The 114,559-nt window shown below is 66.6% G+C and carries 105 protein-coding genes and 2 tRNA genes (2 of these 107 only partly in view); 76 read left to right on the top strand and 31 right to left on the bottom strand.

Annotated elements, in window-relative coordinates; genetic code table 11:
• The 6 genes in view from VLI63_RS12295 to VLI63_RS12270 are tightly spaced (at most 59 nt apart) and all read left to right on the top strand, a layout consistent with a single transcriptional unit that may run on beyond the window.
• Positions 1–577 carry the 3' end of an ABC-F family ATP-binding cassette domain-containing protein gene (locus VLI63_RS12295; RefSeq protein WP_409157119.1) on the top strand. Its footprint begins 1,280 nt before the window's first position, so only the last 577 of its 1,857 coding nucleotides appear in the window; the start codon falls outside the window, past its left edge; its stop codon occupies positions 575–577.
• Between the two features lie 59 nt (positions 578–636).
• On the top strand, positions 637–1,641 hold the full coding sequence (locus tag VLI63_RS12290) for a 3-oxoacyl-ACP synthase III family protein (RefSeq protein WP_409157118.1): 1,005 nt from the start codon (positions 637–639) through the stop codon (positions 1,639–1,641).
• A complete protein-coding gene (locus VLI63_RS12285) occupies positions 1,638–2,399 on the top strand; it encodes a glycosyltransferase family 2 protein (protein ID WP_409157117.1) in 762 nt (253 codons plus the stop codon). Before VLI63_RS12290 ends, VLI63_RS12285 begins: the two co-directional genes overlap by 4 nt.
• A gap of 44 nt (positions 2,400–2,443) precedes the next feature.
• Positions 2,444–3,562, top strand: a complete 1,119-nt coding sequence (locus tag VLI63_RS12280) for a cytochrome P450 (protein ID WP_409157116.1) — start codon at positions 2,444–2,446, stop codon at positions 3,560–3,562.
• Positions 3,559–5,157, top strand: coding sequence for a class I adenylate-forming enzyme family protein (locus tag VLI63_RS12275; protein ID WP_409157115.1), 1,599 nt, complete (start codon positions 3,559–3,561; stop codon positions 5,155–5,157). Before VLI63_RS12280 ends, VLI63_RS12275 begins: the two co-directional genes overlap by 4 nt.
• Before the next feature lies 1 nt (position 5,158).
• Positions 5,159–6,100 carry an NAD-dependent epimerase/dehydratase family protein gene (locus VLI63_RS12270; protein ID WP_409157114.1) on the top strand — a complete coding sequence of 314 codons (942 nt, stop codon included), beginning with the start codon at positions 5,159–5,161 and terminating at the stop codon, positions 6,098–6,100.
• Positions 6,101–6,167: 67 nt separating this feature from the next.
• Here the strand turns inward: VLI63_RS12270 and VLI63_RS12265 are convergent, their stop codons facing one another.
• Positions 6,168–7,427 (bottom strand): cytochrome P450, encoded by a 1,260-nt coding sequence (locus tag VLI63_RS12265; protein WP_409157113.1) that lies wholly within the window; start codon positions 7,425–7,427, stop codon positions 6,168–6,170.
• 49 nt (positions 7,428–7,476) lie between these two features.
• Between VLI63_RS12265 and VLI63_RS12260 the strand changes: the two genes are divergently transcribed.
• The 13 genes from VLI63_RS12260 (at position 7,477) to VLI63_RS12200 (ending at position 22,879) form a co-directional block, all read left to right on the top strand.
• Positions 7,477–8,160 (top strand): TMEM175 family protein, encoded by a 684-nt coding sequence (locus tag VLI63_RS12260; RefSeq protein WP_409157112.1) that lies wholly within the window; start codon positions 7,477–7,479, stop codon positions 8,158–8,160.
• A gap of 176 nt (positions 8,161–8,336) precedes the next feature.
• Positions 8,337–8,801, top strand: a complete 465-nt coding sequence (locus VLI63_RS12255) for a hypothetical protein (protein ID WP_185201446.1) — start codon at positions 8,337–8,339, stop codon at positions 8,799–8,801.
• Positions 8,788–9,843 carry a phosphate ABC transporter permease subunit PstC gene (pstC, locus tag VLI63_RS12250; RefSeq protein ID WP_409157111.1) on the top strand — a complete coding sequence of 352 codons (1,056 nt, stop codon included), beginning with the start codon at positions 8,788–8,790 and terminating at the stop codon, positions 9,841–9,843. The genes VLI63_RS12255 and pstC overlap by 14 nt, the downstream gene beginning before the upstream one ends.
• A complete protein-coding gene (gene pstA, locus VLI63_RS12245; RefSeq protein ID WP_409157110.1) occupies positions 9,843–11,117 on the top strand; it encodes a phosphate ABC transporter permease PstA in 1,275 nt (424 codons plus the stop codon). The genes pstC and pstA overlap by 1 nt, the downstream gene beginning before the upstream one ends.
• A 52-nt stretch (positions 11,118–11,169) precedes the next feature.
• Complete coding sequence (gene pstS, locus VLI63_RS12240; RefSeq protein WP_409157109.1) at positions 11,170–12,924, top strand: phosphate ABC transporter substrate-binding protein PstS; 1,755 nt, start codon at positions 11,170–11,172, stop codon at positions 12,922–12,924.
• 10 nt (positions 12,925–12,934) lie between these two features.
• A complete protein-coding gene (locus tag VLI63_RS12235) occupies positions 12,935–15,646 on the top strand; it encodes a hypothetical protein (RefSeq protein ID WP_409157108.1) in 2,712 nt (903 codons plus the stop codon).
• Between the two features lie 135 nt (positions 15,647–15,781).
• The gene (locus VLI63_RS12230) at positions 15,782–16,870 is read left to right on the top strand and encodes a substrate-binding domain-containing protein (protein ID WP_409157107.1); all 1,089 of its coding nucleotides are present in this window, start codon (positions 15,782–15,784) and stop codon (positions 16,868–16,870) included.
• A gap of 42 nt (positions 16,871–16,912) precedes the next feature.
• A complete protein-coding gene (locus tag VLI63_RS12225) occupies positions 16,913–18,250 on the top strand; it encodes an Ig-like domain-containing protein (RefSeq protein ID WP_409157106.1) in 1,338 nt (445 codons plus the stop codon).
• An 88-nt stretch (positions 18,251–18,338) separates the two neighbouring features.
• On the top strand, positions 18,339–19,481 hold the full coding sequence (locus VLI63_RS12220) for a hypothetical protein (protein WP_409157105.1): 1,143 nt from the start codon (positions 18,339–18,341) through the stop codon (positions 19,479–19,481).
• Positions 19,478–20,239, top strand: coding sequence for a hypothetical protein (locus tag VLI63_RS12215; RefSeq protein ID WP_409157104.1), 762 nt, complete (start codon positions 19,478–19,480; stop codon positions 20,237–20,239). The genes VLI63_RS12220 and VLI63_RS12215 overlap by 4 nt, the downstream gene beginning before the upstream one ends.
• Positions 20,236–21,201, top strand: a complete 966-nt coding sequence (locus VLI63_RS12210; protein WP_409157103.1) for a sortase — start codon at positions 20,236–20,238, stop codon at positions 21,199–21,201. Before VLI63_RS12215 ends, VLI63_RS12210 begins: the two co-directional genes overlap by 4 nt.
• 116 nt (positions 21,202–21,317) lie before the next feature.
• Positions 21,318–22,085, top strand: coding sequence for a phosphate ABC transporter ATP-binding protein (locus tag VLI63_RS12205; RefSeq protein ID WP_409157248.1), 768 nt, complete (start codon positions 21,318–21,320; stop codon positions 22,083–22,085).
• Between the two features lie 44 nt (positions 22,086–22,129).
• Positions 22,130–22,879, top strand: coding sequence for a lytic transglycosylase domain-containing protein (locus VLI63_RS12200; protein WP_409157102.1), 750 nt, complete (start codon positions 22,130–22,132; stop codon positions 22,877–22,879).
• Here the strand turns inward: VLI63_RS12200 and VLI63_RS12195 are convergent.
• Positions 22,876–23,367, bottom strand: coding sequence for a MarR family winged helix-turn-helix transcriptional regulator (locus VLI63_RS12195; protein ID WP_409157101.1), 492 nt, complete (start codon positions 23,365–23,367; stop codon positions 22,876–22,878). The genes VLI63_RS12200 and VLI63_RS12195 overlap by 4 nt on opposite strands.
• A 211-nt stretch (positions 23,368–23,578) precedes the next feature.
• Between VLI63_RS12195 and VLI63_RS12190 the strand changes: the two genes are divergently transcribed.
• From VLI63_RS12190 to VLI63_RS12170, 5 genes are all read left to right on the top strand, one after another.
• A tRNA-Gln gene (locus tag VLI63_RS12190) sits at positions 23,579–23,650 on the top strand.
• Positions 23,651–23,711: 61 nt separating this feature from the next.
• Complete coding sequence (gene glmU / locus VLI63_RS12185; protein WP_409157100.1) at positions 23,712–25,136, top strand: bifunctional UDP-N-acetylglucosamine diphosphorylase/glucosamine-1-phosphate N-acetyltransferase GlmU; 1,425 nt, start codon at positions 23,712–23,714, stop codon at positions 25,134–25,136.
• A 47-nt stretch (positions 25,137–25,183) separates the two neighbouring features.
• Entirely contained in the window at positions 25,184–26,161 is a 978-nt protein-coding gene (locus tag VLI63_RS12180; RefSeq protein ID WP_409157099.1) for a ribose-phosphate diphosphokinase, read from the top strand.
• 79 nt (positions 26,162–26,240) lie between these two features.
• On the top strand, positions 26,241–27,947 hold the full coding sequence (locus tag VLI63_RS12175) for a long-chain-fatty-acid--CoA ligase (RefSeq protein WP_409157098.1): 1,707 nt from the start codon (positions 26,241–26,243) through the stop codon (positions 27,945–27,947).
• A gap of 60 nt (positions 27,948–28,007) precedes the next feature.
• On the top strand, positions 28,008–28,430 hold the full coding sequence (locus VLI63_RS12170; protein WP_409157097.1) for an ACT domain-containing protein: 423 nt from the start codon (positions 28,008–28,010) through the stop codon (positions 28,428–28,430).
• On the opposite strand, the gene VLI63_RS12165 is transcribed toward VLI63_RS12170, so the two are convergent.
• Positions 28,427–28,798, bottom strand: a complete 372-nt coding sequence (locus VLI63_RS12165; protein ID WP_409157096.1) for a hypothetical protein — start codon at positions 28,796–28,798, stop codon at positions 28,427–28,429. The two genes, VLI63_RS12170 and VLI63_RS12165, sit on opposite strands and share 4 nt — an antisense overlap.
• An 89-nt stretch (positions 28,799–28,887) precedes the next feature.
• Here VLI63_RS12165 and VLI63_RS12160 point away from each other — a divergent pair, with 89 nt between their 5' ends.
• Positions 28,888–29,973 (top strand): alpha/beta hydrolase fold domain-containing protein, encoded by a 1,086-nt coding sequence (locus VLI63_RS12160; protein WP_409157095.1) that lies wholly within the window; start codon positions 28,888–28,890, stop codon positions 29,971–29,973.
• A gap of 50 nt (positions 29,974–30,023) precedes the next feature.
• Here the strand turns inward: VLI63_RS12160 and gndA are convergent, their stop codons facing one another.
• Positions 30,024–31,475, bottom strand: coding sequence for an NADP-dependent phosphogluconate dehydrogenase (gene gndA / locus VLI63_RS12155; protein ID WP_409157094.1), 1,452 nt, complete (start codon positions 31,473–31,475; stop codon positions 30,024–30,026).
• Between the two features lie 46 nt (positions 31,476–31,521).
• Positions 31,522–32,436, bottom strand: a complete 915-nt coding sequence (locus VLI63_RS12150; RefSeq protein ID WP_409157093.1) for an NAD(P)-dependent oxidoreductase — start codon at positions 32,434–32,436, stop codon at positions 31,522–31,524.
• Positions 32,437–32,538: 102 nt separating this feature from the next.
• Between VLI63_RS12150 and VLI63_RS12145 the strand changes: the two genes are divergently transcribed.
• Genes VLI63_RS12145 through VLI63_RS12135 form a run of 3 tightly spaced genes read left to right on the top strand, consistent with a single transcriptional unit; the run spans position 32,539 to position 35,231 of the window.
• Positions 32,539–33,375: an IclR family transcriptional regulator gene (locus VLI63_RS12145; RefSeq protein WP_185201428.1), complete on the top strand. Its 837-nt coding sequence runs from the start codon at positions 32,539–32,541 to the stop codon at positions 33,373–33,375.
• Positions 33,372–34,139, top strand: a complete 768-nt coding sequence (locus VLI63_RS12140) for an SDR family oxidoreductase (protein ID WP_409157092.1) — start codon at positions 33,372–33,374, stop codon at positions 34,137–34,139. The genes VLI63_RS12145 and VLI63_RS12140 overlap by 4 nt, the downstream gene beginning before the upstream one ends.
• Positions 34,140–34,184: 45 nt before the next feature.
• On the top strand, positions 34,185–35,231 hold the full coding sequence (locus VLI63_RS12135) for an L-idonate 5-dehydrogenase (RefSeq protein WP_409157091.1): 1,047 nt from the start codon (positions 34,185–34,187) through the stop codon (positions 35,229–35,231).
• 34 nt (positions 35,232–35,265) lie between these two features.
• Here VLI63_RS12135 and VLI63_RS12130 read toward each other — a convergent pair whose 3' ends face one another.
• Together VLI63_RS12130 and VLI63_RS12125 are read right to left on the bottom strand one after the other, a co-directional pair.
• Positions 35,266–36,183, bottom strand: coding sequence for a D-isomer specific 2-hydroxyacid dehydrogenase family protein (locus VLI63_RS12130; RefSeq protein WP_185201425.1), 918 nt, complete (start codon positions 36,181–36,183; stop codon positions 35,266–35,268).
• Entirely contained in the window at positions 36,183–37,121 is a 939-nt protein-coding gene (locus VLI63_RS12125) for a sugar phosphate isomerase/epimerase family protein (protein ID WP_409157090.1), read from the bottom strand. Before VLI63_RS12125 ends, VLI63_RS12130 begins: the two co-directional genes overlap by 1 nt.
• 249 nt (positions 37,122–37,370) lie before the next feature.
• Here VLI63_RS12125 and VLI63_RS12120 point away from each other — a divergent pair, with 249 nt between their 5' ends.
• The 8 genes from VLI63_RS12120 (at position 37,371) to pth (ending at position 45,081) form a co-directional block, all read left to right on the top strand.
• Positions 37,371–38,294: an SMP-30/gluconolactonase/LRE family protein gene (locus VLI63_RS12120; protein ID WP_409157089.1), complete on the top strand. Its 924-nt coding sequence runs from the start codon at positions 37,371–37,373 to the stop codon at positions 38,292–38,294.
• Positions 38,295–38,300: 6 nt separating this feature from the next.
• Positions 38,301–39,092 carry an IclR family transcriptional regulator gene (locus VLI63_RS12115; RefSeq protein ID WP_185201423.1) on the top strand — a complete coding sequence of 264 codons (792 nt, stop codon included), beginning with the start codon at positions 38,301–38,303 and terminating at the stop codon, positions 39,090–39,092.
• Positions 39,089–40,591, top strand: a complete 1,503-nt coding sequence (locus tag VLI63_RS12110; protein WP_185201422.1) for a sugar ABC transporter ATP-binding protein — start codon at positions 39,089–39,091, stop codon at positions 40,589–40,591. The genes VLI63_RS12115 and VLI63_RS12110 overlap by 4 nt, the downstream gene beginning before the upstream one ends.
• Complete coding sequence (locus tag VLI63_RS12105) at positions 40,588–41,694, top strand: ABC transporter permease (protein ID WP_409157088.1); 1,107 nt, start codon at positions 40,588–40,590, stop codon at positions 41,692–41,694. Before VLI63_RS12110 ends, VLI63_RS12105 begins: the two co-directional genes overlap by 4 nt.
• A gap of 173 nt (positions 41,695–41,867) precedes the next feature.
• Complete coding sequence (locus tag VLI63_RS12100) at positions 41,868–42,962, top strand: substrate-binding domain-containing protein (protein WP_409157087.1); 1,095 nt, start codon at positions 41,868–41,870, stop codon at positions 42,960–42,962.
• A gap of 120 nt (positions 42,963–43,082) precedes the next feature.
• Positions 43,083–43,595, top strand: coding sequence for a gluconokinase (locus VLI63_RS12095; RefSeq protein WP_409157086.1), 513 nt, complete (start codon positions 43,083–43,085; stop codon positions 43,593–43,595).
• A gap of 224 nt (positions 43,596–43,819) precedes the next feature.
• Positions 43,820–44,455 (top strand): 50S ribosomal protein L25/general stress protein Ctc, encoded by a 636-nt coding sequence (locus tag VLI63_RS12090; RefSeq protein WP_409157085.1) that lies wholly within the window; start codon positions 43,820–43,822, stop codon positions 44,453–44,455.
• A gap of 32 nt (positions 44,456–44,487) precedes the next feature.
• The gene (gene pth, locus VLI63_RS12085) at positions 44,488–45,081 is read left to right on the top strand and encodes an aminoacyl-tRNA hydrolase (protein ID WP_409157084.1); all 594 of its coding nucleotides are present in this window, start codon (positions 44,488–44,490) and stop codon (positions 45,079–45,081) included.
• A gap of 104 nt (positions 45,082–45,185) precedes the next feature.
• Here pth and VLI63_RS12080 read toward each other — a convergent pair whose 3' ends face one another.
• Complete coding sequence (locus VLI63_RS12080) at positions 45,186–45,938, bottom strand: hypothetical protein (protein WP_409157083.1); 753 nt, start codon at positions 45,936–45,938, stop codon at positions 45,186–45,188.
• A gap of 727 nt (positions 45,939–46,665) precedes the next feature.
• On the opposite strand from VLI63_RS12080, the gene mfd reads away from it, so the two are divergent.
• Positions 46,666–50,316 (top strand): transcription-repair coupling factor, encoded by a 3,651-nt coding sequence (gene mfd, locus VLI63_RS12075; RefSeq protein WP_409157082.1) that lies wholly within the window; start codon positions 46,666–46,668, stop codon positions 50,314–50,316.
• Between the two features lie 164 nt (positions 50,317–50,480).
• Here the strand turns inward: mfd and VLI63_RS12070 are convergent, their stop codons facing one another.
• Positions 50,481–50,915, bottom strand: a complete 435-nt coding sequence (locus VLI63_RS12070) for a VanZ family protein (RefSeq protein WP_409157081.1) — start codon at positions 50,913–50,915, stop codon at positions 50,481–50,483.
• Between the two features lie 416 nt (positions 50,916–51,331).
• Between VLI63_RS12070 and VLI63_RS12065 the strand changes: the two genes are divergently transcribed.
• Positions 51,332–52,690, top strand: coding sequence for a DUF222 domain-containing protein (locus tag VLI63_RS12065; RefSeq protein ID WP_409157080.1), 1,359 nt, complete (start codon positions 51,332–51,334; stop codon positions 52,688–52,690).
• Between the two features lie 48 nt (positions 52,691–52,738).
• Here the strand turns inward: VLI63_RS12065 and VLI63_RS12060 are convergent, their stop codons facing one another.
• Complete coding sequence (locus tag VLI63_RS12060; protein ID WP_409157079.1) at positions 52,739–53,323, bottom strand: helix-turn-helix domain-containing protein; 585 nt, start codon at positions 53,321–53,323, stop codon at positions 52,739–52,741.
• A 76-nt stretch (positions 53,324–53,399) separates the two neighbouring features.
• Here VLI63_RS12060 and VLI63_RS12055 point away from each other — a divergent pair, with 76 nt between their 5' ends.
• Complete coding sequence (locus tag VLI63_RS12055) at positions 53,400–54,287, top strand: NAD(P)/FAD-dependent oxidoreductase (RefSeq protein ID WP_409157078.1); 888 nt, start codon at positions 53,400–53,402, stop codon at positions 54,285–54,287.
• Between the two features lie 125 nt (positions 54,288–54,412).
• Here the strand turns inward: VLI63_RS12055 and VLI63_RS12050 are convergent, their stop codons facing one another.
• Positions 54,413–55,168, bottom strand: coding sequence for an SDR family NAD(P)-dependent oxidoreductase (locus VLI63_RS12050; protein WP_409157077.1), 756 nt, complete (start codon positions 55,166–55,168; stop codon positions 54,413–54,415).
• Positions 55,169–55,366: 198 nt separating this feature from the next.
• Positions 55,367–56,200, bottom strand: coding sequence for a DUF1206 domain-containing protein (locus tag VLI63_RS12045; RefSeq protein WP_409157076.1), 834 nt, complete (start codon positions 56,198–56,200; stop codon positions 55,367–55,369).
• Between the two features lie 56 nt (positions 56,201–56,256).
• Here VLI63_RS12045 and VLI63_RS12040 point away from each other — a divergent pair, with 56 nt between their 5' ends.
• Complete coding sequence (locus VLI63_RS12040; RefSeq protein WP_409157075.1) at positions 56,257–57,708, top strand: MFS transporter; 1,452 nt, start codon at positions 56,257–56,259, stop codon at positions 57,706–57,708.
• 30 nt (positions 57,709–57,738) lie between these two features.
• Here VLI63_RS12040 and VLI63_RS12035 read toward each other — a convergent pair whose 3' ends face one another.
• From VLI63_RS12035 to VLI63_RS12020, 4 genes are all read right to left on the bottom strand, one after another.
• Positions 57,739–58,800 carry an ABC transporter permease gene (locus VLI63_RS12035; RefSeq protein WP_409157074.1) on the bottom strand — a complete coding sequence of 354 codons (1,062 nt, stop codon included), beginning with the start codon at positions 58,798–58,800 and terminating at the stop codon, positions 57,739–57,741.
• Positions 58,797–59,735, bottom strand: a complete 939-nt coding sequence (locus VLI63_RS12030) for an ABC transporter ATP-binding protein (protein WP_409157073.1) — start codon at positions 59,733–59,735, stop codon at positions 58,797–58,799. Before VLI63_RS12030 ends, VLI63_RS12035 begins: the two co-directional genes overlap by 4 nt.
• 88 nt (positions 59,736–59,823) lie before the next feature.
• A complete protein-coding gene (locus tag VLI63_RS12025) occupies positions 59,824–61,896 on the bottom strand; it encodes an acyltransferase family protein (RefSeq protein ID WP_409157072.1) in 2,073 nt (690 codons plus the stop codon).
• A gap of 90 nt (positions 61,897–61,986) precedes the next feature.
• Positions 61,987–62,757 (bottom strand): CPBP family intramembrane glutamic endopeptidase, encoded by a 771-nt coding sequence (locus VLI63_RS12020; protein WP_409157071.1) that lies wholly within the window; start codon positions 62,755–62,757, stop codon positions 61,987–61,989.
• Positions 62,758–62,811: 54 nt separating this feature from the next.
• On the opposite strand from VLI63_RS12020, the gene VLI63_RS12015 reads away from it, so the two are divergent.
• From VLI63_RS12015 to VLI63_RS11975, 9 genes are all read left to right on the top strand, one after another.
• Complete coding sequence (locus tag VLI63_RS12015; protein ID WP_409157070.1) at positions 62,812–63,531, top strand: YabN family protein; 720 nt, start codon at positions 62,812–62,814, stop codon at positions 63,529–63,531.
• Positions 63,532–63,884: 353 nt separating this feature from the next.
• The gene (locus tag VLI63_RS12010; protein ID WP_409157069.1) at positions 63,885–64,496 is read left to right on the top strand and encodes a TetR family transcriptional regulator; all 612 of its coding nucleotides are present in this window, start codon (positions 63,885–63,887) and stop codon (positions 64,494–64,496) included.
• Positions 64,489–65,802, top strand: a complete 1,314-nt coding sequence (locus VLI63_RS12005) for a histidine--tRNA ligase (protein ID WP_409157068.1) — start codon at positions 64,489–64,491, stop codon at positions 65,800–65,802. The genes VLI63_RS12010 and VLI63_RS12005 overlap by 8 nt, the downstream gene beginning before the upstream one ends.
• Positions 65,803–65,880: 78 nt before the next feature.
• Positions 65,881–67,161, top strand: a complete 1,281-nt coding sequence (eno, locus tag VLI63_RS12000) for a phosphopyruvate hydratase (RefSeq protein ID WP_409157067.1) — start codon at positions 65,881–65,883, stop codon at positions 67,159–67,161.
• Positions 67,162–67,234: 73 nt separating this feature from the next.
• Positions 67,235–67,780 (top strand): FtsB family cell division protein, encoded by a 546-nt coding sequence (locus VLI63_RS11995; RefSeq protein WP_409157066.1) that lies wholly within the window; start codon positions 67,235–67,237, stop codon positions 67,778–67,780.
• 18 nt (positions 67,781–67,798) lie between these two features.
• Positions 67,799–68,296, top strand: coding sequence for a DUF501 domain-containing protein (locus VLI63_RS11990; RefSeq protein ID WP_409157065.1), 498 nt, complete (start codon positions 67,799–67,801; stop codon positions 68,294–68,296).
• A 7-nt stretch (positions 68,297–68,303) separates the two neighbouring features.
• Positions 68,304–69,563 (top strand): S8 family peptidase, encoded by a 1,260-nt coding sequence (locus VLI63_RS11985; protein ID WP_409157064.1) that lies wholly within the window; start codon positions 68,304–68,306, stop codon positions 69,561–69,563.
• Between the two features lie 10 nt (positions 69,564–69,573).
• The gene (locus VLI63_RS11980; RefSeq protein ID WP_409157063.1) at positions 69,574–70,893 is read left to right on the top strand and encodes an NAD(P)/FAD-dependent oxidoreductase; all 1,320 of its coding nucleotides are present in this window, start codon (positions 69,574–69,576) and stop codon (positions 70,891–70,893) included.
• Positions 70,894–70,954: 61 nt separating this feature from the next.
• Positions 70,955–71,028 (top strand) — tRNA-Leu (locus tag VLI63_RS11975).
• 36 nt (positions 71,029–71,064) lie between these two features.
• On the opposite strand, the gene VLI63_RS11970 is transcribed toward VLI63_RS11975, so the two are convergent.
• Positions 71,065–71,502 (bottom strand): MerR family transcriptional regulator, encoded by a 438-nt coding sequence (locus tag VLI63_RS11970; RefSeq protein WP_409157062.1) that lies wholly within the window; start codon positions 71,500–71,502, stop codon positions 71,065–71,067.
• A 183-nt stretch (positions 71,503–71,685) separates the two neighbouring features.
• Here VLI63_RS11970 and VLI63_RS11965 point away from each other — a divergent pair, with 183 nt between their 5' ends.
• From VLI63_RS11965 to VLI63_RS11940, 6 genes are all read left to right on the top strand, one after another.
• Positions 71,686–73,212 (top strand): SulP family inorganic anion transporter, encoded by a 1,527-nt coding sequence (locus VLI63_RS11965; protein WP_409157061.1) that lies wholly within the window; start codon positions 71,686–71,688, stop codon positions 73,210–73,212.
• A gap of 104 nt (positions 73,213–73,316) precedes the next feature.
• Positions 73,317–74,450 (top strand): glycosyltransferase family 4 protein, encoded by a 1,134-nt coding sequence (locus VLI63_RS11960; RefSeq protein ID WP_409157060.1) that lies wholly within the window; start codon positions 73,317–73,319, stop codon positions 74,448–74,450.
• A complete protein-coding gene (locus VLI63_RS11955; protein WP_409157059.1) occupies positions 74,447–75,304 on the top strand; it encodes an SGNH/GDSL hydrolase family protein in 858 nt (285 codons plus the stop codon). The genes VLI63_RS11960 and VLI63_RS11955 overlap by 4 nt, the downstream gene beginning before the upstream one ends.
• Positions 75,297–75,908, top strand: a complete 612-nt coding sequence (locus tag VLI63_RS11950; protein WP_409157058.1) for a DedA family protein — start codon at positions 75,297–75,299, stop codon at positions 75,906–75,908. Before VLI63_RS11955 ends, VLI63_RS11950 begins: the two co-directional genes overlap by 8 nt.
• Before the next feature lie 55 nt (positions 75,909–75,963).
• Complete coding sequence (aspS, locus tag VLI63_RS11945; RefSeq protein WP_409157057.1) at positions 75,964–77,736, top strand: aspartate--tRNA ligase; 1,773 nt, start codon at positions 75,964–75,966, stop codon at positions 77,734–77,736.
• A gap of 3 nt (positions 77,737–77,739) precedes the next feature.
• Positions 77,740–78,999: a D-arabinono-1,4-lactone oxidase gene (locus VLI63_RS11940; protein ID WP_409157056.1), complete on the top strand. Its 1,260-nt coding sequence runs from the start codon at positions 77,740–77,742 to the stop codon at positions 78,997–78,999.
• A gap of 14 nt (positions 79,000–79,013) precedes the next feature.
• On the opposite strand, the gene VLI63_RS11935 is transcribed toward VLI63_RS11940, so the two are convergent.
• The 3 genes from VLI63_RS11935 to VLI63_RS11925 form a co-directional block, all read right to left on the bottom strand.
• Entirely contained in the window at positions 79,014–79,790 is a 777-nt protein-coding gene (locus VLI63_RS11935; RefSeq protein WP_409157055.1) for an ATP-binding cassette domain-containing protein, read from the bottom strand.
• On the bottom strand, positions 79,787–80,791 hold the full coding sequence (locus tag VLI63_RS11930) for an ABC transporter permease (protein WP_409157054.1): 1,005 nt from the start codon (positions 80,789–80,791) through the stop codon (positions 79,787–79,789). The genes VLI63_RS11935 and VLI63_RS11930 overlap by 4 nt, the downstream gene beginning before the upstream one ends.
• A gap of 140 nt (positions 80,792–80,931) precedes the next feature.
• A complete protein-coding gene (locus tag VLI63_RS11925; protein ID WP_409157053.1) occupies positions 80,932–81,939 on the bottom strand; it encodes a substrate-binding domain-containing protein in 1,008 nt (335 codons plus the stop codon).
• 215 nt (positions 81,940–82,154) lie between these two features.
• On the opposite strand from VLI63_RS11925, the gene VLI63_RS11920 reads away from it, so the two are divergent.
• Genes VLI63_RS11920 through VLI63_RS11910 form a run of 3 tightly spaced genes read left to right on the top strand, consistent with a single transcriptional unit; the run spans position 82,155 to position 84,549 of the window.
• Positions 82,155–83,267: a LacI family DNA-binding transcriptional regulator gene (locus VLI63_RS11920; RefSeq protein ID WP_409157052.1), complete on the top strand. Its 1,113-nt coding sequence runs from the start codon at positions 82,155–82,157 to the stop codon at positions 83,265–83,267.
• Positions 83,264–83,584: a putative quinol monooxygenase gene (locus VLI63_RS11915; protein ID WP_409157051.1), complete on the top strand. Its 321-nt coding sequence runs from the start codon at positions 83,264–83,266 to the stop codon at positions 83,582–83,584. The genes VLI63_RS11920 and VLI63_RS11915 overlap by 4 nt, the downstream gene beginning before the upstream one ends.
• 5 nt (positions 83,585–83,589) lie before the next feature.
• On the top strand, positions 83,590–84,549 hold the full coding sequence (locus VLI63_RS11910; protein ID WP_409157050.1) for a carbohydrate kinase family protein: 960 nt from the start codon (positions 83,590–83,592) through the stop codon (positions 84,547–84,549).
• Here VLI63_RS11910 and VLI63_RS11905 read toward each other — a convergent pair.
• Positions 84,546–86,789, bottom strand: a complete 2,244-nt coding sequence (locus tag VLI63_RS11905) for a hypothetical protein (RefSeq protein WP_409157049.1) — start codon at positions 86,787–86,789, stop codon at positions 84,546–84,548. The genes VLI63_RS11910 and VLI63_RS11905 overlap by 4 nt on opposite strands.
• 120 nt (positions 86,790–86,909) lie before the next feature.
• On the opposite strand from VLI63_RS11905, the gene VLI63_RS11900 reads away from it, so the two are divergent.
• The 4 genes from VLI63_RS11900 to VLI63_RS11885 are packed head-to-tail and all read left to right on the top strand — an operon-like array spanning position 86,910 to position 91,447.
• The gene (locus tag VLI63_RS11900; protein ID WP_409157048.1) at positions 86,910–87,536 is read left to right on the top strand and encodes a TetR/AcrR family transcriptional regulator; all 627 of its coding nucleotides are present in this window, start codon (positions 86,910–86,912) and stop codon (positions 87,534–87,536) included.
• Complete coding sequence (locus tag VLI63_RS11895) at positions 87,533–88,816, top strand: MFS transporter (protein ID WP_409157047.1); 1,284 nt, start codon at positions 87,533–87,535, stop codon at positions 88,814–88,816. Before VLI63_RS11900 ends, VLI63_RS11895 begins: the two co-directional genes overlap by 4 nt.
• Positions 88,816–90,063 (top strand): amino acid deaminase/aldolase, encoded by a 1,248-nt coding sequence (locus VLI63_RS11890; protein WP_409157046.1) that lies wholly within the window; start codon positions 88,816–88,818, stop codon positions 90,061–90,063. The genes VLI63_RS11895 and VLI63_RS11890 overlap by 1 nt, the downstream gene beginning before the upstream one ends.
• A gap of 46 nt (positions 90,064–90,109) precedes the next feature.
• Complete coding sequence (locus VLI63_RS11885; protein WP_409157045.1) at positions 90,110–91,447, top strand: D-arabinono-1,4-lactone oxidase; 1,338 nt, start codon at positions 90,110–90,112, stop codon at positions 91,445–91,447.
• Positions 91,448–91,463: 16 nt separating this feature from the next.
• Here the strand turns inward: VLI63_RS11885 and VLI63_RS11880 are convergent, their stop codons facing one another.
• Both VLI63_RS11880 and VLI63_RS11875 read right to left on the bottom strand, forming a co-directional pair.
• A complete protein-coding gene (locus tag VLI63_RS11880; RefSeq protein WP_409157044.1) occupies positions 91,464–93,431 on the bottom strand; it encodes an amino acid transporter in 1,968 nt (655 codons plus the stop codon).
• Positions 93,432–93,479: 48 nt separating this feature from the next.
• Positions 93,480–94,007 (bottom strand): adenine phosphoribosyltransferase, encoded by a 528-nt coding sequence (locus VLI63_RS11875; RefSeq protein WP_409157043.1) that lies wholly within the window; start codon positions 94,005–94,007, stop codon positions 93,480–93,482.
• A gap of 168 nt (positions 94,008–94,175) precedes the next feature.
• On the opposite strand from VLI63_RS11875, the gene VLI63_RS11870 reads away from it, so the two are divergent.
• Positions 94,176–94,742 (top strand): LemA family protein, encoded by a 567-nt coding sequence (locus VLI63_RS11870; protein WP_354575683.1) that lies wholly within the window; start codon positions 94,176–94,178, stop codon positions 94,740–94,742.
• Between the two features lie 10 nt (positions 94,743–94,752).
• Entirely contained in the window at positions 94,753–95,649 is an 897-nt protein-coding gene (locus VLI63_RS11865) for a M48 family metallopeptidase (RefSeq protein WP_409157042.1), read from the top strand.
• Between the two features lie 79 nt (positions 95,650–95,728).
• Here the strand turns inward: VLI63_RS11865 and VLI63_RS11860 are convergent, their stop codons facing one another.
• Positions 95,729–96,868, bottom strand: coding sequence for a hypothetical protein (locus VLI63_RS11860; RefSeq protein ID WP_409157041.1), 1,140 nt, complete (start codon positions 96,866–96,868; stop codon positions 95,729–95,731).
• Positions 96,869–96,888: 20 nt separating this feature from the next.
• On the bottom strand, positions 96,889–98,127 hold the full coding sequence (locus VLI63_RS11855) for a winged helix-turn-helix domain-containing protein (RefSeq protein WP_409157040.1): 1,239 nt from the start codon (positions 98,125–98,127) through the stop codon (positions 96,889–96,891).
• Between the two features lie 207 nt (positions 98,128–98,334).
• Here VLI63_RS11855 and VLI63_RS11850 point away from each other — a divergent pair, with 207 nt between their 5' ends.
• Genes VLI63_RS11850 through ilvA form a run of 6 tightly spaced genes read left to right on the top strand, consistent with a single transcriptional unit; the run spans position 98,335 to position 104,735 of the window.
• A complete protein-coding gene (locus tag VLI63_RS11850; RefSeq protein ID WP_409157039.1) occupies positions 98,335–99,462 on the top strand; it encodes an ABC transporter substrate-binding protein in 1,128 nt (375 codons plus the stop codon).
• 46 nt (positions 99,463–99,508) lie between these two features.
• Positions 99,509–100,396, top strand: a complete 888-nt coding sequence (locus VLI63_RS11845; RefSeq protein WP_409157038.1) for an ABC transporter permease — start codon at positions 99,509–99,511, stop codon at positions 100,394–100,396.
• Positions 100,393–101,214, top strand: a complete 822-nt coding sequence (locus tag VLI63_RS11840; protein ID WP_409157037.1) for an ABC transporter permease — start codon at positions 100,393–100,395, stop codon at positions 101,212–101,214. Before VLI63_RS11845 ends, VLI63_RS11840 begins: the two co-directional genes overlap by 4 nt.
• Positions 101,211–102,284, top strand: coding sequence for an ABC transporter ATP-binding protein (locus tag VLI63_RS11835; RefSeq protein WP_409157036.1), 1,074 nt, complete (start codon positions 101,211–101,213; stop codon positions 102,282–102,284). The genes VLI63_RS11840 and VLI63_RS11835 overlap by 4 nt, the downstream gene beginning before the upstream one ends.
• A 44-nt stretch (positions 102,285–102,328) precedes the next feature.
• Positions 102,329–103,504, top strand: coding sequence for an AI-2E family transporter (locus VLI63_RS11830; RefSeq protein ID WP_409157035.1), 1,176 nt, complete (start codon positions 102,329–102,331; stop codon positions 103,502–103,504).
• A complete protein-coding gene (gene ilvA, locus VLI63_RS11825) occupies positions 103,497–104,735 on the top strand; it encodes a threonine ammonia-lyase (protein WP_409157034.1) in 1,239 nt (412 codons plus the stop codon). The genes VLI63_RS11830 and ilvA overlap by 8 nt, the downstream gene beginning before the upstream one ends.
• Positions 104,736–104,793: 58 nt before the next feature.
• On the opposite strand, the gene greA is transcribed toward ilvA, so the two are convergent.
• Positions 104,794–105,285, bottom strand: coding sequence for a transcription elongation factor GreA (greA, locus tag VLI63_RS11820; RefSeq protein WP_409157033.1), 492 nt, complete (start codon positions 105,283–105,285; stop codon positions 104,794–104,796).
• 67 nt (positions 105,286–105,352) lie between these two features.
• Positions 105,353–105,799, bottom strand: coding sequence for a DUF4307 domain-containing protein (locus tag VLI63_RS11815; protein ID WP_409157032.1), 447 nt, complete (start codon positions 105,797–105,799; stop codon positions 105,353–105,355).
• A gap of 95 nt (positions 105,800–105,894) precedes the next feature.
• Here VLI63_RS11815 and mca point away from each other — a divergent pair, with 95 nt between their 5' ends.
• Together mca and VLI63_RS11805 are read left to right on the top strand one after the other, a co-directional pair.
• Positions 105,895–106,770, top strand: coding sequence for a mycothiol conjugate amidase Mca (gene mca / locus VLI63_RS11810; RefSeq protein ID WP_409157031.1), 876 nt, complete (start codon positions 105,895–105,897; stop codon positions 106,768–106,770).
• A complete protein-coding gene (locus VLI63_RS11805) occupies positions 106,767–107,018 on the top strand; it encodes a hypothetical protein (protein ID WP_409157030.1) in 252 nt (83 codons plus the stop codon). Before mca ends, VLI63_RS11805 begins: the two co-directional genes overlap by 4 nt.
• Positions 107,019–107,067: 49 nt before the next feature.
• Here VLI63_RS11805 and trhA read toward each other — a convergent pair whose 3' ends face one another.
• Positions 107,068–107,826: a PAQR family membrane homeostasis protein TrhA gene (gene trhA, locus VLI63_RS11800; RefSeq protein ID WP_409157029.1), complete on the bottom strand. Its 759-nt coding sequence runs from the start codon at positions 107,824–107,826 to the stop codon at positions 107,068–107,070.
• Positions 107,827–107,899: 73 nt separating this feature from the next.
• On the opposite strand from trhA, the gene VLI63_RS11795 reads away from it, so the two are divergent.
• From VLI63_RS11795 to VLI63_RS11780, 4 genes are all read left to right on the top strand, one after another.
• Positions 107,900–108,685 carry an isoprenyl transferase gene (locus tag VLI63_RS11795; protein WP_354575697.1) on the top strand — a complete coding sequence of 262 codons (786 nt, stop codon included), beginning with the start codon at positions 107,900–107,902 and terminating at the stop codon, positions 108,683–108,685.
• Between the two features lie 9 nt (positions 108,686–108,694).
• Positions 108,695–109,816: an aminotransferase class V-fold PLP-dependent enzyme gene (locus VLI63_RS11790; RefSeq protein ID WP_409157028.1), complete on the top strand. Its 1,122-nt coding sequence runs from the start codon at positions 108,695–108,697 to the stop codon at positions 109,814–109,816.
• A gap of 208 nt (positions 109,817–110,024) precedes the next feature.
• Positions 110,025–111,389, top strand: a complete 1,365-nt coding sequence (locus tag VLI63_RS11785) for a PhoH family protein (protein ID WP_185201368.1) — start codon at positions 110,025–110,027, stop codon at positions 111,387–111,389.
• 64 nt (positions 111,390–111,453) lie between these two features.
• Positions 111,454–112,230, top strand: a complete 777-nt coding sequence (locus VLI63_RS11780) for a hypothetical protein (RefSeq protein ID WP_409157027.1) — start codon at positions 111,454–111,456, stop codon at positions 112,228–112,230.
• Between the two features lie 30 nt (positions 112,231–112,260).
• Here VLI63_RS11780 and VLI63_RS11775 read toward each other — a convergent pair whose 3' ends face one another.
• The 3 genes in view from VLI63_RS11775 to VLI63_RS11765 are tightly spaced (at most 45 nt apart) and all read right to left on the bottom strand, a layout consistent with a single transcriptional unit that may run on beyond the window.
• On the bottom strand, positions 112,261–113,664 hold the full coding sequence (locus VLI63_RS11775) for a class II fumarate hydratase (protein WP_409157026.1): 1,404 nt from the start codon (positions 113,662–113,664) through the stop codon (positions 112,261–112,263).
• A gap of 45 nt (positions 113,665–113,709) precedes the next feature.
• Positions 113,710–114,351 carry a carbonic anhydrase gene (locus VLI63_RS11770; protein ID WP_409157025.1) on the bottom strand — a complete coding sequence of 214 codons (642 nt, stop codon included), beginning with the start codon at positions 114,349–114,351 and terminating at the stop codon, positions 113,710–113,712.
• A protein-coding gene (locus VLI63_RS11765) for a DUF4245 domain-containing protein (protein ID WP_409157024.1) crosses the window boundary here: on the bottom strand, positions 114,348–114,559 show its 3' end. 436 nt of this gene lie beyond the right edge of the window; 212 of the gene's 648 nt are visible here — the last part of the coding sequence; its start codon lies off the right edge, out of view; the stop codon is at positions 114,348–114,350. Before VLI63_RS11765 ends, VLI63_RS11770 begins: the two co-directional genes overlap by 4 nt.

Genomic DNA, 114,559 nt, shown 5'->3' with positions numbered 1-114,559 from the left:
GCGACTGCAGCTGTTGCTCATCCTGCTCGGAGAGCCGAACGTGCTGATCCTCGACGAGCCGACCAACGATCTCGACACCGACATCCTCGCCGCCATCGAAGACCTGCTCGACTCCTGGCCGGGAACGCTGCTCGTGGTCAGCCACGACCGTTACCTGCTCGAACGCGTCACCGACAACCAGTACGCCATCCTGGACAAGCGGATGCGGCATCTGCCCGGCGGCGTCGACCAGTACCTGCAGCTGCGGTCCCAGCAGACCACGAAGGGGCTCACGGTCACCGAGACCCACAAGGCCGAAGGGGCGTCGCCGGAGAAGAAGGCGACCGTCAACTCGAAGGGGCGCACCAAGCTCACCGGCGCCGAGCTGCGCAACGCGCAGAAAGAGCTGGGATCGGTCAGCCGCAAGCTCGAGAAGGTCACCACCCAGATCTCGTCGATCCACGATCGCTTCGCCAGCCACGACCAGGGGGACTTCACCGGGCTCGCAGCGCTGCAGGGGGAGCTCAAGCCCCTGGAGGATTCGATGGCAGAGCTCGAGCTGCGCTGGCTCGAACTCAGCGAGGTGCTCGAGGCGTAAACCGCAACGCGCTCGTCGCGCGGGTCGGCCCGGAGGAGCGGCACAACTAGTGTCGTACCGTGCACACCTCCCGTTCTCGCGTTGCCGGGCTCGGTGTCTACCTTCCCGAAACCACCCGTTCGACCGCGCAGACGGAGGCCGATCTCCGTCGCCACAACCCGACCCTGAAGCTGGCGACGGGCATGATCGGCCGCATCACCGGGGTCAAGACCGTGCACCTCCGGCCGCCGGGCTGGCAGACCTCCGACCTCGCCGTCGCCGCGGCCCGGAGCGCCCTCGCCGATTCGCCCGGCCCGATCGACCTTCTCCTCTTCGCCAGCGCGAGCCAGGATCTGATCGAACCGGCCACGAGCCACATCGTCGCCTCGAAGCTGGGACTCGACTGCCCCGTCATGGACATCAAAAACGCCTGCAACAGCGTGCTCAACGCGATGCAGGTGGCGGATGCCCTCATCACGAGCGGCCAGTACGAGCGGGTGCTCATCGCGAGCGGCGAGCAGCCCTCGCATGCTGTGCGGTGGCGCCTCGAGGGCAAAGACCAGTTCCTGCGCTCATTCCCCGGCTACACGATGAGCGACGGGGGAGCGGCGGTCGTCCTCGAGCGCAGCGGTGACCATTCGGGAATCCTCGGCTCCACATTCGTCGCGGTCTCGAGTCACTGGCAGATCGGCACGCTGGGCACCGGTGGATCGATGGACCCGCACGCCGACAACGGAAGTCACTTCGACATGGACGGCCCCGCACTGCAGCAGGCCTTTCTCGATCTCGGACCGGATGCCGTGTTGGCGACCCTGCAGAAGCTCGATCTGCACTGGAACGACTTCGACCTCGTGGCCATCCACCAGGTGGCACTGCCCTACCTCCCGCCGATCTTCGAACGGCTCGGGGTGGCCGACGACAAGACCATCATCACGATCGAGGATCACGGCAATCTCGCTTCGGTCACCCTTCCCCTTCAACTGCTGCTGGCGCGGGATGCCGGACGCATCGGGGAGGGCAGCCTCGTGGCGCTCATCGGGTTGGCCGGCGGCATCAGTCTCGGCGTGATGGTGCTGCGACTGTGAATGCCTCGCTGCCCCGGCTCGCGGTGGTCGTGCCCGTCTTCAACGAAACCGCCTGGATCCGCCCGACACTCGCCGCCCTCGCCGCGCAGGTCGACCAGGACTTCGATGTCGTGTTCGTCGATAACGGTTCCACAGACGATTCGGTGGCAATCATCGAGGAGTTCACGGCGGATCGCCCGCGGTGGCGAGTGATCCATGAACCGCAGAAGGGCACCGGAGCCGCGGCGGATACCGGGATGCGCGCCGCCATCGCCGCCGGGGCCGGAATCCTCGCCCGCACCGACGCCGACTGTCTTCCCCGGCGCGACTGGACGGCGAGCATGCGTCGGGCGCTCACCACCGAAGGGCTCCAGCTGGTCGGCGGGGAACTCGTTCCCCGCACCGACGAGGGGCTCCCCTGGTTCACGCGCCTCGGACTTCGCGGTGCTGTGCATCTCGCCGAAGCGTTCGGCCGGGTGCGTAAAGACAACCGCTCGCCGCAGTATCTCGGGCCCTACATGATGGCCGCCGGTTGCAATGTGGGCATCACGGCCGAGCTCTACCGGCAGAGCGGCGGATTCCCCCGCACCCGCATCGAGGACCTCCACGAGGATCGTGCCCTGGTGAACGCCGTGCGCCGCATCACGCCGCACTACGCTCGTCGCGGAGACATCGTGGTCTTCGGATCGAGTCGCCGGGTGAACGCCTGGGGTCTGAAGAACACCCTGCTCTGGTACAAGGATCACCGGTACCGGCCAGAGCACGTGGACATCCGATGACCAGCCCCGCCGGCCACCGGGCGAGGCGGTGGGAGGAGCGAGTGATGCGTTCGGCCCATCCGATCGCCTATCCCGCCCTGCGGATGGCACGAGGCCCCGTTCTCCGGGTGCCGGGCCTCGGCATCCTCGTGCGAGACGCGGCGCTGCTGCGAAGCACCCTTCTCAACACCGCGAGCTTCACCAAGACCGGCCCGGGCTCTCCTTCGGATCTCTGGACGGGTGTGCTCGGACCCAGCGTGCTTCTCAACATGGAAGGCGCGGACCATCAGGCACTTCGGCGCAAACTCGCCCCGATCTTCGCGCCCTCGTATGTCGAGACCCTGGTGGCCGCGAGCCTCGGCGAGCCGCTGGCTCGGCTCACGCGCCGACTGGCGGGGGGAGAGCCTGTCGACCTGGTGGAGGAGGTGCGGCGCTATTCCAGCATCGCCATCAGTCGCCTGGTGGGGCTGGATTCCGCGGAGTTGACCGCCGATCTGTTCCACAAGGTCTCCTCCATCACCTCGATGGTGCGTCTCACTCGAAGCACGCTCACGCCCTCCGAGGTCACGAAGGCCCGGGTGGTGATGGCGGAGCTCGGAGCGCACGCCCAGCGCGCCTACCGCTCGGGCGACGAGCAGACGGTTCCGGGACGGATGCGCGCGCTCGGCCTCACCGAGGCCGAGGCGCTCGGCGCCGTCGGCGCCTTCGTCCTCACCGGCACGGAGACTCTCGTCTCTTATATTCCCCGATTGGTATGCCTGCTCGTCGATACTGCGTGGCTGCCGCTCGTCGCAGCCGATCGGACTCTCATCGAACCGGCGATCGCCGAGGGTCTCCGGGTGACGACACCCTCCCCGGTCATGCTCCGCTCCGTGGTGGCGGCCGACTCGATCGGCCCGGTGGCCGTGCGGCCCGGAGACCGGGTGATCCTCGCGACTTTCGCGGCCAACCGGGCGCTCGGCCCCTTCGATCCGGCGGCCAACACCGCCGCGACGCTTCGCCAGCTGTGGTTCGGCGCGGGGTCCCATTTCTGTCTCGGCGCCCCTCTCGCCATGGCCCAGATCCGTATCGTGTTGGATTCACTGCTCGACGCGTTCCCGGACGGCGGCCTCCGAGTGCTCTCCCGTCGCCCCGCGCGCGGAGTGCTGATTCCGGGCTACGCCAAGGTGGTGATCGGCGGATGAGCATCGACCTGCTCGATGCGCTGCTGGACACGTGCCGTGAGCATCCGGATGCCCCGGCCGTCAGCCAAGGGCGGCGCACCCTCTCCTATGGCGAGCTCGACGCCCGCATCGCCTCGGTCGCGGCGGCGCTGAAGGCGGCGGGACTACGGGCCGGGGATCGCGTGCTCTTCTCGGTTCGTCCCAGCCTCGACGGCATCTGTCTCGCCCTCGGGGTCATCGCCGCGGGCGGCACCGTGGTCTTCGCCGACCCCGGGGCGGGGGAGGAGATGTTCCGGGCACGGGCTGCGCTCGCAGCACCCCGCTGGGTGGCGGCGGAATCGCTGCTCTACCTCGCGTCCTCCGGGCCGCTGAAGCCCATTGCACGTCGTCGTGGGCTGGAACTACCGCCCTACTCGGCCGTGGTGCCGGATGCCCGCCACATCTACGCCGGATCGTGGCTGCCGGGCGTGCCGCTCCGGGCGTTGCGGCTCCGCTCCCTGCTCGCCGGTGGTCGAGACCTGCTCGCCGGTGGTCGAGTAGAGAGCGCCAGCGACCGTACCGAGACCCGGTCGGAAGCCCTCATCATCTTCACCAGCGGCACCACCGCGCATCCCCGGGCAGTGGTGCACTCGCGCACCTCCCTCGGAACCGGGCTCGCCGGCTTCGCCGCGCACGTTCGATTCGCCCCCGGGGACCGCCTGCTCACCGATCAGCTGATGATCGGCATCCCGGGCCTCATCGCCGGAGCGCACTGGCGCCTGCCCGCCGTCGGCACCGACCCGGGCGCGGGGCCCGCCCACTACCTCGACGTGCTGCCCGGAACCGATTCTCTCTTCCTGGTGCCGGCAGCCCTCGCAGCCCTGCTCACCCTGCTCGAGGATCACCCGGAGAAGACCCCCCAGCTCAGCACCCTGCTGATCGGGGGAGCCCCGGTGTTGCGGCCACTTCTCGAGCGGGTGAAGCGGATCTGGCCGACAGTACGCGTGTGCGCGATCTACGGCATGACGGAGATCCTGCCGGTGGCGATCGCCGATGGCGACGAGAAGCTCGCCTTCACGGGGCCGGGCGACTACGTCGGCACGGTGCTCCCCAGCATCCGCGCCCGCATCGAGACGAACGCGACGGGCGACGGGGAGTTGGTGCTCGCGGGGGAGGGCCTCGCGCTCGGCTATCTGGCCGACCTTCCCGAGCATCCGCTCGTCTCGCTGGGCACCGGGGATCTCGCGGAGCTGCACGGCGAGACCCTGGTGTTGCGCGGCCGGAGCAAGGATATGTTCATTCGAGGCTCGACTAACGTCTATCCGGGGCTCTACGAACCGGTGATTGCGGGCATCGCCGGCGTCGCGGACGTGGCGATGGTGGGAGTCGCGGACGAGATCGGCGACGACGTGATCGTGCTGGTGATCGTGCCCAGCGACGGCGTTCCCCGCGGGTTCGGCTCGACGCACCCGGTGATCGCCACCGTGAGCGCCGCACTGCCCGGACTCGTGGATGCCGCGGTGCTGCCCGACCTCGTGCTCGTCGCCGCAGACCTGCCGCGCGCGGGTCGCAGCAGCAAATTGGACCGCGCCGCCCTGCGCGCTGCCGTTTCCCACCACCTGAAGTCAGGGAGCTGACATGCGGATCGCGGTCACGGGGGCGAGCGGGTTCATCGGCGGCGTCATCGCGTCTGCCCTCGCGATGCCCGAGTTCGATCACGAGGTGATCGGGTACGGTCGCACGCCCGGCGGCTGGTCGTATCGCAGCCACGTGGCCAACGCCAGCCATTACCGCATCTGGGACGTCGCCCGAGGGCGGCTGACGACCGACGTGCACGTGGATGCCGTCGTGCACTGCGCAGCCCTTGCCGACGACTGGGCACCGCTGGACGCGGCGATGCGCGCGAACAGCGAGGGAACGCGCAATGTCGTGCGCAGTTTCCCCGGGGCACGCATCGTGCACCTGTCCACCTCAAGCGTGTACGACGCCTTCGTGCCGACCGTCAACGCGGTCGAATCGGAGGCGCCGGCGACGCGATTCCTCAGTTCCTACTCCCAGTCGAAGGTGGCCGCGGAGGCCCAGCTGGTCGGCGCAGACGCCGTGATCCTGCGTCCGCATGCGGTCTACGGCGCGGGGGACACGACCCTCCTGCCCCGTCTGCTCGCAGGCATCCGCCGTGGCCGTCTCTCGCTGCCTGAGGGTGCTGCCGTCGAGCACACCCTCACCCACATCGACAATCTCGTCGCGGCCGTGATCCTTGCGCTCGACCCCGAGGCGCCCCCTGGCGTCTTCAACGTCGGGGATGACGCCCCCGTGCTGCTGAGCGAGGTGCTCACCGAACTGCTAGCGAGGAAGGGACGTTCGGACGTCAGACTCCACAGCATCCCGTACGGCACAGCGTTCGCGTTCGCGTCAGCGGTCGAGCTCGGGCATCGGGTGAGCGGGCGCGGTCGGCCCCGGGTGACCCGCTATGCGGTGAGCCAGTTGGGTCTCGAGCGAACGCTCGACCTGACCGCAGCCCGGCAGCAGCTCGGCTACAGACCCCGTTCCACGTGCCTCGCCGGCGCCGAGCGCTGGTAGCCGCGGGACTCGATACGCTCGCTGGCGCTCGCTCCTCGACCGGCGGGCCGCTGGTCGAGTAGGGCGCTCAGCGCCCGTATCGAGACCCGACCTTCTGCACCACGAGTGACCGATAGGCCGGAATCAGCACCCGCTTGCCGTACTCCCGCGAGACGACCCGGAATGGCCTGCCGTCGCCCACGAGCAGCTGCACCATCGCCGTGAGTTCCGCCCGGGCGAGCGGACCGCCGAGGCACAGGTGCCGCCCCGCCCCAAACCACAGCTGGCGGTTCTGCGGGATGTACGCGCGATCGATGCGGTATTCACCGGCGAGGTTGTTGGCGGTCCAGGTGAGCACGACGATGCGCTCCCCGGCCCTGAGGGTGCGACCGCCGATCTCGAGGTCGGCGAGTACCGAGCGGCCGATGATCGGGGCCGGGGAGGTCACGCGGAGGGCCTCCCGCACGGCGCCCTCGGTGAATTCGGGGTGCTCGATCAGCCGGTTTTGCTCTCCGGTGTCGAAGAGGAGGGCGGCGGTTCGGGCCATGGCGGATGCCGCTGTCTCGGTGCCGGCGACCATCAGCAGCGTCGAGAGCCCCTTCGTCTCCCGCACCGAGAGTCCGAGATCGCGGCATCGTCCGATCACGGTCGCGGAGGATGCGGTGGCGAAGGATGCGTCGATGTGGCCGGTGAGCCTCTCCACGATCTCCCTGGCCTTCGCGATCTTCTCGGCGGGGAGCACGGTGTCGGAGGTCGTGCCGAGCGCGATGGCGGCGAGCTCCTCGCCGGTTTCGAAGATCGAGCGATAGGTCTCGTCCGTTGCATCCGGAACGTGCATGCCGAGCAGGGTGACCACCATCTGGCCGACGAGGATTCGGCTGAGGTCGGCCACGTCGAGCGGTTCACCCGCCTCGAAGGATGCCCGGGCCCGCGTCATCCGATCGCCCCAGGCCGTCGCGACGAACGCCACACTCGTCTTCTCCGTGAAGAGTTCGCGACTGCGGGTGCGGAGGTCGTAGTGTCCGGCACCGTCGAAGAGGTCGTAGACCCAATCACCGAGGATCTGCGCCCAGAGGTGCCCGACCCCGCCCTCGCTCAGCAGGGTGAAGTGCTCCGGGTCGTTGAGCACTGCTCGCGCGGTGAGCGGATCCGCGGTGATCCAGCCGAGCCTCGGCACCCTGAGCAGTGGCTTGGCGAAGGTGCCGACCCAGTTGAGCCAGGGGAGTGCGGGTCGTGCGGCCGTGAGCAACCGGTGCTCGTGGGCGGCGGCGCCGGTGCCGCGTCCGTCGCGCCACGGCGCCAGTCGGCGTTCGCGGACGGGGGCGGTGAGGTCCTCAGCAACGGGCACGTGCCCAACCTATCCGCTGCCGGGAAAGCCGGTCGCTAGTGTGAGGGCCATGGGAGAAACGAATCGGGCCTATGACCGCGTGCTCCGTTATGGGTCGAATTCTGATCGAGTTCAGTTCTTCAGCGATGCGGTGTTCGCCATCGCCATGACACTCCTGGTGATCGATATCACCGTGCCGGTGATCGCCAATGGGCCGTCGGTGACCCAGGCCACGCTGGATCCGAAGCTCTGGAAGGCACTCGGCGACGAGTTCCCGCAGTTCCTGGCCTACGGGCTCAGCTTCGCGGTGATCGGAGCAAGTTGGGCGGGACATCACCGCATGTTCGCCCTGATGCGCCGATTCGACGGCACGCTCGTCTCGATGAATCTTCTGCTGCTCTTCTTCATCGCATTCGTGCCATTCCCGACCAGTCTGCTCAGCGAATACGGAAGCACGATGCCGGCGGTGGTGCTCTATGCGGGCAATGTCGCCGTGATCAGCCTGCTGCAGTTCGCGCTCCTCGCCTACTCCTACCGGCGCGGCTATCTCGACGAGAGAGTGGATGTCGGCCTGTATCGCTATGTCCGCCGCAACCTCCTGACGACCCCGACGATCTTCCTGCTCTCGATTCCCATCGGTTTCGTGTTCGGAGCGGTCTGGGCCCTCTATTTCTGGATCGCACTGCTGCCCGTCAACATCATCGTCGGCCGCTACGAGCCCCGTGTGATCCCTAAGAAACCGCTTGCACTTTAAGAAGTTCATGCATATGAAGGTCAAACTCCTGTTGTTCATCTGCACGCAGGTTGCTGGCCACGTCCCTGAGGGCAGGCGTTCAAGCACCGAATATTGACTCCTCTCGTGCCCACCCCGGGTGCTTACCCGAGCACGAAGGAATCCGAACCATGACGGTCGGTTCTCGCATAGTTTTTATGCGCTTTGCTACGGCGCGGAGCCCGAAACTCCAGCTGTGGATCGATCACTTCGATCGTGTCGTCGGCCACGGTCCGCGCGTGGTCAACTCCGTCGCATCCGGGCTCGACGAATGCATCGTGGTCTGGCACCTGGTCTCCGCGAACAACCGGATGCTCGCCCGTAGTGCCAACCTCTACGAGCGCTTCGAAGACGCCCAAAAGGATGCTCTCGCCGCCAGCGGATCGACGGCGTCGCGCGAAATCGTTCTCACCAGCCACCAGCGTCGGGGAGAATACGGCTGGTACTCCACCCTCGACGGCGAGGTCGAGATGATCTGCGCCCGCTGGTACGGCACCGAGCGTGATCGGCGAAACGCCATCGAGCTCGCGGAGCTCTCCCTGTTCAGCTCCCAGTTAGGGGCCGGTGCGCGCCCGATCGACCCCGAAGTTCACCGAGGACATCACGAACATGTCACCCAGTGACCCCGTGACGGACCTGAAAGACCGCCTCGCGGAGGTCGACGCCACAGAGGCACTCCCTCTGGTACTCGCCGACAAGCCACGCGCCCTCCGCTCCGCCACTGACGTTCCCGACCGGATCTTCCGGGTGGTGGCGAGCGGAAGCGGAACGATCGTGCTGATCGTCATGGGGCTCGTCGGCCTGTTCCTCGCCATTCGCGGCTATCAGGCTCTCTCCGTGGCCGGGCCGAAGTTTCTCACGGAGCCGTCCTGGAATCCGAACTCCGGCACCTTCGGCATCGCCGCGGTGCTCAGCGGCACCTTCTTCATAGCGCTGACCGCACTCGTGACGGCCGTCCCACTCGCGCTGGGAACCGCGCTCTATATCAGCGAGTATGCGCCAGGTCGGGTTCGTGGCGTGCTGGTGAGCATCGTCGACCTCATGGCGGCGGTGCCCAGCGTCGTCTACGGACTGTGGGGAGTGTTCTTCCTCAGCCCGGCGATCCTGCCGCTCTCGCAGTGGATCAGCACCTACTTCGGTTGGATTCCGATTTTCGCCGTTTCGGGCTTCGACCCGAACGACCCGCTGTCGAGTACGACGGTGTTCAGCGCCTCGACCTTCATCGCGGGCATCGTCGTCGGCCTGATGGTCGCCCCCATTGCCAGCTCGATCATGCGGGAGGTCTTCACCCAGGCGCCGATCGGGGAGCGCGAGGGGGCCCTCGCTCTCGGCTCCACCAAGTGGGGCATGATCCGCAGCGTCGTGCTGCCCTTCGGACGCGGCGGCATCATCGGCGGGACGATGCTCGGACTCGGACGGGCGCTCGGCGAGACCATCGCGGTCTATCTGATCATCTCGCCGGTGTTCGTCATCCAGCCCCACATTCTCGAGAAGGGGGCCAACTCCATCGCCGCCCTCATCGCGCTGCGCTACAACGAGGCGTCCGCCTTCGAGATCTCGGCGCTGATGGCCGCCGGTCTCACCCTCTTTCTGGTGACCCTCGTCGTGAACTTCGGCGCTTCGACGATCATCGCCCGCAGCCGATCAGGAAGCCAGAGCGACTGATGACGAACCTTCTCGAAGCATCCACCGATTCCCCCGTAGCTAGCGCCCGAACCTGGACCCATCCAGAGCCGACCAATGACTCCGCCTCGGGCAAGCGCGAGGTGCGGAGGTCGACGGGCACCATCCGAGTCGTCGACGTGATCCGCGCGGTGGGTTGCGCGGCAGCATCCGTCGGGCTCACCGCGTGGTTGTTCGTCTTCGCGTTCCCGCTTCAGGGAGCCCTCGGCTTCGTCGTACTCGCGTACCTGATCTTCTTGGCGCTTTTCACCGTGCTGACCGCATTCGACGAAAACGGTCCAGCGGTTCGCGACCGCGTGATCAGTGTGATCGTGCAGTCGCTCGCATTCCTCATGCTTCTGGCGCTCGCGGTGGTGGTGATCTACACCGTCAGCAGAGGCCTCGTGGCGCTGCCTCACCTCAACTTCTTCACCCAGGACATGAGCAACGCGGGCCCGCTCGACCCGGTCACCCGGGGAGGCGTGCTCCACGCGGTCGCCGGAACGCTGATCATGATCACGATCGCCCTGGCGATCAGCATTCCGCTGGGGGTGACGACCGCGGTCTTTCTCAGCGAGTTCCCCGGGCGCTACTCGCGGTTCGTGCGCACGGTTGTCGAGGCGATGACGGCACTGCCCTCGATCGTGGCCGGCCTCTTCATCTATGCGACGGTGATCGTCTTCCTCGGTTTCAATCGTTCGGGATTCGCGGCCTCTCTTGCCATCACGGTGATGATGCTCCCCATCATCATCAGGTCTGCGGATGTCGTGTTGCGTCTCGTTCCCGGCAACCTGAAAGAGGCATCGCGGGCGCTCGGTGCCTCCACCTGGCGCACCGTCTGGCATGTCACGCTGCCCACCGCGAGATCGGGCCTCACGACCGCGGTGATTCTCGGAACGGCCCGCGGCATCGGCGAGACCTCACCGGTTCTGCTCACCGCGGGCGCGACAACCTACCTCAACCTCAACCCCCTCGTCGGTCCAATGACGTCGCTTCCCCTCACCGCATTCACCTTCGTCAAGTCCCCGGAGCCGAGCATGATCGCCCGCGGCTTCGGCACGGCGGCTGTGCTCATGGCGCTGGTCGTCATCCTGTTCGCGATTGCGCGACTCATCGGTGGGCGCGGGCCGGGCCAGCTGACCAGCCGCCAGCGTCGCACCCGTGCCCGCAAATCCCAGGAGGACAGCTACCGGTACCTCAGCCGTGATGCACAAGCCACGACTTCGGTGCGGAAATCCCGCTCGCCACAGCTCCCGCCGGTACCCCCGTCCCGTTAGCTCGTCTCCCGAACTCTTCCCGAAGCCCTCCCGAACTCCCGAAGGACCCACAGTGAGCCCCCATCCCTCCCGACGCCGTGTGCTGCGCGCCCTGCGCGTGACGACTGCTGTCGCCGTCGCTTTCGCGATGCTGGCAATTCCGGTGGTCTCCGCACCGACGCCCGCCCAGGCGGTGGGCCAGACCTACTACCCGGTATCCGGTGCGGGATCCACGTGGTCCGCGAACGCCCTCCAGCAGTGGATTCGCAACGTCTTCGACAACTACCGCTGGAAGGTCACTTTCGATGACTCCGGCTCGTCGGCCGGTCGCCAGCTGTTCGGCCAGGGCACCGTCGACTTCGCCGTTTCAGAGATCCCCTACGCGCTGTCCGGCAGCGACAGCACCGACCCCCGGCCCTCCCGTCAGTTTGCTTACATGCCGATTGTCGCCGGCGGCACCTCGTTCATGTACAACCTCGTGATCGGAGGCAAACGGGTTACCAACCTGCGTCTGTCCGGCGACAGCGTCGCAAAGATCTTCACTGGTGTGATCACCAAATGGAATGATCCTGCCATCGCAGCGGACAACCCGAAACTCGCTCTTCCCGGAACCCCCATCGTGCCGGTCGTGCGATCCGACGGCTCGGGCACCACCGCCCAGTTCACCTCGTGGATGCGGTCGCAGTACCCGTCGATCTGGAGCGCCTACTGCGCCAAAGCGGGTCGAAGCAACTGTGGCATCACGTCGAATTATCCGACCGTCGCCGGGTCGTCGTTCGTCGCTCAGTCCGGGTCCAACGGCGTCGCGGGTTACACGGCGCAGACGCAGTCCGCGGGGGCAATCACGTACGTCGAATACTCCTATGCGCTGAACTCCGGATTCCCGGTCGCGAAGATCCTCAACTCCGCCGGCTACTACACCGAGCCCACCGCGTCGAATGTCGCGGTCGCATTGCTCTCGGCGGTCATCAACGAGGATCCGGCCTCGCCCGACTACCTCACTTCGCAGCTCAAGGCCGTGTACACGAGCACGGATCCCCGCACCTATCCGTTGTCGTCGTACTCCTACATGATCATCCCTACTGCGCTGCAGAACGGCTTCACCGAGGACAAGGGCCTGACTCTCGCGGACTTCGCTTCGTACTTCCTCTGCGAAGGGCAACAACAGGCCGAGGTGCTCGGATATTCTCCGCTTCCCATCAACCTCGCCCAAGCCGGGTTGAAGCAGGTGCTCAAGATCCCGGGCGGAAATCCGAAGAACAAAGACACCAGCGGATGCAACAATCCCACCTTCTCCGCGGATGGCACCAACAAGCTCGCCGCAACGGCACCGCAGCCCCAGGCCTGTGACAAGAAGGGTTCCGACCAGTGCCTCACGGGCACAGGCGGAAGCAAGGGCTCAACGGCGGCCAGTGCTGGCACAGGCGGCACCTCTGGTGGCAAGTCAGGAGCTACCGCGGCCTCGGGCGGCGGCACCGCTGGCGCAGCGAGCTCGTCGGGCGGTGGTGCTGCAACGGTGGATAAGAACGGCAGCGCGGTGATCGACCTCACCAGCTCTGCCTCTCGAATCGTCTCCGGTTCGCCCGTCGAATTGCCGGGCCAAGCCCTGGGAATGCCGGCCGTCCTCCTGATGAGCGGAGCAGGCATCCTGCTTCTCCTCCTGATGCTGTTACCGCCACTTATCGGTCGTCGACGGGCGGCGATGGCTGGCGCCCCACGGGGTCCGACGAAGGCCACACGCCCGCGAAAACAGGCGAAGCCAAGTGTTCATCTTCCGGCTCGTTTTACGTCACGTGGCCGTGCCGATGCTTCACCTTCGGACTCATAACGTGAGCGCCATGTCGAGCCCCCGCCCCCGCGTGAGATTCTCGCGTGCCGGCGTGGTGCGCGCTGTCTCCCTCGCCATAGTGGCACTCGCTGTAGCCGGACTCGTCTCGCTGGATTCGATCGGCCGACAGAGTGTGGATGCCGCGGCAGCGACATCCTCGGCCCTGACCGTGAAATGGCTCGCCGACAATTCGAGTGCCGCGACCGAGCAGCCGGCACGAGACGTGTCGAGCGGCCACTTCGGTGAGATGAAGAACCTCTCGATCTCGGTCTCCCAGACCTCGGGTCTCATCGACCAGGCGATCAGCGTCTCGGTCACGGGCTTCGCCACCGGGGTGGGCACGCGTGACTCCACCCGGGTCAACGGCTCCTCGGTCTTCGCCTCCAACGCCCAGAATTTCCTCCAGGCGATGCAGTGCTGGGGCGACCCGAAGGCCGACAACTTCCGGCAGACCTGCCAGTGGGGCGGCCGGTACACGCCGTCCGGCAACAACGGACTCGGCTCCTCCGCGTTCCCCGACACCACCCTGCGGGTCGGCACCATCGACATCGACCCAAACAACACCAACGCCGTCGACAACCCCTTCGTCACGGTGCAGGGCAAGTCCGTGGCAGGCAAACCGGTCGCGGGCGGCTACGCCATCCTCGACTACTTCAACCCGGCTACCTCCAACGAGGTGACCACAGCCCGTGTCGGCACCGACGGCACCGGGTCGTTCGACTTCGAACCCCAGACGGCAGACACCGCGCCCCAGCTGGGCTGTGGAACGGAGGGCCACCTGCGCTGCTGGCTGGTCGTGGTTCCGCGCGGCACCGTCTTCGGCGGCGACAACAAGTGCAGCCAGTTCCCGGATCCCGCGGGCGACGGCAGCACGACCTATACAAAGTGGCAGAAGAACGCGCTCCAGGCCGGCAGCCCCGTCAATCCGAACTGCGACTACTGGGACAACCGGGTCGTCATCCCGCTCGACTTCGCGCCGGTCGGATCGCGCTGCGCCGTGGGAAGTGCGGAGCAGCGGGTGATCGGCTCGCAGCTGATGGTGGGGGCGATGAGCTCCTGGCAGCCGGATCTCTGCTCCAAGCAGAAGACCACCTACAGCTTCTCGACCAATCCCGACTCGGTCGCACGCCACCAGCTGCTCGAGGGACAGGCCGCGGTGGCTTACTCGAGCCAGCCATTGAGCCCTGGCGAGCAGACCACCAATGAGGCTCGGCAGACGCTCGCCACCACGAAGCTCAGCTATGCGCCGGTCGCGGTCTCGGGGGTGGCGATCGCCTTCCTCGCCGAGTTCGACGAAGGTCGCCAGACTCAACTCAACCTCTCGCCCCGCCTTGTGGCGAAACTCCTGACCCAGTCCTACGGCTTCCAGGTGCCGGTCTCCACGAGCGACGACCCCTCAAAACCGGTCGCGCACCTGACCGTGCCGAAGAACACCAGCCGGCCTTACCGCCTGCTGAGCGACGACCCAGAGTTCCAGAAGCTCAACCCCGACACCGCTCGCTTCTTCCAGCAGAACCCGAGCATCGTGCTTCCCGGACCGTCGGGGTCCGATGCCGTGCGCCAGGTCTGGAAGTGGCTCGAGGCCGACAAGGATGCCGCAGCGTTCCTAGCGGGCACTCCGGACGAATGGGGCATGGGCATCAACCCTTACTACCTGCCATTCGGCGATGCTCGGGCCCTGGTGCCGAGCTTCGACGCGAAGGGAGACTACGTGCTCGCCGGCGGTGCGCGCGCCCTCTCTCCGGTTGGGCTGAAGAACATCGACGATTCGCCGCTCTCCCTTTCGACCGTGCCGCTTGACACCTTCATCAAGGCCGACCTCACGAAGTCGCCGCTCGTCCTCGTCAACGGGCAGGTGCGGCCGTTCGACTCGATCCAGTTCGCCCCTTACGTGGACAACCTGCTCGGTGCGGCACGGACGGCGTTCCGCGCGGATCCGAACTCCAAGACGATCTGGGATCCGACCAAGTTCAACCCGGCCGGTGAGAAGGGCGACTGGGTCTCGAGCGGAGCCCAGGTGCCGGGTCAGAAGTTCATGATCGCGATCACCGACACTCCGTCCGCGGCGCGGTATGGCCTGAACATTGCGTCGATTCGGGCCGCGAACAGCACGACGCTGACCGACCCGACAAAGGAGGGGCTCTCCACCGCACTCGCGGCGCTCCGCCCGACAAGCGACGAGCGGGTCACCCAGGTGGACCCGGCCGCGGTGGCCGCCCCCGGCTATCCGCTCACCGTCGTCACCTACGCCGACGTGAACCTCACGCTCAGCACGGCCGCGAACCGCAAGTCGATCTCGAGCCTGATCGCGCAGATCACCACGACGGGGCAGGTGCCCGGTACCGAGCCGGGCCAGTTGCCCGCTGGCTACCTGCCGATCACCGGCGCGATGGCCGCCCAGGCCGCACAGAGCGTCACCGCGATCCGGGCATTCATCCCGGCGAACGCGGTCGACTCCACCTCCGACAGCTCCACCCCGGAGACCGGCGACTACGCGGGAGGGAACATCTCGGGCTTCGATGACAGCGGGGCGATCGCCGGGGGAGCGGCGGGAGCCGATCCCTCGCTGACGGCCGCCGCAGTCCGTGACGACGGGAAGGCACGCACGGCATCCGCGTCCGACAACGTGATCGCGCGCTCGGGCCTTGCGCTTTCGCTCGGCATGGGAGCCGCAGGCGTCCTCTTCGCACCGATGCTCTTCAAGAGGAGAGGGTTCCTCTAGCCACCCACAGCTTCTTTCGGTCCGCTTTGCCCCGGAACGAAAGGATGCCCCTCACCGAACCGCAAAGCCAGTGAGGGGCACGTCCAGATTGGACGGAACTACCCGGGCACCATATCAAAAAAGATTGGTATCTCAATGTTGAAAAAGAACAAGCTGCGCCTCGGCGTGGTTGCCACGCTCGCGCTCGCGGGCCTGGCGTTCGGTACGGTTGCGGCCTCGGCCGACCCGAACCCGGCCGGTTTCAAGGCGCTGAACGGTGTCGGTTCCGACACCATCCAGGACGTCATGAACGGTCTGTCGACGGTCATCCCGAGCATCGGATCGTACGACGCTCAGGGCACCTCGACCATCCAGACCACTGCGGGCGGCAACGCCTTCAAGCGTCCGGATGGCTCGGGCGCCGGCCAGCAGGCGCTGAGCGCCTCGGCCGACACCACCGGCGGCCACCTCTGGAACGGCGTCAACATCGTCGGCCAGGTCGACTTCGCGCGCAGCTCCAGTGGGCCGGACAGTGCCCTCCCGGGCACCGATCTCACGTTCATCCCGTTCGCCAAGGACGCGGTTACCTTCGCCGTGAACTCGGCGAGCGACTTCCCCCGCGACATCGCGGTCGGCTCCGCTGCGCAGGATTCGGCGGCCATCAAGCCGTTCACTCTCCGCAACATCTACCGCTGCGCCGTGACCTCCTACCTCGACGGCAACGGCGACCCGGTGACCATCACGCCGCTGCTTCCGCAGGCCGGATCCGGTACGCGCAAGTTCTTCCTGTCGACCATCGGTCTCACCGAGACCCAGGTCGCCGGCTGCGCCACCGACACCGTCGGAGGGGTGAGCGTCCAGGAGCACGATGGCAACCTCATCCGTGGCGCCGGTGCGATCGTGCCATTCTCGGTCGCCCAGTACCTCTCGCAGAGCAACTACAAGACGCTGCCGACGACCGTCGACGAGCGTCGCGGCGTGATCGACCTCGGTCGTATCTCGAGCGTCAAGCCCATCGTTCTGTCGAACGGCGTGAACGTGCTGAACACCAGCTTCCCGGTCACGCGGTCTGTCTACAACGTGGTTCAGACCTCGCGCCTGGCCGAGCCGGCCATCGCGGCCGCGTTCGTCGGTTCGACCTCTGCGGTGTGTGCCAACCCGACCATCATCCGTAACTACGGATTCGCCCCCCTCACCGGCGCGGCCTGTGGCACCACCACGGCCAAGCAGGGCTTCAAGTACTAATTCCGATTCCCACACGAACCCCCCAAAGGAAAAAGTCGAATCATGAATAAATCCCTCAAGAAGATCGCGTCTCTCGCGGTCGTCGGCGCCCTCGTGACGGGTGGCCTCGCGTTCTCCGCGCAGGCCGCCTCGGCCGACCAGCTGACCAATGGCACCATCACCATCACCCCCACCACCGGAAACTCGGCCGATGTGGACTTCCTCAACAGCATCGACGTCTCGACGGGTTGCCCGGTGGGCTACCGCGACACGAGCGACACGCAGATCTTCCAGGGCACCACGCGCCTCGGATCTGTTTCGCTCACCCGCAACTCGGCGAGCCCATACGGCGACTGGGGCTTCACGGGCAACGCGATCCACGGCGACCGCCTGATCGCGCCGACCAACGGCTACCTCTCCAACCGTTCGCTCAATGCCACCACGCAGGGAACGATCGTCAACGGTGTCGGCACAACGGATGCGAATTTCGAACTGCGCGTCTACTGCTACGCGGACAACTTCAACCGCAACTACACGACGGACAAGTATTTCTCCCTCGCCATGTCGATCAACGCCAACGGTGACTGGAAGGTCGGCTCCTCTGTCGTCGTTCCCGTCCCCGCGCAAGCCACCACGGTCTCACTGACCGGTGCGCTCGCCGGTGCCAACACGGCGGCCCTCACGGCCACCGTGAAGGACTCGACGAACGCCACCGCCACCGCCGCTCCTGGAACCGTCCAGTTCCTCGAGGGCACGACGGTGCTCGGTACGGCTCCGGTCGCTGCCGGAGTCGCATCGTTCACCTCTGGCGCGCTGTCCGTCGGCTCCCACGCGATCACGGCCAAGTACCTCAGCAGCGACACCGTCGGATGGGCCAACTCGGCTCTCTCCGGTGTTGCAACTGTCGTCGTGCCGCCGGTCGCCGCCGCACCAGGCCAGACCGTCATCGACGTGACTGTTCCGACCGGAACCGGAGTGCTCTCGTACGCGGGCCTCCAGAGCACCATCTCGCTCGGACAGGCGGTCCTCACCGGCGGACTGTTCAAGGCCTCGGGTGACCTCGGCCCGATCACCATCACGGACACCCGCCAGCTCGGATCCTCGAGCTGGAGCCTCACCGGAGTCGCCACCGACTTCACCTCCGGCACGAAGGTCATCGATGGCAAGTACCTGGGTTGGAAGCCGGCTCTCGTCGGCACCTCCAATGCGGGAGTCGCCGGCGCCGAGGTGCTGCCAGCTCCCGGTTCGGCCAACGGGCTGAAGACGGCCAGCGCCCTCTCCACCGGATCGGTCGTTGACGGAATCACCAGCACCGTCGTCGGAGCCAAGCTCAACCTCGCCGCTCCGGGCAACACGCCCGGTGGTCTCTACACGGCAACCCTCACGCTGACGCTCCTCTAAGTCAGCACATCTCCACCGGAGGGGGCCGGGTCCACAACCGATGGCCCCAGCCCCCTCCACCCCTTCCACCCTCCCTCGATTGGTGATCATGCGTTCCTCCGCCCCGCTCTCCGTCTTCGCCGCACTCCTGCTGGCGCTCGCGCCGTTCGCGGCTGCACCGGCCCTCGCCGCATCCCCGGCGCCCGGCGCCCCGGCGGCAGCCGCCGACCCGATCACCTGGAGCGTAAAGCCGTCCGATGACTCGAAGGGCGCGCGCGCCGCGTTCGGCTACGCAACCGACCCGGGGACGCAAGTGAACGACACCGTGGTCGTGATCAACTCCGGGACAGTGTCCGCCGACTTCGCCGTCTACGCGGCGGATGCGATCAACGACCGCGAGACCGGTGACCTCAGTCTCGTGCCACGGGCCACGAAGTCCTCCGACCTCGGCGCCTGGATCACCCTGGATGTCGCCACCCTCCATCTCGAACCGGGCACCCAGGCCACCATCCCGTTCACCATGCTCGTGCCGTCCGACGCCAGCCCGGGGGACCACTCGGCAGGGATCGTCGCCTCGAGCACCACCACTGGCACCAGCAAGGGCCAGACCGTTCTTGTCGACCAGCGCGTCGGCGCGCGGATCAACCTCCGGGTCTCGGGAGCGGTCTCGCCACGGGTGACCGCGACAGGATTCGTTACCTCGTTCACCCCTTCCCTCAATCCGTTCGCCCCCGGTACCGTCGACGTCGACTACTCGGTCGCGAATCGTGGAAACATCCGTCTCGACATCGGCCAGAAGCTGAATGTCGTCGGACCCTTCGGAATCCCCCTCGGTGAGGTGTCGCCGCCCACCGTGCACAACCTGCTCCCCGGGCAGTCGGCGCACATCGTCAGCCGGATGTCGGGAGTAGGGGCCCTGCTCCTCGCCTGGTCGACGGTGACGCTCAGCCCGGGCCCTGCGGGGATCGTGCCCGCGAAGACGACGAGCCCCTCCACGACAGCGACGGATGAGACGATCGACCCGAACGCCGACGTGAAGTTCACCACGGCCTCAGCCACCACGCTCTCCGTCGCCGTGACCTGGACCCTGCTGGCCATCGTGGTGCTCCTCGGGGTGCTCGTCTTCCTCGCTGCCCGGTACGTGCGCACCACGCGCGCCCAGTTCTACGCCGCCGTCGACCAGGCCGCCGCCGAAGCCCGGGAGAGTGCGGCTCAGGCTGCCGAGCTCACCGAGACGGTGCCGACCCGATGAGGGCTGCCGCACTCGCAACCGTACTGGCGGCGGTCGTGGTCTTCGGTTGCCTTGCCGCTGGGGGAGCGGCCGTTGCGGCCTGCTCCACCCCGACGCCGAACCCGAGCCAGACCTCCTCCGGTATCGAGTTGCAGATCGGGGATCCGACCCCGACTCCCACCGATACCTGCGCACCGAGCGCGTCACCCTCCGTGTCGAGCGGGGCGGGATCCGGGCTCGTGAGCACGTCCGGCGGAGGCCGGCCGAGCCGGGGCACTGCACCCGCGGCAGCGATCACCCCTCAGACGGCAGCCGCAGGTGCCGCCGGTGCGCCCGTGCCGGGGGCCCAGCCGGTGCCCAAGGCGGATCCGCTCACCCTGACTCCGGCGCGGGTCAGAGCGGGAGACAAAGTGCAGGCCACCGGCAAGGGATACATGCCGGGGGAACAGGTGCAGTTCGTGCTGTATCCCACCCCGGTGATCATCGGCAGCTACACGGCCGACGCGAACGGTGTGATCAGCACGACCTTCACGGTGCCGGTCGACACGAAGACCGGACCGCGCACGATCGAGGCGACCGGCTGGGTCTCCCACCATGCGTCGAACGGCGTTCTTGTCGTCGTGACCGCGGTCGCGGCCATCGGGCCGATCTCGTCCACCTGGTGGCTCATCGGCATCGGAATACTGCTGTTGCTGCTCCTGATCGTTTCGCTGGTCGTCTTCCGCTCCAACATCGCTCGCCTCTTCGGCCAGGCAGGTCTCCCGGAGGTCGCATCATGACATTGCTCGCTGCTCCGGCACCCGTCGCGCCACCTGGGTCCCCGCCGCCGAAGCTTCCGTTCTGGCTGCGGAAGCCTCCGAAGAAACCCCGCGCAAAGGCTCCGGCGCCCGGTCCAACCCAGATCCGCTGGTGGATCGGTGTCGTCTGGTTCGTCGTGGCCGGGTTGCTGCTCGGGTTCGTGGGTCATGTCACCGGTGTCGGAGTGCTCCAGCACCTGCGTTCCCAGCACCTTCTCTACGAAGAGCTGCGCACGAGCCTTGCCAAGGCGGAGACGCCTCTGGGGCAACTGGACTTCGATGAGAAGCTCGTGCCCTTCGGCACCCCGATCGGCACCATCACCATTCCGAGTATCGGTGTCTCCGAAGTGATTGTGCAGGGAACTCGCCCGAGTGACCTCACCAGTGGGCCGGGGCACCGCCGTGACTCCGTCTACCCCGGGCAGGCCGGCACCAGTGTGATCATGGGGCGTCAGACCACCTATGGCGGACCTTTCGGCACTCTCAAGGATCTCGCGCCCGGCGACAAGATCTCCGTGGTCACCGGGCAGGGAACGCAGAAGTTCACAGTCTTCGGCATCCGACGGGATGGCGACCCGCTTCCGGAAGCTCTCGCGCCGAAAAAGGGCCGCCTCGAGCTGGTGACCGCGGATGGGCTGCCACTCACTCCGTCCGGCACGCTGCACATCGATGCCGCCCTCGACTCGAAGGTGCAGGACACGCCCTCTCCCGTCTTCACGAAGGAGGTGCTCGATCCCTCAGAACTGGCGCTCGCCGATGATTCCAGTTCCTGGTTCGCCACATTCTTCTGGATGCAATGGCTCATCGTGGGCGCGATCGCTCTGCGCTGGGCGCGCGATCGCTGGGGAGTCTGGCAGACCTGGATCGTCGGCATCCCGCTGATGCTCGCCCTCGGAGCGGCCACCGCCGACTCCGCAATATCGACCCTCGCAAACCTACTGTGACCACCATGGAGAACCCGATGCCAGACAGCACGCTCACCCTAGACGCCCGACTCGATGCTGAATCCGCGCGGATGCGTGCAGATGCCGCCACGGCAGCGGGGGGCCGAGAACTGACCATGCTGGAGGCTCGATCGATCTCGGCCTGGTTCGGCGACCACAAAGTGCTGGATCGGGTGTCACTCACCATGGAGGCAGGAAAGATCACCGCGCTGATCGGGCCGTCCGGTTGCGGCAAGTCGACCTTCCTGCGCATCCTCAACCGCATGCACGAGATGATCCCCTCTGCCTCGCTCGCGGGCGAGGTGCTGCTCGACGGCGAGGACATCTACGCGGCACAGCGCCGACTCACCGACGCGCGTCGCGATATCGGAATGGTCTTCCAAAAGCCCAACCCGTTCCCTGCGATGTCGATCTACGACAACGTGGTGGCCGGACTCAAGCTCACCGGTATCCGGGCGGGGCGCGACTCCAAGGACGCACTCGTCGAACAGAGCCTCATCAAGGCCGGCCTCTGGAAAGAGGTTCGCGATCGTCTGCGGCAGCCCGGTGGCGGACTCTCCGGCGGCCAGCAGCAGCGGCTTTGCATCGCCCGGTCGCTCGCCGTGCGGCCGAAGGTGCTCCTGATGGACGAACCCTGTTCGGCGCTCGACCCCACGTCCACCCGCGTGATCGAGGAGACCATGCTCGAGCTCGCGCACGAGGTCACGATCGTCATCGTCACCCACAACATGCAGCAGGCCCAGCGGGTGTCGGACAATTGCGCGTTCTTCCTCGCGGCGCAGGGTACGCCTGGAGGCATCGTCGAGCACGGTGACACCGAAGTGATGTTCAGCAGCCCGACCGATTCGCGCACCTTCGACTACGTCAACGGCCGGTTCGGATAGCGGGAGTGGCGTCGTCGCGAGGTGCACTCGTGGTTCTGCAGTGCGTGGCACTCCTGGCACTCGTGGGCTGGGGTGCCGCTGTGTGGTCGTCCTCCGTGCACGAACGACCGGTGACGGAACGTTACGCTCGGGCGGATGTCGCCCGAGAGCCGAGCGCGTCTCCCGAGTCCCCGGTCGCGGTGCCAGTCGTCCCACCCGCTGTCCCACCCGCCGTCCCGCCGGCACTCCCCATCAGCGCCCGTATCGACCCAACCTGGCTCGACACGGTATCGCTTCGGACCGGCATCCCGCGCACCGCTCTCGCCGCCTACGCGGGGGCGGCATCCGTGCTGGCCGAGCGATCGCCGGGCTGTCACCTCGGCTGGAACACGCTCGCGGCGATCGGCCACCTCGAGTCGGATGACGGGCGCCACGGCGGTGCGGTGCTGAGCGACAACGGCTACCCGAGCGTGCCGATACTCGGGCCGGCGCTCGACGGCGGCGCTTTTGCTGGCATCCACGACTCCGACGGGGGAGCGTGGGACGGCGACACGGTCTGGGACCACGCCGTCGGTCCGTTCCAGTTCATCCCCGGGACCTGGCGCACCTGGGGTGCGGACGGCAACGGAGACGGCCAGTCCGATCCCAACCAGATCGCGGATGCCGCTCTCGCCGCCGCGCACTACCTCTGCCACGCCGGCGACCTGTCGACAGTCGACGGCTGGCGTCGCGCGGTGTTCTCCTACAACCACTCGGAGAGCTACGTGGACTCCGTGGCAAGAGTCGCCAATTCCTTCTCGTCGAAGTCGGGCTAGTCGAAATCCAGGCTGAGCTTGCGCAGCAGCGCCGCCAGCCGTTCCTGGTCCCCGGCAGAGAGCCCGTCGAGAAGCTCGTTCTCCGACACGAGCAGCGTGCTGATGGCCGTGTCAACACGCTGACGTCCATCGGTCGTCATGGTGACGAGGATGCCGCGACCATCGTGCGGGTCGGTGCGGCGCTCCACGAGCGCCCGTGTCACGAGCCGGTCGATGCGGTTCGTCATCGTGCCACTCGACACCAGGGTCTGCTGCAGCAACGCCTTGGGGCTCAACTGGTACGGCGAGCCTGCTCGGCGAAGGGCGGAGAGCACGTCGAACTCCCATGACTCGAGACCGGATGCCGTGAAGGCGGTACGCCGTGCCCGGTCGAGGTGGCGCGCCAGTCGGCCCACGCGGGAGAGCACCTGCAGGGGTGCGAAGTCGAGGTCGGGACGTTCACGCACCCACGCGCCGACGATTCGGTCGACTTCGTCGTGTTCGGGCATCCGTCCATTATCGCGGTCGGGCCAATCACGCGCAGCGCCCCGGTTCGACAGGCGGATCGAGTGCGACGGATGGGGCCTCCGACACGACTTCTCGCACCGGGGATACCGCAGTAACGACGGGAGCATGGGGCAAGCGTGGGCCCGCGACACGGAAGCGGGGGAGCATCTGGCAGAATTGTCGCGGTCGACCGTTCAGCGGGGCGATCGGAATTCCGCCTTAGTGTAACGGCAGCACGACAGCCTTTGGAGCTGTTCGGTCCAGGTTCGAATCCTGGAGGCGGAGCGGTCTCGATTCGCGCGCGAGAGTGCGCTGCTCGACCACCACCAAGCGAGGGAGCCCCACCATGTCCGACATCGCGATCATCATCCTCGCCGCGGGGCAGGGCACCCGCATGAAGTCCTCCCTGCCGAAGGTGCTGCATCCCCTCGCAGGCATTCCGATGGTCTCCCACGTGCTCGCCACTGCCGAGGAGCTCGGCGCAACCCACATCGTGGCCGTCGTGCGACACGAGCGGGATGCTGTCGCCGCAGTGATCACAGAGCACGTTCCGCAAGCGATCATCGTGGACCAGGACGAGGCGCCCGGCACCGGCCGCGCCGTAGAGCTCGGGCTCGCCGGACTCCCCTCGGACTTCGCCGGCTCGGTCGTCGTGCTGAGCGCCGACGTCCCCCTGCTCGATGCGGCGACCGTGCACGCACTCATCGAGACCCACGCCCTCGCCGGCAACGCGCTCACCCTGCTCAGCGCGTACTTCGCCGACCCGACGGGCGCCGGGCGCATCGTCCGCGACGGCGAGGGGGCATTCGAGTCCATCGTCGAACAGAAGGACGCCACCGAGCAACAGCGGGAGATCACCGAGGTCAACGCCGGCGTGTACGTCTTCGATGCCTCCGCGCTGCGGGATGCCCTGGCGCGAATCGGCACGGACAACGCCCAGAACGAGAAGTACCTCACGGATGCCGCAGCCGGCATCCGCGCCACCGGTGGCCGCATCGAAGCGGTTCCGGTCACCGACCACTGGCTGGTCGCCGGCATCAACGATCGCGCCCAGCTCGGTGCCGCTGCGGCGGAGCTGAATGCCCGCATCGTGCGCGGCTGGCAGTTGAGCGGGGTGACCATCCAGGATCCCGCGACCACCTGGATCGACCTGGCCACGAGCATCGCTGAAGACGTGGAGATCCTGCCCGGCACCCAGCTCAAGGGCGCGACAGCGATCGAGCGCGGCGCGATCATCGGCCCGGACACGACCCTCGTCGACTGTGAGGTCGGGGAGAACGCGGTAGTGAAGCGGACGGATGCCACCCTCGCGGTGATCGGCGCGAACGCGACGGTCGGCCCCTTCGCCTATCTGCGGCCGGGCACCTACCTCGGTGAGCGCGGCAAGATCGGCACCTTCGTCGAGACGAAGAACTCGACGATCGGCCGGGGTTCGAAGGTGCCCCACCTGAGCTACATCGGCGACACGACGATCGGCGAGGGCACCAATCTCGGGGCGGGCGCGATCACCGCCAACTACGACGATCTGGTCAAGCACCGCACCGAGATCGGGTCCCACGTGCATTCCGGCTCGCACAACGTCTTCGTCGCCCCGGTTAGAATCGGTGACGGGGCCAAGACCGGAGCGGGAACGATCGTGCGCAAGGATGTGCCGGCCGGAGCTCTCGCGATGACCGTGGCTCCCCAGCGCAATGTAGAAGGCTGGGTCGAGCAGAATCGGGCAGGCACGGCGGCCGCGAAAGCGGCTGCGGAGGCCGACTCCGAGGTCTGATATCGGCACCGCGTCACCGAAGTTAATTCAACGAGAGAGCAGGACCCGTGGCCGAGATCACCGCCAGTGGCAAGAAGCGATTGGTCCTCGTGACGGGGCGCGCTCATCCACAGCTCGCGATCGACGTCGCCGCGGAGCTCGAAACCGAACTCGTGCACACCGATGCCCGCACCTTCGCCAACGGCGAGATCTACGCGCGTTACGACGAGAGCGTGCGCGGATGTGACGCCTTCGTCATCCAGTCCCACACCTATCCGATCAACGAGTGGCTCATGGAGCAGCTCATCATGGTGGACGCCCTGAAGCGGGCATCGGCCAAGCGCATCACCGTCGTCGCGCCGTTCTATCCCTACGCCCGGCAGGACAAGAAGGGCCGAGGCCGCGAGCCGATCTCCGCCCGCCTGGTCGCGGACCTGTTCAAGGCCGCGGGCGCCGACCGCATCATGAGCGTCGACCTGCATGCCGCGCAGATCCAGGGATTCTTCGACGGGCCGGTCGACCACCTCTTCGCGATGCCGGTGCTGCTCAAGTACTTCAAGGAACGCCTCGACCCCGCGACCCTCACCGTCGTCTCGCCCGACATGGGCCGGGTGCGGGTCGCCGACATCTGGAGTGACAAGCTCGGGGCGCCGCTCGCCATCATCCACAAGCGTCGCGATCCGCTGGTGCCCAACAAGGTGACAGTGCACGAGATCGTCGGAGACGTCAACGGCCGCACCTGCCTGATCGTCGACGACATGATCGACACCGGTGGCACGATCGTGAAGGCCGCGGAGGCGCTCAAACTCGCCGGCGCGACCAACGTCGTCGTCGCCGCCACCCACGCGGTGTTCTCCTCCCCGGCATCCGAGATCCTGCAGAGCGACTTCATCGACTCCGTCGTCGTCACCGACACCCTGCCGATCCCCGAGGAGAAGCGCTTCCCGACCCTCACTGTGCTGCCGATCGCACCGCTCATCGCGAGCGCGATCCACGAGGTCTTCAGCGACGGATCGGTCACCTCGATGTTCGACGGCGCGGCCTGACCCCAGCCCGTGCCGGAGAACGGACCGACGCCATCCTTGCGGCCTGATCGCTTCCATTGGCTCTCGTAGAGTTGAGCCCATGACGATCACCACCCCGCGACCGTGGCTCTCCAGTTATGCCGAAGGCGTTCCGCACGAGATCGAGCTGCCGACCGGGTCGTTGTTCGATCTCGTCGAAGCCTCGGTGAGCGAGTTCGGCGACAACATCGCGCTGGAGTTCTTCGGCGCCACCACGACCTACGCGGAGCTCGGCGAACAGATCCTGCGTGCCGCCGAGGGTCTTCGCCTCCTCGGGGTGCAGAAGGGTGACACCGTCGCGCTGATTCTGCCCAATTGTCCGCAACACGTCGTGGCCTTCTACGCCGTGCTGCGCCTCGGCGCGATCGTCGTCGAACACAACCCGCTCTACACGCCGCGCGAGCTGCGGCACCAGTTCGAAGACCACGGCGCCAAGGTCGCCATCGTCTGGAACAACGTCGTCGAAACAGTGCAGCAGTTTCCGGCGGATGTCGCGGTCGAGTCCATCGTGTCGATCGATGTCACCAGGGCGATGCCCTTCGGCACTCGCGCGCTTCTGAGGCTGCCGATCGCGCGGGCCCGCGAATCGCGCGCGGCGCTGACCACCACGGTTCGGGGCACCGTGCCGTGGCACAAGCTGCTCGATCACCCGACGGTCGACGGCCATATCTTCCGGCCGACGGCCGAGGATGTCGCGCTCATCCAGTACACGAGCGGCACGACCGGATCGCCGAAGGGTGCGACCCTCACCCACCTCAACCTCGCGACCAACGCCGCCCAGTCCCGCGCCTGGGTGCCGACGGTCCACCGGGGCACGGCGGTCGTCTACGCCGTGCTCCCCATGTTCCACGCCTACGGACTCACCCTCTGTCTCACCTTCGCGATGAGCATGGGGTCCAGACTGGTGCTCTTTCCCAAGTTCGATCCGGAGCTGGTGCTCGCGGTCGTGAAGAAGCATCCGGCCACTTTCCTCCCGGCCGTCCCCCCGATCTACGAGCGGCTCACCGCCGCGGCGGACGAGGCGGGAGTGTCACTGAAGGGGATCGAGATCGCGATCTCCGGAGCCATGCCGTTGTCGGCATCCGTCGTCGAACCGTGGGAGAAGCGCACGGGGGGATACCTCGTCGAGGGCTACGGACTCTCCGAGACGAGCCCGGTGCTCATGGCCAACCCGGTCGGCCCGACCCGCCGGGCGGGCACGGTCGGATTGCCGCTGCCGAACACGGAGGTGAGGGTCGTCGACCCGGAGAATCCCACGGTGGATCGTGCCGCCGGTGACGAGGGCGAGTTGATCGTGCGCGGACCGCAGGTGTTCTCCGGCTACTGGAAGAGGGCCGAGGAGACCGCGGAGGTCTTCGTGCCCGCGGCGGACGGCGACGAGGCCGGCCCGTGGTTCCGTACCGGCGACATCGTCACGATCGACGCCGATGGCTTCGTGAGCATCGTCGATCGCATCAAGGAGCTCATCATCACCGGCGGTTTCAACGTGGCGCCGAGCGAGGTCGAAGACGCCCTGCGGTCGCATCCCTCTGTCGCGGATGTCGCCGTGGTCGGCCTGCCGAGCGACCACAGCGGCGAGGAAGTGGTGGCCGCGGTCGTGCTCGCGCCGGGCGCCGAGCTCGATGAGCAGGGACTGCGCGACTTCGTGCGACCGAACCTCGCCGGGTACAAGGTGCCCAAACGCGTCATAGCGGTGGAGCAGCTGCCGAAGTCCCTGATCGGCAAAGTGATTCGGCGCGAGGTGCGGGAGCAGCTGCAAGCACGATAGGGATACTTCGGTAGACCGGTCGTGGTTCGGCCCCTCGTCCCGACGGGATATGGTGCTGGGATGGCCGGATCACACAGGGCATCGTCATGGGGCACAACCCATGTGCCCACCATCCTCCGTTCGCTCGAGCCCCGGCTGCATCCGGGTGAGTTCGTATTCGTCTCGGTGCAGCCGGATCGTGCCTCGCAGCTGGACGCCATGGCGACGATCGTCGAACTGGAAGGCACCACTGTGGTGCTGCGGCGCCGCGATGCCGACGCGGAGTTTCTGCCCTACGACTTCGTGGCGCGCTGGATCACCCTGACCGCCCACTCCTCGCTCGAGACCGTCGGGCTCACGGCCACCATCTCGGTGGCGCTCGCGGAGGCGGGCATCAGCAGCAACGTGCTCGCCGGGTTCCACCACGACCACCTGCTCGTGCCCGGTCACCAGGCGGAACAAGCTATGGCGGTGCTGCGCGAACTCTCCCGCGAGGAGGGCTAGGCGTTCTTGCCGGGAAGGGGCACCGGCGACATCTTCGGCGAGATCGGGATGAGCCCCAGCGAGGCGACATTCTTTTCTCCACCGAATGCCCCGACCGTGTAACACTGCCATCCGGGTCCGCCGGTGCCGAAGAATTCGAAGCGGGCGGATGCCCCGGTCGCCTCGGGTGCCTCGTAGGCGACCCACGCGGTGCAGGCCTCCTGCGCGGTGGCGGCGGCCACGGACATCGTCGTCAGCATTCCGGGGAGCACGAGGCAGGCGATGCCCACCACGACCACGATGCGCAGCACGAACCTCATCCTCCGCAGGCGCGGGGTGCCCTCGGTCGGCACGTAGCCGGCCAGTTCGGGCTCGTCGTCGTAGTTCATGGCGGTTCGATCTTGTCACGGTCCCGGTCGATTGCGGAGCCCGCGCGGTATCGTGCATCGACCCCGCAGATCGAATTGGAGACCCGTCAATGCCGACACCTTCCCCATCGCCGCGACCCGGGCGGCTCGGCGATCCCGACAGCACCCTCGCCACCGACCCTCGCTCAGACCCGCGGATGCTCGCCGCGATGGCGCCGTTCCGGCTCGGTGAGCGCACCTCCCCACCCCGCATCTCCCCGAACGACCCGCTCGACGCCCGCCTCGCCTTCAGCCGACGGGCGGAGTCTCGCCTCGAGGCCCTCTTCGATGCGCTCCTCACCGAGCTCCCGCCCGTCACCGGCGTCGTTCGCTCGACCCGGGTCATCCCGGGTCCTCACGGAGGGGAGCTGGTCCTCTCAGTGCATCGGCCCGCGGAGGAGTCCGGGCCGCTGCCCGGCATCCTGCATGTCCACGGCGGCGGAATGGTGATGCTCAGTGCGGGCAATTCCGTGTACACGCGCTGGCGCGACGAGCTCGCGGCTGCCGGCCTCGTCGTGGTGGGGGTCGGGTTTCGGAACGCGGTGGATGAGACCGGGCACCATCCGTTCCCCGCGGGTCTCGACGACGTCACGGCCGCGGTGAACTGGGTGTCGGCCCATCGTGCAGAACTCGGCATCTCGTCTCTGGTGCTCCAGGGTGATTCTGGTGGGGCGAATCTCGCTCTCGCCGCGTGCATCCGCGCCGGTCGGGAGGGAGTCCAGGTCGTCGATGGCGTCTACGCCTCGGTGCCCTTCATCTCGGGGCTCTACGAATGGCTCGCGGAAGACAATCCCGCCGAGCTGCCGTCGCTCAACGAGAACGACGGCTACTTCATGAGCAATGCACTCAACAGCATCCTGAGGGATCTCTATGACCCTGGTCGGTCGAACCGCCACAATCCGCTCGCCTGGCCGTATTTCGCGACAGTTTCTGACCTGCGGGGGCTGCCACCTCACGCGATCTCGGTCAACGAACTCGACCCCTGCCGCGACGAGGGTATCGCCTATGCGCGCACCCTCCGCGAGGCGGGGGTCACCGTGGTGGAGCGCACCGTTGCCGGTGTGTGCCATTTCGGCGACGAGCTCTTCCGGTCGGCGCTTCCGGATGTCTACGCGCAATCGGTCGCGCACGTTCGCGACTTCGCGCGCAGCCTGTAGCGTCGACCCTCACCGCGCAGCGTCGGCTGCGCCCGCCGGCACTGCCCGACCTAGTGTGAGCTGCCCTCCGACTCGATCTCGGAGCGGTCACCGCTCCACAGCGTGTGGAAGGTCCCCTCCTTGTCGATGCGCTTGTAGGTGTGTGCGCCGAAGAAGTCCCGCTGGCCCTGGGTGAGCGCGGCGGGCAGGCGGTCGGCGCGCAGGCTGTCGTAGTACGCGAGGGAGGAGGCGAACACCGGTGCCGGGATGCCCGCGTGCGCGGCATCCGCCACCACATTGCGCCAGGAGTCCTGCGCCTTCGCCACCACGTCGGTGAAGAACGGGGCGGTGACCAACGAGACCAGCGTCGGGTCTTCGGCGTAGGCCTCGGTGATGCGGTTGAGGAAGCGGGCGCGGATGATGCAGCCGCCGCGCCAGATCTTGGCGATCTCACCCTTCTTGATGTCCCAGTCGTACTGTTCCGCACCGGCGACGATCGCGTCGAAACCCTGGCTGTAGGCGATCACCTTCGAGGCGTAGAGCGCCTGGCGAACGCCCTCGATGAAGCCGTCGACGTCCTCGACCGGGGATGCCGTCGGTCCGGGCAGCGCCGCGGCCGCGGCACGCTGGGCCGGCTTCGACGACACGGATCGGGCGAAGACGGCTTCGGCGATGCCGGAGACGGGGATGCCGAGGTCGAGTGCGGTCTGAACCGTCCAGACGCCGGTGCCCTTCGATCCCGCCTGGTCGAGGATCACGTCGACGAGGGGCTTGCCGGTCTCGGCATCCACCTGGCGCAGCACCTCGGCGGTGATCTCGATGAGGTAGCTCTCGAGCTCGCCGGTGTTCCACTCGGCGAAGATGTCGGCGATCTCCGCCGGGGTCTTGCCGGTGCCGCGGCGGATGAGGTCGTAGGCCTCGCCGATGAGTTGCATGTCGGCGTACTCGATGCCGTTGTGGATCATCTTGACGAAGTGCCCGGCTCCGTCGTGACCCACGTGCGTGACGCAGGGTTCACCGTCGACGACCGCGGCGATCGACTCGAGGATCGGGCCGAGGGTCACCCAGGACTCGTCGGATCCGCCGGGCATGATCGACGGGCCGAGAAGGGCGCCCTCCTCGCCGCCGGAGATGCCGGCGCCCACGAAGTTGATGCCGGTCTCGCGCACGGCCTTCTCGCGGCGGATGGTGTCGGTGAAAAGCGAGTTGCCTCCGTCGACGATGATGTCGCCGGGTTCGAAGACCTTGACGAGTTCGTCGATGACCGCGTCCGTGCCCCTGCCTGCTTGCACCATGACGATGGCGGCGCGGGGCTTGGAGAGGGCGGCGGCGAACTCGGCGTAGCTCGTGGCGCCGATGAAGTTCGCTTCGGGGTGCTCGGAGAGCAGAGTGTCGGTCTTCTCGTGGCTGCGATTGAACACGGCGACGGTGTTGCCCTCGCGGCTCGCGAGGTTGCGGGCGAGATTGCTCCCCATGACGGCGAGCCCGACGACTCCGATGTTTGCGGCTGAATTCTCTGGCACGGGCTCTCTCCTTGCGAAAAACGAACAGTTAGCTCAACAGTAGCTTTCAGTCGCGGGGCAGCGACTGGACGTAACGGTGCATGACCGCGAGATCGAGATCCCCTAGACCGGCAGATACCAGCCCATCGAAGGATCCCCGCAGCACGTCGAGAACGGGAGTCATCGTGCCAGTCGCTGACGCTGCCGCCGCGGCGAATCCGAGGTCTTTGACCATGTAGCGAGCGATGCCCGTCGGTCTGTAGTCGCCGTCGATGATCAATTGCTTCTTCGCCTCGAGCACTCGACTTCCGGCGTATCCACCCTCGAGGAGGGAGAGCAGCGCAGCGATATCTAGGCCGGACCGCTCTGCGATGACACTGGCCTCCGCGATGGCCGAGATAGTCGCCGCGACGATCAACTGGTTGCATGCCTTGGCGATGTCGCCGGAGCCGAGAGGCCCGAGATGCACGGGCGTGCCAAAGGTCGAGAGTACCGGGCGCACCTGATCAAAACTGTGACTGTCACCCCCGACCATGATCGAGAGGGTTGCGGCGATGGCGCCCTCCGTGCCGCCGGATACCGGTGCGTCGACGATCTTCATCCGTCCGCTCGAGGCAACGGACAAGCGCTCTGCCACCTCGCGGATTCCCATGGGCGACACGGACGAACACACCACGACGGTGGCGCTCGATTCGGAGCTCGATACCGCGTCCCGGCCGAACAGGAGTTCTTCTACCTGAGGCATGTCGGGCACCATGATGATGATTATCGAGCAGGCGTCGGCGAGTTGCCGGGGGGTCGCTACCCACTCTGCTCCCGCCTCGAGGGCATCGGCGGCGCGATCTCGAGACCGCCCGGTGACGCGGAGGGATCCGATGTCGGCCTTCAGGTAGTTCAACGCCATCGGCAGCCCCATCTTGCCGAGGCCAATCAATCCCACGGACTGCTCAGCTCGGACGGACTTTCCAGGCACCTGAGTCATGAAAACAGCATACAGAACACTGTTCATCAGAATGGATAGATCGCTAAGATTAACCCGAATCCTCATGACAGAGGGCGTGATTCATTGAGGGGAAGAGCGGCGATGCGGGAGGCGGAGGAGAAGGGTGCACTGGCACCGGCCGTGCAGAAAGCCATCCGGATTCTGGATCTGCTCGCAGCCTCCCCGGGGCGCCCGAAGCCTCTGAGCGACATCGCCCGCGAACTCGGGATCGCGAAGTCGTCCACCTCCAATCTCTGCGCCTCCCTCGAGGAGGGCGGCCTCATCCGTCGCACGGCGGGAGGATTCCTGCTCGGTCGTCGCTCTGTCGAACTCGGCAGTGCCTATCTCGCCGGCTTCGACCAGATACGCGAGTTCTATCGCATCTGCGAGGAGTCCGAGGTGTTGAGTCGCCAGCTCGTTCAGATAGCCATGCTCGACGGGGTGCGCTCGCTCTATCTCGCCGTGTACGAGGGCAGAGAGCGATTTCCGCTCTCCGCCAGCGTCGGCGACCGTTACCCGGCATCGGCGACTGCCGTGGGAACGGCGTTGCTGGCCGAGCTCTCACCCGCGCGGATCGAGGCGCTCTTTCGCGAGCCGAGCCATCTCGTCAGTCTGACGAACCGGTCGACCTCTGACCTGGCTTCCCTGCAGGCGAAGCTGGAAATCACCCGCCGAAACGGGTACGCGGTCGACGATGGCGAAGTTCACCCCAGCGTCTTCGCCCTGGCCACTCTCGTGCCCTCGACCCGTGCCGATGAGCCGTCGTTCGCGATCGGAGTCTCCCTCGTGCATCCGAGTGACACGCTCGGGGAGCGAGAGAGGGTGCTCCGGGCGCTGCAGCAGGCATCCGCCGAACTTTCGCGTCCCGTGCTCGTCCACCCCCGGCACGAGGATGACCTGACCAGCGCAGATCGAACTACCACCGAGGAGTTCCAATGACCGCACTATTCGACCTGACCGGCCGTATCGCCCTCGTCACGGGATCCAGCCGCGGCATCGGTCTGACTCTCGCTCGCGGACTCGCGAGATCGGGAGCCCGCGTCGTGCTGCACGGGCGCGACCAAAAGGCTCTGGACGCCGCCAGGGAGACGGTGCTGGCGGAATCGGGGGGAGAGGTCGCGACTGCCCGTTTCGATGTGACCGATGCCGCCGCCGTAGGTGATGGAATCAGCGAGATCGAATCCTCGGTCGGGTCTGTGCAAATCTTGGTGAACAACGCCGGAATCCAGCGCCGCGCGCCGTTCACCGAGTTCGCGCTGAGCGACTGGAACGAACTTGTCGCATCGAACCTGACGAGTGCCTTCCTTGTCGGCCAAAGGATCGCTCGAGGTATGGTCGACGCCGGATCGGGCAAGATCATCAATATCGGCTCGGTGCAATCACAGCTCGGCCGCCCGGGAATCGCCGCCTATGCCGCGACAAAAGGGGGCATCGCGATGCTCACCAAGGGGATGTGCGCCGACCTCGGGCCACGCGGCATCCAGGTGAATGCGATCGCGCCAGGGTATTTCGCCACCGAATTGACCAAGGCGCTCGTCGACGACGAGACCTTCAGTCAGTGGGTGCGCACGCGCACTCCAGCCGGACGGTGGGGCGATACCGAAGATCTGGTCGGCGCGGTCGTGTTTCTCGCGTCCGGAGCATCAGATTTCGTCAACGGCCAGGTCCTCTATGTCGACGGCGGCATGACCGCAGTGGTCTGAGTTGCCATCCCCTATTCGCGCCAGACCCATATCGAGAGAGAGAACATGACGACGGACCTTCCAGAAACCGCCCTCGGCGTGGTCGCCCACGCGAAAGACGAGCTTCGGATCGAGCCTGTTGCGTTGAAACGGCCCGAAGCGCATCAGGCGGTGGTAGACATCGCCTACGGCGGCATCTGTGGATCGGATCTGCACTACTGGACGCACGGGGCAGCGGGGGAGTCCATCCTGAAGGCCCCCATGGTTCTCGGCCACGAGGTCGTGGGCACCGTGCGAGTCGCCGCGGCCGACGGATCCGGACCACGGATCGGAGCCTCCGTCGCGGTCCACCCGGCCACCCCCGGACCCGGCGACGGCAGCCGTTACCCCGAGAACAGACCCAATCTCTCCCCGGGGTGCACCTATCTGGGCAGTGCCGCCCGATTTCCGCACACCGACGGCGCGTTCGCGCGGACCGTCGTGCTCGACAGTCGGATGCTGCGAGAGCTGCCCACGGGCCTGTCCCTGCGAGACGCCGCACTCGTGGAGCCGGCGAGTGTGGCCTGGCATGCTGTGTCGCGCGCGGGTGAGGTGAAGGGAAAGCGCGTGCTCGTGACCGGAAGCGGTCCGATTGGACTGCTGATCATCGCGGTGCTGCGCAGAGCAGAGGCCGCGGAGGTCATCGCCACCGACATGTTCGAAACCCCACTCGCGATCGCGACGGCTGTCGGCGCGACACGCACACTTCTTGCAACGGACGCTGACGCGATTGCCGCCGTGGACGCCGACATCGCGATCGAATCGTCCGGCAGTTTTCGGGGACTCGCGAGCGCCATGCGTGGCACGACCCGCGGCGGCCGGGTCGTCATGGTGGGGCTGTTGCCCTCGGGGGAGCAGCCCGCACTCATCTCACTCGCGATCACCCGGGAGCTCGACCTGGTCGGATCCTTCCGTTTCAACAACGAGATCGACGAGGTGATCGCGGCGATCGCCGATGGATCTCTCGACGTCGCATCCGTCGTCACACACGAGTTCCCGGTCGAGGAGTCCCTTGAGGCCTTCACGATCGCGAACCAGCCAGCGGTCTCGGGCAAGGTGCTGTTGAGATTCTGAGTCGCGGCCCCGCGCTCGGCCCGCGACCAGGCCGTCAGCCCGCGACAGCCGGATCGATCACCCCGAGAAGGGGCTCTCCCAGGTTCGCCCGGCGCACGTTTTCTTCCACACGCTTCGCGAGGGTGCGCCAGTAGGCGTCCTCCGGGTTGGCCGAGTGCGGTGTTATCAACGCGTTTGGCAGCCGCCACAAGGGATGATCGGAGGGCAACGGCTCTGGATCGGTGACGTCGAGAGCCGCTCCTGCGATCTCGCCAGCGCCAAGCGCCGCAACGAGTTCGTCGGTGACCACGAGATCTCCTCGCGCGACGTTGATGAGCCAGGCGCCCGATTTCATCGCTGCCAGCTCGGCGGCGCCGATCATTCCTCGCGTCTCCGATGTCGATGGAGCGGTCAGTACGACGTAGTCGGCATCGGGCAGCACTTCCCGGTACCGGTCGCGCGGAACCGTGCGTTCCGCGCCAGGGAACGGGCCCGAATTCGATACCGCGATGATCACGCAGTCAAATGGTTTCAGTAAGGTGACGAGCGCCTGACCGATGCCCCCCGCTCCGATGATGGCGACAGTGCTCCCCGCCAAAGACCGGGTGTTCTTCGACGTCCATTCGGTCGCACGAGCAAGGATGTGTAGGCCCTTTGCCCCGAGAAGCATGAGGGCGAGCACATGTTCGGCCACCTGTGGCGAGTAAGCGCCGGCGGCACTCGTCCAGACCGGCTCTGCCGTGATGTATCCCGGTTGGGTCCAACGCTCGACTCCGGCGTGCGGCAGCTGGATCCAGAGGATCCGTTCGCTGATCATGTCGACGACTTCGCGGGCATCGTCTGATCCGTGATAGACGATCGCATTCGCTTCCGCGAGTGGCACGACCCGGCCGCCGCCTCGAACCACAGCCTCCTCGAGATCGGGCAGCTGATTCGGTCCGACATAGACCCTGACGTCGTCGATTGCTTTCATCACTGCTCTTCCCGTTCGTCGTTCCGCAACTCGTCCACGAGGCGACGAAGATATTCGGCGCTCCGCTCCTGCATCCACAGGGCGTCTCCGCCATAGTGCTCCACCACCATCGGGCCGCTGTAGCCCGCCGCCAGTGCTTCTGTGACCGCGAGTCGATAGTCGATGGTGCCGTCCCCCAGCGCCGTCGGTGCGACCGCGAAGGGACCACCCGGCGCCAGCGTGGACCGAGTGTAATTCTTGAGGTGCCAGTAGGTCATGTGAGGCAGGCATCCCCGAAGGGTACCGAGCCAGGATTCGCGGAGTGGAGTGACGGATCGCACGAGATTTCCGAGGTCGGGGTTCACCCCGAAATTCGGGCGATCCACGGCGGCCATCAGCCGAGCCACATCCTCGGAAGTGCACAGCAGTGAGTCTTCGTAGAGTTCGATGTTCAGGTCGATCTCGAGCTCCGCGGCCGCATCACAGACCACCGCCACACGCCGGGCCGCAACATCCCAGTTCTCCTCGGTGCGGTCATCCGCCCGACCCGCGTGTTCCCAGAATTGCGCGGACTGTCGTTGCGCGTCTACGAGAGCGGGATGAAATCCCACGCCCACCCTTCGGAGCCCGAGCCGGTGCGCGACCTCCAAGATTTTCAGGGTGTACTCGAGGTTCTCTTCGCCGAACTCCGGATCGATGAGACTTCGGCGAGAGGTGCCCAAGCAGGGCGCCGCGAGGCCAAGATCCACCAGGATGCTTCCGAGATCATCGACCTCGCTGGCCGTCAAGTTCGCGAAGGGGAGCCAGTTGTCCAGCAGATCCACCCGGCTGAAACCGCTGCGTTTCAGTCGTCGGAGTTCGCTGCGCCAACTCATCGGCCCGGCGCCGCGCCGGGCACCGGGGGTCTGGGTGCACAGCGCGAGTACGCTGCCCACGATCGACTCATCCACAGCTGTCATAGATCCCTGGCTCCCTTACCCGAGTGGTGCTGTCTCGCGCTCGTTTTACCAACGCGACCGCCAGAACTCTATGGAACATTCCGGTTCCATCATTGGCATTTGTTCAACAGACTGAACTCTGAGCGGAAAATTCCCCAATCTCTCGGCCCTGCGTTCAGCCAGTTGAACGTAAGTCTTGTCTGCCGTTGCCGCGAGTGTTTGAGTGACTGCCGACAGTAAAGACATGGGGAACCCGATGGAGAGTTTCAGATGAGCGCCAGCGTAGGTGGCGATGTGATGATCGCGTCGCTTCTCGCACCCGGAGCGACGCTCGAGAAATTGGCGAGCGGATGCGTCTGGGCGGAAGGTCCTGCCTGGATCGCCGGTGACCAGAGCGTGCGGTGGAGCGACATCCCCAACGACCGAATCATGCAATTCCATCCGGGCACCAACACCACGAGCGTCTATCGTGCGGGTGTCGGTTTCACCAACGGGCGAACGACCGATGCAACCGGGGCAGTCGTGCAGTGCTCGCATGGCGCGCGGGCGATCGAACGCGACGACGGTCGCACCGTCACCACTATCGCCGCAGCCTGGGCGGGGCGCCGATTCAACAGCCCAAATGACGTGGTCGTTCATTCCGACGGCTCGATCTGGTTCACAGATCCGCCCTATGGAATACAGGTGAGCGGAGAGGGTCATCCAGGGGAGCGCGAGTACGGCGACAACTTCGTCTTCCGGATCGATCCCAGCGACGCCTCAGTGACTGTCGTGATTGCGGATATCGAAGAACCCAACGGCCTTGCCTTCTCGCCGGATGAGTCGATTCTCTACGTGTCAGACACTTCTGCCGCCCGCGCGAGCGGCGGAGGTGGAAATCGTCACATTCGCGCCTACGACACCATCGACGGTCGGACCTGCAAAAACGGCCGGACCATCGCGAGTCTGCACTCGGGTCTTCCCGACGGATTTCGCGTCGACGAGCACGGGCGAGTCTGGACTTCCTCCGACTCGGGAGTGCAGATCTTCTCCCAGGCGGGCGATCACCTCGCAACCATCGCCGTGCCCGAGGTAGTCAGCAATCTGTGTTTCGGCGGCGCCGACGGCTCGGATCTCTACATCACCGCCACTACGAGCCTGTACCGGATTCGTACTCGCACCACAGACGCATCCGCACTCTGGCGACGAAAGTAGGGCCCGATGACCTTGACCCCCGCGCGACCCGCAGTCGCCACCGATACCGCCTCCAGCACCCCGTCACCCGCCGCATTTCGAGCTGGCCTGATCCTCTCCCACATGGGCGACCGGCGAGTGCCGTTGACGATCAGCGACATCGCGCTTCACCTGGATCTTGCGAAATCCTCCGTCTTCAACCTGCTTGTCAGTCTCGAAGCCTCCCACATGGTCAGGAGAGGGGAGCACGGCTGGGTGCTGAGCTACCGGATGCTGGAGCTGAGCCGCTCGATGCTCGCCTCGAGCACGATGGTGGCCGAGTTCGGTCACATCCCGCGGGCGCTGACAACGCTCCACAGCGAAACCACTCTGCTCGCCGTACTCGACGGCACGGATGTGATCTACCTCGCTCGCAACGGCGGTACTCAGCCGGTTCGATTCTTGGCGGCCGTCGGAAGTCGGGCTCCCGCCGGCGTCACGGGTCTCGGTAAGGCGATGCTGGCGAGCCTTTCGGATCTCGAACTCGATACCCGACTCGCCACCATCGGCGAGCTCCCGCGACCTACTGTCCGTTCGCATCGGAGTGTCGACTCGTTGCACGCCGATCTGATGCAGATCAGGGAGCGAGGGTACGCGATAGATGACGAGCAAGGGGTGGTGGGCGTCACCTGTGTGGCGGTCGCATTCGTCTCAGAAGGCATGCCCGCTGCGGTGAGCGCCACACTGCTCGCTCCCCGGGCCACCGGAGACATGCGCTCACGACTGGCATCCGAACTTTCCATCCTCGCCCGCGGGCTGAGCGATCAGGAGCAACTATGAGTACCTCACTTCTCAGCGTGGAAAACCTCAACAAGACCTTCTTCGCGACACGCGCCGCTCGAGACGTGTCGTTCACCGTAGAACAGGGCGAAATCGTCTCCCTACTCGGTGAAAATGGTGCCGGCAAATCGACGGTGATCAAGATGTTGGCGGGGGTGTACAAACCCGATAGCGGGCGGATGCTCCTTTCGGGCAGTGACCTGTCGACTCCCGGCACGAGGTCGAAGATGTCTTTCATCCACCAGAATCTCGGTCTCATCGACTGGATGACTGTGGCCGAGAACATGGCCATCACCCTGGGGTACCCGCGCCGATTCGGTCTCGTTGACATGAAAGAGCTCCGCCGCCGATCGCGCGAAATCCTTGACCTCGTGGGGGGAGGGATCGACCCTGACGCTCGTGTTTTCGATCTGCCGCGCACCGAGCGCAGCCTGCTCACAATCGCGCGAGGTCTCGTTTCGAACCCGAAGCTGCTGGTGCTCGACGAGCCGACCGCATCCCTTCCCGCGGCGGATGTCGAGCGCCTCTTCACAGTTCTTCGAAGGCTGCGAGACACCGGCGTCGGCATGATCTATGTCTCGCACCGCCTCGACGAGGTGTATGAGATTTCAACGCGAACCGTGGTGATGAGAAGTGGCGCTGTCGTCGCCGAGCGATCAGTTCATGGACTGTCTCACACCGAACTCGTGGAGCTGATCGTCGGCCATGAGGTATCGACAATCACTTTCGAAGAGCCCGGCGTTGAGCCCCGGCTCGAACTCGCCGATGTGCGGGTGAATGATGTCGGTCCCATGAACCTTGTCGCACCACGCGGAGAAGTCATCTCGATCTGCGGACTACGTGGCGCGGGCCAGGACGAGATCGGTCGTGCCATTGCGGGGGCGATAAAGATCGACTCGGGCGCGCTGTCGATCGATGGAACACCCGCGCGGTTCGGCAGCCCTTACGGCGCGGTCAAAGCGGGCATCGGTTTTGCCACGTCCAACCGAGAGACCGAATCTGTGGCGTCCGGCCTGACCGTGCGCGAGAACCTCTTCCTCAACCCTTCCATCTGGGGGCGAAAAGCACTCTCGTTCTTCTGGCCGGGGACCGAACGCAAAGAGGCGCTCGAGCAGATTCGCGCGTTCGGGGTCCGCCCTGCCGATACCGAACTGTCACTGGACACCTTTTCCGGCGGCAACCAACAAAAAGTGATCCTCGCGCGCTGGTTGAGTGCCGGACGCAAGATCCTGGTTCTCGAAGAACCCACCATGGGCGTGGACATCGGAGCGAAGTCGGACATCTACGGCCTCTTGCGTGATGCCGCGAGAGCCGGAACAACGGTTGTCGTCGTCTCCACCGACATGGAGGAGGTCGCCAAGATCAGCCACCGGGCGATCGTGATGGAGAGGGGCCAGCCCACAGCGAGCCTCAGCGGAGCAGACCTGACCATAGCCAATCTCGTCGCCGCAGCATCGGGCCTTGAATTCCACACACTCACTGAGGAGCACACATCATGACGATGAATACGTCCGTCCGTTCGACGGCGCTCGAACCGCCGCGCGGCACACCGTGGTACCGGCAGTTGACCACTACCTACGGGCTCGTCGTGCTCACTGCCATCCTCTTCGTGATCTTCGCGATTCTGCGGCCCAACACCTTTGCCACGCTGCTCAATTTCCAGCTGCTGGCGTCATCTCAGTCGATTCTCCTGATCCTGGCCCTTGCCGTGACGATTCCGATGATCGCGGGAAAGATCGACCTTTCCATCGGCTATGGAGCGGGCCTCTGGCAGGTCATGGCGTTGAATTTGCAACTCCTGGGCGTCGATTACCGCCTGTCGATACTCCTCTGTCTCGTTGGCGGAGCGCTGATCGGACTGCTGAACGCGCTGCTGGTCGAACTTGCACAGGTAGACGCGTTCATCGCCACCCTGGCGACCGGGCAGGTAATCTTCGCGATCACGTTCTGGATCACCGGGGGCCGTCAGATCACCGATTCGGCCGGCCAGCGGGCCGCTGCGTTCGACAAGCTCGCCGCGTGGTCGGCGGGACCGCTGCCGGGGACCTTCGTTATCGCACTGGTACTGGGTCTCGTGATCTTCGTGCTGCTCGAATACTTCCCGATCGGACGCTACCTGTATGCGATCGGCGCGAACCCCCGCGCAGCAGAGCTGACCGGCGTTCCGCGCCGTAAGTATGTTGTCGGAGCGATGGTCTCCTCTGGCGTGATGGTTGCGATCGCGGGAGTACTCATCGCCTCCCGCTCCAACGGCGTTGTGCAGTCCAACATCGGACCCGAGTTCCTTCTGCCCGCCCTCACGGCAGCCTTCCTCGGGTCGACCACGATCCGCCCGGGGCGGATGAACGCGCTCGGCACGATCATCGGCGTCACGATCGCGACCATCGGTATCTCGGGCCTGCAGCAACTCATCCCCGGACAGTTCTACCTCGAACCGCTCTTCAACGGCCTGACGCTCGTCGCCGCGATCACGATCGCGTCGGTGACGAGCCGGAAGAGGGTAGCGCGAGCTGAGGCCACACCGCCCAACAAAAAACCGGTGGATGGCGATCCGTCGCCAGCAACCTCGGTCGGTACCACCGCCTCGCCGCCACCCCTGTGAGCCCGTACCGGTAACACAGCGCAGAACTTCACTCCCTCCGGCCGCAGCAGCGGGTCGGGGCACCATCAAGAGACAGGAAAGCAATGAAGCTGAAAAATAGGCGATTCTCTATCGCCGTCGCCGTAGTAACCCTTGTGCCGATGCTCGCACTCGCAGGGTGCTCGAGTGCGAGTGTGTCGAGTCAGAATTCGGCATCGCCGTCGGCGAGCGGTGGATCCAGCGACGGCAAATTCGACTCCATCCTCCCCAAGGGTGACCCGGTCGCATTCTCGAAGGCGCTCGTAGAAAAGAGCCTCACTGCATCGGAGGGGTTCACGCCTCCCTCCACAGGCCCGAAGGCTCAAAAGCCGGGCGCGAAAATCGCGTACGTCGCGGGTGACCTTGCCAACGGCGGTCACAACGCGATGGGTAAGTCAGTGCAGGAAGCCGCCGCGAAGATCGGCTGGACCGTGAGCGTCTACGACGGCCACGGAACCCCGCAGGGCAACACCGATGCGATGAACCAGGCGATCACGTCCAAGCCGGACGCGATCATCCTCGGTGGTCTCGACCCGACGGAGCAGGCTCCCGCCATCACCACTGCCACTTCGGAAAAAATCCCCGTGATCGGATGGCACGCCGGCGTTCTCACCGGGCCGGGCAACGGGCTCGTCACGAACGTGGGAACCGACCCGCTCGTCGTCGCACAACTCGCTGCTGCCTATGCGGTCGCGAACTCGAACGGCAAGGCGGGGGTCGCGGTATTCACGGACGGCCAGTACGAGCTCGCCGTCACCAAAGCCCGCGCGATGGAGGCATACATCAAGGCGTGTAAGGGATGCAGCGTCCTCTCTTTCCAGGACTCCCCGATCGCGACCGCTGACCAGCGTATGCCCGGCATCGTCTCGAACCTCTTGCAGCAAAATGGCAAGAAGCTCACGTACCTGCTCGCTGTCAACGGCAATTACTTCAGTGGGGCATCCCGTGCTCTGAAAGACGCGGGAATCGCTGCCGCTGGACCCCCGCAGTCCATCGGCGCTGGCGACGGTGACGCCGCAGACATGCAGCGTATCCGCAGCGACAGCTACCAGGCCGCAACTGTCGCCGAGCCCATCCCGCTGCAGGGGTGGCAGCTCATCGACGAGGTGAACCGCGCTTTTGCCGGCGAGAAGCCCTCGACGTTCGTGGCGGCACCCGGTCTGATCACGAAACAAAACGTGCCCTCGGGTGACGTGTTCGATCCCGCCAGTGGGTTCCGTGACGTGTACCTGAAGGTCTGGGGCAAGTAGTCCTGTGCGAATGGCCCGTCTCGCTCTGCGAAGGCGGGCCATTCTGCGCGGTCGCACGGGAATGGCGACTGACGATGGACGTGCCGCAACTCCGTACAACCGAGCGAATAGGGTCGACCCATGAACACGTCACCGCTTATCGTCGTCATGGGGGTGAGCGGATCCGGAAAATCGACAGTCGGGGAAGCCCTCGCTGACAGTCTCGGCGTTCGCTTCGAAGACGCGGATGCGCTGCATCCGGCCGCGAATGTGGCGAAGATGGCGTCGGGGATTGCACTCACCGACGACGACCGGATGCCGTGGCTCGCGCTCGTCGGCGCGGAACTGTCCGCGGCGCCGGATGGTCTCGTCATCGCGTGTTCGGCCCTCAAGAGGGTGTACCGGGAGGCGATCCTCGCGGCCGCTCCCGCCACCCGGTTTGTCTTCCTCGACGGGTCGCGGACGCTGCTCGAGTCGCGCGTGCAGCATCGTGAGGGCCACTTCATGCCCGCGTCCCTGCTCGACTCGCAGCTCGCAACTCTCGAACCCCTCGCTCCAGACGAGCCGGGAGTTCGCGTCTCGCTCGACGACCACCCGACAGTCGAGTCGGTGGTGCGGATGCTGGTCGCTCCGGCGAGCCCGTGGGTCGAGTAGGTCGCTCCGACGACCGTATCGAGACCCGTCCACCGCAGCCGCGCGATCCGTGTAAACTCTCAAGCTGTACTTCGGCGAGGGATGTCATGCATCCGTTATCGACGCGGTGGATCGGGCACGTGGCTGCTTTCAGCCCCAAGTCTTTCCTCACGCTGATGCGTTCGAGTGGAAACCAATAGACGCGGGCACTGTGCTGAACCACAGAAGGTCCGCCAAGGAGAAAAATGTCTGAGAAGAAGGCTCATAAAGAGCTCACCAACAAGATTTCGGCGGAGTCCCGCACCACCTTCGGCAAGGGTGTCGCTCGCAAGCTTCGCGCTGCCGGCAAGGTGCCAGCGGTCGTCTACGGTCACGGCACCGAGCCGCAGCACGTGAGCCTTCCGGCCCACGAGGTCGCGCTCCTGCTGCGCAAGGCGAACGCCATCCTGGACCTCCAGCTCGACGGTGGAGCCAACCAGCTCGCCCTCGTCAAGGACGTGCAGAAGGACCCGCTTCGCCAGATCATCGAGCACATCGACCTGATCGTGCTGCGCAAGGGCGAGCGCGTCGAGGTCGACGTCGCCGTTCACGTCTCGGGCGAGCCGGTTTCCGGAACCGCCGTCGACCTGGACGCCAAGTCGATCACGATCGAGGCTCTGGCCACGAACATCCCCCAGAACGTCGTCGTCGACGTCGAGGGACTCGAAGCCGGCACCCAGATCTTCGCCAAGGATGTCGTGCTGCCCGAGGGCTCGGTGCTCGTCACCGATCCCGAGGTGCTCGTGGTCGCCATCAGCATCCCGGTCGAGCAGGACCTGGGCGAGACCCCCGAGGTCGAAGAGACCGAGGAAGCCCCCGCCGAGGAAGCTGCCGCAGAGTAGTAATACTCACCAACACCCTGCAGTAGCGGTCCATGGACTCCACTCAGTGGCTCGTAGTCGGGCTCGGCAACCCCGGGCCCGACTACGCCAGCAATCGACACAATGTCGGTCAGATGGTTCTGGCCGAGCTCGCGGACCGCGCCTCGGCATCCTTCCGCTCGCATAAGACCAACTCGACGGTCGCCGAGGGGCGCACCGGGCTCGAGGGCCCGCGGCTCGTACTCGCCAAGCCCAACAGCTTCATGAATCTCTCCGGCGGTCCGGTCGCGTCTCTGCTCAATTTCTACAAGATCGAGCCAGCGCAACTCATCGTCGTTCACGACGAGCTCGACATTCCGTTCGACAAGCTCAAGATCAAGTTCGGTGGCGGTCATGGCGGCCACAACGGTATTCGCGACATCATCTCGGCGATAGGCACGGGAGACTTCACTCGTGTGCGCGTCGGCATCGGGCGTCCGCCCGGGCGCCAGTCGGCTGCGGACTTCGTCCTGCGCGACTTCGGGTCGACGGAGCGCGCCGTGCTCCCCAACTTGCTGACGGATGCGGCCGACGCCGTGGAGGCGATCGCCCACGACGGCCTCGTCGCGGCCCAACTGCGTTTCCACACCGCCCCGACGGCCGAGTAGTGCGCCGCGGAGATCGAGCAGCTCGCTTTGCGAGCGTATCGAGATCCCGGCCTCGTCGCCGCTGATCGAGTAGCTCGCTCGGCGAGCGTATCGAGATCCCGGCCTTAGGTTCCTGGCGTCGCAGTAGTCGCCGGCTCTTGCCCGCCAGCTCGTGCCGTAACCACCCGTACCGCGGTCTTGCCGCCGTCGCCCGACTTCTCCACGACGACTACCGCTGTGCCGACAACGAAGTCTGACGGCGTAGCCGGGACCTTGGGCGTGCCGTAGTGGGTTGCCGATCCGACGGTGACGTGCTGAGTCGCGCCGGCCCTGGTCGTGATCGTCCAGCTAGAGCCCGCGATCCCCGCGATCTCTCCGCGAACGACCGTGTGGCTGACCGGCTTTCGTGCCCCGGCCACAGGGCGACCGGATGCCGTCGGCGCCACCACCGCGGATCCCACGGTCTGGTACGAGGCGGCGACCGCGGTACCGACACCCCAGGCCGTGATCCCGGCGACGACCACGACAGCGAGCGCCGCGGCGGTGATGCCCAGCGCGAGCGGATGACGCCCCACGAATGACGGGACAGTCACCCCTGAAACTCCCGAGCTGTCGCTGGGAGAGCGTCGCTCGGTCGGGCCGAGCGGCTGGGTGGCCTCCGGGTGCGGCTGCGCGGAGGCAAACGGCTGGGTATCAGCGAGGGCCACTGTTTCGGGAACCGGCTGGGTATCACCGGGGGCCGCTGTCTCGGGAACCGGCTGGGTTTCAGCGAGGGCCGCTGTTTCGGGAAACGGTGCCGTGTCGGCGGCGGGCTGAGCTGCTGCGTCATTCTCGTCAGGCCTGGACTCGCTGGGGGAGGGCTTCTTCGATGTCACCATGACGTCACCTCACCACTGCAACGTTGTCGCCGAGTACGGGATGTGTTCGGGCGATGTAAGGGCCCAGGCCTGTGGGGTTTTGGGAAGGTGTCACTGGAACCGGGCGCCATCCGTCGCAATCGGTTGCCGGCAGCCCCACTGGTGACACTTTGTGACGGATGGTTCCGGGCTCGGGAGGGCCTCACCGTCGAACCCGTGTCCGCCCGTCACTATCGGTTGCCGGCAGCCCCACTGGTGACACTTTGTGACGGATGGTTCCGGGCTCGGGAGGGCTTCACCGTCGAACCCGCCTCCGCCCGTCAGTATCGGTTGCCGTCAGCCCCAGTGGCGACACTTTGCGACGGATGGGCCCGGGCTCGCGAGGGCCTCACCGTCGAACCCGCCTCCGCCCGTCACTATCGGTTGCCGACACCCCCACTGGCGACACTTTGTGACGGGTGCGCCCGGGCTCGGGAGGGCGTCCCCGACGAACCCGTCTCCGCCTGTCGCAATCGGTCCCCGGCACCCCCCAGTGGCGACTCTTTGTGACGGGTGGGCCCGGGCTCGGGAGTGCCTCACCGTCGAACCCGCCTCCGCCCGTCACTATCGGTTGTCGGCACCCCCCAGTGGCGACACTTTGCGACGGATGGGCTCGGGAACCCCCCCGACGACCCTTTGCGACGGATGCCTGCCGCGTGAAGCGAGCAAGGACAGCCCCCTGTCACCCCCCGAGCGTAGAATCCATCAAGTGATACTTTCGGGCTTGAATTCTGCGCTTTTGCGCGCCCACACGTTCGAAAACGCCGTCTCCTGGGGCTCCCGCAGCGCAGATTTCTCCCTGGTCGACGGCCTCCGCGCCCCGCTGCTCGCCTCTCTGCTCAAGGCTCGAGGCGACAAGGCGAACGCGCCTCAGGCCCTGCTCGCTATCGTGGCAACCGGTCGTGATTCCGAGTCGCTCCGCTCGGCGCTCGCCAGCGTGATGCCGGATGCCCAGGTCGTCGAGTTCCCCGCCTGGGAGACCCTGCCGCACGAACGCTTGAGCCCGAGCGCCGAGACCGTTGGCAAGCGCATCCATGCCCTGCGCACCATGCAGCGCTGGCAGGATGCCCCGCGGCGCGACCTGGTCATCGTCGCGAGCGTGCGTGCCGCGCTCCAACCCCTCGCCGACAACCTCACCAGCATCGAGCCGCTCGCCCTCTCCGCCGGTGGGCGCGGTTACAACCTGGCAGGCATCAGCCGTCAGCTGGTCGACCTGGCATATTCCCGAGTCGACATGGTCACCCGTCGGGGCGAATTCGCGGTGCGCGGCGGCATCCTCGACGTGTTCGCACCGGTGGCGGAGCACCCCTGGCGCGTCGAGTTCTTCGGGGACGAGGTCGAGCAGATCCGCCAGTTCTCGGTCGCCGACCAGCGTTCGATGGACGAGCCGATCCCCACTGTCGAGCTCCCGCCGAGCCGCGAGCTCCTGCTCAGCGAGGCTGTCAAGCAGCGCGCGCGGGAGATGCAGCACGAGTTCCCGAGCCTCAGCCAGATGCTCGCCAAAATCAGCGAGGGCATCCCGGTCGACGGTATGGAGTCGCTGGCACCCGCCCTCGCCGACCGCCTCGTGCCGCTCACTCATTACCTGCCGACGGATGCCGCGATCGCGGTTCTCGCGCCGGAAAGGGTCGCGAGTCGCGCCGTCAGCCTCGTCGAGACGAACCGTGAGTTCCTCAGCGCTGCGTGGAATGCCGCGACCGCGGGAGCCGAGGCGCCGATCGACCTCGATTCGGGCGACTTCCTGAGCGTCAGCGCGCTGAGGGATGCCGCGGGCGCGCGCAACTGGTGGACGCTGAGCTCCTTCGACAGTGGAGCCGCGGAACCCGCTGGTCGAGCGGCGAGCGCCAGCGAGCGTATCGAGACCGCGACCGAGACCTCCGCCACCTCCGAGCTCCGCGACGGCGACCACTACATCCGCATCGATGCCACCACGGTTCCCACCTTCCAGGGTCAGGCCGACGGGGCGATCGACTATGTCGGCGACAAACTGAAGGATGGCTGGACCGTCGCGGTCGTCGCCGCCGGCCACGGCCTGGTCGAGCGCGCAGCGGAGGCCCTCGGCGAGCACGGTTTCGCCGCCCGCATCGTGGAAGAGTTCCCGGCCGAGACCGAGACGGGCGTCGCGTACCTGCTCTGCGCATCCGTCGAGCACGGCTTCGAGTTGCCGGAGACCAAGTTCGCACTGCTCAGCGAGAGCGAGTTCTACGGCCGGGCCGCCGGCTACGACACCCGCCAGGTGAAGAAACTCGCCAGTAGGCGCAAGAACGTGGTCGACCCGCTGCAGCTGAAGGCTGGCGACTTCGTTGTGCACGAGACTCACGGCATCGGCCGATTCGCGGAGCTGGTGCAGCGCACCGTCTCCACCGGCGGACGCAACGCGGTCAAGAACAACCGCGAGTACCTGCTGGTCGAGTACGCGCCCTCGAAGCGCGGCTACCCCAACGACAAGCTCTACGTTCCCACCGACCAGCTCGACCTGCTCACCCGTTACGTCGGGGGAGAGGCGCCCGCGCTCAGCAAGATGGGCGGATCCGAGTGGGCGGCCCAAAAGGGACGCGCCCGCAAGGCAGTGCGCGACATCGCCGTCGAACTGGTGAAGCTCTACTCGGCCCGCATGGCGAGCCGAGGGCACGCGTTCCCGCCCGACACCCCGTGGCAGCGCGAGCTGGAGGAGGCTTTCCCCTTCGCGGAGACCCCCGATCAGCTCACCACCATCGACGAGGTCAAGGCCGACATGGAGCGGCCGATCCCGATGGACCGCCTCATCTCCGGCGACGTGGGCTATGGCAAGACCGAGGTCGCCATCCGCGCCGCCTTCAAGGCCGTGCAGGACAGCAAGCAGGTCGTCATGCTCGTGCCCACCACCCTGCTGGTGAAGCAGCACATGGAGACCTTCGCCGAGCGCTTCGCCGGCTTCCCCGTGCACCTGCGCGCGCTCAGCCGGTTCCAGACCGACAAGGAGTCGAAGGAGACGATCGAGGGCATGGCGGATGGCACGGTGGATGTCGTCATCGGCACCCACCGCCTGCTCAGCCCCAGCATCGTGCTCAAGGATCTCGGGCTCGTGATCATCGATGAGGAGCAGCGCTTCGGTGTCGAGCACAAGGACGCGCTGAAGAAGCTGAAGACCAACGTCGACATCCTCGCGATGAGCGCGACGCCCATCCCGCGCACGCTCGAGATGGCGGTGACCGGCATCCGCGAGATGTCGACGCTCGCGACACCGCCGGAGGACCGGCATCCGATCCTCACCTTCGTCGGCCCCTACAACGACAAGCAGGTCGGGGCTGCCATCCGTCGTGAACTGCTGCGCGAGGGTCAGGTGTTCTTTGTGCACAACCGGGTCTCGTCGATCAGCCGCGTCGCCTCCCAACTCGCCGAGCTGGTGCCGGAGGCCCGTATCGCCGTGGCTCACGGCCAGCTGCCCGAGCACGTGCTCGAGCAGGTGATGGTCGACTTCTGGGAGCGCAAGTTCGACGTGCTGGTCTCCACCACCATCATCGAGACCGGCCTCGACATCGCCAACGCGAACACCCTCATCATCGACCGAGCCGACAAGTATGGCCTGAGCCAGCTGCACCAGTTGCGCGGTCGGGTCGGTCGTGGCCGGGAGCGCGCCTACGCGTACTTCCTCTACGACGCCGACAAGCCGCTCGGCGAGGTCGCGCACGACCGGCTCGCCACGATCGCCGCCAACAACGAGCTCGGTGCGGGAATGCAGGTCGCTCTCAAGGACCTCGAGATTCGCGGCGCGGGCAACCTGCTCGGCGGCGAGCAGTCCGGTCACATCGCCGGTGTCGGCTTCGACCTGTATCTGCGCATGATCGGCGAGGCCGTGTCCACCTTCCGCGGCGAGGTCGCGGAGGGCCAGACCGAACTCCGCCTCGAACTGCCGGTGGATGCCCACATCCCCGAGGAATACGTGGAGAGCGAGCGCCTGCGCCTCGAGGCCTACCAGAAGCTGTCGACGGCGTCCTCGCCCGCGGCATCCGCCGATTCGATCGATCGCGTGCTCGAGGAGCTCACCGACCGCTACGGCGAGCCGCCCATCCAGGTGCTCAACCTCATCGCCGTCTCGCGGCTGCGGCGGATGGCGCAGAAGGCCGGCCTCTCCGAGGTTGTCACGGCCGGCGGCAACCTGCGCGTGGCATCCATGGAGCTGCTGGACTCGATTCAGATCAGGCTTCAGCGGATGTTCCCGGGAGCCCGCTACTTCACCCAGACGCACTCGGTATCGGTTCCGCTGCCGGTGCGCCAGGGCATCCCGCTGGCCGATGCCGACCTCATCGAGTGGACCGGCCAACTGCTGGTCGCCATCTTCGGCGCCGAGCTGAAGGTGGATGCTCCGCTGGTCGAGTAGGTCGCTGGTCGAGTAGGTCGCTCAGCGACCGTATCGAGACCCGCCGTACAATCCGACAATGACCACTCCCGAACCCCGAGCCGTCGAGCACACCGACGACCTCCCGTCGAGCCCGCCGTGCGACACCTGCGGCTCTCCGCGCGAACTCGTCATGCTCGAGCGCTTCACCGGCTGGTGGTGTAGAGAGTGCGCCGTCGCAACAGCATCGTGATGCTGACGCCGATGGCGGCGCCCACTGAATTGGCGAGAAGGTCGATCCAACTCGCGCAACGCGCCGGGAGCATTAGCAGTTGGCCGGTTTCGATGAACCCCGAGACCGCGATGCACGCCACGACCGCGATCCACCAGTGCCGTCGTCTGAGCTGCGCCGCAGCCAAGGCCCCGAGCGGCACGAAGAGCAGCACGTTCGCTGTACGTTCGATGAACCTATAGTCCACGACATCTGGAACCCCGATGGAGTGCAGATACGCGAGCACGTGTAAGAGCGAACCATCGATGGATCGGTCGACGGGAGACGGCCAGAATCCGATTACGAGGCACGCCGCGACATACGCCACGCTCGCGAGGGCGAGAAGTCGTCGGGTTCGGCCTCGCAGCATGGGGGAAGCCTAGTGAAGCTGGCTTGCGGCCTGCCGGGTTGTCGTGCAGGTCGATCGAGCGGTCGTGTCGAGACTCAAATCGTTGCGTGGTACGCAACGCCCGTGATTGTGCGTCGAATCACCATCACGGCGTTCCTCGTCAGCGGTAGACCCCGCTGTTGCCCTCGCCGATAAAGCGGGCAGGTCTGAACGTAGCAAAAACTGATCTCCTCAACGAGTTCCGGACGTCCCGTGATCCGATCGAGTACCGGTGATCTCTCGTCATCATCAGCGGCTTCCAACCCGAACCTGGGCTGTTCCGGCGCCGGTACACCCTCTCCTCCACAATTGCCGTTTCGCTGAGTTCCCCACAGAAACAGCTGGTCAACGGCGATATTGCGTTCACAAATGTCGGTGGCCACTACGACACTGTCCTCATGACCACCCCGACCGCGACGCACCCCGATACCGACGTCGAGAGCGCCCCCGATGCCGAATCACTCACCGATGCCGCACTGCTCGATGCGCTCGAGCGCGGGTTCGAACTTCGGCACGCCGCCGACTCGCGGCTGGTGCGGCTGGCGGCCGAGGTGGTGAAGCGGTCCCGGTCCAGCCTGGGGCTCGACGGCCTCGCCTCGCGTCTCGGCAGCACCAGCGCGGCAGTGATGCTCGCCGACGTGGGTCACATCACGGCGGCCGAGGGGCAGCGGCTGTGCCGGGTCGCCGAGGCCACTTCAGATCGCGTCACGCTGCTCGGCGAGCGGATGCCACCCGCGTTCCCGACCGTCGCCGACGCCGTCCGTGCCGCGATCATCCCCCTCGACTCCGCCAATCACATCGTCACGGCGCTCACCCAGGCGTCGCCGCGTGCGCAGCGGGACGATCTCGTCTCCGCCGAGCTGGCACTTGTGAAGTTCGCGCTGGAGTCGCCGGCGGACATGGTGCGCGCGGTCGCCGCTCGCTGGCGCGATGCGCTCGACGTGGACGGCATCGAACAGCGGGAGGGTGACCTTGTCGAACGGCGCTCCCTGCGCCGCAGCATCCTCGCCAACGGGATGAAGCGCTATCGGCTCGATCTCGACCCCGCGGGATCCGCCTTTCTCGACGCCGCCATCGACGCGCAGGTCGGCCAGGTCATCCGTGCTCCGCGTTTTCACGAGCCTGACCTCGGTGCTCCGAATGCCGACGCACCCGAGCCCGATCCGGTGCCTGATTCCCGCACTCTTGCCCAGATCGCGGCGGATGCCGTCGTCGAGCTGGCCCGTCATGCCATCTCCTGTGACAGCACCTCCGTACCGCTGCCGTCGGCCACGATCGTGGTGCGGATGACCCTCGACTCCCTGCTCGGCGGGGTCGGCGAGGCCCAGATCGACGGTATCGAGCAACCGATCTCAGCTGGCACCGCCCGTCACCTCGCGGCCGACGCGCACCTCATCCCGGCCGTGCTGGACGGAGTGGGCGAGGTGCTCGACTTCGGGATATCGCGCCGACTGTTCAGCAAGGCCCAGCGCCTCGCACTCGCCGAACGCGAAGGCGGATGCGCCGTGGCCGGTTGCTCCCGTCCGCCGAGCCATACCGAGGCTCATCACCTGCGCTGGTGGTCGCACGGCGGGGCGACCGACCTGGCCAACGGAATCCTGCTCTGCATCAAGCACCACCACACCGTGCATCGCGACGGTTGGGGCATCGAGGTGATCGACAACGTGCCGTGGTTCACGCCGCCGTCATCGGTGGATGTCCGCCGTCGTCCACGGCGGGGTGGACGCCCACCGGTGCCGACCGTGCGGCGGGAGTGATGATGCGAGACCCGCCTGCAATCGCGAATCCACGCCACTGACCTCGTACTATTTCTGCGGACCGCCGGTGCTGACCGCCACGTGCATCCGCTCGCCCTGCTTGCTGAACAGCGTCAGGTATTCGACACGACCTTGGTCGGCACTGCCGAACCAGTGCGGCACCCGGGTGTCGAACTCGGCGACCTCGCCGGGCACCAGGGTGAGATCGTGGGGACCGAGCACGAGTCGCAGCTTTCCGCTCAACACATAGAGCCACTCGTAGCCCTCGTGCACGCCGGGAGTGGGATGCCGCACCTCTTTCGAGGCGGCGATCACCTGCTTGAAGGCGGCGATCGCCGACGGCTCTCGGGTCAGCGGAAAGGTGGTGACACCGGAACGGTGGGACCCGCGGGTCCGCACCCGGGGATCGGCGACCTGAAGCGGCGTCACGAGATCGTCGAGGGTGAGCTGGTGAGCTCGCGAGATCGGCAGCAGGAGCTCGAGCGTCGCTTTGCGCTGACCGGATTCGAGACGGGACAGGGTGCTCACCGATATGCCGGTGGTCTCAGCCAGGTCCGCGAGGGTGAGACCCCGCTCGGTTCGCAGGGTGCGGAGCCGGGAGCCGACGTCATCGAGGATTGCGGAATCGGACATCCCTCCAGTATCGCGTGTGTTGCCGAAATGGCAAACAAGTTTGCCCATACGGCGCTTGAAGCCGGATGCTCGAGGAATGACGAACCCGGAACCCCCGACCACTGCCGCCTCCGCCGACTTCGACTTCGACTCGATCGTCATCGGCGGTGGAGCCGCGGGGCTGGCCGCCTCGATGGTGCTCGCACGCGCGCGCCGTCGGGTGCTGCTCATCGACGCCGGCGCCCAGAACAACCTGCGCACCACGCACGCCGGCGGGGTGTTCCTGCACGATGGCGAAGCCCCCTCCGCTCTCTACGCGCGAGCGCTGGAACAGTTGGCGGCCTATCCGACCTTCGAACGGCTGCAGGCGACGGTGACCTCGGCGGGGGCCGTCGACGGGGGCTTTCGGATCGTCAGCAGCGCGGAGGGTTCGCCTCCGGAGATGCTCACCGCGAGGACGATCGTGCTCGCCCAGGGGGTGCAGTTCGCGCCGTCGACGATCCCCGGCGCGGATGCGCTGTGGGGCACGAGCGTCGTGAACTGTCCGTTCTGCGATGGCTACGAGTCACGCGACCTCCATGTGCTGGTCGCTGGCACGAGCGACTACCTCACACACATGGCGGCGATGCTGCCCGCCTGGGTCGACGACCTGAGCTACAGCGAGAGCACCGAGATCGCGGAGATGAAGCCGGGTGTCGACGGACTCGAGGTCAGCTTCACCGACGGCCGCAGCGAGACCTTCGGACGCGCGTTCGTGCAGCAGGAGTGGACCCAGCGCACGGAACTCGCGGATGCGCTCGGTTGCGCGCGTCGAGACGACGGACTTCTCCAGCTCGATGGCTACGGTCAGACCACCGTCGCGGGAGTTTTCGCAGCGGGCGACCAGAGCGCCAACGCGATGCAGGTGAACCTCGCGGTCGGCTCCGGGCACGCCGCGGGCACGGGAGCCGTGTTCGCGCTCGTGCTGCCGCCGGCCGCGCCTTAGCGACGAGCCACCGCCACTGCGTGCCTGCCTCTGCGTGCCTGCCAGTGCGTGCCTGCCAGTGAGGCGCGGCCGCTGCGTGCTTGCCGCAGCGCCACCGCCACTGGGCCACCGCTACTGCGCCACCGCTACTGCGCCACGTATCCGCCATCGACCAGGTGGTAGCTGCCCGAGATGAACGAGGCGGCATCCGAGGCGAGGAAACAGACCAGACCCGAGACCTCCTCCGGTGTTCCGAGGCGGCCGAGTGCGTGCTTGGCGGCGAGGAAGTCCTGGGTGGCGTCATCCAGGGCACTGTCGACGAGCGGAGTGTGGATGAATCCGGGGCCCACCGCATTGGTGCGCACCTTCTTCGCGCCGTATTCGAGCGCGGCGTTCTGGGTGAGCCCGAGCAGGCCGTGCTTGGCGGTGACGTAGGCGCTGGAGGTCGGGAAGCCGACGCTTCCGAGGATGGAGGCCATATTGATGATCGATCCGCCGCCGTTCTCGGCCATCGACGGCAACTGGGCCCTGAGGCCGTAGAAGACCGCGTTGAGGTTGACCTCGATCACCTTGCGCCAGCCCTCGAGGGAGTAGTCACCGATCAGGTTCTGCTCGCCTCCGATACCCGCGTTGTTCACGGCGATCCGCAGCGGGGCGAGTGCGTTCGCGTCCGCCACGCAGGCGATCGCGAAATCGGGATCGGAGACATCACCGACGATCTTCTCGGCGGTGCCGCCGGCTGCTCGGATCTGCTCGAGGAGAGTGACCAGCGGCGCATCTGTGAGGTCGGCGACGATGACCGAAGCGCCGTTCGCGGCGAGTTCGAGGGCGATCGCTCGACCGATGCCCGATGCGGCACCGGTCACAATGGCCGAGCGGTGTGCGACGTCGTAGGTTGCCATGGGAATCTCCAACCGTTGAGGGATGACACTTCATCCTGATCCCGCGAGAGGTGCAGCGCACGGGCCTTTCGTCCCAAAAACGCGACGTCCCGAAGGCGCGGCGTCCCGAAGGCGCGACGTCCCGAAGGCGCGGCGTCCCAATGGCGCGGCGTCCCGAAGGCGCGGCGTCCCGAAGTGCGCCTCCTCGCAGAACTCGGGCTACAGCTGTGCCAGCCGTGCCCGGGCGAAGCAGTAGAGCCCGTAGGCGATGACACCGAGGCCGACGACGACGAGGATCACCCCGCCGAACGGCAACCCGAGCAGGGCCTTCAGCGCGCCATCCAGTCCGGTGGCCTGCGAGGCGTTCGTGGTCGCGGCGGCGACGATGAAGAGGATGCCCACCACCCCGACCGCGATCCCCTTGGCCACGTAACCCACGACCCCGAGCGCGATCACGGCCTTTCCGGCTGTGCCGCCCGGTACCCGGATGTGCTTCGTGAACGACCGCCGCACGCCCCGCACCACGAAGACCACCCCGATCGCGAGAACCCCGAGACCGAGCACCACGAGCAGGAACACCCCGCCCGGGCTGGCCAGAAGCGTGGCACTGAAGCTCGAGGTGCTCGATGCGGAGTTGCTGCTTCCCCCGCGGGCGAAGGTGAGGGCGGTGACGGCGATCGCGAGGTAGGCCACCGCTTTGCCCAGTTCGCCGGCCACTTGGGCGGCGCGCTTGGTGGCATCCGGCTCACGTACCAGCGCTGCCGAGAGCAGCTGCCAGATGCCGAGCGCGGCGAGTCCCACGAAGACGACCCAGAGCACCAATACCCCGCCGGGCGCGGAGGCGAGCGCGCCGAGAGCCCCCGACTGGTCAGCCTCACCACCGGAGCCGGCACCGACTCCCGACGCGACACCGATGGCGATACCGCCGATCAGGAGGTGCAGGATGCCGTTGACCGCATATCCGGTGCGCGCGAGCATCGCGAGAATCGGGCTGTTCTTCGCCTGGCGGGCGATGTTCGAGGCGGAGGAACGAGACGCGGGGGAGGGGGACATGCCGCTGAGTGTACGCCGCCGGGAATGAAGCGCGCGATCGGTCGCTTACAGACTTAATGACCTCTCCGCCCCAGACCCTCGACGTGGGATTCCGTTCCGAACGCGGTCCGATCCTCATTGCACTGATGGTGACGACCGGCCTCGTGGCGATCGACTCCACGATCCTCGCGACCGCAGTCCCGTCGATCGTCGGTGACATCGGCGGTTTCTCCGCGTTCCCGTGGCTGTTCTCCATCTACCTGCTCGCGCAAGCGGTCTCGGTGCCGGTGTACGCGAAACTCTCCGACACGCTCGGCCGCAAGCCGATCATCCTCATCGGTATCGCTCTGTTCCTCGTGGGGTCGATCCTGTGCGGATTCGCCTGGAGCATGCCGGCTCTGATCGCCTTCCGCGCCATCCAGGGACTCGGTGCCGGAGCCGTGCAGCCCATGGCCATCACGATCGCGGGAGACATCTACACGGTCGCAGAGCGGGCGAAGACGCAGGGATACCTCGCGAGCGTCTGGGCCGTGTCATCCGTCGTCGGCCCGACACTCGGCGGCGTGTTCTCGCAGTTCCTCTCCTGGCGCTGGATCTTCTTCGTGAACGTGCCACTCTGCATTCTTGCGATGGTGCTTCTGGTGCGGGTCTTCCACGAGAAGATCGAGCGCACGCGACACAGAGTCGACTACCTGGGAGCCACCCTGCTCACGGCATCCCTCAGCCTGATCATCCTCGCCGTGCTCGAGGGCGGCCAGGCCTGGGCGTGGAACGCGCCGCAGAGCATCGGAGCCTTCGCACTGGGTGCCGTCCTTCTCGCCGGATTCGTGATTGCGGAGAAGTATGCCGCCGAACCGGTGCTGCCGCTGTGGGTCTTCTCTCGCCGGCTGCTGCTCACCACCGCCTTCATCTCGTTGGGCGTCGGGGCGGTGCTCATCGGGCTCACCTCGTATGTGCCCACCTACCTCGAGCGCTCGGTCGGGGCGCCGCCCCTCGTCGCGGGCCTCGCCCTCGCCGCCCTCACCATCGGATGGCCCATCGCGGCCTCGCAATCCGGCAAGCTGTACCTGCGCATCGGCTTTCGCAACACCGTGCTCATCGGCATGGCCGTGGCGGTGACCGGCACGCTGGTCCTGGCCCTCACCAGCCAGACTCCGAGCATCGCCCTCGTCGCCTCGAGTTGCTTCGTGGTGGGTCTCGGCATGGGGCTCGTGGCAACCCCGAGCCTCATCGCCGCCCAGGCGAGCGTCCAGTGGAACGAGCGCGGGGTCGTCACCGGCACCAACCTGTTCTCCCGGTCGATCGGCAGCGCCCTCGGTGTCGCCATCTTCGGTGCGATCGCCAATGGGATCTTCCAGTCGATCGGCGGAAGCGAGAAGGTGCCGTCGAGCGTCGAGGCGGCATCCGGTGCCGTGTTCATCGCCGTGGCGGTCGCCGCGGTCGCGACGGTCGCGGCGGCCTTCGCGATGCCGCGCACCACGGTGGAGCAGGTCGAGGCACGGGATGCCGGACTGGAGCCGGCCACCTAATCCGGGTGACCCGGTGGTGCTACCGGGCGCTCAGGCAATGCGGCTGCCGCGCGACAGCCGGCCGGCCGGTGTCTTCGTGCGCACCACAGCGCCGGCGAGAGCCGCAGCCGAAAGAGCCAGCTGAATGAGCAGTCCGACCGCCCAGACCGGCAGCGTCGACTCGATTATCGTGCGGGCAACGGGGCTCGGGTCGGTGCCGGGGGAGGCCGCGAGGCTGCAGGAGTCATACGTGATCGTGTCTTCGGGAGGAATCTGCACCGCTCGTACCCCGGCCTTGATGGTGCCGAACAGGTCGGTCACATTGCCGCGCGAGTCGTAGTGGGTGGGCACCGCATCCGCCAACAGGACGTATGGGTTGGCCGAGAGCACTCCCCAGAAATAGTCGAATCGCGGAACACTGGAAACCTGTTTGGTCGTCGGTCCGCATTCTGTGGCGACGCCGTTCGAGTCGTAGCTGGTCCCGTCGGTTCTGCTGGAGGTCTGCGGTGTCTGCGCAACCAGGCCGCCGAGTCCAAAAACGATGAGAGTGCCGATGCTGAGCGAGGCCACCACGAGGTAGGTCGCCACGATCGAGAAGAGAGGCCGATTCAGCAGGCCAGAGAGCCCGACTCCGATCGCGGAAACCACACCGAGCTCGACCGCGAGCACGAGAATGGACACGGCGATTGCCGCACCACTCAGCCCACCGAGCAGCGCGGAGTACAGCAGGAACGGCACCGAAACGGCGAGGAAGCCGAGAGCGGTGATCCAGGCCGCGATGAACTTGCCGATCACGATCTGGCCGGTGGACACCAGGGTCACCTGCGTGGTCGCGAGTGTGCCGGCATCCCGATCGCCATTGATCGCGTTGCCACCGAGGGCCGGTGCCACGAGGGTGCCGAGTAGAAGGACGAAGTAGATGATCGTGGAGAAGATCGCTCCTCCGCTCGCTGCATTCGCGCTGGTCGCCCCGAGAGCGATGGTCAACAGCACGGTCACCAGGGCGATGAGGCCCACGAAAATGCCGAGCAGCACATACCAGGCCCGCCCACGCACGCGCTGACGCAGTTCCAGCGAGACGATCACGCCGACACCGGAAAAGAAGTCGTTCATTCGGAGCCGCCTCGGTTCAGGTCCAGATAGGTATGTTCGAGATCGCCGACGGCGGGCGCGAAGGTACTGATAGCGACCCCCGCTGCGACGATGGCGGTGAGCAGGGCGGATGCCGCGGCTTCTCCCTGCATCGGCACAAGCAGTTCATCCCGGTCGACCACGATCGCGGAGGCATCGACCCCCGCCGCGAGCAGTGCGGCCTCAAGCGCCGCACGGTCCACCGACCGGATGCGCCACGGCCGGGCCGTCCCCCTGGTGCGATTGACACTCTCGGCACTAGCCGTGACGCCGTGCTGGAGGTAGACGGCGCCATCCGCCATCTCGTCGAGTTCGGCGAGATCGTGGCTGGAGATCAGCACGGTCTTGCCCTCACCGGCGACTCTCCGCACCAGCTGGCGCAGCTCGACGCGAGCCTGTGGGTCGAGGCCGGAGGCCGGTTCGTCGAGCAGCAGCACGAGGGGATCGTGCACGAGCGCCCTGGCGAGGCTGAGCCTCTGCTTCTGGCCGCGCGAGAGCACGCGCGTCGGTTGGGCGGCCAACGGCTCCAGCCCGACAAGCGATATCAGTTCGTCCGCGCGCGCGGCCGCGCTTGCGACATCCATGCGATAGAGCCGGGCCGTGGTCTCGAGGGTTGCCCGAACGCTGAGGGCATCCCACGATCCGAGCATGTCGGGCATCCATCCGAGTCGAGACCGCACCGCTGCGGTGTCGTCGACGGGGTCGAATCCGGCGATACGGATGCTGCCGGAGTCGGGTCGCAACAGCGAGGCGAGCATGAGCAGCAGGGTGGTCTTCCCCGAGCCGTTTGGACCGATGAGCGCTGTCACCGTTCCGGGCGGGGCCACGAAACTGGCATCGCGCACAGCCTTCACCTCTCCGAAGGCGCGCGCCACATTCTCGACGACGATGGAAGCCTCGGCCTGAGTTTCAGTCACAGTCTCAACCTAGACGGTGCTGCCGCCGCATCGGGTGGCGGCCCGCCAAGCAAACGTCCTGCGGGGAGTGCAGCATTTCGGCGCGCGCCTAGCCGGCAATCAGCTTCTTCACCTGCGCCCCGACCACGTCGCTCAGTCCGGCACTGAAGGTCGCCGTCATGTGGTGCGAATCGCGGTAGACGAGAGTGCTCCCGATGACCGCCGGGCAGCTTCGCTCGTCACAGAAATAGCCGATGAAGTCGAGGTACTGAGCCCCTCTCTCCGCCTGTTCGACGGTGCGGACATCCTGGTTGATCGCTTCATTCGCCGGTCGGGCGCACTTCGTCGCATCCTCGAGGTGGGAGGACAGGCAGATCGCCGGAGGGGACCCCATGTCGGGAGTGTCGGAGAGAATCGCCACCTTCGAGGGTGCGAGCGCCTCGATGGTCGTCTGGAGCCCCTTGCCCCAGGATTCCGCGAACCTGTCGGGCGAGCCGCCGATATCCGCCCGCCCGTAGTTGGCGAGAAGCACCACCGCGGGGGCCTCCGCGGTGAGACGCTCGATGACGGCGGCCCTCCAGCGCGTGCACTCGGTGTACAAGGAGCCGTCGCGGCGCACGTCGATCGACACCGACGGGCACGAACTCTTGGTATTCACGTCGAGCCTGATCTCGCCGGCTTGGGCCATCACGGCCAGCGCGGGGTACCACTGGGCCGCGTGCGAGTCACCGAAGAGAGCGACTATCGGCGCGGACGGGTTCGTGCCGACGAGGCATCCTGCGGCGTCGACGGAGTCGAATTCGCGGTGGCATCCGTTTGCGTAGATCACGGGATTGTCCGTATCGGCATTCTGCAGAGACGGCTTCAGGTTCGAGGGAACGTACGCCGTGCCGAGGGGTTTGAGGCTCGCCGCGCTCGAGGCGGCCGTGCGGTTGGTGCTCAGGGTGGAGGTGGAGATCACGGCGAGCGAGCCGGCGCTCAGCCCGAGAACGGCGACGGAGGCGATGAGGCCACTCACCAGCGTGCGCCGCGGCCGGGCCTTGGCCCAGAACTCTGCGGTGCGGGCCGGGTTCTCCACCAACACGTAGAGGAAGTAGGCGACGGGAATCGCCACGAGCGCGAGCCCGATCCTGGAAGTCAGCAACAGCGGTTCCTGCAGCCCGATCGCGGCCTGCGCGAGCATCAGGATCGGCCAGTGCACCAGGTAAAGCGAGTAGGAGATCATTCCGAACCACTGCAGCGGCGCGATGCTCAAGGTCCTTACCGGACTGAGCGCATGACCCGCCGTGCCGCCGATGATGAGTGCCGCGGTGGCGAGCACCGGAAGCAGTGCGTTCACGCCTGGGAACACCGTGCTCTCGTTGTAGGTCGCGGCGAGGGCGAGCAGTCCGATGAGACCGCCCCATCCGAGGATCGCGACCGGCGCCCCCTGAGCCCAGCGCGCCCCCTTCGAGAGGGCGAAGGCGACGAGGCCCCCGACTCCGAGTTCCCAGGCGCGCGACGGCAGCGAGAAGAATGCCCAGGGCTGCGACTGCTGCAGCTGCCACACGCTGAAGGCGAAGGACGCGACGACCAGCACGGCCATCAGGATGAACAGGCCGCGCCTCGATCGACGCACGAGGAAGTAGCCGAGACCCAGGAGCGCGGGCCAGAACAGGTAGAACTGCTCCTCGATGCCGAGGGACCAGTAGTGCTGGAACATCGACGGGGCTTCTGCCGCGAGGTAGTTGGTGCCTTGGATGGCGAACCAGTAGTTCGGCACGTAGAGCGCGGTCGCGAGGGCATCCTGCATCACCGCCACTCTCTGCAGCGGCGGCACGAGAGCGATCGCGCCGAGCACCGTCAGGACGAGCACGACCATCGACGCCGGCAGGATCCGTCGGACGCGTCGGGCGTAGAAGTTGACGAAGTCGATGCGCGAGTTGCGCTCGAGCTGATCGAGCAGGTGTCCGGTGATCAGGAATCCCGATACGACGAGGAAGATGTCGACGCCGATATAGCCCCCTGGCACCACAGCGATGCCCGCGTGGTACACGAGTACCAACAGCACAGCGATGGCGCGAAGGCCCTGGATGTCCGGCCGGAATGTTCGTGCGCCAGTCGTACTCAAGTTCGTCTCCCAGTTGACAGTGATCGGCCGCGGGAGCACGAGGGTGGTGAATGCCAGAAGGGTAAGCGGCATCTTGCGACCTAAAGCCTTACATGCTGCGCGCCGGCGTGTGACCACTTCGGGGATGGTTTACGTGCCGTTAACACCACCGTCCCGCGATGGTTACCCGCGCACCCGCTGCACGCCGAAGACCAGCATCGGAATCAGAACGAGCGACCGCAGGTCGATCACGGCGTGCGCCACGATGGCAACGAGGATGCTTCCGGTGGCCAGGTACAGCACCATCAGCATGGCTCCGATCACGGTGGCTCCTACGATGCCGGGCCAGCCCTGGTAGAAGTGCAGCGCCCCGAAGAGCAGGACGCTCGCGATGGCGGCGGCCGATGCGCTTCCGGTTGCGCCGAAAACCAGGGCCGGCACGGCGAGGCGGAACAGAAGCTCCTCGACGACTCCCGCATTCACCGAGAGAACCGCCCCGAGCACCAGTTCCGGACGGTTGCGGGGGAGTAGCGCACTGATGTCACCGATCGTCGGCACGGACTCGGATCGGCGTGCGAGTGCTACCGCGGCGATGGTGCCGCCCACGACAGCGACCGCCAGCCCCGTTGCGAGGCCGGGAACGAGACCGCCGGTGCCGGCGAGCAGGGACCGCCACCAGAGGCCGATCGGCCAGCCGTCCACCTGCCGCTGGAAGAGCGGCACGAACTGCCCGGCGAGCAGCAGGATGATCACGGCCGAGCCACCGAACACGGTCAGGGAGTCGAGAAACCATGTGCGCATCATCCGCTGACGGTTGCGCGTGCGTTCGAAACGCTTGAAGCGCTGGAACTCGTTGCGATCCTTGCGCACGGCGCGATATACCAGAAGCACCACCAGCCCGGCGAGCACGACCAGCAGGATGGCCCGGGTCGCCGGGTCTTCGGGGGAGAGCACAGTTCATTCTGGCCGGTGACCTCCGGCCGAAGCTGGGCGCGGCAGGATGGACCCATGAGTGAACCCCTCGCCCCGCCCCACCCGAAGCTCGACGAGCTGATCGCCGTGCTCGCCCGCCTGCGGGCGCCCGGGGGATGCGCGTGGGACCGCGAGCAGACGCACGAGTCTCTCGTGCAGTACCTCATCGAGGAGACCTACGAGCTCATCGACGCCATCGAGACCGACCCGGGTTCGCCGACACGGCGGGAGGATCTGATCGAGGAACTCGGTGATGTGCTCTATCAGGTGATCTTCCACTCCGACCTCGCAGCGGAGGCCGGCGAATTCACCATCGAGGATGTCGCCGCGCACATGACGGCGAAGATGATCGGGCGGCATCCGCATGTCTTCGGCGACGCGAGTGCCGACACTTCGGACGAGGTGGTCGCCCTCTGGGACGTGCGCAAGGCCGAGGAGAAACCGCGCCGCACGAGCGTGCTCGATGGCATCCCGCAGGGCATGCCCTCCCTCGCGCTCGCCGACAAGCTCCTTGGTCGCGCCCGCCGGGTGGGGCTTGAGGTGGATGCCGCGGCTGCGGTGTTCGATACCCAACAGCCCGATACCCAACAACCCGATACTCAACAACCCGACGCGCGACAACTCGACGAGCAACAGCTCGGTGCCCTGTTGCTGTCCATCGTCTCCGCAGCGAAGGCCCGGGGACTGGACGCCGAACGCGCACTCCGTGGGACGTTACGAGAACTCCAAGACAGCATCCGCCTCGCCGAGAAATGAACGGGCCGAGAACTGAACCGGCCGAGAACTGAACCGGCCGAGAACTGAACCGGCCGAGAACTGAAATGGTGCCCCCCTCAACCCGAATGAGAGGGGCACCTCAGTCCGAAGCAGCTGGTTTTACTGGGAATTCCGCAGTGAAAAGCCGCTTCGGCCACAGGCCGACGAATTACCCGATCCGACGGCCCTGCTTATGGGCACCGCACCTGCTGCTGAATTCTGGACAGGTCTGCGGTGGTGTTGAGGCGATTGATGCATGCGCCGGATTCGCATCGACGGCGCCGGCACTTGCATGCCTCACCATAGTGTACCTGCTCTGGCGGGATTCTTCAAACGTGCGTTATGTTTATCGCGTGGCGCGCCCCAAGGACCTCGATCGCAAGCCGGCGCTGCTCGCGGAGATCGTCGACTACCTACTCGACAAGCCGCTCTCCGGTCTGACCTTCCGCACTCTCGCCGAGGCCCTCGCCGTGAGCACCTACACGCTCGTCTACCACTTCGGCTCGCGCGCCCAACTCGTTCGCGAGGTCGTCCTTGCGGTGTCCGAGCGTCAGGACCACGTGGTCGGCACCGTCGATGAAGAGACCGGGCTGCTCGATCAGCACCTCGAAAACCTCCACAACTCGTGGCGGCTGTCGCTCGATGAGCGCAGCCTGCAACTGCAGCGTCTCGAGTTCGAGGCGGCGATGCTCGAGTCACACGATCTGCTTCCCGACCGCATCACCCTGGCATCTTTCGAACGCTGGCACCGCGCGGGTGTCGAGGCGCTCGTGAAGCTGGGTGTTCCGCGCGCCGACGCTGAGCTCGAGGTGCGCATCATCGTGGTCACGATGTACGGACTGCACTACGACCTCATCGTCACGAGGGATGTCGAGCGCAGCACCGCCGCCTTCGAGCGGGCCCTCGACCACTACGGCCGGCGCATCCGGGACCTGGCCGTCATGGAACAATCGAGGAATGGCTAGCCCGGTAAATCCCTCGCGCGGAATGCGTGACTTCCTGCCCGCCGACAAGGCGCGGCGTGAACGCGTCCTCGCGGTCATCCGTTCGGTCTTCGCGGCCCATGGTTTCGACGAGATCGAGACGCCGGTGATGGAGGATTCCGCCCGCCTGCACGCCGGACTCGGCGGCGACAACGAGAAGTTGGCCTATGGGGTGCTCAAGCGTGGCCTCACCGCGGCAGACATCGCCGCGGCGACGGATGCCCTCGACCTCGCCGACCTCGGGCTGCGCTTCGACCTCACCGTGCCGCTCGCCCGGTTCTATGCGAGCCACCGGGCGGAGCTGCCCACGGTGTTCCGTGCCATCCAGGCCGCCCCGGTCTGGCGTGCGGAGCGACCGCAGAAGGGGCGTTACCGCCAGTTCGTGCAGTGCGACATCGACATCATCGGTGAGGCCGGTCCGCTCGCCGAGATCGAGCTGCTCACCGCCACCGCCGACACTCTGGCGGCCCTCGGCCTCGTGGGCTGCACCATCCGCATCAATGACCGCCGCCTGCTCATCGGCATGCTGACAACACTCGGTTTTGCCGCCGACTCACACGACCAGGTGCTCATCACCATCGACAAGCTCGACAAGGTGGGCCAGGACGGCGTCATCGCAGAGTTGCGCGAGCGCGGGGTGGATGCCGTGGCGGTCGATGCGCTCGAGACCTTCTTCCGCCGCCCGCAGACCATGGAGTTCCTCACGTTCGGCGAGCGCGCCATCCGCAAGGCACTCCCCGAGGACGCGGATGACGCGGTGGTGGCGGAGCTCGTCGCGATCGGGCAGGCGGTCGGCGGTGCCGGCGGTCGAGGGGCTAGCGCGGCGACAGCGTCGAGGCCCGCCATCGAGTTCGACCCCTTCCTCGTGCGGGGCATGGGCTACTACACCGGCGCCATCTTCGAGGTCGTGCACCCCGAGCTGCCCTATTCGCTCGGCGGCGGCGGACGCTATGACGGCATGATCGGTCGCTTCCTTGGCGTGGATGTTCCGGCGGCGGGCTTCTCGATCGGCTTCGAGCGCATCGTGGATCTCGCGCGGTTGCAGGAGGGGGAGGGCACGGGAGGCGTCGCCCTCGTGTATGACAGTGAAGTGACATCCGACATCCTGATGCAACTGAAGAGCGAGCTCATCGAGAGCGGACGGCGCGTGCGATTGGAGCGCGCACCGCGCAACCTGAAGCCGCTGCTCGCGCAGCTTGCGGCATCCGGGTTCGTCGAGATGGCAACGGTCTCGGCGACGACGGCGACCGTTGCCGACCTCCGGATGCGTGCACTCTCGACCGAGTAGGGCCCGGCCGCCGAGTCGGGGAACGGGCCGCCGAGTAGGATGGCGAACGCAAATCCCCCAACGTTAAGGAGTCCCGTCGTGGCTTTGATCGAAGCAGTAGGCGCCCGCGAAATCCTCGATTCCCGAGGAAACCCGACAGTCGAGGTCGAGGTGCTTCTCGAAGACGGCATCGTCGCCCGCGCATCAGTTCCCTCCGGGGCATCCACCGGCGCGTTCGAGGCCTACGAGCTGCGCGACGGCGACAAGAAGCGCTACGGCGGCAAGGGCGTGCAGAAGGCCGTATCGGCCGTCATCGACACGATCGGACCGGCCTTGGAGGGCTTCGACGCCACCGACCAGCGCCTCATCGACCAGGCCATGATCCAGCTCGATGGCACCGACAACAAGAAGAAACTCGGCGCCAACGCCATCCTCGGTGTCTCGCTCGCCGTCGCGAAGGCCGCAGCCGACTCGGCCGACCTCCCGCTGTTCCGCTATGTCGGCGGACCGAACGCTCACACCCTTCCGGTGCCGCTCCTCAACATCATCAACGGCGGCTCGCACGCGGACAACGACATCGACGTGCAGGAATTCATGATCGTGCCGCTCGGCGCATCGACGTTCAGCGAGGCGCTGCGCTGGGGCGTGGAGACCTACCACTCCCTCAAGTCACTGCTGCAGTCGAAGGGACTCTCCACCGGACTCGGCGACGAGGGCGGTTTCGCCCCGAACCTGTCGAGCAACCGCGAGGCACTCGACCTCATCGCCACGGCGATCGAGCAGGCCGGCTTCACGCTCGGCCACGATATCGCTCTCGCGACGGATGTCGCCGCCACCGAGTTCTACAGGGACGGCTCGTACCACTTCGAGAACAAGCAGCTCTCCGCACTCGAGCTCACCGCCTACTTCGCCGACCTCGCCGCAAACTACCCGCTCGTGTCGATCGAAGACCCGCTGCAGGAAGACGACTGGGAGGGCTACCAGCACTTCACCGCGGAGCTCGGCGGCAAGGTACAGATCGTGGGCGACGATCTGTTCGTCACCAACCCGACGCGCCTGCAGAAGGGCCTCGACCTCGGGGCAGCCAACTCCATCCTCATCAAGGTGAACCAGATCGGTACCCTCACCGAGACCCTGGATGCGGTCTCCCTCGCCCAGCGCGCCGGCTACACGGCTATGCTCTCGCACCGCTCTGGCGAGACCGAGGACACCACGATCGCCGACCTCGCGGTCGCGACAGACTCCGGGCAGATCAAGACGGGCGCGCCGGCACGAAGCGAGCGCGTCGCCAAGTACAACCAGCTGCTGCGCATCGAAGAGGAGCTCGCCGAGGCAGCCGTTTACGCCGGTCGCAGCGCCTTCCCGCGCTTCAAGGGCTGACTCTCCCTCACCGAGTGGGAGCGCCAGCGACGTGTCGAGGCGCCGGGCGGATTCGCGCGGTTAGGCTCGAGGCATGACCAAGGACAGCCGCACCCGGCACACGCGCAGCTCCTCGCGGCGTGTGCCGGTGCAGCGTGTTCCCGTGCAGATGCCGGCGGAGGCGCCGTCCGGACAGTGGCTGCGCAGCATCCGTCTGTCCGGGTTCGCGATCACGGCACTCGTGCTCATCGTGATGTTCATCGTCGTGCTCGCGCCGTCGTTGCGCATCCTGGTGGAACAGCGCCAGCAGATCGCCACCCTGCAGGCCCAGGTCGCCGCGTCGAAAACCGCGGTGGAAGACCTCAAGGGGCAGAAGGCGCGCTGGAGTGATCCCAAGTACATCGAAGCGCTCGCTCGCGAACGTCTCGACTACGTCTTCCCGGGCGAGTACAGCTACCTGATCACGGATGCCGCTGCCGCGACCCCGACGACGGCCAACGGCCAGCCGATCAGCGACAAGCTGCAGACCACCCAGGTGGACTGGGTCAAGTCCATGCTCTCCTCGGTATTCACGGCCGGACTCACCGATGCCCCGGCCAACAAGATCGTCGCGCCGGTCATCTCCGGCCAGTCGAAGTAACAGGCAGTCGATACAGCCATGACCACTCCACCCTTCGCGGCTCCCACCGCGGCCGACATCGACGCGGTCTCCCGCCAGCTCGGACGACCCGCCCGCAACGTGATCGGCATCGCCGCACGCTGCGTCTGCGGCAACCCCACCGTGGTGGCGACCCGTCCGCGCCTCGATGACGGCACCCCCTTCCCCACGCTGTACTACCTCTCGCACCCCGCCGCGACCGCCGCGATCTCCACCCTCGAAGCCAACGGTGTGATGGCGCAGTTGCAGCAGCTGCTCGCCGACGAGACCGTTGGCGCGGACTACCTCGCCGCTCACCACGCGTACCTCGCCGACCGGGAGGGCCTCGAATTCGTCGAAGAGATCGCGGGAATCTCGGCCGGGGGCATGCCCCTCCGGGTCAAATGCCTCCACGCCCTCGCCGGGCATGCACTTGCCGCGGGACCCGGGGTGAACCCCATCGGCGATCTCGCCCTCGAGCAGGCGGAGTGGTCGCCGCTGGTCTGCCAGTGCGACTAGCGGCACTGTGACACGGGCCCGCGCCGGGGTGGCTGCCGCCCTCGTGCTGGCAATCGCGGCGACCGTGTTCGTCGCCTCTCCGGCATCTGCCGACAACATCCGCGACCGGGAGTACTGGCTCGCCGACTACGGCGTGCAAAAGGCCTGGGCAACGACCAAGGGCGCGGACGTCACGATTGCGGTCATCGATACCGGTGTCGACGGATCGCATCCCGACCTCACCGGCACGGTGATCGGCGGAACGGATGTCTCGGGAGTGGGCTCCGCGAACGGGCAGACCCCCATCGGCTCCGACAGCCAGCACGGCACGATGGTGGCCTCCCTGCTCGCCGGGCACGGTCACGGAACCGGTCTCGGCATCCTCGGGGTGGCCCCGGAGGCCAAGATCCTCTCGGTGTCAGTGGGCTTCGGTGTTGGCAGCGTCGGCTCCGACGACCAGATCGCGCAAGCGGTGCGCTGGTCGGTGGATCATGGCGCAGACATCATCAACATGTCGCTCACTCGCAACACGCTCGACTGGCCGACGAGCTGGGATGACGCCTTCCTCTACGCGATGGAGAAGGGGGTGATCGTGGTCGCCGCCGCCGGCAACCGGGGCAGCGGCACAACGGAGGTCGGCGCACCGGCGACCATGCCGGGGGTCGTCGTCGTTGCCGGTGTCGACCAGAACGGCACCGCGAGCTTCGACGCCTCGTCGCAGGGCATCACCCTCTCGGTGTCCGCCCCCAGCGAAGGGCTCGTCGGAGCGGCTCCTGGCGGGGGTTACTACAGCTGGGCGGGCACGAGCGGTGCCACTCCGCTCGTGGCGGGTGTGCTCGCCCTGATCAAGGCCTCGCATCCCGCGATCAGCGCCGGCAATGTGATCAACCGGCTCACGGCCACCGCCCGATCCCAGGGCAACCCCATCGTCTACGGCAGCGGGCTGTTCGATGCATCCGCCGCCGTGAGCGCCACCGTTGCAAGCGTTGCAACCGATCCGGCCGACGAATTGAAGAACTGGATCCGCCTGAATCGCCGGGCTGTCGCAACCACCGTGCCGTCTCCGACGAGCTCGGCGCCCCCGTCCCCCCGCCCAGCTCCGACGGCGGTCGCGGCGCCGGTGAGCCCCTTCGGCCGGGTGTTGCCCGCGGTCGGCGATTTGAGGGACATCGGTATACCGGTTCTGGTCTACGCTGTGTTTGCGACGTTGCTGATACTTGTGCTGCGGAGCATTTTCCGCGAGGCGATTCGACTACGAGAGTCCAAGAGTCCGCGGCGCAGGCCATAGACTTACCGACGTGCCTAAAATCCTGATCGTCGGCGGCGGCTACGCCGGTTTCTACACTGCTCTCAAGCTGGAGGGCTCACTGCGCCCGGGTGAGGCCGAGGTCACCATCGTTGATCCGCTTCCCTACATGACCTACCAGCCCTTCCTTCCGGAGGTTGCGGCCGGGTCGATCGAGCCGCGTCACGCGGTGGTCTCTCACCGTCGTCATCTCGAGAAGACCACGATCATCACCGCGAAGGTCACCGGCATCAGCCATGCCAATAAGACCGCCACGATCACGCCGGAGATCGGCGACCCGTGGGAGTTCGAATACGACATCATCGTGGTCACCGCGGGATCCGTGTCGCGTACCTTCCCGATTCCGGGAGTCGCCGACCAGGCCATCGGCCTCAAGACCATCGAAGAGGCCGCCGCGATCCGCGACCGCGTGCTCACCAACTTCGACAAAGCCGCCCTTCTTCCGGCCGGCCCCGAGCGTGACCGCCTTCTCACCTTCACGGTGGTCGGTGGCGGATTCGCCGGCATCGAGATCTTCGGCGAACTGCGCAGCCTCGCCAGTGCCCTGCTGCGTTACTACCCGACCATCACCTTCGATGACACCCACTTCCACCTCATCGAGGCGATGGGGCGCATCATGCCGGAGGTGTCGCTCAAGACGAGCCTCTGGGTCATCAAGAATTACGCCCAGCGCGGCGCCCAGATCCACCTCGAGACCCAGCTGACCTCCGCGGTCGACGGCGTCATCGAACTCTCCACCGGCGAGACCTTCGAGACCGACCTCATCGTCTGGACGGCGGGCGTCATGGCAAGCCCCATGCTGCGCAACACCGACCTTCCCATCGAGGAACGCGGTCGCCTTCGCGTGCAGCCCGACCTCCGGGTCATCAACGACGACGGTGTGGTGGCGGACGCCTGGGGCGCCGGCGATGTCTCGGCCGTTCCGGACCTCACGGGTGCCGGTGTCGGTGGCTTCTGCGTTCCGAACGCCCAGCACGCCGTGCGCCAGGGCAAGTTGATGTCGAAGAACATCATCGCGACCCTTCGCGGGGACCTGCCAAAGGACTACTTCCACAAGAACCTCGGGGCCGTCGCCGGTCTCGGACTCGGTGAGGGTGCGTTCCAGTCCGGCAAGATCGGCATCACGGGCATCCCCGCCTGGTTCATGCACCGCGGATACCACGTGCTCGCGATCCCCACGTGGGAGCGCAAGATCCGGGTCTTCAGCGGCTGGGTGGACAACTTCCTTCTCCGTCGCGACGTCGTGTCGATCGAAGCCCGCGAGACCCCTCGCGAGGCTTTCGAGACCTTCGCGTCGCGCCCCAAGGCGTAGCCACACCCTCATCGCGCGGGTCGACCGACCGGGTGGACGGACTGGCAGACTGGTGCTGCTCGCCCCTATAGCCCAATCGGCAGAGGCAGACGACTTAAAATCGTCCAAGTCAGGGTTCGAATCCCTGTGGGGGCACCCGTGCCTGCTCGTTGACCGCGCCCCGTGGAAGTCTCACTTCGCGCGCAGAAGCTCCAGAAACTCATCGGCCATCGCCAGCTGCTGCTCGAGCTTCGCCCGCCGGTCGACGGCCTGGGCGATGAAGTTGTCGAGTTTCGCGCGCTCCTCAGGATTTTCCGATTGCCCAGGATTTTCTGACTGCCCGGGGTTGTCCGACTCCCCGGGGGCTTCCGATCTGGCCCGGTCGCTGCTGAACGAATCGACGATTCGCAGCAACTCGGTCATCTCCTCGAGGGTGAATCCGAGCGGCTTCATGCGGCGGATCACCATCAGGCGACTGAAATCGTCGTGCGTGTAGAGCCGGAATCCCCCCACGGTACGGCCGGTGGGTTCGAGGAGTCCCACTTCGTCGTAGTGCCGGATCGTGCGGAGGGACAGGCCGGTCCGCTCCGCGAGTTCGCCGATGTGCATCGTCGCTTCAGCTCGTTCCATGTCGTGCCTCCTCGCAAGTAACCCTTACGTTAGGGTAGTGTTACAGCGCTGGTCGATATTCTCCTGAGCGCCAGCTCGAACTCACCCCATAGTCGAACACGACTGTGCTGGGACTGCGCAGCGATGCGCTCACTACTCTCACTCACCGGCTCTCACGAGAGAGCCCCCTGTCCGGAGGCCGCCATGGCAATCACCAGAAGATCGACACGTTCCACAATTCAGCCATATCGGGCGGAGCCGACGGTGTTGACCGCGCTTCGGTCGCCTCGCATCCTCACCCGTGAGGTGCTCGCGGGCCTCGTGGTCGCCATGGCACTGATCCCGGAGGCGATCTCATTCTCGATCATCGCCGGGGTGGACCCACGGGTCGGGCTGTTCTCCTCTTTCGTCATGGCGGTGTCCATCGCTTTCTTGGGAGGACGTCCCGCCATGATCACGGCTGCGACGGGCGCGATCGCGCTCGTTGTCGCCCCTCTCGTGCGAGACCACGGTCTCGACTACCTCATCGTTGCCGTCATTCTGGCGGGCCTGTTCCAGATCGTTCTCGGACTGCTCGGCGTCGCCAAGCTGATGCGATTCATCCCCCGGAGCGTCATGGTCGGCTTCGTCAATGCGCTGGCGATCCTGATCTTCTCGGCCCAGCTACCGAACCTGATCGGTGTGCCCTGGCTGGTGTATCCGCTGGTCGCGGCCGGTATCGCCATCATGGTGGTGATGCCGCGGCTCACCAGGGTTGTGCCGGCGCCACTCGTCGCCATCGTCCTGATCACTCTCGCCGTCGTGGTCACCGCAATCAGAGTCCCGACCGTCGGAGACGAGGGAGCGCTACCGAGGAGCCTGCCGCAGCTGTTCATCGTGCATGTTCCGATCGCATGGGAGACCCTCGCGATCATCGCCCCCTTCTCGCTCGCCATGGCGCTGGTCGGACTGATGGAGTCCCTCATGACGGCCAAGCTCGTCGATGACATCACCGACACCCGATCCAACAAGACCCGCGAGACCCTGGGCCAGGGAGCCGCGAATATCCTGTCCGGACTCTTCGGCGGAATGGGCGGCTGCGCCATGATCGGCCAGACCATGATCAACGTGAAGGCCTCCGGCGCCCGAACCCGCATCTCTACCTTCCTCGCCGGAGTGTTCCTGCTGATCCTCGTCGTCGGCCTCGGCGACATCGTCGCGACCATCCCGATGGCGGCTCTGGTGGCCGTGATGATCATGGTGTCCGTCGGCACGTTCGACTGGCATAGTGTGCGCTGGTCCACGCTGAAGCGGATGCCGAAAAGCGAGACGATCGTGATGGTGGCGACCGTCATCGTCGTGGTGCTCACCAACAACCTCGCGATCGGCGTGGTGGTCGGAGTGGTCATCGCGACCGTCGCCTTTGCGCGTCGGGTCGCCCATCTCGTCACCGTCGAACGGACAGTGACGACAGAAGACGGCGTCGCCACCGCACGCTACGCCGTAAACGGAGAGCTCTTCTTCGCCTCGAGTAACGACCTCACCACCCAATTCGACTACGCGGAGGATCCCGCACGGGTGGTGATCGACATGTCAGAATCGCACGTCTGGGACGCCTCCACAGTCGCGGCCCTCGACGGGATCACCGACAAGTACGAACGGCACGGCAAGACCGTGAGCATCACAGGGATGAACCTCGCCAGCACCGCGATGCACGCGCGCCTTGCAGGCAACCTCGGCGCGGATCACTGACCGCGGCCGATGGGTCCCGACTGAACCCAAGAGTTCACTTGGCCCTTGGCTGACAGACACCCAAAAGAAGATCGCTGACCACAGGCGGATGACACCGTCGAAGCATGAGGATCGCGATTGTCGCTGAGACCTACCTTCCCCTCGTCAACGGAGTCACGCACTCTCTGCAGCGTGTTCTCGAGCATCTCGTCCGTCGGGGCGACGAGGTGCTGGTGATAGCCCCTTCGGCGGTCGACGCGAACGACGTCGATCGCGGTGACGGCGTGCGGGTCGTGCGGCTGCCATCGGTTTCCGTCGCCGGATATTCCGATGTGCGCCTCGCCGTCGGGGGCGTCTCGAAGGTCCGCCGCATCCTCGCGAACTTCGCCCCGGATGTCGTTCACCTCGCCTCGCCGTTCGAACTCGGGCGACGGGCCATGCGGGCGGCCGATCAACTGGGCATACCTACGGTCGCCGTCTACCAGACCGACGTGCCGGGATACCTCGGCAAGTACGGTCTTCCGTTTCTCGAAGCATGGGCCTGGCAGCGGGTGATCTCGATCCACCAGCTGGCGACACGCACTCTCGCCCCCTCGCTCTCCGCGGCACGGCAACTGGAGCTGCACGGCATCCCGAGAGTGGAGCTGTGGGGTCGCGGAGTCGATACGACACGGTTCCACCCCGGCAAGCGCAGCGCCGCGTTCCGCGCGAAAGCAGCGCCGAACGGTGAGACCCTCATCGGCTTCGTGGGACGACTCGCGGTCGAGAAGCAGGTGGAAGACCTCGCCGCACTCGCCGGTATCGAGGGCACCCGACTGGTCATCGTCGGTGACGGCCCAGAGAGGGAGACGCTCGAAGCACTGCTGCCGACGGCCTATTTCACCGGTTTCCTGGGCGGCGAGGAGCTGGCGACCGCACTGGCCAGCGTCGACCTGTTCGTGCATCCGGGCGAATTCGAGACCTTCTGCCAGACCATCCAGGAGGCAATGGCATCCGGAGTGCCGGTGGTGGCGACGGGTCGCGGCGGCCCGGTCGACCTGGTGGATTCTTCGCGCACCGGCTGGCTCTACACCCCGGGCGACCTCGGCCAGCTGCGCCGTCGGGTCGTGGACCTCGTGGGTGACGATGCCAAGCGCGCGGCCTTCGGCGAGGCCGCTTTCGAGAGCGTGCAGGGCCGCACCTGGCCCGTGGTCTGTGAGTTGCTGATCCACCACTTCGAACTCGCGATCGCCCAGCACGCGCTCCTGCTGCGACGGTGACCAGAACGGCCGATACACCGCGAGTGGGGGAGGATGTCACCTCGGCACGTCTCTTCGTCGCGCTGGGGGACTCGTTCACCGAGGGCGTGGGGGATCCGGATGCGCGACTGCCGAACGGCGTGCGTGGCTGGGCCGACCGTGTCGCCGAGAAGCTGGCGAAAGCAGAACCCGGCTGGCGGTACGCGAACCTCGCGGTGCGAAGCAAGAGAATCCGCGAAGTCGTCACCGATCAGCTGGACGCAGCCCTCCGGCTGCATCCGACCCTCATCACGCTCTACGCTGGCGGGAACGACGTGCTCGACCCGGGCACGGAGATCCGATCCATCCTCGAGGACTACGAGAGGCTCGTGAAGGCGCTGTCCGAGACCGGAGCGACCCTGCTGCTGTTCACGGGATACGACGTTCCGCTGTATCCCGTCGTCTGGTTGTTCCGCCGTCGCAATCATGCCTACAACGAGGGCGTGCGCCGGATCGCGCAGAAATACGGGGCGACGCTCGTGGATTACTGGACCTTCGACGGCTACCAGGACCGGCGGATGTGGTCTGCCGACCGCTTGCACCTCTCGAAGTTCGGACACAAGCTCCTCGCCGCCCGGGTGCTCGACGTGCTCGCCGTCCGGCACTCCATCACGCCGAAGCAGTTCGACGCGCTCGAATCACGATCGACCTCCCGCTGGCTGGCCGACCAGGGCCAGTGGGTGCGCGACTGGGTTGTGCCGCTGCTCCATCGCAAGATCCGGCGGGTCACCCTCGGCGACTGGACGGAGCCGCGCTGGCCGCATCCCGTGGAGGTGCCGCCGAAGGGGGGACTCCGCCGGTTGATGAGAGAGCGGGCGGAGGGTGCCCGTGAGTGACCTCACCGATGTGGTCTTCGCCGTCGCCCGGTCGCCCTGGGCACTTGTGGCCCTCGTCGCGCTGCTCGTCATCGACGGTTTCTTTCCGCTGGTGCCGGGGGAGACGATGGTGGTCACCCTCGCGGCTCTCGGAGCCTCCGGGCACGGACCAGACCCGCTCGTGGTGTTGCTGGTGGCGACCGCGGCGACGATGGTGGGAGACGGGATCGCCTTCCTGATCGGCCGCTCCATCCACCCGAGGAGGTGGGTCTGGATGCGGGGGGCGAGAGCACAGCGCGGCCTCGAGTGGGCATCCGCCCGCATCGAGCACAATCCCGGAGTGATCCTCGTCGGGGCGAAATTCTTGCCCTTCGTGCGCGTCGCGGTCACCATGACCGCGGGCGCGACCGGTCTGCCGGTGAGGCGATATCTCGTCTTCTCATTGCTCTCCGCGACGATCTACACGGGCTACCACGTAGGCGTCGCGGTGACCGCGGGCGAGCTTTTCGTCTCCAACCCCTTCCTCGGTCTTGCGGCTTCGATCAGCTTCGGCGTGGTGTCCGCGGCGGCGATCGGTGGCATCCACCGGCTGGTTACGCTGAGAAGGGAGCGGGCCGCGCGGTGACCAGTGTCCTAGGCTGGTAGTCGGTCTCGCGACCACCGACAGCCCAGGGATACCCATGTACAGAACCACCTACGCCTCCGCCCTCCAACGATCGGATGCCGGCACCGAAGTCACACTCTCCGGCTGGGTGGCGCGAATCCGCAACCACGGTGGCGTGGCATTCATCGATCTCCGGGATTCTTCGGGCATCGCCCAGGTGACCTTCCGCGACGCCCAGGTCGCCACAGCGGACAGCCTGCGGGTCGAATCCTGCGTGAAGATCACCGGCATCGTGCGCGAGCGCCCCGAGGGCAACGTGAACTCGGCGATCGCCTCCGGCGAGGTCGAGGTCGAGGCGACCAGCCTCACCGTGCTCGCGGCGAGCGACGTGCTTCCCTTCCAGCTCGATGACGAACCGGGCGAGGAGACGCGGCTGGCCTACCGCTACCTCGACCTGCGTCGGGAGTCCGCCGCCTACCCGCTCAAGCTGCGGTCGAAGGTCTCGGCAGCGGTGCGCAACGTGCTCGTCGACCGTGACTTCATCGAAGTGGAGACCCCCACCCTCACGCACTCCACACCGGAGGGCGCCCGCGACTTCCTGGTGCCCGCCCGCCTCAAGCCGGGCTCGTTCTACGCGCTTCCGCAGAGTCCGCAGCTGTTCAAGCAACTGCTCATGGTCGGCGGCTTCGAGCGGTACTTCCAGATCGCACGCTGCTACCGCGATGAGGACTTCCGCGCGGATCGCCAGCCGGAATTCACCCAGCTGGACGTGGAGATGAGCTTCGTCGAGCAGGATGACGTGATCGCGCTCGCCGAAGAGGTGCTCTCGGCGATGTGGGGCACCATCGGCGTCACACTGACCACCCCGATCGCCCGGATGACCTACGCCGAGGCGATGCGCCGCTACGGATCCGACAAGCCGGACCTGCGGTTCGAACTCGAGCTGGTCGAGTGCACCGACTACTTCGCCGACACCGAGTTCGGCGTATTCCGAGCGCCGTATGTGGGGGCCGTGGTCATGCCCGGTGGCGCCGACCAGCCTCGCCGCACCCTCGATGCCTGGCAGGAATGGGCCAAGCAGCGCGGTGCAAAGGGGCTCGCCTATGTGCTGGTCGGCGAGGACGGCGAGCTGCGCGGTCCTGTCGGCAAGAACCTCTCCGAGGCGGAGCGCGACGGCCTCGCGGCCCACACCGGGGCGAAGCCGGGCGACTGCATCTTCTTCGCCGCCGGCGCAGTGAAGGCCTCCCGCGGACTGCTCGGAGCCCTTCGCGGTGAGATCGCGGCGCGCCTCGACCTGATCGATCCGACGGCCTGGGCCTTCACCTGGATTGTCGATGCTCCTCTCTTCGAGCCGGCTGGCGATGCGGTCGCCAGCGGCGACGTCGCTGTCGGCGCGGGCGCCTGGACCGCGGTGCACCACGCCTTCACTTCGCCGAAGGACGAGTTCCTCGACAGCTTCGACTCCGAGCCGGAGTCCGCGTTGTCCTGGGCCTACGACATCGTCTGCAACGGCAACGAGATCGGCGGCGGCAGCATCCGCATCAACACGCGCGAGCTACAAGAGCGCGTCTTCCAGGTGATGGGCATCTCCCACGAGGAGGCGCAGGAGAAGTTCGGATTCCTGCTGCAGGCCTTCGCCTTCGGGGCACCCCCGCACGGCGGATTCGCCATGGGCTTCGACCGCATCGTCTCCCTCCTCGCCGGCACGGACTCGATCCGCGACGTGATCGCGTTCCCCAAGTCCGGCGGCGGCAACGACCCGCTCACCGGCGCGCCGGCGGAGCTGGAGCCTGCGCAGCTGACCGAGCTGTACCGCACGCTCGGCGTGCGCGCGGTGCCGCGGGGCTGAGCAGTGGGGGAGGCCGGCGTCAACTGGGCGGGCAACTACCGGTTCGGCGCGCCGGAACTGCGCGTGCCCGAGAGTGTCGAAGAGCTTCAGGAGCTGGTGGTCGTGAGTCCGCGCGTCCGGGCCCTCGGCACCCGTCATTGCTTCAATGACCTGGCCGACACCGCGGGTACTCTCGTGTCACTGGTAGACCGCGAGCCGGAGCCGCGACTCGACACCGGACGGATGACCGTGTCGGTGGCCGCCGGCACCCGCTACGGGGTGCTCGCGAGCTGGCTCGCCGACCAGGGTTTCGCCCTGCACAACATGGGCTCGCTGCCCCACATCTCGGTGGCCGGCGCCGTCGCGACCGGCACCCATGGTTCCGGCAACGCCCTCGGAAACCTCTCGACCGCGGTCGCGGGCCTGCAGTTGGTGACCGGGGAGGGGAAGCTGCTCGAGGTCGACCGTAGCGATCCGCCGTTCGCGGGGATGGTCGTCTCTCTCGGTGCGCTCGGCATCGTCACCCGCGTGACGCTCGACATCCAGCCGACTTTCGATGTGCGCCAGGACGTCTACACCGATCTGCCCTGGGATCGTGTGCTTGCCGAGTTCGAGCAGATCACCGCGGCGGCCTACAGCGTGAGCCTCTTCACCGACTGGCGGGGCGACAGCCTGCAGAGTGCGTGGTTCAAGACGCGATTGGCGCCCGGGGATTCCGGATCGATGCCACCGACGCTGTTCGGGGCTGCGGCGTCCGCGGAGGAGGTCTCGCTCGTCGAGGGAGAGAGCAACACGACAGTGCAGGGAGGCATCCCCGGCCCGTGGTCGGAGCGGTTGCCGCATTTCCGGCTCGATTCGACGCCGAGCAACGGCGACGAACTGCAGACCGAGTACTTCGTGGATCGCCGCACGGCACCGGAGGCTCTCTCCGCCGTCCGCGAGCTCGGTGAGTCCATCGCGCCGCACCTGCTCATCACCGAGTTGCGCACCATTGCAGCGGACGAGCTCTGGCTGAGCACCGCGAACGGGCGCCCGAGCCTCGCGATCCACTTCACCTGGAAGAAACAACCGGAGGCGGTCGCCCGGCTGGCCCCGCAGATCCAGGCCGCACTCGCGCCGTTCGAGGCCCGCCCCCACTGGGGCAAGGTCAACACCATGACCGTGGCGGATGTCGCGCCGCTCTATCCGAGGCTGCCCGAATTCGCGGCGCTCGCCGAGCGGCTGGACCCGCAGCATCGCTTCCGCAACGCCTATCTCGAGCGGGTACTCGGCCTCAGCGACTGAACGCCGCGGTCGAGCTACGAGTCGAGCGTCGGGATCGCCTCGGTGATGAGGCCGGTGATCGTGCCGAGCAGGGAGTCGACGGTGAAGCTCGACGTCGGCGCATCGTGCACGACCCTTCCGAGGCGCAGCACCACGACGCGGTCCGTCACCTCGAGGATGTGCGGAAGCGTGTGCGAGATGAAGATCACTCCGAGACCCTTGGCCTTGGCCGCGCGGATGACCTCGAGCACCTCCTTGGCCTGACGTGCCCCGAGGTGGTTTGTCGGCTCATCGAGGATGATCACCTTGCGAGCCCAGGACACGGTTCGTCCGATCGCCACAGCCTGGCGCTGTCCACCGGAGAGCTGCGCCACCGGCCGATTGGAGGCCGGCACCGCGATGCCGACGCGCTCGAGGTCGGCGTGAGCGACGGAATCCATCTTCTTCTGGGCCAGGAAACCGAGCTTGCCGAGGATGCCGGGAGCCGTGAGCTCGCGACCGAGGAACACGTTGGACGACACGGAGAGGTGCGAAGCGAGGCTCGAGTCCTGGTATAGGGTCTCGATTCCCGATTCGAGCGCGTCGTGCGGGCTCTTCCAGCGGCGGGGGATGCCGTCGAGCAGGATCTCCCCGGTGTCCGGAAGATGAGCACCGGACAGTGCCTTCACCAGGGTCGACTTGCCGGCGCCGTTGTCTCCGACGAGGCCGAGCACCTCACCGGCGCGCACCTGCAGGCTCACATTCTCGAGGGCGACGACGCTGCCGTAACTCTTCGAGATGTTGCGGACTTCGTAGAGCGGGCTGTCGGTCATGAGGTTCTTCCCTTCGAACGAAGTGCCTGGAGCGAGACGGCGGCGGCGATGAGGATGGCCACCACAACCTGCTTCCAGTTCGGCTCGACGCCGATGATGATGAGACCGCTGGTGACGGTTGCGAGAATCAGGGAGCCGAGCACCGTGCCGGTCATGCGACCGATTCCGCCGGAGAGGGCGACACCACCGATGACCACGGCGGCGATCGCATCGAGCTCGTTGCCGGCTCCGGAGGTCGGGGCGCCCGACCCGAGCCGGAGGTAGAGGAACATACCGGCGAGTCCGGAGAGGAAGCCGGAGAGTGCGTAGATCTTGGTGATCTGGCGCTTCACGTTGATTCCGGCGGCAAGGGCCGCGAAAGGATTGGAGCCGATGGCGAAGGTGTAGCGCCCGAAGCGTGACTTGTGGAGGTAGAGGCCGGTGATCACGACGATGATGATCACGACGATCCCCGGCCAGGAGAGCGGCCCGAGCCACGGCACGCTGAGGGAGATGGCGGAGGGAGGGCCATTGCCGATCGGCGCTCCGCCGGTGAGCACGATGGACATCCCGCCCGCGGCACCCAGGGTGGCCAGAGTGGCGATGAACGGCACGAGGTGAGCACGGTTGATGAGGAGCGAGTTGATCAGCCCGACACCGATGCCGACCGCCGCGGCCACGAGGGTGCCGAGGAAGATCGCGAGGCCGTCAGGGAGACCCGCGCCGGTCATCGCCTCCATCGCGTAAGCGGCGATGACTCCGGCGAATCCGAGGGTGGCGCCCACGGAGAGGTCGATTCCGCCCGAGATGACGACGAAGGTCTCTGCGACGGCGATGAGGGCGATCGGTCCCCAGTCGAGCAGGATATTGCCGAAGACATCCGTCGTGAAGAACACGGGGTTCAACACCGAGAACAGGATGATCATGCCCACGAGCACCAGCAGCAGGATGGTCTGCTGGTTCGAGAAGATGCGAGCGATCCGCCCGGTCAGCGGGCCGGCTGGGCCGCCCGTCGCTGCCACTGGAGACTCTGCCGTTCTTTGACTGGTTGGCACGATCTGCCCTTCGCTTCGTTGCGTGTATTGCACTGTACAGAGTGGGGGAATCGTCCGGTGCCGCGGACGAAAGAGTCTCGCGGCACCGGGCGAGGGGTGGTACCTACCTACTGGACGTAGGTGTACTTCTTGAGGTCCGCTGCGGAAGTGGACTTGTCGAGCAGGATGTTCGGCAGCGTCACAGCGGCGGTGATGCCATCTTTCGACTTGGTCTCGATGTACTTGACGCAGGTGTCGACGGCCTGGCGGGCTTCCTCGGCCGGGTCCTGGGCGATGAGCGCGGTGAAGACGCCTTTGCCGATGAGGTCGACGTTGGTCTGGTAGGCGTCGTAGCCGATGAGGGCGACCTTGCCGGTCAGTCCCTTGGCCTGGAGGGCGGATGCCGCGCCGGTGGCGTTGGTGCCATCGATCGCGAAGATGCCGCTCAGGTTCGGGTACTTGGTGAGCCAGTTGCTCACGTTGCTGTTGGCCGTGGCGGCCTGCGACTGCGAGTACGCGGTGTCGACGAGGTCGATGCCCGGGTACTTGGAGGCGAGCTGCGACTTGAAGCCCTCGAGGCGGTCGACGTTGGTGGTGGCGGTGGCGGAGGTGAGTCCGGCGACCACCTGGTACTTCTGGCCGTCGGTGTACTTGATCGCCTTGGCCATCGCGTCTGCGGCAGCCTCGCCGCCCTGCTTGTTGTCTCCCGTGATGAAGGAGACGACGTCGCTCAGGTCCTCGACGTGAGTGTCGACGTTGACGACCGGGATGCCCGCGGCTTTCGCCTTGGTGACCGACGCCTGCAGCGCCTTCGGGTCGGTGGGGATGAGCACCAGGCAGCTGGGCTTCTGCGCCAGCACCTGGTCGACGATGGGGATCTGGGTCGCGGGGGAGTAGACCGAGGGGTCGCCCTGCCAGACCAGTTTCGCCTTCTTGGCGGCGGTCTCGGCTTCGGCGCCGACTTTCATCGCCTTGAAGAAGGGATCCGCCTCCGCACCCATGACGAACGCGATGGTCAGGGTCTTGGATGCACCGCTCGAGCTGGTGGTTCCGGAAGTGGAGCTGCACGCGGCTGCGCCGAGCAAGAGGGTCGTCGCGACCCCGAACACACCCGCAGTTTTGACGATTCGGTTCATTGTTGGTAACTCTCCTTTGAGTGCATTGTCGCGGACCGCTTGTGCCATTCCACGGCATCAATTCGTCTGACTGCGGGGGACCGGCACGGGGCCGGGCTGTGAAGTTCGACGAGGGCATGAGATCGATCTCAAAAGTTTTGTGAGATCGATCTCGCTGATGCGGGTATGATCATCACACCGTTCAACGCCGCTGTCAAACGCACAGGAAATCCTTCATGAAACAATCGGGTAACGAAGCCCCCCTCACGATCAGGGATGTCGCCCTGCACGCGGGTGTCTCTCGTGCAACCGCCTCCCGCGCCCTCTCGGACTACGGTGTGGTCAACTCCGAAACCCGGGACAAGGTGCGTCGGTCAGCGGAGACCCTGGGGTACGTGCCGAACGTTCTCGCCCGCTCGATGCGGGCCGGCAAGACCCAGACGATCGGCCTCATCATCACCGAGGTGGGGCTGAGTGTCTTCGACCTCGCCATGCGTGCGGTGATCGACGCCGCGCACCGCAAGGGCTACCAGGTGCTCGTCTCCAACACGAACGAAGACCTCTCGGCAGAGCGCGATTCGATGCGCATCATGCTGGAGAAACAGGTCGACGGCGTCATCCTGGTTCCCAGTGCGGTTCACGACCTGAGATTCATCAGCCCCGACGCGCTCAAGGGCAAGCCGGTGACGCTTCTCGACCGCACACTGGATTCCCTCGACCTGCCGAGCGTCTCCGCCGACAACCGCACCGGGGCGCGGGATGCGCTCGATCACTTCCGGGCCAACGGCCACACGCGTATCGGCCTTGTGGTGGTGACCGCGAACATCCACGGCCAGACATCCGTGCGGCCGGACGGTCTCGTCTCCACCCTGCACGACCGTACCGAGGGGTATCTCGAGGGCATGGCTGCCGCGGGCCTGCCGGTGGGTGACGATTGGGTCTGGTTCGCCGCGGACGGCGGAGAGACCGCTCGGCAGGCTGTTCGCAGCATCCTCGATTCTGCCGACCCGCCCACGGCCATCCTCGGGTCGAATGCGAACGTGTCGCTCGCGATGCTGAGCGTCGCCAAGGAGCGCGGACTCACCGTCGGTGTCGATATCTCGTACATCGGGTTCGACGATGCGCCCTGGGCACCGGTGCTCACCCCCGGGCTCACGGTCGTCGACCTTCCCATCGAGGCGATGGCAGAAGCCGCCGTCGAGAACCTCGTGGCGCAGATCGCCTCCGGCGATGCGGACACCGCCCGGGAGACGGCTCTGCGATCCGTCGTGTTGCCGATGAGACTCGTCGTTCGCGGCTCGGTCGGTCCCGTCTCCGGCACCGTGACAACCGGCACCGCGACCACATGACCATCGCGCTGTATGCCGAATTCACTGCCACCGCAGGCAACCACGCTCTCGTCTCGGACCTCATCGCGGAGTTCGCGCAACGGGTGCGAGCCGAGCCAGGCAATCTGGTGTTCGACCCGCACCATCGCGTCGATTCACCTAGTACGGTATTCGTCTACGAGGCCTATCGTGACCAGGCCGCCTTCGATGAACACCTCGCGAGCAGCCACGGCTACGACTTCAACGCGCGGCTGGGAGGACTGGTCGTGGGAGGCGGATCCCGGCTCACGATGCTGTCACCGATCGCCGTCGGCCCTCGCACCGCCACGAAAGGATGAACCGCATGACCCGTGACGTTCCCTCTCCTTCGGCTGGCGTGCTCGTGATCGGTGAATCACTCATGGATGTGGTCGCCTCCCCGGGAGGCCTCGACGAGCATGCGGGCGGATCGCCGATGAACGTGTCCGTCGGCCTCGCCAGGCTCGGCTGCCCGGTGAAGCTGCTGACGAACCTCGGCACGGACGCGCGTGGTGTCGTCATCGCCGACTACCTCGCCTCCGCGGGGGTTCCGCTCGTGCCGGGGTCGATCGTCGAGGGACGCACCTCCACCGCCACGGCCACCCTCGACGACAGCGGATCGGCGAGCTACGAGTTCCTGATCGACTGGTCACTGGGCTTCGTTGCCGACCTGCCCGACAGCTCGATCGTGCACCAGGGTGCGATAGTGCACACCGGTTCGATAGCCGCCTTTCTCGAGCCCGGGGCATCCCAGCTCGAAGCCCTGCTCCGGACTGCTGCGGAGCGCCGGGCGATCATCACCTTCGATCCCAACATTCGCCCCTCGATCATCGGTTCGAAGCCCGACTCCCTGGCCGTCGTGCAGCGCCTCTCCGCGCTGTCGACCGTGGTCAAGGTGAGCGATGAAGACGCCCTCTGGCTGTTCGGCGAGCTGACTCCCGACGCGGTGGTCGACCGTCTCCTGGCGATGGGCGCAACACTCGCGATCGTCACGCTCGGGGCATCCGGAGCGCTGCTGGCGACCGCGACCGATCGCGTGAGCGTGCCGGGCCGGCGGGTCACCGTTGCCGACACCATCGGTGCGGGAGATTCCTTCATGAGTGCGGTCGTGCAGAAGCTGCAGGCTCTTCTGCAGTCGGGAGTGGATGCTGCTGCGCTCGCCGACGGCAACGCCCTCGACCACTCCGTGTTGTCCGACATCGGCGAGTTCGCCGTCTCCTGTGCCGCAATCACGGTGTCGCGCCCCGGCTCGAACCCTCCCTCCCTGGCGGAGGCGCTCGCTTAGTCGTACAGCTCGCCCGCTCCGGGTTCGACGAAGCGCAACCAGCCCCACACCGCCACGCTGAGGGCGGCGAAGGCACCGGCGCAGAGGATCGCGCCGATCATGGGGAAGGAGGCGTCGCCGCCGCCGAGCACCACAACGGAGGCGAACAGCGCCGCTACTGTGATCGTCGCCAGCCAGGCCGGTCGCGACCACTCGAATACCGCTCGCCCCGGGAGGGAGGCGATCGGGAGAATGAGCACCACGACCGATCCGAGTCCGGCGAGCGCGATGGTGGCGAGGGACTCGGCGGCCAGCAGCGCCCAAAAGCCCGTTGCGGCTCCGAACAGGCCGTGAAGCAGCCAGGCGCCGGCGGCGAGCGTGGTGACCGATCCGATCTCCACCAGGCTCACGATCGCGCGCGCTCGAGAAGTGACGGTGCTCGAAAAGCCCACCCCGATGAGCACGCCCGCGATCACGGGTGGATGGATGCCGGAGGCCCGGGACAGCACCGCGGCCAGAACCGCCGCGAAGAGGAGCAACGGCACGAAACGCAGCCGACCGCTCACGTGCTGCGCGAATGAGCCCCATCGGGTGGCAACGGCGACCCCGACCAGGTTGAGCACGGCCAGGCCGATCACCACCGCGACGCTGAGTCTCAAATACCGAACCTGGTCGTCCACCCCGCCGGCGATGACGATGAGAGCTGCCGCTGCCGCCAGCGGAACCGCCCCGATGATCCAGGGGTTCAGCGGCGTCGGCTCGGCGACGGGGGTGGATGCCGAGGGCCGAGCGCGATTGCGACCGGTGAACTGCAGTGACGGCATCCGGATGCGTCCGCGAAGCGCTCCGGCCAGCAGGCGCAGCGGTAGTGCGATGAGCAGCACGAAAGCGAGCGCAAGGAGCGGGGCGAGTGCGAGCTTGCCCGAGGTGACGCTGCTCGACAGGGTGGGAAGCATGGCACCGAAGGTCGTCGGCGTGCCCCAGTTGTCGGGGGAGCCCCCCGGAGGCACGGGCGGAGCCGAAGGCGGCGGGCTGGGGCTCCCACTCGGCGGCGCAATGCTCGGCGGCACACTCGGCACCGCGGGGGTACCAGGCGGCCGTGGCACTGCCGGAGGGGCGGGAACCGCGGCTCCGCCGCGCGAACCGAAAGTGACGGTGATCGGCGCGCTCGGCGCGCTGTAATTGCCCGCGGCGTCGCGTTGGATCACCAGCAGACTGTGTGCTCCTTTGGGCACTCCGCCGACAGTGCAGCTGAAGGTACCACCGACGATCGCGGACTGGCAGGCGGGGAGGTTGTCGAGGTAGACGTCCGCCGTGCCGGCGAGGCCGGGGGCCGCGGTCTCGCCGGTTCCCGAGACAGCGACCTGGGTGCCGGTCACCTGGCTGCCGCCCACCGGTGACGTGATCACCGCGCTTGCGGGGGCATCCCGGTCCACGACGAGTGAGAGCGAGCCGGACAGCGACGACGATGCGCCACCCCCGAGGTCGACGCGCGACTGCTTCGCCCGAATCACGTAGGGCCCGGAGGGCACGGTGAGCGCGCAGGACCAGTAGCCGGAGTCGGTCGCGACCGACGAGCATCCGACCGCTCCGCCTTCCACGACCGCGGTCACCGTGCTCCCCGCGAACCCATAGCCGGAGATGAGACCGGTCGTCCGAGAGTCTGGCGCGCCGTCGATGGTGGGCGCTCCGAGCACGTCGACAGTGGCGGACAGGGGTGCGGATGCCACGCCGGCGAGCGTCTGCACCGCGAGGAGGGTGATCGACGCGCCGCTCGCCACGGCTGCGGTGCATTCGAACTCGGTGTCGTCGGAGGCCGGGATGGTGCAGAAGGGGCTGCCCTGGGCCGAGCGGGGGGAGATCACGACGCTGCTTCCCGCGTCCTTGGTGCCGCTCAGCCGCACGGCATTCGTGGGGGAGAACCCGGGGGCGCTGAAGCTGAACGTCGCGGGAGTCGCTGACGGGGTGGGGGAGGGGCTCGGCGCCGGGGCGGCGGTCGCGGCAGTCGCCACATCTGCCGAATCCGACGCACCCGGGGCATCGGGCGGGACCGCAGCGGCTCCCAGAACCAGGACGGACTGGAGCGCGAAGCCGGTGACGGCGAGCACCGTCAGGAGACCTCGACGGTACGCGCTCGGTCCGCGATCGCGAAACGGACGTGGGGAGACGCTCGAGTGTGAGGGCTGCACTGTGAGTCCATTCAGCACGGCATCGTCCCCGATGTCAATTATCTGTGCGCGGTAATGGAAGTGAGCAATCATCCGCTCAATCGATCGAGCCGGGACGACTCCGGAGCCGATCGGCATATTGACGCGGCCGATGATCCCCGCCATGATTCAAGTCACGCGACTGGGACGAGTGACCCACAGAGAGGACCCGACATGGCCCGGGTTAGTTCCGCAGAACGACGAGCCGCCCTCGTGAGGGCCGCCCTGCGGGTGATCGACCGCGATGGCGTCCACGGCGCGACGACCCGGGCGATTGTCGCCGAGGCCGAGATGTCGCTCGCGAGCTTCCACTACGCGTTCCGGTCGCGTGACGAGATGATCCGCGAACTCATCGCCTTCGTGGTGCAGGACGAGCAGCGCGTCTCGCTCGAGGCGCTGGACCGGGATGCGGACATCCGCTCGGCGGTCAGAGCCGGGCTGCAGGCATACTTCGACCTGTTGAAGGCGCATCCCTCGCGGGAGCAGGCGATGCAGGAGCTCGTGCAGTACTCGCTGCGGACCCCGGGCCTGGAGGAGCTGCCCCGGGCGCAGTACGCGAGCTACTTCCACACCGCCCGAGTTCTGCTCGAACGCGGTGCCGAGCTCACCGGGGTGGAGTGGACGATGCCGATCGAACAGCTCGCGCGCATTCTCATCGCGATCACCGACGGGCTGACGATCGCTTGGCTCGCCGATCGCGACGATGTCGCCGCCGGACGCCTGATGGATTTCGCCGCGGACGCGATCGGCGCCCTCGCCGTCGAGATGCCGCTCGCCGTCGGGAATGCGGACGCCCGATGACGACCCCGGCCCTCGACCGTTCGACCACCGACTCGGTGGTGCAGCTCTTCGGCGAGCCGAAACGGCACGTCTCCGGCGGATGGATCGCGCTCTTCGCCATCGCCTGGCTCGGGGTCTGGATGGCGCAACTCACGCCGATCCAGCTGCTGCTGCCCGCCCAGGTCGAAGCGCAACTGAGTGCGACCTACTGGGTCGACAAGGTGGTCGCGTTCGGCATCGTCTCGGGAATCGCCGGGGTGTTCGCACTCATCGCCTTTCCGCTCACCGGTGCCCTTTCCGACCGAACGACGTCGAGGTTCGGTCGCCGCCGGCCCTGGATCCTCGGGGGCGCGCTGGTGTTCGCTGCCGCGCTCGTCTTGCTCGGCGTTCAGCAGTCGCTCGTGGGCATCGGCATCTTCTGGTCCCTGGCCCTCATCGGGTTCTGCGTGCTCACCGCCGCCCTCACCGCGGTGATCTCGGACCAGGTGCCGGTGGGGCAGCGCGGATTCGTCTCGGGATGGATCTCCGCCCCACAGGCGATCGGTACCATCCTCGGCGTGTTGCTCGTGGTGGTGCTCGTGCTCAGCCAGGTGGCCGGCTACACCCTCGTCGCGGTGGTGCTCGTGCTGCTGGTGCTTCCCTTCGTGCTGCGGATCCCGGATGCTGTCCTCCCGCGGTCCGCGCGGTCGCCGCTCACCCTGCGCGGCCTCATCGCGGGCTTCTGGATCAGCCCGCGGCAGTATCCGGACTTCGGATGGACCCTCACCAGCCGCATCCTCGTCAACTTCGGCAACGCGTTCGGCACCTCTCTGCTGCTCTACTTTCTGCAGGACGGCCTGAGAGTCGAGCACTCGGACGATGTGCTGCTCTTCCTGATTCTCATCTACATGATCTTCGTGGTGCTCGCCTCACTGGTGCTCGGACGGCTCTCCGACCGGCTCGGCCGGCGCAAGGCATTCGTCTTCGCTGCCGCCGCTCTGCAGGGCGTCGCGGCGCTGATGCTCGCCTTCGTGCCCGTGCTCGGTGTCGCGATGGTGGCGGCCGGCATCCTCGGTCTCGGCTACGGATGCTTCCTGTCCGTCGACCAGGCGCTGGCGACGCAGGTGCTGCCCGACGCCCACACCCGCGGCAAGGATCTCGGCATCATGAACATCGCCACCGCCGTGCCCCAGGCGATCGCACCGCTGATCGGAGCCTTCGTCGTCGCCGCCCTCGCCGGCTTCCAGGGGCTATTCGTGCTCTCCGCGCTGGCTGCCCTGCTCGGCGCACTCGCCGTTCTGCCCATCCGATCGGTGCGCTGATGCCGCTGTCTCTCGTGCCGCCCGCGGACTCCCCGTGGCTCCGTCCGTCCGAATACTGGACGTCGCTCCAGGGCGCCACGGCCGAACTCGACCCCCCGTTCGGCGTGATCTCGGTGCCCGCCCTCGCCCACAACGCCTTCGACATGCTGCGTCGAGCGAAGGGCACGAGCATCCGGGTCGCGTCGAAATCGGTGCGGGTGCGCGCGGTGATCGACGCGGTTCTCGCTCTTCCCGGCTATTCCGGGGTGCTCGCGTACACCCTTCCCGAGGCGCTCTGGCTCGCGGAGGGGGATGCTCGGCACGAGGGCATCACCGACGTCGTGGTCGGCTACCCCAGCGTCGACCGTGCGGCGATCCGGCGACTCGCGCTCGATCCGCTGCTCGCCGCCCGGGTGACCCTCATGGTCGACAGCGTCGACCAGCTCGACTACATCGACGCCGTGATCCCTCCCGCAAACCGTGAGCGCATCCGAGTCTGCCTCGAGCTCGACGCGTCCTGGAATCCGAAGGTACTCGGCCATCTCGGCACCTACCGCTCCCCGGTGTTCACCGCTCGGGATGCCCGCGCTCTCGCCGAGCGGATCGTCGCCCGCCCCGGATTCTCGTTGGTCGGACTGATGGCTTACGAGAGCCAGATCGCCGGACTCGGGAACGAGCCGGCGAGCGCGGCTCGGGGCGTGGCCGTGCGCTGGATCCAGAAGAATTCGACGAGCGAGCTCGCCGGTCGCCGGGCGGAAGCCGTCGCGGCGGTGCGTTCACTCGCCGACCTCGAGTTCGTCAACGGAGGCGGCACCGGTTCACTCGAGTCGACGGGCGCGGAGCCGGCGGTGACCGAGATCGCCGCGGGCAGCGGGCTGTTCGGCCCCCATCTCTTCGACCACTACCGCCACTTCCTTCCCGCTCCCGCCGCATCTTTCGTGCTCTCGGTGGTGCGCAAACCCTCGGCGCAGATGGCCACGTTGCTCGGGGGTGGGTGGGTCGCATCCGGTCCGCCGGGGGTCGATCGGCTTCCCGTCGTGGCCTGGCCAGAGGGCACGAAGATGGTCGCCAATGAGATGGCGGGAGAGGTGCAGACCCCGCTCACCGGAGAGGCCGCCGCCCGGCTGGAGATCGGTGACCGGGTGTGGCTCCGGCACACGAAGGCAGGAGAGCTCAGTGAGCATCTCGATGCTTTCGTGCTGGTGGACGGGGATCGCATCGTCGATTCGGCGCCCACCTACCGCGGCGAGGGCAAGGTCTTCCTGTGAGAGATTCGAAACGCGCTCGCAGTAGAGTCTCGCTGAGGAGTGAATGGTGACAGTCGAAACAGCGATCGCGGGCATCACCCCGGGCACGACCTGGCGCAACTGGGGCCGCTCGGAGTCGGTGCGTCCGCTCATGATGGCCAGCCCGTCGAGCGTTGACGAAGTCGCGGCGATCGTTCGTTTCGCCCGCGAGCGCGAGTTCACCGTGAAGACCGTCGGCGCCGGCCACAGCTTCACCGCCATCGCCCGCGCGCAGGACGTTCAGCTCGACGTGTCACGCCTCGACGGACTCCTCGGTGTCGATCTGCCGCGCAACCGGGTCACCCTTGCGGCCGGAACCAAGCTGCACCGACTGCCCGCACTGCTCGGTCCCTATGGGCTCGCCCTGCCGAACATGGGAGACATCGACCGGCAGACCATCGCTGGAGCCACCTCGACCGGCACCCACGGCACCGGTGCGCACTACCCCGGCCTCGCGGCCCAGATCGTGGCGGTGACCATGGTGACGGCGGATGGCTCGATCCTGCGCATCAGCGAGACCGAGAACCCCGAGCTCCTGCCCGCCGCCCGCCTCGGACTCGGCGCACTCGGCATCCTCGTCGATCTCACGCTGCAGTGCGTACCGGCCTTCCTGCTGCATGCCGTCGAACGCCCCGGCGGCTTCGACGAGGTGCTCGACGGACTCGAACAGCGGGTGACCGCCGTCGATCACTTCGAGTTCTACTGGTGGCCCCACACCGACGGTGTGATGACGAAGTCCAATACCCGGCTGCCCGCGGATGCCGAACGGCACCCCGTCGGCCCGGTGGCCGCGTTCGTGGAAGACCGCGTGCTGTCGAATGCCGTGCTCGCCCTGCTCTGCAACGTCGGGAGGGTGGCGCCGGCCCTCACCCCGGGAATCAACCGCCTCGCCACCCGCGTCTACGGCAACCGCACCTACACCGACCACTCCTACGAGGTCTTCGTCAGCCCGCGCACCACCCGGTTTCGCGAGATGGAGTACGCGATCCCGCGGGCGGCGATTCCGGATGCGCTGCGAGACATCCGATCGCTCATCGATTCGCGCGGCTGGCGCATATCGTTCCCGGTGGAGGTGCGCGTCGCCGCCGCCGACGAGAACTGGCTCTCGACGGCCTCGCAGCGCGACAGCGGCTATATCGCGGTGCACCGCTACTTCCGCGACGACCCGGAAGAGTATTTCCGGGGCGTCGAGCAGATCATGCGGGGCTACCAGGGGCGGCCACACTGGGGCAAGATCCACTACAAGAACGCGGAATCACTCGCGGCGGTCTATCCGCATCACGCCGACTTCGTGGCCGCGCGTGATCGACTCGACCCGGACCGCGTGTTCACGAACCCCTACCTGGATCGCGTGCTCGGCGTCTGAGAGTTCGGCCGCCGGCTTAGCTCGCGTGCACTCCGGGTCGACGCTTCGGGTCCTTCTCCGATTCGCGAAGCACCTCGCGGGTCACGGGCGCGACATCGCCGACCCCGGTCACGAGGAATTTGAACATGTTGGAGATCGGATTTCCCGAACTCCACTCGAAGTAGATCGTCGGCACCATTCCGGTCTCGTCGCGAATCTGCAGCAGCACTGCCGCGATCGTGTTCGGGATGTTGCCGCTGTTCACCTCGAGCACCCGGTAGCCGTGCTTCTCGATGCCGCGCACGAGCAGGTCCTCCTCGAAGTCGGAGGAATCCGCCGGGTGCACCTCGAGGAAGATGATCTTCGACTTCTGCGGGATGTGGCTGAAGCGGCGCTCGTCGGAGTTCTTCTTCTGGTATTCCGACTTGCTGCCGTCATCCGGCTCGTTCGCGATGATGCGGATGTGGCCGTGGGCGGCATCCGCGGTCACGAACTCGAGGGCGGTGGCATCCAACTCGACCGAGGTCGCCCGCAACTGCAGCGATCGCTGCACCCGCGAGACGATCGAGATCACCAGGATGCCGATGATGAACAGCGCGGCGATACGGATGCCGTCCGGACGCTCCCGGATGTTCTGGATGGTCGTGTAGAGGAAGACCAGGGCGATGAAGGCGAACCCGACGGTGCGCTTGCGCTGCTTCTTGTGCACCGCGGAGAGCGTCACCGCGACCGATGCCGAGGTGATCAGCACGAGCACGCCCGTGGCGTAGGCGCCTCCCTGGGCATCAACGTTGGCCTGGAAGACGATGGTGATGAGGAAAGCGATGGCGGTGAAGACGAGCACGAGGGGCCGAACGGCGCGCGCCCAGTTCGGGGCCATTCCGTACTTGGGCAGGTAGCGCGGCACGAGGTTCAACAGCCCGGCCATTGCGGATGCCCCCGCGAACCACAGGATGCAGATGGTCGAGAGGTCATAGAGGGTGCCGAAGAACGGGCCGAGGTATTCATGCGCGAGGTAGGCGAGCGCGCGCCCATTCGCCGGTCCGCCGGCCTGGAATGCCTTCTGCGGGATGAGGATCGTGGTCACGAGGCTCGACGTGATAAGGAAGACGCTCATGATGATGGCGGCACTCGTGAGCAGGCGGTGCGCCCCGCGGATGCGCCCGGCCGGCTTCGCGTCGGTGTCGCTCGCGTCGCCGGTGATCTGCGGCATCACCGCGACTCCGGTCTCGAAGCCGGAGAGTCCCAGGGCGAGCTTCGGGAACACGACGAGGGCGATTCCCACGATCACCAGAGGGTTGCCGTGCTGCGTGTTCACCGCGCTCCACCAGTTGGTCACATCGATCGGATGAACGAAGATCTGGCCGATCGAGACCAGGATGACCACCACGTTGAGAGCGAGATACACCGCGACGAGCACCACGGCGATGCCGATCGCCTCCCGGAATCCGCGCAGGAAGACCCCTCCGAGCAGGGCGACGAGCACGAGGGTGATCAGCACCTCGTTGCCGTGGAACCACCCGGGCGCGAAGGGATTCTCGATGGCGTGAGCCGAGGCATCCGCCGCGGACAGCGTGATCGTGATCATGAAGTCGGTCGCGGCGAATCCGAGGAGCACCAGCACGAAGAGCTTTCCGGCCCACCACGGCAGAAGACGCTCGAGCATGGCGATGGAGCCGGATCCGCGGAAGCTCTCACTCGCCACCCGGCGATAGACAGGCAGGGCACCTAACAGGGTGAGAGCGACGAGCACGATGGTGGCGAAGGGGGAGAGCAGCCCGGCGGCGACCGCCGCGATGGCGGGTTGATAGCCGAGCGTGGAGAAGTAGTCGACACCGGTGAGGCACATGACCCTCCACCACGAGTGCGTCTTCTCGGCGACGTGCGCGTGCGGGCCCTGGTGTGAGCCGGAGCGATCGGTCAGCCCCTGCAGCATCCAGCGACGGAATGCCCCCGTGGTGCGCGGCGATCCGGGGGCGCGCTGCGGTGTGGGTGTCGAAGACATGAGTGCCAATCCTCTCGGAGGTCGAACCTCACTCGCCCAGAATATCGGTCAGATGGTGAGCAGTGAATTCACTCGACGATCAGGAAGCTTGTCGGTTCCGTGCAGATCACCGAGCTCGAGCACGACGCTGATGCCGGCGACGCGCCAGCCGGCGCGCTCGGCCAGTCGACAACTGGCAGCGAGAGTGCCCCCGGTGGCGAGCACATCGTCCAGGAGCAACACCCGCGCGCCGGGGGCGAGCTCATCGGGGTGCACTTCGAGGGTGGCCGTGCCGTATTCGAGCTCGTATTCCTCGGTGATCACCGGACGGGGCAGCTTGCCCGGCTTGCGGATCATCACACAGCCGAGACCCGTCGCGTAGGCGGCCCCGGCGGCGAGCACGAAGCCTCGTGCCTCCATGCCGGCCAGGGCGTCGAACTGACCCGCGAACGGCGCGAGAAGCGCGTCGATGACCGACGTGTAGGCCGGGCCGTCCGCGAAGACCGGACTGAGGTCCCGAAAGACGATTCCGGGCGACGGGAAGTCGACGACCGTCCTGCTGAGCCGTTCGATCGCTTCGCGGGCGTCCTGCGACATCCGTGTTCCTCCTGGTTTCCAGTGACTGTGCTGACAGTAGAGCCTGTCACGACCCGGTGTTCGCTCCGAGTGTGCTCTAAAAAAGCGAGGGGCGGAATCGCTCGCGGATATAGTTATCACGTCCTGCGGTTCGCCGCTTCGCAGCATCCAGTTCTCGAGAGAATGGTCATGGATACCCTTATCGTCGTCGGCATAATCGTCGTACTCGTCGTCATCATCGGCATCTACCTGTGGTCGACCTACAACGGGCTCGTGCGCCTCAACGTGCGCGTCGACGAAGCGTGGAGCGACATCACAGTGCAGCTCAAGCGCCGTGCCGACCTGCTGCCGAACCTCATCGAGACGGTCAAGGGCTACGCGGCCCACGAGTCCGGCGTGTTCGAGGCCGTGACCAAAGCCCGCGCCGAGTCGATCAGCGCGTCGACCCCCGCCGATGCGGCCGTGGCGGAGAACCACGTGCAGAGCGCCCTGAAGAGCATCTTCGCCGTCGCGGAGGCGTATCCGCAGCTCCAGGCCAGCCAGAACTACCTGCAGCTGCAGGGCGAACTCGTCGACACCGAAGACAAGATCCAGGCCTCTCGCCGCTTCTATAACGGGGGCGTGCGCGAGCTCAACACCAAGATCAAGACGTTCCCGAACACGCTCTTCGTGCGCGGCCTCGGCTTCACCGAGCGCGACTTCTTCGAGGTGGCGGACTCCGCGGCCATCGCGGAGCCGCCTCGCGTCCAGTTCTAGCTAGAGCTTCATGTATCGCGCTATAGCGAAGAACAAACGCAACACCGTCTTCATCATCCTGCTGTTCCTGCTGATCATCGGCGGGCTCGGTGTGCTTGCGGCTGTGGTCTACAACAGCACCTCGATAGCGGTGACGGTGATCGTGATCGCCATCGGTTATGCCACGATCCAGTACTTCGCCGCCTCCCGGTTGGCGATCTCGATCTCGGGTGGCCAGGAGATCCAGAAGTCCGACAATCCGCGCCTCTACCGCATCGTTGAGAACCTGTCGATCACCGACGGCCTTCCGATGCCGAAGGTCTACATCATCAACGACCCCGCGCCGAACGCGTTCGCCACCGGGCGTGACCCGCAGCACGCCTACGTCGCCGCCACCACCGGCCTCCTCGACCTGATGGACGATCCGGAGCTCGAGGGTGTGATGGCCCACGAGATGGGCCACGTTCAGAACTACGACACCCGGGTGTCGATGATCGTCTTCGGCCTGGTCGTGGCGATCGGGTTCATCGCCGACCTGTTCCTGCGCTTCGCCTTCTTCGGTGGCGGGCGCGGCAACGACCGCAATGGCGGCGGGGGTGGTGGCAACCCCATCGTCATCGTGTTCGGCCTCGCCGCGATGATCGTCGCGCCCCTCGTCGCCGCCGGTGTGCAGGCCGCGATCTCGCGTCAACGCGAGTACCTCGCCGATGCGACCAGCGCGATGACGACCAGGAATCCGGATGCCCTGGCCAGTGCGCTCCAGAAGCTCGGTGAATACGGCCGCCCGATGCGCAAGCAGAACTCCTCCATGGCGCACCTGTGGATCTCCGACCCGACCAAGCCGGGCTTCATGAGCCGCCTGTTCAGCACGCATCCGCCGATCGAGGACCGGGTCGCCCGCCTCCACAAGATCGGTGGCGAGTTCTAGGCATCGCCCTCGAGCAGGTTGTTCGGTGGTATTTCGCGCTGAGACGGCCGCTCGCGCGCTGAAACAGTGGTGACTGACGCTATCCGGCTGCCAGATTCTTGACCGTGGCGGCAGCGAGCGCGGCCACCGCAGCAGGGGCGGACGCGGTCTTCGCTTCCGGTCCGAGTTGATTCACCGCGATCTGGATCCAATTGTGTGCGATCACCAGGTCGGCGAAGCAGGTTGTGTCCGTCGGGACGCAGCGCGAGTATGCGCGATCAGGCGCGCGGAGGCCGGGGACAGCCATCTTCCGATAAGTACCCGGGGCGGCACTGGAGAGTGTCTCGTTCCAGGCCCATTCGCCTCCGGGAAGCCACCCGTGATAGCCGGCTCCCCCGATCCCGTCCAATTCGACCCAGGGGCACGGAGTGGTGCCGGCGCTCACCCAGGCCGAGCTGGTGACGCTGAGTCCTCCGTCAAGGCCGTTCAGGACGAGCGGTTCTGGAACACCAAGGGCGAGCTCGACTTCGTCGGTGCTGAAGAACGTGCCGCAGTCGCGAGGAAGTTGCTGGGTTCCGGCAGGAGCGCTCCAGCGTGCGGTGGACGGGGCGGCATTGCGCACTGCCTCCGAAACGCGGGTGGCCAGTGTGCGAGTAGCGGCTTCGAGGTCCGAGCTCGATTCGGCGAGAAGTCCCGCGATCTGGATCTCCACCCAATTGTCGCCCGCGAGCACACTGGCGGCACACGATCCCGAGCGATCGGAAACGCCGGGGGCGGCACATCCGATGTTCTCTTCCGCACTGTTGTGGTAGTAGGCCTTGTATTCAGCCCATCGCTGCGTGGCATGGGGGAGCACCCAGACGGAAACGCCGACAAAGTCCAGATTCCGACCGGTATCGCCCTGAGCCGGACGGTCATTGCTCCATTCGCATTCGATCCCCCCGACCTGCCTCAGTGAGAAGCTGACCGGTCCGCGGTCTGCCAACAGCTCGTGATTGGTCGGCACTGTGATCGACTTCACCGGCCCGTTCAGGAGGGCCGAGAAGTCCTGTGGAGAGGCGAGATCAGAGCACGCGATCTTCGCCCACGGCGTCGGCGCGGGAAGTTCAGTCGGTGTCGTGGTGGCCGGGGTTCCGATTGTGGGTATCGGTGGCGTGGTCTGGACCCGCACGCACCCGACTGCGAGGAGTGCGATCGACGCGATAGCGAGTACCGATCCGAGCCTTGATGGGATGGACATGCGCCGATTCTAGGTGGGAGTTACTCAACTTCGAGCGCTGTTTCCGGAGGCTGTGTCCCAATCGGTACCTGACCGAGCTCCGCGGCCAGCGCAGGGGCGAGGTCGCCCCGGGCCACGACCTCGATGCGCTCGAGCCGCTGCCAGGCGGCGGTCTCGCGCAGCAGGACCGCGAGTCTTTCGACCGTCGCGGGCGGTGCATCCGGCTCGGTCCAGGCGGATTGCACGCGAAGGACGCGGTTCTGCCGATCGTTCTTGAGGTCGACCCTGCCCGCCAGCCGGTCATCGATCAGCAGCGGCAGCGTGTAGTAGCCGAACACGCGCTTGTGGGCGGGCGTGTAGATCTCGATGCGGTAGCGGAACCCGAACATCCGTTCGGCCCGCGCGCGCTCCCAGACCACGGGATCGAAGGGGGACAACAGTGCCGTCGCGTCGATGCGTCGCGGGATCCGGGCCTCGCGATGCAGGAAGGCCGGCCGGTTCCAACCCGGCACCGTCACCGGCAACAACTCCCCGGCATCCACGAGGTCCTGCACAGCCGCCCGTGCCGGTTCGGTCTTGATGCGGTAGTAGTCGGCGAGATCGGAGAGTGTGCCGATTCCGTGGGCGCGTGCAGACAGTCGAAGCAACTCGCGGATGGCCTCAGCCTGCGGCACCTCCCGCTCGAACACGGCAGGCGGAAGGGCCTCCGATGCGAGTGCATAGCGGCGCTCGAACCGGGAGCGCCCAGCCGAGACCGCCTCGCCGAACCGGAACAGCCATTCGAGTCCGGTCTTGACTTCGGACCAACCCCACCAGCCGCCCGCCCCCTTGCCGGTATCGTGCTCGATCTCGCTCGCGGCCACCGCGCCTCGAGCGCCGAGCTCCGCGCGCAACCAGTCGAGCATCGGGCCGTTCTCGGCCACCCAGCTGCCGGGCGTCGAATACCGCGCCCGGTTCGCGTCCATGCGCCAGCGGTAGAGCGGCCAGGTCTCGACGGGGATGATCGCGGCCTCGTGTGCCCAGTATTCGACGAACTTGCCCTTTCGACCGAAGGTGAGGCGGTCGAGGTCGGCCTTGTCATAGGAGCCGAGCCGGGCGAACAGTGGCAGGTAGTGGCTGCGCTCGAGCACGTTCACCGAGTCGAGCTGCAGAAGCCCCAGCCTGTCGATCGTGGAATTGAGCTGGCGGATGCCCGGATCGACTGGCCGCGGCCGCCCGAATCCCTGCGCGGCGAGTGCGATGCGGCGGGCCTGGGCTACGGAAACCTCGCGGTCGCTCACTTCTCGGCACACTCTCGCACGCCTTGACACTATCGAGACCCGGCGACCTTCCGCCGCCCCGTTTGGGTGCCGTAGGGTCGTCGTTAGTCTCCCGTTCACCGACGGGACTCATGGCGGACAGTGTCGTTGCCTAGCCTCCACAGAGGTCGTGACGGTACCCACTGTCTGCTCACAGCGCAGGCGGCCGAGCGGCCCAATGGAGGAAAAGTGTTCAACAGGCGCACCATCGTCGGCATCGCAGCAGTCGCCGCGATCACCATCTCACTCAGCGCGTGCTCCAGCACGCCGACCCCCGCAGCATCCGGTGCCGCGGACGCCAAGACCGCAACGAGCGTCTCCGCCTTCGGTGACATGGCCGGCCTGGTGAAGGCAGCCAACAAGGAGGGCGCCCTCAACGTGATCGCCCTGCCCGACAATTGGGCGAACTACGGCAAGATCATCGCCGCGTTCAAGAAGAAGTACCCCAAGATCACCGTCAACTCCGCGAACCCCGACGGCTCGAGCGCCGAGGAGATCAAGGCGGCCGACGACCTCGCCGGCCAGGACACGGCACCGGATGTCTTCGACATCGGCCCCGCCGTCGCCCTTGCCAGCACCGCGAAGTTCGCTCCGTACAAGGTCTCGACCTGGGCCGACGTGCCCGAGGCCAACAAGGAGAAGACCGGACTCTGGGTCAACGACTACACCGGACTGATGTCGGTCGGCTACGACTCCAAGGTGATCAAGACGGCGCCCAAGAAGCTATCCGACCTGCTGGGAAGCGCCTACAAGGGCAAGGTCGCCATCAACGGCGACCCGACCCAGGCCGGAGCGGCCTTCGCCGCGGTCGGACTCGCGGCCATCCAGAACGGCGGCTCCGCGGACGACTTCCAGCCGGGCATCGACTTCTTCCAGAAGCTCAGCAAGGCGGGCAACTTCCTCACGCTCGACCCGACTCCGGCCACGATCGCCTCCGGTGAGACCCCGGTCGTCTTCGACTGGAGCTACAACAACCTCGCCCAGGCCGCGACCACCCCGAACTGGAAGACGGTCGTCTTCCCGGGCAGCGCCTACGGCAGCTATTACAACCAGGCGATCAACAAGGATGCCCCGCACCCCGCGGCCGCCCGCCTCTGGGAGGAGTTCGTCTACAGCCCCACCGTGCAGAACCTCTACCTGGCCGCCGGCGCGTTCCCGGTGCAGATCGCCGCGATGGACAAGGCCGGCAAGACGGACAAGAGCGCCCAGGCTGTCGCCGGCAAGATGCCGTCCGAGTTCGTCTCGCCGACGGATGCCCAGACCACCAGCGCGGGCGCACTGCTCACCGCGAAGTGGGCTGCGGCAGTCGCCCAGTAGCGTCATCTCAACCGGAAAGTCCCACCTCGATGACCACCCCATCGCTGTGACCGTCGAGACGAGTCCGCCGCGCCCCGCGCGGCGGCTCGTCTCCCTGTCACCCTCCGTGCTCGGCCTCACGCCGTTTGCGCTCTATGTGCTGCTCTTCCTCGCGATCCCCACGGTGCTCGCGGTGCTCTCCGGGCTGTTCGACGCGCAAGGGCACGTCGCCCTTGCCAATGTCGCGGCGCTGTTCGCCCCGGACATCCTCAAGACCTTCGCCAGTTCCTTCTGGGTCTCCGCTGTCACCGCAGTCGTCGGCGCTGTCGTCGGCGCGCTCGTCTGTTACGCGCTCCTCGGCATGAATCCGCAGGGCGCACTTCGATCGATGGTCGACTCCGCGGCGAGTGTGCTCGCGCAGTTCGGCGGGGTGATGCTCGCCTTCGCCTTCATCGCGACTATCGGGATCCAGGGCTTCGTGACCGTGTTTCTGCGCGGCCTCGGGATCGACATCTTCTCGAACGGAGTCTGGCTCTACCAGGTGCCGGGGCTGCTGCTGCCATACATCTACTTTCAGGTGCCCCTCATGATCATAACCTTCATGCCGGCGCTCGAGGGGCTGAAGCCGCAGTGGGCCGAGGCGAACGCCACGCTCGGCGGAACCCGCCTCACCTACTGGGTGCGTATCGCCGGACCCGTGCTCGCGCCATCCTTCCTCGGCAGCCTGCTGCTGCTCTTCGCCAACGCATTCTCGTCGTACGCCACGGCGGCGGCGCTCATCAGCCAGGGGGCGCAGATCGTGCCGCTGCAAATCCGCGCGGCGCTCATCAGCGAGACCGTGCTTGGACGCAGCAACATGGCCGGTGCGCTCGCCCTCGGGATGATCGTGATCATGGTGGTGCTCATGTGGGGCTACTCCGCCCTGCAGTCGCGCACGACCAGGTGGCAGCAGTGAGCGGCGTCCGCCCCGTGGGGGCGGCACCCGGGCGGGTCGCCCGGACCGTGATTCTCGGCGTGGTCGGCATCGTGTTCGCCATCCCCATCATCGCCATGCTCGAGTTCAGTTTTCGCAACCTTGCCGGCGGCTACACCCTCTCCCACTGGGCCGGTGTCTTCTCCCCGACGGCGACCGTCACCTACGCCGCGATCTTCACCGGCCTCGGCAACTCGCTTCTCCTCGCCGTGGTGACCGTCGTGATCATCCTCGTGATCCTGTTGCCGACGATGATCCTGGTGCAATTGCAGTTTCCGCGACTCCGGCGCGTGCTCGAGTTCGTGTGCATCATCCCGATCACGGTGCCCGCCATCGTGATGGTCGTGGGGCTCGCTCCCGTGTATTCGGTGGTGGCAAGACTGGCGGGATCCTCGATCTGGACGCTGGCCTTCGCCTACGGCGTCACCGTGCTGCCCTACGCCTATCGGGCGATCCAGTCCAACCTGAGTGCCGTGGATGTCGTGACGCTGTCCGAGGCTGCGCGTTCGCTCGGGGCCGGCTGGGGGAGTGTGTTGTGGCGGGTCATCCTGCCGAACCTGCGCCGGGGCATCCTGGCGGCGTCATTCATCACCGCGGCGGTGGTTCTCGGCGAGTTCACCATCGCCTCGCTGCTCAACCGCGTGAACCTGCAGACCGCTCTCGTGCAGGTCTCGAAGAGTGACCCCTTCGTTGCCGTGATCTTCTCATTGCTGGCTCTCGGGTTCGCATTCATTCTGCTCCTGTTCATCGGCCGCCTCGCATCCGACCGCCGCACCCGTTCCGTGAAGAAGGCCTCATGACTTCCGCTTCCCCCTCCGCCTCGACCGGCGGCGCAACAGTCGAGCTCATCGATGTCGTGAAGGACTATGCCGGCCATCGCGCCCTCACCGGGGTGAACCTCTCGGTGCGACCGGGGGAGTTCGTGGCCCTGCTCGGCCCCTCGGGTTGCGGCAAGACCACCGCGCTTCGCGCCCTCTCCGGCCTGGAGCAGGTGAACGGGGGCAGCATCCTCATCGACGGCGTCGATGTGGTCGATGTGCCGGTGAACAAGCGCGACATCGGGATGGTCTTCCAGTCGTACTCGCTCTTCCCGCACCTCACCGCCGTCGAGAACGTGGAGTTCGGGCTGAGGATGCGTAAGGTCGCGGCCGGCGATCGCCGCGCTCGCGCGGCGGAGAGCCTGGAGCTCGTCGGCCTCGGCCACCTCGCGGCCCGCTACGCACATCAACTCTCCGGTGGACAGCAGCAGCGCATCGCGCTGGCCCGGGCCCTGGTGACCCGGCCGCGTGTGCTGCTGCTCGACGAACCGCTCTCTGCCCTCGACGCCAAGGTGCGGGTGCAGTTGCGCGACGAGATCCGCCGCATCCAGACCGACCTCGGAATCACCACGCTGTTCGTGACTCACGACCAGGAAGAGGCCCTCGCGGTGGCCGACCGGGTCGCGGTGATGCGCGACGGGAACATCGAGCAGATCGGCACACCGGAGGAGCTCTACACGACCCCGTCCACGCCCTTCGTCGCGGCTTTCGTCGGCCTCAGCAACCGGATGCCCGCCACCCTGTCGAACGGACGGGTCACCCTGTACGGCGAGACGCTCGGGGTGCTCGGGTCACCGGCGATGAGCGGGCCGGTGCTCGCCCTGGTGCGGCCGGAGGATCTGCTGCTTGTCCCGCCGACGACGCCCGGCAGCATTGCGGCGAAGGTCGTGGCATCGAGCTTCCTCGGCTCCCTCCGCCGCACCCAGTTGACGCTCTCCGACGGCACCCTGGTCTCGGTGCAGCACGACGTCTCCGAGCATCCGCAGCCCGGGCAGAGCGTCGGAGTGCGGCTGCGCGGCAACGCTGTCTCGGTGAGCGGCGTCGACGGCTGAAACGCATACTAAATCACGCATGTATACCGGCATAGACTGACCCGATGACGTTCGGTCCCCGCAAACGCACCCCGGCACTGATCGCGTCGGTAGAGGCGACCACGGCCAGAGAGCGGGCGGAGGCCACCCTGCCGGCCGGCATCCGGATCGCCGGATCATGGTCCTGGCGCCTGCTCGCGATCGCCGCCGTGATCGCTCTGTTCATCTACCTGGTGATCACGCTGCGCGAAATAGTCGTGCCGTTCATGATCGCGATCCTGCTCGCCGCACTTCTCGTGCCGCTCGTCACCTTCCTCGTCCGGCACCGCTGGCCCAAGTGGCTGGCCATCGCTCTCGCGGAAATCGGCTTGATCGCCGTGGTCGCCGGTCTCGTCGTGCTCGTCGTGCTGCAGGTGCGCAGCGGCTTCCCCGACCTGCAGAAGCAGAGCGTTCAGGCCTACGACGACTTCAAGCAATACCTTCTCGCCTCGCCGCTGCATCTCACCAACTCCGACATCAACCGCTACCTCGGGCAGGCCGGGACCGCGCTCCAGAAGGACAGCCAGGCGCTGGTCTCCGGTGCGGTCAGCTTCGGCACGACCGCCGGCCACGTTCTGGCGGGAATGCTCCTCACCCTCTTCGCGACACTCTTCATGCTGATCGACGGGAAGGGCATCTGGGCCTGGGTGGTGCGCCTGTTCCCGCGCAAGGCACGTCCCGCCGTGGACGGCTCCGGCAGGGCTGGATGGGTCACCCTCACCAATTTCGTTCGCGTGCAGATCTTCGTCGCCTTCGTCGACGCCGTCGGCATCGGACTCGGAGCCTGGATCATCGGACTCTTCTTCGGAGGCTTCCCCCTCGTGATCCCGATCACGATCGCGGTGTTCCTCGGATCCTTCATCCCGGTGGTCGGTGCACTGTTCTCCGGGGTGCTCGCCATCTTCATCGCGCTGGTCTACCTCAACCCCTTCGCGGCGCTCCTGATGCTGGCCGTGGTGATCGCCGTGCAACAGATCGAGGGCCACGTGCTTCAGCCCTTCATCATGGGCACAGCGGTCAAGGTGCATCCCCTCGCCGTGGTCTTCGCCGTCGCAGCCGGGGGATTCCTCGCCGGCATCCCCGGCGCCCTCTTCGCCGTACCGGTGGTCGCGACCCTCAACGTGATGGTCAACTTCGTGGCGAGCGGGCAGTGGCGTACGCCCCCGGATCCGACCCTCGGCCAGGCCGTGAAGAATGCCTGAGCTCACTCTCGCGGGACCGAGCCTCGCGGACTTCGAATCGGCGCGGTCCGTCGTCTCCCGCGTGGCGGAGATCACCCCGATGGAGAGCTCACGCTTCCTCGGCGAACTGCTGGGATCTCCCGTCTACCTCAAGTGCGAGAATCTGCAGCGCACCGGTTCCTACAAGATCCGCGGCGCCTACAACCGCATCTCGCGGCTCACGGATGAGGAGAAGTCCCACGGCGTCGTCGCTGCCTCGGCGGGCAATCATGCCCAGGGCGTCGCCTTCGCGGCCAGGGAACTCGGCATCTCGGCCACGATCTTCATGCCGGTCGGAGTGGCGCTCCCGAAGCTTCAGGCCACGCGCAACTACGGTGCGGAGGTCGTGCTCCGCGGACACGCCGTCGACGAGGCGCTGCGCACGGCGGCGGAATTCGCGGCCAATACCGGAGCCGTCTTCATCCCGCCGTTCGACCACCCGGATGTCGTGGCCGGCCAGGGGACTCTCGGTCTCGAGATGCTCGACCAGGTTCCCGATCTCCAGACCGTGATCGTGCCCATCGGCGGCGGCGGGCTCATCTCCGGAGTCGCCAGCGCCCTCAAGCAGAAGTTCGCGCTGCAGGGTCGAAGTGTGCGCATCATCGGCGTGCAGGCCGAGAACGCCGCGCCCTACCCCGTGTCGATCCTCAACGGCGTCTCGACGGCCATCAAGATCCTGCCGACCATCGCCGACGGTATCGCGGTGAACAAGCCGGGCATCCTCAACTTCGAGATCATCAAGGATGCCGTCGACGAGATCGTCACCGTGACGGACGACGACATCGCGCGTGCAATGCTCGTGCTTCTCGAACGGGCGAAACTCGTGGTCGAGCCGGCCGGCGCGGTCGCCGTCGCCGCGATCATGACCGGCCAGGTGAAGGATGCCGGGGTCACCGTCGCGATCCTCAGCGGCGGCAACATCGACCCGCTAGTGATGGAGCGCGTGATCTCCCGCGGGCTCGCGGCATCCGACCGGTATCTCAAGCTGCGACTGATGCTGCCCGACCGTCCGGGACAACTCGCCCGGATCGCCGAACTGATCTCGGAAGCGAATGCCAACGTGGTGGAGGTGCTGCACACCCGGCACGGGCGTAACGCGCTCATCAGCGACGTGGAGATCGAGCTGAGCATCGAGACCCGGGGGCCGGAACACGTGCAACGGGTGCTCGGTCACCTCATCGAGGCCGGCTACGAGCCTCGCGTCGACTTCTGACGCTTCGGCCCGTATCGCGTGGTGGTCGACTAGCGCCGTCTTCGGCGCGCATCGAGACCTAGGGCAGGTAGGTCTCGACCTTGTCGATCTGCACGCTGATCTCCTTGCCATTCGGCGCCGTGTACGACACCGTCTCGCCGACCGAATGGCCGAGGATCGCGGCGCCGAGTGGGCTTCCCTCGCTGTAGACGTCGAGGTCGCTGTCTTCGCCGACGATCTCGCGACTGCCGAGCAGGAAGGTGCTCTCGTCGCCGAGGATTCGCGCGCTCACCACGGTGCCGGACTGCACGACTCCGTTGCTCGTGGGGGCCGCGCCGACCTTGGCGTGACGGATCAGCTCGGTGAGAACCCGGATGCGGGCTTCCATCTTGCCCTGCTCTTCTTTGGCGGCGTGGTAGCCGCCGTTCTCCTTGAGGTCGCCCTCTTCCCGCGCGGCCTCGATCTTCTTGGCGATATCGACGCGACCGATGGTCGACAACTGCTCGAGTTCAGCGCTGCGACGGTCGAATGCTTCCTGGGTCAGCCAGGTCTCGGTGGTCTCGGTAGACACGATGTGCTCCCTAAAAAACGCAAATGAGACCGGCCGAGGGGCCGGTCTCTGATCAGTGACGCTCAGTTTAGGTCAGCCAGCACCGGTAGATCAAGCCGGTGACGCCCTGCTCTGAACTCAAAACGGTGTCGGTGTAGGACGTGGTGTACCGCGTGGAGGCCGGAACCTTCACGATTCGCCAGCCCACGATCCCGTGGGCTTCGTTCTGCACCTGCAGGGCGCAACTCGCCGTCTGCCCGACCGGCATGGACACCTGGTAGCTGATGCTCACGGTGCGGTCGTTGACGATGGTCGAACCCTTGTCCTCCGCGTCCAGGGTGCTGCCGGCCTGGTCGAGCCCCGCCCAGATGACCCAGGCGATCACGACGATCGCCGCCAAGGCGCCGGCGACGAGATAGATGAGGCGATCCCGGCGCTTCTTTGCGGGCGTGCGCCCGTACCGGGCGGCAAGGCCAGCGGATTCGGGCACCGCGGAAGGGCGCACCTCGAGCGCATCCTCGTCTATCGCAGTCATGTCACATCCCCGCACGCCTATTCTTGTAGTCCAAGGGTATCCGCCCATCCCTGCGTATTCCCCACCCGTGCCTTCCCCAAAACACAAGGAGTTCGGTGACTCAGCGCCTGCTTGCCGTTCACGCCCATCCCGACGACGAGTCGAGCAAGGGCGCAGCGACCTATGCCCACTACCGCAGCATCGGCACCGAGGTGCTCGTGGTCAGCTGCACGGGCGGCGAACGCGGCGACATCCAGAACGAAGCCCTCGAGTCCTCGGCGATGGCGAACCGTGACATGGCCGGCCTCCGGCGGATCGAGATGGCGAACGCCCAGGCGGCGATCGGCTTCGAACACCGCTGGCTCGGCTATCAGGACTCCGGTCTGCCCGAGAACGACGAGCCGGTGCCCGCGAACTCCTTCGCGCTCATCCCGCTCGAGATCTCGGCTGAGCCCCTCGTCAAGATCATCCGCGAGTTCCGGCCGCAGGTGCTCGTGACCTACGACGAGACTGGCGGCTACCCGCACCCCGACCACATCCGCACGCACGACATCTCGCTCTACGCCTACGAGGCGGCCGCGGATGCATCGCGGTACCCGGATGCCGGAGCACCCTGGCAGATCTCCAAGGTCTACTTCGACCGCATCTTCAATGCGCCGCGCATCGAGGCGATGTACCAGTTCCTGCTCGTGAACGCCCCGGAGACACCGCAGCTCGCCCAGATGCAGGAGTTCCGGGAGCGGATGAAGGACCGCCCCGTTCTCACCACCACCCAGGTGCCGGTCGGCGACTTCTTCGACGCACGGGACACGGCGTTGCGCGCACACGCCAGCCAGGTCGCGCCCGACAGCGCGTTCTTCTTCTGGCCCAACGACCTGCAGCGACAGGCGTGGCCCTTCGAAGACTTCCAGTTGGCACTGTCGCTCGTGGATTCCCCGCTGCCCGAGACCGATCTGTTCTCCGGAATTCCCGCAGAGGATCTCAGCGCATGAGCGGCTTGTACACCGCGATCGTGATGCTTGCGTCGACGCCGACGCCCCAGCCGAATTTCAATGAGAATTCGGTCACCCCGACCTGGGTCGGCTTCGCCGCGACCTTCCTGGTGGCCGCCGCAGTGGTGCTCCTCTGCATCGACATGGTGCGTCGGGTGCGCCGCGTGCGCTACCGCGGGGAGATCCGCGAGCAGCTCGAGGCCGAGCGGGACGCCGCCGCGTCGGAGCAGCCTCCCACCAACTCCTGAGGGCCACCAGCTCCTCAGGGGCCAGCATCTTCCCCTGGCCCAGCCGCTCCTAGAAGACCGGCGGGTTCGTTGCCACCAGGAAGATGGCGGTCCAGTGGCAGAGGTACGCCAGCAGCGTGAGCGCGTGGAAGATCTCGTGGAAACCGAAGACTCCGGGCACCGGGTTCGGACGCTTGAACCCGTAGATCACGGCGCCGATCGTGTAGAACACACCCCCGAGCAGGATGAGGGTCATCATCACGGCATTGGCCTGGAAGAAGTCGACGATGAAGGCGAGCGCGGCATAGGCGAGCAGCAGGTAGAGCGGCACGTAGAGCCAGCGCGGTGCGCCGATCCAGAAGATGCGGAATCCGATTCCGAGGCCGGCGCCGATCCAGACCAGCCAGAGCAGCAACACTGATTTGTCGTGCGGGAGGGCCAGCACGGTGATGGGGGTATACGACCCGGCGATCAGCAGGAAGATGTTGGCGTGATCCATCCGCTTGAGCAGTCGTTTCGTGCGGTCGCTCCAATTGATGCGGTGATAGAGCGCGGAAACTCCGAAGAGCAGCAGCGACGACAGCACGAAGACGGAGCTCGACACCTTGGCCGGCACTCCATCGGCGAGCACGATCAGCACGACGCCGAGCACGATCGCGACCGGGAAGGTGACCGTGTGGATCCAGCCGCGCCAGGTGGGTTTGCGCTCGAGAAGCGCGGCACGGGACGCGAGTGCATCATCCAGGAGGGGGATGTTCGGAAGGTCGGGCCCGTCCTCTTCGGCGTCCAGCGCCGGGTCGAGTGGTCCCTGATCCGATTCCGTTGCCATGAGGCCCCAGTTTAGTGACGCCCGATGCCCGTGAGATGGGAGCAGTCCCATGCTCGTGCACTAGCGTATTGGTGTGGCACAGCGGGAAGTTCCCCTCGGACGAGGCATCCTCTACGGTCTCTACCAGAACCGGATCCGTCGCTTCCTCGCCACCCAGGAACGGCCGAAGCACATCGCGATGATCCTCGATGGCAACCGGCGCTGGGCGCGCCAACGACTGCTCGAGACTGCCGCCCACGGGCACCGTGCCGGAGCCGCGAAGTTCCGTGAGTTCCTGGTGTGGTGTGACGACCTCGGAATCGCCACCGCGACCCTCTACCTGCTGTCGACCGACAATCTCACCGGACGGACCACCGCCGAACTGGATGAGCTGCTCCAGATCATCGCGGACCTCGCCGAAGACCTCTCGCACTTCCGCGACTGGAGGGTGCAGCACGTGGGATCCGTGGACGGCTTGCCGCAGCACCTCATCGAGGCGCTGAAGAATGCCGAGGCCCGCACCGCCTCGAACACCGGGATGCATATCAATCTCGCGGTCGGCTATGGCGGTCGACGGGAGATCGCCGATGCCATGCGCAGCATCGTGACCCAGCACGAAGAGGAGGGCGGCACCCTCGATGCCCTCGCGGAGATCCTCACGCCGGAGCTCATCGGTGACCACCTCTATACCGGTGGCCAGCCCGATCCGGACCTCGTCATCCGCACCTCGGGGGAACAGCGCCTCAGCGACTTCATGCTCTGGCAGAGCGCCCACAGCGAGTTCTATTTCGTCGAGGCGCTCGGCCCGGACCTGCGCGAGGTCGACTTCCTGCGGGCCCTCCGTGATTACGCCCGACGCCAGCGCCGCTTCGGCAGTTAGTGATACCCGATGACCATCGATGACTTCATCTCCGGATTCACCGAAGAGACCGGCTACTTCAATTTCGCCTCGGTCGGGCCCCTGGGTCGCGCCGCAATCGAAGAAGAGCAGGCGCAGGTCGAGCTGCTGCGGCGGTCACGTTTCGGCAGCCTGGCGAGCCTCGAGGAGCAGGACCGGCGCGTGCGCGAGGCGGTCGGGCAGCTGATCGGTTTCGCCTCCGACCAGGTCGTCTTCCAGCCCAACACCAGCTCCGGCCTGATGCACGCGATGTTCGGTATCACCGGGGGAGTGCTGCTCTCGGGGGCGGAATTCCCGTCCCTCCCCTTCGCCGCGGTGCGCGCGGCCGATTCTCTCTCGGTGCTCGCGCCGCACTGGCTCGACACCGCCGGCGGTCCGGTGACCCCCGGCGTGATCCGCGACAGGCTCACCCCGAGCATCGTCGCCGTCGCCGTGAGCCTCGTCGACTTTCGCACCGGCTATCTCGCGGACATCGAGGGGATTCGCCAGGTGATCGGCGATCGCCTGCTCATCGTGGACGCGATGCAGGGATTCGGCGTGGTCGACGCCCCCTACGGAGTGGCGGATGTGATCGCCAGCGGCGGACAGAAATGGGCGCGGGCGGGATGGGGCACCGGCTTCCTCGCGCTGAGCGATCGGGCCCTTGACAGGCTCACCCCGGTCTTCAGCGGCTTCAGCGCCACGGATTCGCCGGACCTCCCCCTCGACGGCGTCCTCCCGCCCGCAGAGGGAGCGAGTGCCTACAGCATCAGCAATCCGAGCCCGATCGACCAGGCTCGCTTCGCCGCGGCGCTGGAGGAGATCGGGTCGGTCGGAGTATCGGCGATCAGCGCCCACCTGGCACAGAAGGTATCCCGCGTCATCGACCTCGCCGACGAGTACGCGGTGCCGGTGGCATCCTCCCGGGCCGAGAACGAGCGGGCGGGGATCGTCATTCTCGAACCGGCCGCAGACCACCTCACCATGCTCACGGCGTCCCTCTTCAACCATGGAATCACCGTGACCGTGCGGGGCGGCACGGTGCGCCTGAGCCCCCACGTGTCGACCGATGAAGACAGCTTCGACGCGCTGCGCGGGGCCTTCACCAGCTATGCCTCGGCCATCACCGTCTGACGGGGTCCAGCGGTTCGTCAAACGTTAATCTTCGCGTAACACGGCGCCGGGCGTGTCGCTCGGGAAAGCCGCAGGCGGCGCACGTAGCGTACGAGCTATCAGGTATGGCGCCTGATCGAGACGGCCACGCAAGTTCGTCTCGAAACGTGTGGTGGCCGTCACGAGGACTAGTTCCGGATGCTGATAAGCATCCGGGGATGGAGCTCACGTGGCCGCTTTCGACAAGACCAGCCCCGCACGCCGTTCTCAGAGTGATGGAGCGACAGGCACCAGCGCCAAGCAAGCCGAGCGCACCTATGTGCTCGACACTTCGGTGTTGCTGTCCGATCCGAAGGCCATCTTCCGCTTCTCTGAACACGCGGTGGTGCTTCCGGTGGTCGTGATCTCGGAGCTCGAAGGAAAGCGCAACGACCCGGAGATCGGGTACTTCGCGCGCCAGGCCCTGCGCAATCTCGATGAGCTGCGCGTGCAGCACGAACGCCTCGACTTTCCCATCGCGGTTGGCGACGGCGGCTCGCTTCGCGTCGAGCTCAATCACTCGAACATGTCGGTGCTCCCGTCCGGCCTGCAGCTCAACGACAACGACTCGCGCATTCTCGCGGTCGCGCTCAACCTCTCGAACGACGGACTGGATGTCACGGTCGTCTCGAAGGATCTTCCGCTGCGCGTGAAGGCAGCGTCGATCGGGCTTGCCGCGGAGGAGTACCGCGCGGAACTGGCCGTCGACTCGGGCTGGACCGGCATGGAAGACGTCACCCTGGGGTCCGACCAGATGGCGAAGCTCTACGACACCGAGAAGCTCACCACCCGGCAGATCGGGGACACTCCGATCAACACGGGCCTCGTCATCCACTCCGATCGGGGATCGGCGCTCGGTCGCGTCACCGCGCGAGGGGAGATGCGACTCGTGAGAGGGGATCGCGACATCTTCGGCCTGCACGGCCGGTCGGCCGAACAGCGCCTCGCCATCGACATGCTCCTCGACCCGGAGATCGGGATCGTCTCCCTCGGCGGGCGGGCGGGTACCGGGAAATCGGCCCTCGCGCTCTGCGCCGGGCTCGAGGCGGTGCTCGAGAAGCAGCAGCACAAGAAGATCATGGTGTTCCGGCCGCTGTACGCGGTCGGCGGCCAGGAGCTCGGCTTCCTGCCCGGCGATGCCTCGGAGAAGATGAATCCCTGGGCCCAGGCGGTCTTCGACACGCTCGGCTCCGTCGTCTCCCAGAATGTTCTGGACGAGGTCGTGGAGCGCGGCATGCTTGAGGTGCTGCCGCTCACCCACATCCGAGGTCGCTCCCTGCATGATGCGTTCGTGATCGTGGACGAGGCGCAGTCCCTCGAACGCAACGTGCTTCTCACAGTCCTCAGCCGCATCGGCCAGAACTCGCGTGTCGTGCTCACCCACGATGTCGCCCAGCGCGACAACCTCCGGGTCGGCCGGCACGACGGCGTCGCCTCGGTGATCGAGACGCTCAAGGGACACTCCCTGTTCGGGCACATCACCCTCACGAGGTCGGAGCGGTCCGCGATCGCGGCCCTCGTCACCGAGATGCTCGAATCGAACGAATTGGCCTGATCAGGGGGCCGCGATTCACAGCGGCGGGCACGACGACGCGGGGTAGACAGCTTAGGCTCTAAGGGTGAACCTGCCTCTCGTCGTCGTGCTCGGCGGGCTCACGATTCTCACTCTCTGGGGATTCGTGGCCCCGCGTTCGCAATGGCGAGCTCTCACCGGCTGGAGCCATCGGGAACTGACCGGTGGCGAGCCCGGACCGGTGATCATCGGTATCCATCGTCTCGCTGCCGGCATCGCTCTCGCGGCTCTCGCCATCGGGGGAGCGTCAGTGGCAGTCGGCCTATTCGATCCGAGCACGCAGGTGAACGTGCGCACCATCACGGATCCCGTGCGTCTGCTCTGGGGCACTCCGGACCCGACCGTGGTGAACCGGGTATTCGTGCCGGTGAACACCGCTCCGACCGGGCTCACCCGGGTTCCCGCGCTGCGCTACCAGGCCGTGAACGCCAAGAACCGGAGCCCTGCTTATCTCTTCGGGCTCGACACGTATGCGCGGCCGCATGCGAGTGCCACCGATGGATACGTCGGTGCCTACCCAGCCGTCGGGCTCACCGCCCTCGACACGGCGGACATCGTGGTGCAGGTGCGGGCCGACAGCCGTTGCACTCCGCAGCAGGTGCTCGTTGTCGAATCGGGCACGTCCATCGCCCTTGCGGTCTACTACGGCCGTCCGGTAGGCGAATCGCTCGACGCCAAGGCGCTCGCCGCACCCTGCGATCCCAAAGCGGCGGGGAACAAGTCCTCTTCGGTGCTCATTCCGATCGATCTCGGTGCCCCGGTCGGAAAGCGCGCGGTGCTGAACCTCGAAGGCACGTCGATTTCGAAGGCCGACACCCCGTAGCTGGCTCCGGGATCGCTCGACCCTGACAACTCAGGACCGCGTGGGTGGGCGAGTCATCGAGAGCACATCGAGGGCGCTGTCGAGAAGCTCCAACGAGACCTCGCCACGCTCGACGAAGCCGAGGTCGATCACCGATTCACGCACCGTGATCGACTTGGCGACTGCGTTCTTCGCGACCTTGGCGGCGGCCTCGTAGCCGATAACCCGGTTGAGGGGGGTGACGATGGACGGGGAGGACTCGGCGAGTGCCCTGGCGTGTTCCACGTTGGCGACGAGACCGGCGACGGTCTTGTCGGCGAGGGCGACACTGGAGTTGGCGAGCAGGCGGATGGACTCGAGCAGTGCGGTGCCCATCACCGGGATGGCGACGTTGAGCTCGAAGGATCCCGACGCCCCGGCCCAGGCGATCGTCCCATCGTTGCCGATGACCCGGGCGGCCACCATCAGCACGGCCTCCGGAATCACCGGGTTCACCTTGCCCGGCATGATCGATGAACCGGGCTGGAGGTCGGGGATGTTGAGCTCGCCGAGTCCGGTGTTCGGGCCGGAGCCCATCCAGCGCAGGTCGTTGCAGATCTTGGTGAGGCTCACGGCGATCACCCGAAGGGCTCCGGATGCCTCGACGAGGCCATCCCGGGCACCCTGCGCCTCGAAGTGGTCGCGCGCCTCAGTGAGCGGAAGACCGGAATCGGCAGCGAGCAGGGCGATGACCTTCTGCGAGAAGCCGGCCGGCGTGTTGATGCCCGTGCCGACAGCGGTACCGCCGAGGGGGACCTCGGCCACGCGAACGATCGTCGATTGCACCCGCTCGATTCCGTAGCGCACCTGCGCCGCGTAGCCGGCGAACTCCTGGCCCAGCGTCACCGGGGTGGCATCCATCAGGTGGGTGCGACCGGACTTGACCACGGTCTTCCACAGCTCCGCCTTAGCCTCGAGCGCGATGGCGAGGTGATCGAGGGAGGGCACGAGGTCGCCGAGAAGCGCGCCAGTCACCGCGACGTGAACGGAGGTCGGGAAGACGTCGTTGGAGGACTGTGAGGCGTTCACATGGTCGTTGGGGTGCACCGGGGCTCCCGCGAACTTCGTGGCGAGAGTGGCGAGCACCTCGTTGATGTTCATGTTCGACGAGGTGCCGCTGCCCGTCTGGTAGGTGTCGACCGGAAACTGGTCGTGATGACGGCCGGCGATCAGCTCATCCGCGGCGAGCACCACGGCCTGCGAGACCGGCGCCTCGAGGATGCCGAGTTCGAGGTTGACGATCGCGGCGGCACGCTTGATTCGAGCGAGTGCCACGATCTGTGCCGGCTCGAGTCCGCTTCCGGAGATGGGGAAGTTCTCGACCGCGCGCTGCGTCTGGGCTCCGTAGAGGGCCGATACCGGCACGCGGACTTCGCCCATCGTGTCGTGCTCGATGCGGTACTCGGATTCAGTCACGGCGTTGTGCGTCCCTTGCTTCGGTGTGCGGGTGGTCGGTGGGCCCTAGACGGCGCCGACGATGATGTCGGGTACGGCCATGCCTTCGAGCAGTCGGTAGTTCGCACCGACGATAGCCAGCGTACCGGCGGCGATCGCGTCGCTGATCAACTCGGAGGTGTGCAGGAGCTCGGCGACGGTGTCGCGCAGGTGCTCTCGCCCCACCTCGGTCGAATCGGGGGTGGCGGAAGGATCCTCGCTGCCGGCCGCGACCCGCTTGACGGCGGGGAAGATCTTCTCGACCAGCTGGTGGATGTGCGGGGGCAGGGGGGCAGCATCCGGTGCCTGCGAGTCGATCGCGGCCCGCACGGCACCGCACTCGTCGTGCCCGAGCACCACGATCAGGGGGACATGCAGCACGGCCACGGCGTATTCGAGGGAGCCGACCACCGAATTGGAGATGATCTGGCCGGCGTTTCGCACCACGAACAGGTCCCCGAGACCCTTGTCGAAGATGATCTCTGCGGCGAGCCGCGAGTCACTGCAGCCGAAGAGGGCGGCGTGGGGGGTCTGCGCGCCGAGTAGTTGCTCGCGACGCTCCACGTCCTGACGCGGATGACTCGGCTCGCCTTCGACGAAACGGGTGTTTCCGCGCGTCATCTCGGCCCAGGCCTGTGTGGGGGTGCGGGGCTGATCGGCGCTGTTCATCGTGTTCCTTCGTCGAGTTGGGCGGCGACCGCCGTGGCGAGGGTGGTGAATTCCGTCGTGGGTGCGGTGCCGTGCAGTACGAGGCTGCTCGACCCGATCACCGTGCTGAGCGAATAGGCGTAGTTTCCCGGATCCTGGTCGGTGCGCCGGTCGTACACGGTCCAGTCATGGCCAGCGAGGGAGGTCGAGCCCGTGGACCGCACGTTCG

Origin of the sequence: Lacisediminihabitans sp. H27-G8, assembly GCF_046156175.1 — a bacterium.
Taxonomy (GTDB): domain Bacteria; phylum Actinomycetota; class Actinomycetes; order Actinomycetales; family Microbacteriaceae; genus Lacisediminihabitans.
Note: the sequence above shows the minus strand (reverse complement) of the source record. Positions and strands in the feature narration are given on the sequence as shown.

What these genes read in the sequence shown, in the direction of transcription:
- VLI63_RS12280 (WP_409157116.1), top strand. Translation starts at nt 2,444, where the DNA reads ATGCGTTCGGCCCATCCGATCGCCTATCCCGCCCTGCGGATGGCACGA.
- VLI63_RS12275 (WP_409157115.1), top strand. Translation starts at nt 3,559, where the DNA reads ATGAGCATCGACCTGCTCGATGCGCTGCTGGACACGTGCCGTGAGCAT.
- VLI63_RS12270 (WP_409157114.1), top strand. Translation starts at nt 5,159, where the DNA reads ATGCGGATCGCGGTCACGGGGGCGAGCGGGTTCATCGGCGGCGTCATC.
- VLI63_RS12260 (WP_409157112.1), top strand. Translation starts at nt 7,477, where the DNA reads ATGGGAGAAACGAATCGGGCCTATGACCGCGTGCTCCGTTATGGGTCG.
- VLI63_RS12255 (WP_185201446.1), top strand. Translation starts at nt 8,337, where the DNA reads ATGCGCTTTGCTACGGCGCGGAGCCCGAAACTCCAGCTGTGGATCGAT.
- pstC (WP_409157111.1), top strand. Translation starts at nt 8,788, where the DNA reads ATGTCACCCAGTGACCCCGTGACGGACCTGAAAGACCGCCTCGCGGAG.
- pstA (WP_409157110.1), top strand. Translation starts at nt 9,843, where the DNA reads ATGACGAACCTTCTCGAAGCATCCACCGATTCCCCCGTAGCTAGCGCC.
- VLI63_RS12235 (WP_409157108.1), top strand. Translation starts at nt 12,935, where the DNA reads ATGTCGAGCCCCCGCCCCCGCGTGAGATTCTCGCGTGCCGGCGTGGTG.
- VLI63_RS12230 (WP_409157107.1), top strand. Translation starts at nt 15,782, where the DNA reads ATGTTGAAAAAGAACAAGCTGCGCCTCGGCGTGGTTGCCACGCTCGCG.
- VLI63_RS12225 (WP_409157106.1), top strand. Translation starts at nt 16,913, where the DNA reads ATGAATAAATCCCTCAAGAAGATCGCGTCTCTCGCGGTCGTCGGCGCC.
- VLI63_RS12220 (WP_409157105.1), top strand. Translation starts at nt 18,339, where the DNA reads ATGCGTTCCTCCGCCCCGCTCTCCGTCTTCGCCGCACTCCTGCTGGCG.
- VLI63_RS12215 (WP_409157104.1), top strand. Translation starts at nt 19,478, where the DNA reads ATGAGGGCTGCCGCACTCGCAACCGTACTGGCGGCGGTCGTGGTCTTC.
- VLI63_RS12210 (WP_409157103.1), top strand. Translation starts at nt 20,236, where the DNA reads ATGACATTGCTCGCTGCTCCGGCACCCGTCGCGCCACCTGGGTCCCCG.
- VLI63_RS12205 (WP_409157248.1), top strand. Translation starts at nt 21,318, where the DNA reads ATGCTGGAGGCTCGATCGATCTCGGCCTGGTTCGGCGACCACAAAGTG.
- VLI63_RS12195 (WP_409157101.1), bottom strand. Translation starts at nt 23,367, where the DNA reads ATGCCCGAACACGACGAAGTCGACCGAATCGTCGGCGCGTGGGTGCGT.
- glmU (WP_409157100.1), top strand. Translation starts at nt 23,712, where the DNA reads ATGTCCGACATCGCGATCATCATCCTCGCCGCGGGGCAGGGCACCCGC.
- VLI63_RS12175 (WP_409157098.1), top strand. Translation starts at nt 26,241, where the DNA reads ATGACGATCACCACCCCGCGACCGTGGCTCTCCAGTTATGCCGAAGGC.
- VLI63_RS12170 (WP_409157097.1), top strand. Translation starts at nt 28,008, where the DNA reads ATGGCCGGATCACACAGGGCATCGTCATGGGGCACAACCCATGTGCCC.
- VLI63_RS12165 (WP_409157096.1), bottom strand. Translation starts at nt 28,798, where the DNA reads ATGAACTACGACGACGAGCCCGAACTGGCCGGCTACGTGCCGACCGAG.
- VLI63_RS12160 (WP_409157095.1), top strand. Translation starts at nt 28,888, where the DNA reads ATGCCGACACCTTCCCCATCGCCGCGACCCGGGCGGCTCGGCGATCCC.
- VLI63_RS12150 (WP_409157093.1), bottom strand. Translation starts at nt 32,436, where the DNA reads ATGACTCAGGTGCCTGGAAAGTCCGTCCGAGCTGAGCAGTCCGTGGGA.
- VLI63_RS12145 (WP_185201428.1), top strand. Translation starts at nt 32,539, where the DNA reads ATGCGGGAGGCGGAGGAGAAGGGTGCACTGGCACCGGCCGTGCAGAAA.
- VLI63_RS12140 (WP_409157092.1), top strand. Translation starts at nt 33,372, where the DNA reads ATGACCGCACTATTCGACCTGACCGGCCGTATCGCCCTCGTCACGGGA.
- VLI63_RS12135 (WP_409157091.1), top strand. Translation starts at nt 34,185, where the DNA reads ATGACGACGGACCTTCCAGAAACCGCCCTCGGCGTGGTCGCCCACGCG.
- VLI63_RS12130 (WP_185201425.1), bottom strand. Translation starts at nt 36,183, where the DNA reads ATGAAAGCAATCGACGACGTCAGGGTCTATGTCGGACCGAATCAGCTG.
- VLI63_RS12125 (WP_409157090.1), bottom strand. Translation starts at nt 37,121, where the DNA reads ATGACAGCTGTGGATGAGTCGATCGTGGGCAGCGTACTCGCGCTGTGC.
- VLI63_RS12120 (WP_409157089.1), top strand. Translation starts at nt 37,371, where the DNA reads ATGAGCGCCAGCGTAGGTGGCGATGTGATGATCGCGTCGCTTCTCGCA.
- VLI63_RS12115 (WP_185201423.1), top strand. Translation starts at nt 38,301, where the DNA reads ATGACCTTGACCCCCGCGCGACCCGCAGTCGCCACCGATACCGCCTCC.
- VLI63_RS12110 (WP_185201422.1), top strand. Translation starts at nt 39,089, where the DNA reads ATGAGTACCTCACTTCTCAGCGTGGAAAACCTCAACAAGACCTTCTTC.
- VLI63_RS12105 (WP_409157088.1), top strand. Translation starts at nt 40,588, where the DNA reads ATGACGATGAATACGTCCGTCCGTTCGACGGCGCTCGAACCGCCGCGC.
- VLI63_RS12095 (WP_409157086.1), top strand. Translation starts at nt 43,083, where the DNA reads ATGAACACGTCACCGCTTATCGTCGTCATGGGGGTGAGCGGATCCGGA.
- VLI63_RS12090 (WP_409157085.1), top strand. Translation starts at nt 43,820, where the DNA reads ATGTCTGAGAAGAAGGCTCATAAAGAGCTCACCAACAAGATTTCGGCG.
- pth (WP_409157084.1), top strand. Translation starts at nt 44,488, where the DNA reads ATGGACTCCACTCAGTGGCTCGTAGTCGGGCTCGGCAACCCCGGGCCC.
- VLI63_RS12080 (WP_409157083.1), bottom strand. Translation starts at nt 45,938, where the DNA reads ATGGTGACATCGAAGAAGCCCTCCCCCAGCGAGTCCAGGCCTGACGAG.
- VLI63_RS12070 (WP_409157081.1), bottom strand. Translation starts at nt 50,915, where the DNA reads ATGCTGCGAGGCCGAACCCGACGACTTCTCGCCCTCGCGAGCGTGGCG.
- VLI63_RS12065 (WP_409157080.1), top strand. Translation starts at nt 51,332, where the DNA reads ATGACCACCCCGACCGCGACGCACCCCGATACCGACGTCGAGAGCGCC.
- VLI63_RS12060 (WP_409157079.1), bottom strand. Translation starts at nt 53,323, where the DNA reads ATGTCCGATTCCGCAATCCTCGATGACGTCGGCTCCCGGCTCCGCACC.
- VLI63_RS12055 (WP_409157078.1), top strand. Translation starts at nt 53,400, where the DNA reads ATGACGAACCCGGAACCCCCGACCACTGCCGCCTCCGCCGACTTCGAC.
- VLI63_RS12050 (WP_409157077.1), bottom strand. Translation starts at nt 55,168, where the DNA reads ATGGCAACCTACGACGTCGCACACCGCTCGGCCATTGTGACCGGTGCC.
- VLI63_RS12045 (WP_409157076.1), bottom strand. Translation starts at nt 56,200, where the DNA reads ATGTCCCCCTCCCCCGCGTCTCGTTCCTCCGCCTCGAACATCGCCCGC.
- VLI63_RS12040 (WP_409157075.1), top strand. Translation starts at nt 56,257, where the DNA reads ATGACCTCTCCGCCCCAGACCCTCGACGTGGGATTCCGTTCCGAACGC.
- VLI63_RS12035 (WP_409157074.1), bottom strand. Translation starts at nt 58,800, where the DNA reads ATGAACGACTTCTTTTCCGGTGTCGGCGTGATCGTCTCGCTGGAACTG.
- VLI63_RS12025 (WP_409157072.1), bottom strand. Translation starts at nt 61,896, where the DNA reads ATGCCGCTTACCCTTCTGGCATTCACCACCCTCGTGCTCCCGCGGCCG.
- VLI63_RS12015 (WP_409157070.1), top strand. Translation starts at nt 62,812, where the DNA reads ATGAGTGAACCCCTCGCCCCGCCCCACCCGAAGCTCGACGAGCTGATC.
- VLI63_RS12005 (WP_409157068.1), top strand. Translation starts at nt 64,489, where the DNA reads ATGGCTAGCCCGGTAAATCCCTCGCGCGGAATGCGTGACTTCCTGCCC.
- VLI63_RS11995 (WP_409157066.1), top strand. Translation starts at nt 67,235, where the DNA reads ATGACCAAGGACAGCCGCACCCGGCACACGCGCAGCTCCTCGCGGCGT.
- VLI63_RS11990 (WP_409157065.1), top strand. Translation starts at nt 67,799, where the DNA reads ATGACCACTCCACCCTTCGCGGCTCCCACCGCGGCCGACATCGACGCG.
- VLI63_RS11970 (WP_409157062.1), bottom strand. Translation starts at nt 71,502, where the DNA reads ATGGAACGAGCTGAAGCGACGATGCACATCGGCGAACTCGCGGAGCGG.
- VLI63_RS11965 (WP_409157061.1), top strand. Translation starts at nt 71,686, where the DNA reads ATGGCAATCACCAGAAGATCGACACGTTCCACAATTCAGCCATATCGG.
- VLI63_RS11960 (WP_409157060.1), top strand. Translation starts at nt 73,317, where the DNA reads ATGAGGATCGCGATTGTCGCTGAGACCTACCTTCCCCTCGTCAACGGA.
- aspS (WP_409157057.1), top strand. Translation starts at nt 75,964, where the DNA reads ATGTACAGAACCACCTACGCCTCCGCCCTCCAACGATCGGATGCCGGC.
- VLI63_RS11935 (WP_409157055.1), bottom strand. Translation starts at nt 79,790, where the DNA reads ATGACCGACAGCCCGCTCTACGAAGTCCGCAACATCTCGAAGAGTTAC.
- VLI63_RS11925 (WP_409157053.1), bottom strand. Translation starts at nt 81,939, where the DNA reads ATGAACCGAATCGTCAAAACTGCGGGTGTGTTCGGGGTCGCGACGACC.
- VLI63_RS11920 (WP_409157052.1), top strand. Translation starts at nt 82,155, where the DNA reads ATGAAACAATCGGGTAACGAAGCCCCCCTCACGATCAGGGATGTCGCC.
- VLI63_RS11915 (WP_409157051.1), top strand. Translation starts at nt 83,264, where the DNA reads ATGACCATCGCGCTGTATGCCGAATTCACTGCCACCGCAGGCAACCAC.
- VLI63_RS11910 (WP_409157050.1), top strand. Translation starts at nt 83,590, where the DNA reads ATGACCCGTGACGTTCCCTCTCCTTCGGCTGGCGTGCTCGTGATCGGT.
- VLI63_RS11905 (WP_409157049.1), bottom strand. Translation starts at nt 86,789, where the DNA reads ATGATTGCTCACTTCCATTACCGCGCACAGATAATTGACATCGGGGAC.
- VLI63_RS11900 (WP_409157048.1), top strand. Translation starts at nt 86,910, where the DNA reads ATGGCCCGGGTTAGTTCCGCAGAACGACGAGCCGCCCTCGTGAGGGCC.
- VLI63_RS11895 (WP_409157047.1), top strand. Translation starts at nt 87,533, where the DNA reads ATGACGACCCCGGCCCTCGACCGTTCGACCACCGACTCGGTGGTGCAG.
- VLI63_RS11890 (WP_409157046.1), top strand. Translation starts at nt 88,816, where the DNA reads ATGCCGCTGTCTCTCGTGCCGCCCGCGGACTCCCCGTGGCTCCGTCCG.
- VLI63_RS11880 (WP_409157044.1), bottom strand. Translation starts at nt 93,431, where the DNA reads ATGTCTTCGACACCCACACCGCAGCGCGCCCCCGGATCGCCGCGCACC.
- VLI63_RS11875 (WP_409157043.1), bottom strand. Translation starts at nt 94,007, where the DNA reads ATGTCGCAGGACGCCCGCGAAGCGATCGAACGGCTCAGCAGGACGGTC.
- VLI63_RS11870 (WP_354575683.1), top strand. Translation starts at nt 94,176, where the DNA reads ATGGATACCCTTATCGTCGTCGGCATAATCGTCGTACTCGTCGTCATC.
- VLI63_RS11865 (WP_409157042.1), top strand. Translation starts at nt 94,753, where the DNA reads ATGTATCGCGCTATAGCGAAGAACAAACGCAACACCGTCTTCATCATC.
- VLI63_RS11860 (WP_409157041.1), bottom strand. Translation starts at nt 96,868, where the DNA reads ATGTCCATCCCATCAAGGCTCGGATCGGTACTCGCTATCGCGTCGATC.
- VLI63_RS11835 (WP_409157036.1), top strand. Translation starts at nt 101,211, where the DNA reads ATGACTTCCGCTTCCCCCTCCGCCTCGACCGGCGGCGCAACAGTCGAG.
- VLI63_RS11830 (WP_409157035.1), top strand. Translation starts at nt 102,329, where the DNA reads ATGACGTTCGGTCCCCGCAAACGCACCCCGGCACTGATCGCGTCGGTA.
- ilvA (WP_409157034.1), top strand. Translation starts at nt 103,497, where the DNA reads ATGCCTGAGCTCACTCTCGCGGGACCGAGCCTCGCGGACTTCGAATCG.
- VLI63_RS11815 (WP_409157032.1), bottom strand. Translation starts at nt 105,799, where the DNA reads ATGACTGCGATAGACGAGGATGCGCTCGAGGTGCGCCCTTCCGCGGTG.
- VLI63_RS11805 (WP_409157030.1), top strand. Translation starts at nt 106,767, where the DNA reads ATGAGCGGCTTGTACACCGCGATCGTGATGCTTGCGTCGACGCCGACG.
- trhA (WP_409157029.1), bottom strand. Translation starts at nt 107,826, where the DNA reads ATGGCAACGGAATCGGATCAGGGACCACTCGACCCGGCGCTGGACGCC.
- VLI63_RS11790 (WP_409157028.1), top strand. Translation starts at nt 108,695, where the DNA reads ATGACCATCGATGACTTCATCTCCGGATTCACCGAAGAGACCGGCTAC.
- VLI63_RS11770 (WP_409157025.1), bottom strand. Translation starts at nt 114,351, where the DNA reads ATGAACAGCGCCGATCAGCCCCGCACCCCCACACAGGCCTGGGCCGAG.